The organism is Kocuria sp. CPCC 205260, assembly GCF_040981045.1.
Lineage (GTDB): Bacteria > Actinomycetota > Actinomycetes > Actinomycetales > Micrococcaceae > Kocuria > Kocuria palustris.
This window is the reverse complement of the sequence record NZ_JAVKPT010000002.1, coordinates 172,267-281,785: the sequence shown is the minus strand read 5'-3', so window position 1 is coordinate 281,785 and position 109,519 is coordinate 172,267. Positions and strand designations below refer to the sequence as shown.

General features: G+C 70.6%; 114 protein-coding genes and 1 pseudogene (2 of these 115 running past the window's edge). 58 read left to right on the top strand and 57 right to left on the bottom strand.

All coding sequences use genetic code 11. The features are described from left to right. From RF645_RS05985 to RF645_RS05960, 6 genes are all read left to right on the top strand, one after another. A protein-coding gene (locus RF645_RS05985) for a prenyltransferase (RefSeq protein ID WP_368818757.1) crosses the window boundary here: on the top strand, window positions 1-480 show its 3' portion. The gene continues 405 nt to the left of window position 1, outside the view; the window shows 480 of its 885 coding nt (coding positions 406-885); the start codon falls outside the window, past its left edge; its stop codon occupies window positions 478-480. Between the two features lie 94 nt (window positions 481-574). Further along, a complete protein-coding gene (locus RF645_RS05980) occupies window positions 575-1,510 on the top strand; it encodes a MurR/RpiR family transcriptional regulator (protein ID WP_368818756.1) in 936 nt (311 codons plus the stop codon). Window positions 1,511-1,570: 60 nt separating this feature from the next. Beyond that, the gene (locus tag RF645_RS05975) at window positions 1,571-2,869 is read left to right on the top strand and encodes a glutamine synthetase (protein WP_368818755.1); all 1,299 of its coding nucleotides are present in this window, start codon (window positions 1,571-1,573) and stop codon (window positions 2,867-2,869) included. Then, entirely contained in the window at window positions 2,859-4,043 is a 1,185-nt protein-coding gene (locus RF645_RS05970; RefSeq protein ID WP_368818754.1) for an amidohydrolase family protein, read from the top strand. The genes RF645_RS05975 and RF645_RS05970 overlap by 11 nt, the downstream gene beginning before the upstream one ends. A 20-nt stretch (window positions 4,044-4,063) precedes the next feature. Then, window positions 4,064-5,242: a M20 family metallopeptidase gene (locus RF645_RS05965; protein ID WP_006214339.1), complete on the top strand. Its 1,179-nt coding sequence runs from the start codon at window positions 4,064-4,066 to the stop codon at window positions 5,240-5,242. A gap of 32 nt (window positions 5,243-5,274) precedes the next feature. Then, window positions 5,275-6,582: an aspartate aminotransferase family protein gene (locus RF645_RS05960; RefSeq protein ID WP_368818753.1), complete on the top strand. Its 1,308-nt coding sequence runs from the start codon at window positions 5,275-5,277 to the stop codon at window positions 6,580-6,582. A 79-nt stretch (window positions 6,583-6,661) separates the two neighbouring features. Here RF645_RS05960 and RF645_RS05955 read toward each other — a convergent pair whose 3' ends face one another. The 3 genes from RF645_RS05955 to RF645_RS05945 all read right to left on the bottom strand — a co-directional run bounded on the left by RF645_RS05955 (window position 6,662) and on the right by RF645_RS05945 (window position 10,428). Continuing rightward, entirely contained in the window at window positions 6,662-8,128 is a 1,467-nt protein-coding gene (locus RF645_RS05955) for an APC family permease (RefSeq protein WP_081609477.1), read from the bottom strand. A gap of 172 nt (window positions 8,129-8,300) precedes the next feature. After that, window positions 8,301-8,618: a DUF2316 family protein gene (locus RF645_RS05950; RefSeq protein ID WP_368818752.1), complete on the bottom strand. Its 318-nt coding sequence runs from the start codon at window positions 8,616-8,618 to the stop codon at window positions 8,301-8,303. Between the two features lie 196 nt (window positions 8,619-8,814). After that, window positions 8,815-10,428: an amidohydrolase gene (locus RF645_RS05945; protein ID WP_368818751.1), complete on the bottom strand. Its 1,614-nt coding sequence runs from the start codon at window positions 10,426-10,428 to the stop codon at window positions 8,815-8,817. A gap of 121 nt (window positions 10,429-10,549) precedes the next feature. Between RF645_RS05945 and RF645_RS05940 the strand changes: the two genes are divergently transcribed. Next, window positions 10,550-10,786 (top strand): DUF1059 domain-containing protein, encoded by a 237-nt coding sequence (locus RF645_RS05940; protein WP_368818750.1) that lies wholly within the window; start codon window positions 10,550-10,552, stop codon window positions 10,784-10,786. Between the two features lie 66 nt (window positions 10,787-10,852). Beyond that, window positions 10,853-10,999 (top strand): hypothetical protein, encoded by a 147-nt coding sequence (locus tag RF645_RS05935; RefSeq protein WP_368818749.1) that lies wholly within the window; start codon window positions 10,853-10,855, stop codon window positions 10,997-10,999. Window positions 11,000-11,073: 74 nt separating this feature from the next. Here RF645_RS05935 and RF645_RS05930 read toward each other — a convergent pair whose 3' ends face one another. The 6 genes from RF645_RS05930 to RF645_RS05905 form a co-directional block, all read right to left on the bottom strand. Next, window positions 11,074-11,514 carry a carboxymuconolactone decarboxylase family protein gene (locus tag RF645_RS05930; protein WP_368818748.1) on the bottom strand — a complete coding sequence of 147 codons (441 nt, stop codon included), beginning with the start codon at window positions 11,512-11,514 and terminating at the stop codon, window positions 11,074-11,076. Between the two features lie 29 nt (window positions 11,515-11,543). Next, on the bottom strand, window positions 11,544-12,272 hold the full coding sequence (locus tag RF645_RS05925) for a hypothetical protein (protein WP_368818747.1): 729 nt from the start codon (window positions 12,270-12,272) through the stop codon (window positions 11,544-11,546). A gap of 150 nt (window positions 12,273-12,422) precedes the next feature. Next, window positions 12,423-12,743, bottom strand: coding sequence for a metal-sensitive transcriptional regulator (locus RF645_RS05920; RefSeq protein ID WP_053448350.1), 321 nt, complete (start codon window positions 12,741-12,743; stop codon window positions 12,423-12,425). A 95-nt stretch (window positions 12,744-12,838) separates the two neighbouring features. Then, window positions 12,839-15,166: a heavy metal translocating P-type ATPase gene (locus tag RF645_RS05915; RefSeq protein ID WP_368818746.1), complete on the bottom strand. Its 2,328-nt coding sequence runs from the start codon at window positions 15,164-15,166 to the stop codon at window positions 12,839-12,841. A gap of 56 nt (window positions 15,167-15,222) precedes the next feature. Continuing rightward, window positions 15,223-15,408 carry a hypothetical protein gene (locus tag RF645_RS05910; protein WP_368818745.1) on the bottom strand — a complete coding sequence of 62 codons (186 nt, stop codon included), beginning with the start codon at window positions 15,406-15,408 and terminating at the stop codon, window positions 15,223-15,225. Then, complete coding sequence (locus RF645_RS05905) at window positions 15,405-15,617, bottom strand: heavy-metal-associated domain-containing protein (RefSeq protein WP_006214316.1); 213 nt, start codon at window positions 15,615-15,617, stop codon at window positions 15,405-15,407. Before RF645_RS05905 ends, RF645_RS05910 begins: the two co-directional genes overlap by 4 nt. A 214-nt stretch (window positions 15,618-15,831) precedes the next feature. On the opposite strand from RF645_RS05905, the gene RF645_RS05900 reads away from it, so the two are divergent. Beyond that, a complete protein-coding gene (locus tag RF645_RS05900; RefSeq protein ID WP_368818744.1) occupies window positions 15,832-16,869 on the top strand; it encodes a restriction endonuclease in 1,038 nt (345 codons plus the stop codon). A 9-nt stretch (window positions 16,870-16,878) separates the two neighbouring features. On the opposite strand, the gene RF645_RS05895 is transcribed toward RF645_RS05900, so the two are convergent. Together RF645_RS05895 and RF645_RS05890 are read right to left on the bottom strand one after the other, a co-directional pair. Then, window positions 16,879-17,829 (bottom strand): pyridoxal-phosphate dependent enzyme, encoded by a 951-nt coding sequence (locus tag RF645_RS05895; protein WP_368818743.1) that lies wholly within the window; start codon window positions 17,827-17,829, stop codon window positions 16,879-16,881. 16 nt (window positions 17,830-17,845) lie between these two features. Then, window positions 17,846-19,069 carry an NAD(P)/FAD-dependent oxidoreductase gene (locus RF645_RS05890; protein ID WP_368818742.1) on the bottom strand — a complete coding sequence of 408 codons (1,224 nt, stop codon included), beginning with the start codon at window positions 19,067-19,069 and terminating at the stop codon, window positions 17,846-17,848. A gap of 166 nt (window positions 19,070-19,235) precedes the next feature. On the opposite strand from RF645_RS05890, the gene RF645_RS05885 reads away from it, so the two are divergent. From RF645_RS05885 to RF645_RS05875, 3 genes are all read left to right on the top strand, one after another. After that, window positions 19,236-19,703 (top strand): Lrp/AsnC family transcriptional regulator, encoded by a 468-nt coding sequence (locus tag RF645_RS05885; protein WP_006214312.1) that lies wholly within the window; start codon window positions 19,236-19,238, stop codon window positions 19,701-19,703. Next, entirely contained in the window at window positions 19,700-21,160 is a 1,461-nt protein-coding gene (locus tag RF645_RS05880) for a Rid family hydrolase (RefSeq protein WP_368818741.1), read from the top strand. Before RF645_RS05885 ends, RF645_RS05880 begins: the two co-directional genes overlap by 4 nt. A gap of 64 nt (window positions 21,161-21,224) precedes the next feature. Next, window positions 21,225-22,226, top strand: a complete 1,002-nt coding sequence (locus RF645_RS05875) for a bile acid:sodium symporter family protein (RefSeq protein ID WP_368818740.1) — start codon at window positions 21,225-21,227, stop codon at window positions 22,224-22,226. A 151-nt stretch (window positions 22,227-22,377) separates the two neighbouring features. On the opposite strand, the gene RF645_RS05870 is transcribed toward RF645_RS05875, so the two are convergent. Together RF645_RS05870 and RF645_RS05865 are read right to left on the bottom strand one after the other, a co-directional pair. Next, window positions 22,378-23,160 carry a thioesterase family protein gene (locus tag RF645_RS05870; protein WP_368818739.1) on the bottom strand — a complete coding sequence of 261 codons (783 nt, stop codon included), beginning with the start codon at window positions 23,158-23,160 and terminating at the stop codon, window positions 22,378-22,380. Window positions 23,161-23,212: 52 nt separating this feature from the next. Then, window positions 23,213-23,611, bottom strand: coding sequence for a VOC family protein (locus RF645_RS05865; protein ID WP_024289537.1), 399 nt, complete (start codon window positions 23,609-23,611; stop codon window positions 23,213-23,215). A 116-nt stretch (window positions 23,612-23,727) separates the two neighbouring features. Here RF645_RS05865 and RF645_RS05860 point away from each other — a divergent pair, with 116 nt between their 5' ends. The 4 genes from RF645_RS05860 (at window position 23,728) to RF645_RS05845 (ending at window position 25,962) form a co-directional block, all read left to right on the top strand. After that, window positions 23,728-24,633 (top strand): aldo/keto reductase, encoded by a 906-nt coding sequence (locus RF645_RS05860; protein WP_368818738.1) that lies wholly within the window; start codon window positions 23,728-23,730, stop codon window positions 24,631-24,633. Between the two features lie 18 nt (window positions 24,634-24,651). Next, the gene (locus RF645_RS05855) at window positions 24,652-25,341 is read left to right on the top strand and encodes an MOSC domain-containing protein (protein ID WP_271403882.1); all 690 of its coding nucleotides are present in this window, start codon (window positions 24,652-24,654) and stop codon (window positions 25,339-25,341) included. A gap of 67 nt (window positions 25,342-25,408) precedes the next feature. Beyond that, window positions 25,409-25,555: a hypothetical protein gene (locus tag RF645_RS05850; protein ID WP_368818737.1), complete on the top strand. Its 147-nt coding sequence runs from the start codon at window positions 25,409-25,411 to the stop codon at window positions 25,553-25,555. A gap of 23 nt (window positions 25,556-25,578) precedes the next feature. Further along, on the top strand, window positions 25,579-25,962 hold the full coding sequence (locus RF645_RS05845) for a DapH/DapD/GlmU-related protein (RefSeq protein ID WP_368818736.1): 384 nt from the start codon (window positions 25,579-25,581) through the stop codon (window positions 25,960-25,962). Between the two features lie 6 nt (window positions 25,963-25,968). Here the strand turns inward: RF645_RS05845 and RF645_RS05840 are convergent, their stop codons facing one another. Then, entirely contained in the window at window positions 25,969-27,291 is a 1,323-nt protein-coding gene (locus RF645_RS05840; RefSeq protein ID WP_368818735.1) for a Fic family protein, read from the bottom strand. 99 nt (window positions 27,292-27,390) lie between these two features. Beyond that, the gene (locus RF645_RS05835) at window positions 27,391-28,410 is read right to left on the bottom strand and encodes a zinc-dependent alcohol dehydrogenase family protein (RefSeq protein ID WP_206390528.1); all 1,020 of its coding nucleotides are present in this window, start codon (window positions 28,408-28,410) and stop codon (window positions 27,391-27,393) included. A 150-nt stretch (window positions 28,411-28,560) separates the two neighbouring features. Between RF645_RS05835 and RF645_RS05830 the strand changes: the two genes are divergently transcribed. The 4 genes and pseudogenes from RF645_RS05830 to RF645_RS05815 all read left to right on the top strand — a co-directional run bounded on the left by RF645_RS05830 (window position 28,561) and on the right by RF645_RS05815 (window position 31,769). Continuing rightward, the gene (locus RF645_RS05830) at window positions 28,561-28,965 is read left to right on the top strand and encodes a hypothetical protein (protein WP_204782444.1); all 405 of its coding nucleotides are present in this window, start codon (window positions 28,561-28,563) and stop codon (window positions 28,963-28,965) included. A 6-nt stretch (window positions 28,966-28,971) separates the two neighbouring features. After that, complete coding sequence (locus RF645_RS05825; RefSeq protein WP_368818734.1) at window positions 28,972-29,196, top strand: GNAT family N-acetyltransferase; 225 nt, start codon at window positions 28,972-28,974, stop codon at window positions 29,194-29,196. A 2-nt stretch (window positions 29,197-29,198) separates the two neighbouring features. After that, window positions 29,199-30,596: a class I adenylate-forming enzyme family protein gene (locus RF645_RS05820; protein WP_368818732.1), complete on the top strand. Its 1,398-nt coding sequence runs from the start codon at window positions 29,199-29,201 to the stop codon at window positions 30,594-30,596. Then, window positions 30,577-31,769: pseudogene (locus tag RF645_RS05815) on the top strand (thiolase family protein). Before RF645_RS05820 ends, RF645_RS05815 begins: the two are co-directional and overlap by 20 nt. 9 nt (window positions 31,770-31,778) lie before the next feature. On the opposite strand, the gene RF645_RS05810 reads toward RF645_RS05815, so the two are convergent. Genes RF645_RS05810 through RF645_RS05800 form a run of 3 tightly spaced genes read right to left on the bottom strand, consistent with a single transcriptional unit; the run spans window position 31,779 to window position 33,073 of the window. Continuing rightward, complete coding sequence (locus RF645_RS05810; RefSeq protein ID WP_368818731.1) at window positions 31,779-32,156, bottom strand: MmcQ/YjbR family DNA-binding protein; 378 nt, start codon at window positions 32,154-32,156, stop codon at window positions 31,779-31,781. 7 nt (window positions 32,157-32,163) lie between these two features. Continuing rightward, window positions 32,164-32,655: an N-acetyltransferase family protein gene (locus tag RF645_RS05805; RefSeq protein ID WP_368818730.1), complete on the bottom strand. Its 492-nt coding sequence runs from the start codon at window positions 32,653-32,655 to the stop codon at window positions 32,164-32,166. Between the two features lie 46 nt (window positions 32,656-32,701). After that, window positions 32,702-33,073: a VOC family protein gene (locus tag RF645_RS05800; RefSeq protein ID WP_368818729.1), complete on the bottom strand. Its 372-nt coding sequence runs from the start codon at window positions 33,071-33,073 to the stop codon at window positions 32,702-32,704. 91 nt (window positions 33,074-33,164) lie between these two features. Here RF645_RS05800 and RF645_RS05795 point away from each other — a divergent pair, with 91 nt between their 5' ends. Beyond that, window positions 33,165-34,148, top strand: coding sequence for a YafY family protein (locus tag RF645_RS05795; protein WP_006214292.1), 984 nt, complete (start codon window positions 33,165-33,167; stop codon window positions 34,146-34,148). 12 nt (window positions 34,149-34,160) lie between these two features. Here RF645_RS05795 and RF645_RS05790 read toward each other — a convergent pair whose 3' ends face one another. Both RF645_RS05790 and RF645_RS05785 read right to left on the bottom strand, forming a co-directional pair. Next, a complete protein-coding gene (locus RF645_RS05790) occupies window positions 34,161-34,958 on the bottom strand; it encodes a MerR family transcriptional regulator (protein ID WP_368818728.1) in 798 nt (265 codons plus the stop codon). Window positions 34,959-34,984: 26 nt separating this feature from the next. After that, on the bottom strand, window positions 34,985-35,494 hold the full coding sequence (locus RF645_RS05785) for a VOC family protein (protein WP_137802995.1): 510 nt from the start codon (window positions 35,492-35,494) through the stop codon (window positions 34,985-34,987). Window positions 35,495-35,643: 149 nt separating this feature from the next. Between RF645_RS05785 and RF645_RS05780 the strand changes: the two genes are divergently transcribed. Further along, entirely contained in the window at window positions 35,644-37,527 is a 1,884-nt protein-coding gene (locus RF645_RS05780; RefSeq protein WP_251714312.1) for a BCCT family transporter, read from the top strand. Window positions 37,528-37,642: 115 nt separating this feature from the next. On the opposite strand, the gene RF645_RS05775 is transcribed toward RF645_RS05780, so the two are convergent. The 3 genes from RF645_RS05775 to RF645_RS05765 form a co-directional block, all read right to left on the bottom strand. Beyond that, window positions 37,643-39,010 carry a CHAD domain-containing protein gene (locus RF645_RS05775; protein WP_368818727.1) on the bottom strand — a complete coding sequence of 456 codons (1,368 nt, stop codon included), beginning with the start codon at window positions 39,008-39,010 and terminating at the stop codon, window positions 37,643-37,645. Between the two features lie 158 nt (window positions 39,011-39,168). Continuing rightward, window positions 39,169-39,693 (bottom strand): DUF4282 domain-containing protein, encoded by a 525-nt coding sequence (locus tag RF645_RS05770; RefSeq protein ID WP_368818726.1) that lies wholly within the window; start codon window positions 39,691-39,693, stop codon window positions 39,169-39,171. Between the two features lie 77 nt (window positions 39,694-39,770). Continuing rightward, a complete protein-coding gene (locus tag RF645_RS05765) occupies window positions 39,771-40,403 on the bottom strand; it encodes a hypothetical protein (RefSeq protein WP_259902944.1) in 633 nt (210 codons plus the stop codon). A gap of 45 nt (window positions 40,404-40,448) precedes the next feature. On the opposite strand from RF645_RS05765, the gene RF645_RS05760 reads away from it, so the two are divergent. The 3 genes from RF645_RS05760 (at window position 40,449) to RF645_RS05750 (ending at window position 42,405) form a co-directional block, all read left to right on the top strand. Further along, on the top strand, window positions 40,449-41,435 hold the full coding sequence (locus RF645_RS05760) for a TIGR03571 family LLM class oxidoreductase (RefSeq protein WP_368818725.1): 987 nt from the start codon (window positions 40,449-40,451) through the stop codon (window positions 41,433-41,435). Window positions 41,436-41,517: 82 nt separating this feature from the next. Beyond that, a complete protein-coding gene (locus RF645_RS05755; RefSeq protein ID WP_137802990.1) occupies window positions 41,518-41,724 on the top strand; it encodes a YrhK family protein in 207 nt (68 codons plus the stop codon). A gap of 72 nt (window positions 41,725-41,796) precedes the next feature. Next, window positions 41,797-42,405 (top strand): hypothetical protein, encoded by a 609-nt coding sequence (locus RF645_RS05750; RefSeq protein ID WP_137802989.1) that lies wholly within the window; start codon window positions 41,797-41,799, stop codon window positions 42,403-42,405. A gap of 46 nt (window positions 42,406-42,451) precedes the next feature. Here RF645_RS05750 and RF645_RS05745 read toward each other — a convergent pair whose 3' ends face one another. From RF645_RS05745 to RF645_RS05715, 7 genes are all read right to left on the bottom strand, one after another. Continuing rightward, a complete protein-coding gene (locus RF645_RS05745; RefSeq protein ID WP_349774090.1) occupies window positions 42,452-42,925 on the bottom strand; it encodes a Dyp-type peroxidase in 474 nt (157 codons plus the stop codon). Continuing rightward, complete coding sequence (locus tag RF645_RS05740) at window positions 42,904-43,800, bottom strand: Dyp-type peroxidase (RefSeq protein ID WP_368818724.1); 897 nt, start codon at window positions 43,798-43,800, stop codon at window positions 42,904-42,906. Before RF645_RS05740 ends, RF645_RS05745 begins: the two co-directional genes overlap by 22 nt. Beyond that, complete coding sequence (locus RF645_RS05735; protein WP_368818723.1) at window positions 43,800-44,045, bottom strand: hypothetical protein; 246 nt, start codon at window positions 44,043-44,045, stop codon at window positions 43,800-43,802. The genes RF645_RS05740 and RF645_RS05735 overlap by 1 nt, the downstream gene beginning before the upstream one ends. Further along, complete coding sequence (locus RF645_RS05730; protein WP_249933882.1) at window positions 44,042-44,578, bottom strand: hypothetical protein; 537 nt, start codon at window positions 44,576-44,578, stop codon at window positions 44,042-44,044. Before RF645_RS05730 ends, RF645_RS05735 begins: the two co-directional genes overlap by 4 nt. Then, window positions 44,575-45,354 carry a glycosyltransferase gene (locus tag RF645_RS05725; protein WP_368818722.1) on the bottom strand — a complete coding sequence of 260 codons (780 nt, stop codon included), beginning with the start codon at window positions 45,352-45,354 and terminating at the stop codon, window positions 44,575-44,577. Before RF645_RS05725 ends, RF645_RS05730 begins: the two co-directional genes overlap by 4 nt. 430 nt (window positions 45,355-45,784) lie before the next feature. Beyond that, window positions 45,785-47,092, bottom strand: a complete 1,308-nt coding sequence (locus tag RF645_RS05720) for an aromatic amino acid transport family protein (RefSeq protein ID WP_137802986.1) — start codon at window positions 47,090-47,092, stop codon at window positions 45,785-45,787. Between the two features lie 121 nt (window positions 47,093-47,213). Then, a complete protein-coding gene (locus tag RF645_RS05715) occupies window positions 47,214-48,158 on the bottom strand; it encodes a winged helix DNA-binding domain-containing protein (RefSeq protein WP_137802985.1) in 945 nt (314 codons plus the stop codon). Window positions 48,159-48,428: 270 nt separating this feature from the next. Here RF645_RS05715 and RF645_RS05710 point away from each other — a divergent pair, with 270 nt between their 5' ends. Together RF645_RS05710 and RF645_RS05705 are read left to right on the top strand one after the other, a co-directional pair. Then, window positions 48,429-49,913, top strand: a complete 1,485-nt coding sequence (locus tag RF645_RS05710; RefSeq protein WP_368818721.1) for a YdiU family protein — start codon at window positions 48,429-48,431, stop codon at window positions 49,911-49,913. Between the two features lie 91 nt (window positions 49,914-50,004). Beyond that, complete coding sequence (locus tag RF645_RS05705) at window positions 50,005-50,721, top strand: hypothetical protein (protein WP_368818720.1); 717 nt, start codon at window positions 50,005-50,007, stop codon at window positions 50,719-50,721. A 63-nt stretch (window positions 50,722-50,784) separates the two neighbouring features. Here the strand turns inward: RF645_RS05705 and RF645_RS05700 are convergent, their stop codons facing one another. Both RF645_RS05700 and RF645_RS05695 read right to left on the bottom strand, forming a co-directional pair. After that, window positions 50,785-52,551: a DUF2075 domain-containing protein gene (locus tag RF645_RS05700; RefSeq protein ID WP_058871914.1), complete on the bottom strand. Its 1,767-nt coding sequence runs from the start codon at window positions 52,549-52,551 to the stop codon at window positions 50,785-50,787. Then, on the bottom strand, window positions 52,538-52,858 hold the full coding sequence (locus tag RF645_RS05695; RefSeq protein WP_368818719.1) for a nucleotide pyrophosphohydrolase: 321 nt from the start codon (window positions 52,856-52,858) through the stop codon (window positions 52,538-52,540). Before RF645_RS05695 ends, RF645_RS05700 begins: the two co-directional genes overlap by 14 nt. Window positions 52,859-53,006: 148 nt before the next feature. Between RF645_RS05695 and RF645_RS05690 the strand changes: the two genes are divergently transcribed. Then, the gene (locus RF645_RS05690; RefSeq protein WP_368818718.1) at window positions 53,007-53,582 is read left to right on the top strand and encodes a DUF421 domain-containing protein; all 576 of its coding nucleotides are present in this window, start codon (window positions 53,007-53,009) and stop codon (window positions 53,580-53,582) included. Between the two features lie 99 nt (window positions 53,583-53,681). Here RF645_RS05690 and RF645_RS05685 read toward each other — a convergent pair whose 3' ends face one another. The 6 genes from RF645_RS05685 to RF645_RS05660 all read right to left on the bottom strand — a co-directional run bounded on the left by RF645_RS05685 (window position 53,682) and on the right by RF645_RS05660 (window position 59,998). Beyond that, on the bottom strand, window positions 53,682-55,283 hold the full coding sequence (locus RF645_RS05685; RefSeq protein WP_368818717.1) for an L-lactate permease: 1,602 nt from the start codon (window positions 55,281-55,283) through the stop codon (window positions 53,682-53,684). A 151-nt stretch (window positions 55,284-55,434) separates the two neighbouring features. Beyond that, window positions 55,435-56,385, bottom strand: a complete 951-nt coding sequence (locus tag RF645_RS05680) for an L-lactate dehydrogenase (RefSeq protein ID WP_024289564.1) — start codon at window positions 56,383-56,385, stop codon at window positions 55,435-55,437. Between the two features lie 164 nt (window positions 56,386-56,549). After that, window positions 56,550-57,950 (bottom strand): NAD(P)/FAD-dependent oxidoreductase, encoded by a 1,401-nt coding sequence (locus tag RF645_RS05675; RefSeq protein ID WP_368818854.1) that lies wholly within the window; start codon window positions 57,948-57,950, stop codon window positions 56,550-56,552. Between the two features lie 104 nt (window positions 57,951-58,054). Next, entirely contained in the window at window positions 58,055-58,750 is a 696-nt protein-coding gene (locus RF645_RS05670; RefSeq protein WP_368818716.1) for a hypothetical protein, read from the bottom strand. Continuing rightward, window positions 58,747-59,520 carry a hypothetical protein gene (locus tag RF645_RS05665; RefSeq protein ID WP_368818715.1) on the bottom strand — a complete coding sequence of 258 codons (774 nt, stop codon included), beginning with the start codon at window positions 59,518-59,520 and terminating at the stop codon, window positions 58,747-58,749. Before RF645_RS05665 ends, RF645_RS05670 begins: the two co-directional genes overlap by 4 nt. Beyond that, window positions 59,513-59,998, bottom strand: coding sequence for a hypothetical protein (locus RF645_RS05660; RefSeq protein WP_368818714.1), 486 nt, complete (start codon window positions 59,996-59,998; stop codon window positions 59,513-59,515). Before RF645_RS05660 ends, RF645_RS05665 begins: the two co-directional genes overlap by 8 nt. Window positions 59,999-60,205: 207 nt before the next feature. Here RF645_RS05660 and RF645_RS05655 point away from each other — a divergent pair, with 207 nt between their 5' ends. Beyond that, complete coding sequence (locus RF645_RS05655) at window positions 60,206-60,625, top strand: GNAT family N-acetyltransferase (protein WP_368818713.1); 420 nt, start codon at window positions 60,206-60,208, stop codon at window positions 60,623-60,625. 33 nt (window positions 60,626-60,658) lie between these two features. Here the strand turns inward: RF645_RS05655 and RF645_RS05650 are convergent, their stop codons facing one another. The 4 genes from RF645_RS05650 to RF645_RS05635 form a co-directional block, all read right to left on the bottom strand. After that, a complete protein-coding gene (locus tag RF645_RS05650; RefSeq protein ID WP_368818712.1) occupies window positions 60,659-61,000 on the bottom strand; it encodes an SRPBCC family protein in 342 nt (113 codons plus the stop codon). A 66-nt stretch (window positions 61,001-61,066) separates the two neighbouring features. Beyond that, window positions 61,067-61,420: a YciI family protein gene (locus tag RF645_RS05645; RefSeq protein ID WP_006214006.1), complete on the bottom strand. Its 354-nt coding sequence runs from the start codon at window positions 61,418-61,420 to the stop codon at window positions 61,067-61,069. A gap of 68 nt (window positions 61,421-61,488) precedes the next feature. Then, complete coding sequence (locus RF645_RS05640) at window positions 61,489-62,091, bottom strand: dihydrofolate reductase family protein (protein WP_368818711.1); 603 nt, start codon at window positions 62,089-62,091, stop codon at window positions 61,489-61,491. 43 nt (window positions 62,092-62,134) lie between these two features. Beyond that, window positions 62,135-62,740: a LysE/ArgO family amino acid transporter gene (locus RF645_RS05635; RefSeq protein WP_368818710.1), complete on the bottom strand. Its 606-nt coding sequence runs from the start codon at window positions 62,738-62,740 to the stop codon at window positions 62,135-62,137. Between the two features lie 72 nt (window positions 62,741-62,812). Between RF645_RS05635 and RF645_RS05630 the strand changes: the two genes are divergently transcribed. From RF645_RS05630 to RF645_RS05615, 4 genes are all read left to right on the top strand, one after another. Next, window positions 62,813-63,685, top strand: coding sequence for an ArgP/LysG family DNA-binding transcriptional regulator (locus RF645_RS05630; protein WP_368818709.1), 873 nt, complete (start codon window positions 62,813-62,815; stop codon window positions 63,683-63,685). A 76-nt stretch (window positions 63,686-63,761) separates the two neighbouring features. Further along, a complete protein-coding gene (locus RF645_RS05625) occupies window positions 63,762-64,619 on the top strand; it encodes a sulfurtransferase (RefSeq protein WP_368818708.1) in 858 nt (285 codons plus the stop codon). Then, window positions 64,616-65,701: an alpha/beta hydrolase family protein gene (locus tag RF645_RS05620; RefSeq protein WP_368818707.1), complete on the top strand. Its 1,086-nt coding sequence runs from the start codon at window positions 64,616-64,618 to the stop codon at window positions 65,699-65,701. The genes RF645_RS05625 and RF645_RS05620 overlap by 4 nt, the downstream gene beginning before the upstream one ends. Then, window positions 65,698-66,732, top strand: a complete 1,035-nt coding sequence (locus RF645_RS05615) for an alpha/beta hydrolase family protein (RefSeq protein WP_368818706.1) — start codon at window positions 65,698-65,700, stop codon at window positions 66,730-66,732. Before RF645_RS05620 ends, RF645_RS05615 begins: the two co-directional genes overlap by 4 nt. Before the next feature lie 28 nt (window positions 66,733-66,760). Here RF645_RS05615 and RF645_RS05610 read toward each other — a convergent pair whose 3' ends face one another. Then, a complete protein-coding gene (locus RF645_RS05610; protein ID WP_368818705.1) occupies window positions 66,761-67,180 on the bottom strand; it encodes a hypothetical protein in 420 nt (139 codons plus the stop codon). A gap of 67 nt (window positions 67,181-67,247) precedes the next feature. Between RF645_RS05610 and RF645_RS05605 the strand changes: the two genes are divergently transcribed. Both RF645_RS05605 and RF645_RS05600 read left to right on the top strand, forming a co-directional pair. Next, window positions 67,248-67,448 (top strand): hypothetical protein, encoded by a 201-nt coding sequence (locus RF645_RS05605; protein WP_368818704.1) that lies wholly within the window; start codon window positions 67,248-67,250, stop codon window positions 67,446-67,448. A 71-nt stretch (window positions 67,449-67,519) separates the two neighbouring features. Then, window positions 67,520-68,971 (top strand): MFS transporter, encoded by a 1,452-nt coding sequence (locus RF645_RS05600; protein ID WP_368818703.1) that lies wholly within the window; start codon window positions 67,520-67,522, stop codon window positions 68,969-68,971. A 14-nt stretch (window positions 68,972-68,985) separates the two neighbouring features. On the opposite strand, the gene RF645_RS05595 is transcribed toward RF645_RS05600, so the two are convergent. Next, entirely contained in the window at window positions 68,986-69,354 is a 369-nt protein-coding gene (locus RF645_RS05595) for a helix-turn-helix transcriptional regulator (RefSeq protein WP_006214016.1), read from the bottom strand. A gap of 132 nt (window positions 69,355-69,486) precedes the next feature. Between RF645_RS05595 and arsB the strand changes: the two genes are divergently transcribed. Further along, on the top strand, window positions 69,487-70,536 hold the full coding sequence (gene arsB, locus RF645_RS05590; RefSeq protein WP_368818702.1) for an ACR3 family arsenite efflux transporter: 1,050 nt from the start codon (window positions 69,487-69,489) through the stop codon (window positions 70,534-70,536). 25 nt (window positions 70,537-70,561) lie between these two features. Continuing rightward, window positions 70,562-70,996, top strand: a complete 435-nt coding sequence (locus RF645_RS05585) for a low molecular weight phosphatase family protein (RefSeq protein WP_006214018.1) — start codon at window positions 70,562-70,564, stop codon at window positions 70,994-70,996. Window positions 70,997-71,117: 121 nt separating this feature from the next. Here RF645_RS05585 and RF645_RS05580 read toward each other — a convergent pair whose 3' ends face one another. Continuing rightward, the gene (locus RF645_RS05580) at window positions 71,118-72,557 is read right to left on the bottom strand and encodes a sugar porter family MFS transporter (protein WP_006214020.1); all 1,440 of its coding nucleotides are present in this window, start codon (window positions 72,555-72,557) and stop codon (window positions 71,118-71,120) included. 304 nt (window positions 72,558-72,861) lie between these two features. Further along, window positions 72,862-73,179, bottom strand: coding sequence for a glutaredoxin domain-containing protein (locus RF645_RS05575; protein WP_053448067.1), 318 nt, complete (start codon window positions 73,177-73,179; stop codon window positions 72,862-72,864). A 170-nt stretch (window positions 73,180-73,349) separates the two neighbouring features. Between RF645_RS05575 and RF645_RS05570 the strand changes: the two genes are divergently transcribed. Continuing rightward, on the top strand, window positions 73,350-74,228 hold the full coding sequence (locus tag RF645_RS05570; RefSeq protein ID WP_006214022.1) for a hypothetical protein: 879 nt from the start codon (window positions 73,350-73,352) through the stop codon (window positions 74,226-74,228). Between the two features lie 172 nt (window positions 74,229-74,400). On the opposite strand, the gene RF645_RS05565 is transcribed toward RF645_RS05570, so the two are convergent. The 3 genes from RF645_RS05565 to RF645_RS05555 form a co-directional block, all read right to left on the bottom strand. Further along, the gene (locus RF645_RS05565) at window positions 74,401-76,590 is read right to left on the bottom strand and encodes an efflux RND transporter permease subunit (protein ID WP_368818701.1); all 2,190 of its coding nucleotides are present in this window, start codon (window positions 76,588-76,590) and stop codon (window positions 74,401-74,403) included. Between the two features lie 130 nt (window positions 76,591-76,720). Then, complete coding sequence (locus RF645_RS05560) at window positions 76,721-78,166, bottom strand: APC family permease (RefSeq protein WP_235044724.1); 1,446 nt, start codon at window positions 78,164-78,166, stop codon at window positions 76,721-76,723. A gap of 347 nt (window positions 78,167-78,513) precedes the next feature. Further along, window positions 78,514-79,365, bottom strand: a complete 852-nt coding sequence (locus RF645_RS05555) for an NAD-dependent deacylase (protein ID WP_327033418.1) — start codon at window positions 79,363-79,365, stop codon at window positions 78,514-78,516. An 82-nt stretch (window positions 79,366-79,447) separates the two neighbouring features. Here RF645_RS05555 and RF645_RS05550 point away from each other — a divergent pair, with 82 nt between their 5' ends. After that, the gene (locus tag RF645_RS05550) at window positions 79,448-79,936 is read left to right on the top strand and encodes a hypothetical protein (RefSeq protein WP_006214029.1); all 489 of its coding nucleotides are present in this window, start codon (window positions 79,448-79,450) and stop codon (window positions 79,934-79,936) included. 60 nt (window positions 79,937-79,996) lie between these two features. On the opposite strand, the gene nhaA is transcribed toward RF645_RS05550, so the two are convergent. Beyond that, window positions 79,997-81,391, bottom strand: a complete 1,395-nt coding sequence (nhaA, locus tag RF645_RS05545) for a Na+/H+ antiporter NhaA (RefSeq protein ID WP_368818700.1) — start codon at window positions 81,389-81,391, stop codon at window positions 79,997-79,999. Window positions 81,392-81,555: 164 nt separating this feature from the next. Here nhaA and RF645_RS05540 point away from each other — a divergent pair, with 164 nt between their 5' ends. Beyond that, window positions 81,556-82,269, top strand: a complete 714-nt coding sequence (locus RF645_RS05540) for an MOSC domain-containing protein (protein ID WP_006214031.1) — start codon at window positions 81,556-81,558, stop codon at window positions 82,267-82,269. A gap of 22 nt (window positions 82,270-82,291) precedes the next feature. Here RF645_RS05540 and RF645_RS05535 read toward each other — a convergent pair whose 3' ends face one another. Beyond that, entirely contained in the window at window positions 82,292-83,011 is a 720-nt protein-coding gene (locus RF645_RS05535; protein WP_006214032.1) for a hypothetical protein, read from the bottom strand. 35 nt (window positions 83,012-83,046) lie between these two features. Continuing rightward, window positions 83,047-83,937, bottom strand: a complete 891-nt coding sequence (locus tag RF645_RS05530) for a dioxygenase (protein WP_368818699.1) — start codon at window positions 83,935-83,937, stop codon at window positions 83,047-83,049. A gap of 111 nt (window positions 83,938-84,048) precedes the next feature. On the opposite strand from RF645_RS05530, the gene RF645_RS05525 reads away from it, so the two are divergent. Together RF645_RS05525 and RF645_RS05520 are read left to right on the top strand one after the other, a co-directional pair. After that, window positions 84,049-84,513, top strand: a complete 465-nt coding sequence (locus RF645_RS05525; protein WP_006214035.1) for a MarR family winged helix-turn-helix transcriptional regulator — start codon at window positions 84,049-84,051, stop codon at window positions 84,511-84,513. An 83-nt stretch (window positions 84,514-84,596) separates the two neighbouring features. After that, entirely contained in the window at window positions 84,597-86,465 is a 1,869-nt protein-coding gene (locus RF645_RS05520) for an ABC transporter ATP-binding protein (protein ID WP_024289595.1), read from the top strand. A 109-nt stretch (window positions 86,466-86,574) separates the two neighbouring features. Here RF645_RS05520 and RF645_RS05515 read toward each other — a convergent pair whose 3' ends face one another. Beyond that, complete coding sequence (locus RF645_RS05515) at window positions 86,575-87,528, bottom strand: DUF808 domain-containing protein (RefSeq protein ID WP_006214038.1); 954 nt, start codon at window positions 87,526-87,528, stop codon at window positions 86,575-86,577. Window positions 87,529-87,763: 235 nt separating this feature from the next. Between RF645_RS05515 and RF645_RS05510 the strand changes: the two genes are divergently transcribed. The 11 genes from RF645_RS05510 to RF645_RS05460 all read left to right on the top strand — a co-directional run bounded on the left by RF645_RS05510 (window position 87,764) and on the right by RF645_RS05460 (window position 100,444). Beyond that, window positions 87,764-88,915 (top strand): ABC transporter ATP-binding protein, encoded by a 1,152-nt coding sequence (locus tag RF645_RS05510; RefSeq protein WP_278857498.1) that lies wholly within the window; start codon window positions 87,764-87,766, stop codon window positions 88,913-88,915. Next, entirely contained in the window at window positions 88,912-89,589 is a 678-nt protein-coding gene (locus RF645_RS05505) for an ABC transporter permease (RefSeq protein WP_006214040.1), read from the top strand. Before RF645_RS05510 ends, RF645_RS05505 begins: the two co-directional genes overlap by 4 nt. Continuing rightward, complete coding sequence (locus RF645_RS05500) at window positions 89,586-90,266, top strand: ABC transporter permease (protein ID WP_006214041.1); 681 nt, start codon at window positions 89,586-89,588, stop codon at window positions 90,264-90,266. The genes RF645_RS05505 and RF645_RS05500 overlap by 4 nt, the downstream gene beginning before the upstream one ends. Further along, the gene (locus RF645_RS05495) at window positions 90,263-91,222 is read left to right on the top strand and encodes an ABC transporter substrate-binding protein (RefSeq protein ID WP_368818698.1); all 960 of its coding nucleotides are present in this window, start codon (window positions 90,263-90,265) and stop codon (window positions 91,220-91,222) included. Before RF645_RS05500 ends, RF645_RS05495 begins: the two co-directional genes overlap by 4 nt. A gap of 635 nt (window positions 91,223-91,857) precedes the next feature. Continuing rightward, window positions 91,858-94,029 carry an alpha-amylase family glycosyl hydrolase gene (locus RF645_RS05490; RefSeq protein WP_368818697.1) on the top strand — a complete coding sequence of 724 codons (2,172 nt, stop codon included), beginning with the start codon at window positions 91,858-91,860 and terminating at the stop codon, window positions 94,027-94,029. A gap of 103 nt (window positions 94,030-94,132) precedes the next feature. Further along, on the top strand, window positions 94,133-94,753 hold the full coding sequence (locus RF645_RS05485) for a superoxide dismutase (RefSeq protein WP_006214046.1): 621 nt from the start codon (window positions 94,133-94,135) through the stop codon (window positions 94,751-94,753). A 399-nt stretch (window positions 94,754-95,152) separates the two neighbouring features. Beyond that, the gene (locus tag RF645_RS05480) at window positions 95,153-96,145 is read left to right on the top strand and encodes a D-glycerate dehydrogenase (RefSeq protein ID WP_024289599.1); all 993 of its coding nucleotides are present in this window, start codon (window positions 95,153-95,155) and stop codon (window positions 96,143-96,145) included. 127 nt (window positions 96,146-96,272) lie between these two features. Next, on the top strand, window positions 96,273-96,803 hold the full coding sequence (locus RF645_RS05475; RefSeq protein WP_251714348.1) for a DedA family protein: 531 nt from the start codon (window positions 96,273-96,275) through the stop codon (window positions 96,801-96,803). Between the two features lie 22 nt (window positions 96,804-96,825). Further along, complete coding sequence (locus RF645_RS05470) at window positions 96,826-98,022, top strand: MFS transporter (RefSeq protein ID WP_278858294.1); 1,197 nt, start codon at window positions 96,826-96,828, stop codon at window positions 98,020-98,022. Between the two features lie 718 nt (window positions 98,023-98,740). Beyond that, window positions 98,741-99,319, top strand: coding sequence for a hypothetical protein (locus RF645_RS05465; protein WP_368818696.1), 579 nt, complete (start codon window positions 98,741-98,743; stop codon window positions 99,317-99,319). Between the two features lie 216 nt (window positions 99,320-99,535). Beyond that, a complete protein-coding gene (locus tag RF645_RS05460; RefSeq protein ID WP_058871941.1) occupies window positions 99,536-100,444 on the top strand; it encodes a PaaI family thioesterase in 909 nt (302 codons plus the stop codon). Between the two features lie 12 nt (window positions 100,445-100,456). Here RF645_RS05460 and RF645_RS05455 read toward each other — a convergent pair whose 3' ends face one another. Then, window positions 100,457-100,801, bottom strand: coding sequence for a hypothetical protein (locus RF645_RS05455; RefSeq protein WP_058871942.1), 345 nt, complete (start codon window positions 100,799-100,801; stop codon window positions 100,457-100,459). 169 nt (window positions 100,802-100,970) lie between these two features. Then, window positions 100,971-101,792: a VOC family protein gene (locus tag RF645_RS05450; protein WP_082677015.1), complete on the bottom strand. Its 822-nt coding sequence runs from the start codon at window positions 101,790-101,792 to the stop codon at window positions 100,971-100,973. A gap of 115 nt (window positions 101,793-101,907) precedes the next feature. Here RF645_RS05450 and RF645_RS05445 point away from each other — a divergent pair, with 115 nt between their 5' ends. Beyond that, a complete protein-coding gene (locus RF645_RS05445; RefSeq protein ID WP_368818695.1) occupies window positions 101,908-102,639 on the top strand; it encodes a response regulator transcription factor in 732 nt (243 codons plus the stop codon). Continuing rightward, window positions 102,636-104,348 (top strand): HAMP domain-containing sensor histidine kinase, encoded by a 1,713-nt coding sequence (locus tag RF645_RS05440; RefSeq protein WP_058871944.1) that lies wholly within the window; start codon window positions 102,636-102,638, stop codon window positions 104,346-104,348. The genes RF645_RS05445 and RF645_RS05440 overlap by 4 nt, the downstream gene beginning before the upstream one ends. A gap of 102 nt (window positions 104,349-104,450) precedes the next feature. Here RF645_RS05440 and RF645_RS05435 read toward each other — a convergent pair whose 3' ends face one another. Then, window positions 104,451-105,170 carry a response regulator transcription factor gene (locus RF645_RS05435; RefSeq protein ID WP_153005735.1) on the bottom strand — a complete coding sequence of 240 codons (720 nt, stop codon included), beginning with the start codon at window positions 105,168-105,170 and terminating at the stop codon, window positions 104,451-104,453. A 268-nt stretch (window positions 105,171-105,438) separates the two neighbouring features. Between RF645_RS05435 and RF645_RS05430 the strand changes: the two genes are divergently transcribed. Further along, a complete protein-coding gene (locus tag RF645_RS05430; RefSeq protein WP_024289608.1) occupies window positions 105,439-106,170 on the top strand; it encodes a transglycosylase family protein in 732 nt (243 codons plus the stop codon). 195 nt (window positions 106,171-106,365) lie between these two features. Here RF645_RS05430 and RF645_RS05425 read toward each other — a convergent pair whose 3' ends face one another. Then, complete coding sequence (locus RF645_RS05425) at window positions 106,366-107,280, bottom strand: CoA ester lyase (RefSeq protein WP_201023903.1); 915 nt, start codon at window positions 107,278-107,280, stop codon at window positions 106,366-106,368. Between the two features lie 212 nt (window positions 107,281-107,492). Between RF645_RS05425 and RF645_RS05420 the strand changes: the two genes are divergently transcribed. Both RF645_RS05420 and RF645_RS05415 read left to right on the top strand, forming a co-directional pair. Then, on the top strand, window positions 107,493-108,434 hold the full coding sequence (locus tag RF645_RS05420; protein ID WP_058871947.1) for a hypothetical protein: 942 nt from the start codon (window positions 107,493-107,495) through the stop codon (window positions 108,432-108,434). A 265-nt stretch (window positions 108,435-108,699) separates the two neighbouring features. Further along, window positions 108,700-109,519: the 5' portion of a hypothetical protein gene (locus RF645_RS05415; RefSeq protein WP_368818694.1), read on the top strand. 143 nt of this gene lie beyond the right edge of the window; 820 of the gene's 963 nt are visible here — the first part of the coding sequence; its start codon is at window positions 108,700-108,702; its stop codon lies beyond the right edge, outside the window.

Genomic DNA, 109,519 nt, shown 5'->3' with positions numbered 1-109,519 from the left:
ATGCGGTTCAAGGAGCGTCCCGTGCTGGACTCCATGACGTCGTCCGCCCACTTCGTGGGCCCGGCGGCCTTCGGCCTGGCGCTGACGGGCGCGCCCCTGACGACGACGGCCGCCGTCTCCCTGCTCGCGTTCTTCCTGTGGGGCATGGCCTCCCAGGCCTTCGGGGCGGTGCAGGATGTGATCGCCGACCGGGAAGCGGGGATCGGGTCGATCGCCACGGCTCTCGGCGCTCGCAGGACCGTCCGGCTGGCGATCGGGCTCTACGCCGCAGCCGGGCTCGTGATGGCCGCGGCGGACTGGCCCGCGGCGCTGGCCGGACTGCTGGTCGTGCCGTACCTGGTGAGCATCCTCCCGTTCCATGACGTGCCCGATGAGCGCTGCGAGGTGGCGCGCCGCGGTTGGCGGCGCTTCCTGTGGCTGAACATGGTCACGGGGTTCCTGCTGACGCTCCTGCTGCTGTGGATCGCGTGGGGCCGGTGATCTGCCGGGAGGGGCTGCCCGCGGTTCGGGAACATGGCGGAGAGGGACTGTGCACCGCAGATCGCAGGGGCCCGAGGGCGGATAGTCTCGCCTCATGCCCGTTGCCACGCCATCGATCCGCCTCCGCATCCAGGACTCCATGGACAGCCTCAGCAATGCCGAGCGGAAGGTCGCCCGTGCGCTGCTGGCGCGGTATCCGAGCGCTGGGCTGACCACTGTCGCGCAGCTGGCGGGGGAGGCGCAGGTCAGCGCCCCCACCGTGCTGCGCTTCGCCGGCAGGTTGGGCTACTCGGGCTTCGCAGACTTACAGCGGGCGCTGATCGCCGAGCTCAATGACGATGGCTCCCCCTTGCGCCAGTACGAGCAGAAGCGCGCGGCGGAGGGCGGTGATGGAGTCCTGGCCCGAACAGCGCGGACCGTGCTGGAGGCCGTCCAGAGGACGTATGACGAGCTGCCGGAATCAGAGTTCACGGCGGTGGCCCAGATGCTCGCCGACCCCGGCAAGCGGATCGTGGTGGCGGGTGGGCGCTTCTCGGGGCTGCAGGCCGACTACCTGGTCCGCCACCTCCAGCTGCTGCGCCCGGGGGTCCAGCTGCTGCCGCAGGAGGTCATCGCCTGCCGAGACGCGGTGCTCTCGGCATCGTCGTCGACCCTGCTCGTCATCTACGACTACCGCCGGTACTCGCAGGACAGTCACGAGCTGGCCGCGGAGATGCACCGTCGTGGTGCGACCGTGGCGCTGATGACGGACAGCTGGCTCTCGCCGATCGCGGATGCGGCGCGGCACGTGCTGCCGGCGCGCGTGGAGAGTGCTTCCCCGTTCGACTCTGCGGTGGCGGCCACAGCGCTCACCGAGAGCCTGGTGGCGGCCGTGACGGAGATCCTGGGCGATGCCGGGATGCAGCGGGTCGCGCAGTTCGAGGCCCAGGCCGAGCTGGAGGCGGGTGCGGCCGATGAGGCCTGGGGCTGTACGCGGACCGGCAATGGATGTAACGTGCGAAACAGAATGAACCAGATCACGTCGTTCTGAAACGCAGGATGACCCATGGGTCCGGATGCTGTTCCGGACCCCCGGCCCGTCTGAGGAACCATGGCTGCTCCGACCCTGACCTTCATCGCCACCAACGACCTGGTGGGGCACACCCGAGGTCGTGCGGTGCCCTCCGCCGACACCACTCGGGCCCTTCGTCGCGGAGTCGGGTGGGTCCCCGCGAATCTCGCGATCGATTGCTTCGGCCACATCGCCGACGGCAATGTCTTCGGCTCGACCGGCGACCTGCGCCTCGTACCAGATGCGACAACGGGGATCGACATCCCCGCAGGCCAGGACAAGCCCGAGGTCCGTCTCCTGCTCGCCGAGCAGCGCCACCCCGACGGCAGGGAATGGCACTGCTGTCCCCGGACTTTCGCCCGCAGGGCGCTCGAGGATTTCACCGAGCGGACGGGGCTGGAGATCATCGCCTCCTTCGAGCACGAGTTCACGATCCGCGATGCCGCGGACAGCGCCCCGTTCTCCCTGCGCCGCTTCCGCGATGCGGAGCCGTTCGGCACCGAGCTCGTGGAGCTGCTCGACGCCGTGGGGCTCGATCCCGAGAACTGGCTGCCCGAGTACGGGACCCAGCAGTACGAGATCACCCTCAAGCCGGCCCCGGGGCTCGTCGCCGCGGATCGGGCGATCCTGCTCAGGGACCTGATCCACGACCTCGCGCAGCGCCACGGCCGCAGCGTGACCTTCGCGCCGCTGTCTGCGCCGGATTCCGGCGGCAACGGCGTTCACGTCCACCTCTCCCTGCATGACGCCAAGACGGGTGCGCCGGTCCTGTACGACGACGACGGTCCGGCGAACCTCTCGCAGATCGGCCAGAAGTTCGCAGCCGGCATCCTGCGCCACGCCAAGGCGCTCACGGCGCTGAGCGCCTGCGGGCCGAACTCCTACCTGCGCCTGGCTCCGGATACCTGGAGCGTGGGCGGGATCTTTCTGGGCGAGCGCAACCGCGAGTCGCTTCTGCGCATCTGCCCCACCTCGACCATCGGGGGCGGCGATCCGACCCAGCAGCTCAACCTGGAGTTCCGTGCCGCCGACGCCACATCGAACCCGTGGCTCGTGCTGGGCTCCCTGGTGCGCGCGGGTCTCGAGGGCATCACCCGCGACTACGAGCCGGAACGGGTGTGGCCGGAGGAGACCGCCAGCGAGGAGCTGGCCGACGTCCCGCGGCTGCCTGCCTCGGTCTCGGAGGCGCTCGAGTGCCTCGCGAGCGACGAGATCGCGTCCGGGTGGTTCCACCCCGATCTGCTGCAGACCTACCTGCACATCAAGCATGCCGAGCTGCGGGCGGTCGAGGGTCTGACCGACGAGCAGCTGTGCGCCAAGGTCGCCGATGCGTACTGAGACTTCGGCCGCGAGCCCGCGGGGCACCTGGGAGTCCGCACAGCGCATCCGGCTCGTGGATCACCACATGCATGGCCCCCTGTCCGGCGACGTCACGCGCGAGCAGCTCGAGATGCTGCTCACCGAGTCGGATCGCCCGATCCCGGAGGGGACCACGGTCTTCGACTCCCAGGTGGGCTTCGCGATCCGCCAGCACTGTGCGCCGCTGCTGGGCCTTGAGCCAGGGGCCTCGCCCGAAGCCTACGTGGCTCGTCGCAGCCAGAGCACGGCCGATGAGCTGGCCGAGCTCTTCCTGGAGGGCGCCGGCGTCTCCGACTGGGTGGTCGACACGGGCTTCGGCACCGATTCCATCTGGAGCGCGGAACAGATGCGCGGGCACCTTAGCGGCTCCGTCCACGAGATCGTGCGTCTGGAGGCGCTGCTGGAGCAGGTTGCTGTGGACTGCGCGCCGGAGCAGCTGCAGGAGAGCTTCGAGGCGGCTGTGGCCCGAGCTGCCGAGAAGGCCGCAGGCTGGAAGTCGATCATCGCCTACCGCTTCGGCTTCGACTTCGAGCCCCGTCGTCCCAGCCCCGACGAGGTCCTGGCTGCCGCGCGCCGGTGGCTGGGCGAGCTCGTCGAGGGCGAGGGGCTGCGCGTGGAGGATCCGGTGCTGCTGCGATGGCTGCTCTATGTCGCCTGCGACACCGGGCTGCCGATCCAGCTGCACTGCGGCTACGGCGATCCCGATCTTGACCTGCACCGCTGCGATCCTCTGTTGCTGACCAGCTGGCTGCGCGACATCGAGGGCTCAGGCAGCCGCATCATGCTGCTGCACTGCTACCCCTTCCATCGCAATGCCGGCTACCTGGCCCAGGTCTTCCCGCACGTCTACTGCGACGTGGGGCTGAGCATCAACTACTCGGGGGCGGCCAGCCGCCAGATCGTCGCCGAGTCCATGGAGCTGACCCCGTTCTCCAAGCTGCTGTACTCCTCCGATGCCTGGGGCCCCCCGGAGCTGCACTACCTGGGCTCCCTGCTGTGGCGTCGGGCCACCGCCGCCGTCATGGATCGCTGGGTGGATCAGGGAGACTGGCCCGAGGAGGAGCCCGAGCGCATCCTGCAGATGATCGGCCGGGACAACGCATGCCGTGTCTACGGACTGGACGAGACGCGCGAGGCCCAGTCCCGCGCATGAGAGAGGAGCGCACTGCTTCGATGGACGCCGCACCCCTGTGGGACGCGCTGGAGCGGCACCTGCCCGCCGCCGTGGAACTGCGGCATGAGCTGCATCGGCGTCCCAGCCTCTCCGGGGAGGAGGCCCCGACGCGCGATGCCGTCGTCGCCGCCCTGCCCGAGGGGATGACCAGAACGGATGTTGCAAGGACCGGGTCGGTGCTGCGGCTCGGAAGGCCGGGCCCGGCGATCGGCGTGCGCGGTGAGATGGACGCGCTGCCGATCCATGAGACCACCGGCGTGGAATGGGAGTCGCGGAACGGCGGTGTCATGCATGCGTGCGCGCACGACGTCCACATGGCCGCTCTGGTCGCCCTCGCCGGGGCCGTCGACGAGATCGGAGTGCCGCACTCGCTGCTGGCGGTGCTCCAGCCTCGGGAGGAGACCTATCCCTCCGGCGCGGAGGACATCATGGCCGCCGGCGTGCTGCGCGATCAGGAGTGCGCAGCCATGATCGGCGCGCACATCCAGCCGACGCTGGGGCACCAGCAGGTGGCGTGCGTGCCCGGGGGCGTCAATGCGGCCTCGGACGAGTTCGTCGTGGAGATCACCGGCTCCCCCGGTCACGCCGCCTATCCGCACCTGGCCGTGGATCCGGTGCTGACAACGGCCCAGGTGGTCGTGGCGCTGCAGGCGGTCGTCAGCCGGATGGTCGATCCCATGCGCTCGGCGGTGCTGGGGGTCTCCTCGATCATCGCGGGGGAGGCCGCCAACGTCATCCCCGGCACCGCCCGCGCCCGAGGGACCCTGCGGGCTCTGGATCCGCAGACCCGCGGACTGTTGCGCGAGCAGCTGCAGTCCGTGGCCACCGGGGTCGCCGCAGCCCATGGCTGCCGGGCCGAGGTGACGATCACCCCGGGGGAGCCGGTGCTGGACAACCACCCGGGGCTCACCGAGCTCTCGCGCGTGCACCTGGAGAGTCGGGACTATTCGATCTCGGACTCCCTGCGCTCGCTGGGCTCGGACGACTTCTCGTTCTACGGGGAGCAGCTCCCGGCGCTGATGATGTTCGTGGGGACGGGGGCCGGTGGCGGTCTGCACACGAGCGACTTCCTTCCCGGCGACGACGACGTCCGCCACGTCGCCCAGGCCATGTGCGCCGGCTACCTCGCCGCCGCGCAGATGATCGAGATGGATCTGGGAGCTGAATCGCACAGCTGATCGCGGGCCCCCCGGCCCTGGAAGGAGCGACGATGGCGCGCAGCAGCATGGATTCGACGGAGGTCGGCCTGACCGACGGATCCCTCTACGCGCGCGACGCTGCGGTCATCGCTGTCTCCGAGCACCTGCGGTTCTTCCCGCTCGAGGTCCAAGACGCTCGCGGAAGCGTGCTGTGCTCCCCGACAGGTCGGGAGCTGATCGACCTGTCGGCGGGCTGGGGCGCAGCCGCGGTGGGCTACGCGCACCCCCGGGTCGTCGAGGCGATCGCGACCGAAGCGGCGCGGATGCCCAGTGTGGGCGTGCTCTCGGCCGCCAACCCCGCGAGCACGCGGCTGGCCGAGAACCTGCTCGAGGTCGTGCCCCTGTCCGCAGGGCGCGGTCAGGCTGCCGTGCACTTGGGGCTGAGCGGATCCGACGCCAACTCCGCTGCCCTGCGGGCGATCCGGGCCTGGTCGGACCGGCCCGGGATCCTGGTCTTCGAGAACTCGTACCACGGCGGACTGGGACCGGCGCAGCATGCTTCCGGCTTCTATGCCGCTGACAGCATAGCCATGGATCCCGGGGTCGAGCAGGTGCCCTACGGCGATGTCGAGGCCGCCGTGGCTGCGCTGGAGACCGAGCGCTTCGCGGCCGCTGCGGTCGAGCCGATCATGGCCGACGGCGGGCTGATCGTCCCCTCACCTGCGTTCCTGCCTGCGCTGCGAGAGGCGTGCGATCGCACGGGGACGCTGCTCATGGTCGATGAGGTCAAGGTCGGCATGGGCCGCACCGGGTCCCTGCTGGCCAGCGGCTGCGACGGGGTCGTCGCCGACGTCGTGACCCTGGGGAAGGGCCTCGGTGGCGGCATGCCGCTCTCCGCGGCGATCGCCCCGCGGCAGGTGTGGGAGGCCGCGCCGGGCGCCTCGCTGCTGACGCTGGCCGGCAACCCGGTGTGTGCGGCAGCGGGGCTGGCAGTGCTCGAGACGCTTGAGGCCGAGGGCCTGATCGGGCGTGCGGGCGAGCTGGGGCGGGAGCTGTCTGCGGCGCTCGCAGGGCTGGCCGGGCGTCACGAGCTGATCCACGATGTGCGCAGCCGCGGCATCGTGGCCGGGATCGAGCTGCGCCGGGCGGACGGGTCGGCCGCCGATGCCGAGACCGCGGCCGTCGTCCATCGGGCCTTCGAGCTGGGCGCGGTGGCCTATCCGGTGGGTCCGGAGTCGAACATCATCGAGCTCACCCCGGCGCTGACGATCACCTCCGAGCAGCTGCTGCACGGGATCGAGCTGCTGGGGCAGGCCGTCGCGGATGTCGAAGGCGGACGCATTGACCTTCAGGCCGCGGCCGGCTTCGGCGGCTGGTGAGCCGACGTCACCGGGCTGCTGCTGAAGAGATCTCAGCCGAGGCGGTCCGCTCTACGGCTGAGATCCTCAGCCGGAGACCTCAGCCCAGGTCCTCGGCCGTCATGCGCTTGCCGATGCGCTCGGCCAGCGCCGGGCGGGCGATCACGATGATCAGACCGATCAGGCACCATGCCCCGGCCATCCAGGGGAACCAGGTGTACGGCGCCTCCTGGCCGATGATCTGCACCGCGTAGACGAAGACCAGGTAGGCCAGTCCGAGCACCGGGAGGATCAGTTCCCAGCGCGGGACTGCGCTGCCCGGACGCAGGATGAAGCGGATGATGCCCACGCTGGTCATGCCGTAGGCCACCACCATGCACAGCGTGGCGATGGTGGCGAACCAGTAGTAGACATCCACGGAGCCGGCACCCAGGACGCCCGAGAGGCAGGCGACGATGACCGTGAACGCCGTGACCAGCACGACGGCCGGGCCGGGGACGCCGGTGCTCGGGCTGGTCCGGGCGAGGACGGCCGGGCCGAAGCCGTCGCGGGCCAGGGCGAAGAGCAGGCGCGCCGCGGCGGCCGTCGAGGACAGCAGAGAGGCGAAGGCCACCAGGAACGCGATCACGGAGATCAGGACTGCGAACCACGCTCCGATGTAGGTCGACGACAGCGTGGTCAGGGTCGAAGAGGCACCCGCGAAGGCGGCGACTCCGGCCTCGTCGGTGCCGAAGCCGATGGTCTGGGCGAACATCATGAACGTGTAGATCAGGCCGGCCAGCACCACGGCTGCGCCCAGTGCGCGGGGGATCGTCTTCCTGGGGTCCTCGGCCTCCTCGGACAGCGACGTCCCCGACTCGAAGCCGGCCCATGACAGGAAGCCGAACACGGAGGCCGTCATGATGGCCGACAGCGGAGCTCCGCCAGGAGCGAGCGTGGACAGGTCCAGCCCCGTGGACACCGGGGCGCTCCCCGAGGCCACGCGCACGACGATGACGACGCCCAGGATCAGCATCACCAGGATGCCGATCATGCCGATGGCCAGCAGAGTGCGGGCCGTGACGGCCGATTCGCGCAGGTTGAGCACCAGCACGAGCGCGCCGACCACCACCGGGATCAGGATCCACAACCCGTCTGCGAAGGCCAGGCCGAGCTCCGCCATCATGGCCTGGAAGAACACGGCGCAGGCCCCGGCGATGCACACCGCGAAGAACAGGTAGGTGCCCAGCAGCGCGAAGCCGCCGAAGAAGCCGGCTCGGGCGCCCAGGGTCACCCCGGACAGCGCGTAGACCGACCCAGCGTGGGTCACGTAGCCCGTGAGCCGGATGAAGGCGTAGGCCACCAGCATGGTGCCCAGGAACGAGACGGCGAACGTGAAGGGGACGCTTGCGCCCACGAGGCCTGCGACGCCGATCCCATTGAGGCTCATGGCCATGACGGGGCCCATGAAGCCCACGGATATCGCAGCGACCTCGGGGGTGCGCAGGCGGCCTGCGAGCTCCCGGGTTGCAGAGGGTGCCTGGCCGACCGCGGCAACGCTGCTAGGTGGTTGGTGGTCCTGTGCCATGGGGATCAGGCTTTCCGCCGCCGTCGGGCACCGCGCCCGGAGGATCAGGCCGTGAGCCGAGGGTCAGCTGGGTGGAGAAGAGTCTTCTTGTGCTGCACGTTACAGACGGACCCCAGCTGCCGCAATCCTTTTCTTGCTGATACATGTCCTTGGGGCTTTCGGCACCCTCCGCTCATGGCTGGCCGGTCATGGGCCGTGGCGGCACGTCCTGCAGGCGGAACCAGAGGCGGGCCTCACGGCGCCGGGCTGCTGTGAGCACCGACCAGCCGCCGGCGTCGGCACCCGACTCGGCGACCGCCTGGTCGAGCGCATCGCGGACCAGCCAGGTCGTCACGGGGTGGGCGTGGCCGTCCATCTGCAGGACGTGCTCGAGCTCGGACGGTGACAGGTCGAGCCACTCGCACAGCTGCTGACGCGTCAGGTCCGAGACCTCGAGATGGCGGCGCAGCTCCTGACCTGTGCGTGCGGTCTGGGCGTCGGTGAGGGACATGAGGGCTCCTGGGCTCGGGGGCGGGTGCGGCTCCCGGTGGGGGCCAGGGGCGGGCGGCGTCTGTGTGATCTGGATCATAGTCGCGACCGGCCTGATGCGGGATGCAGACCATCCCGGGCGGCCACTACTACCCCGAGGACTCGCAGTCCGAGGTGTGGATGCCGTCCGAGCCCGAGCAGCAGGGCTGACAGCCGGATCAGCCGGTGACCGTGCGCAGCACCTGCATCTCCAGCAGCTCGTCGGAGTCATCGGTCAGCGGGTTGCGGTCCAGCGCGCAGAAGTCAGCGGACAGCCCCGCAGCGATCCGGCCGGTGCCGTCGCGCCCGGAGGCCCGGGCGCCGGCTGAGGTCAGCGCCTCCAGGGCGTCGGCAGGGGCGAAGACCCTCTCCGGCTGATACGGATCCCGGCCGGCGTCGAACGCGGACCGGGCTGTCAGGGCGATGAACAGATTGCGCGCGGCCTGATGCGGAGCGGTGGGGGCGTCGCTGCCCAGCGCGATCGGCACGCCGGCCTCGCGGAAGCGGTGCCAAGGGAAGCCTTGGACGGCGCGGTCGTCGCCGAGCATGGCCCTCCAGTTGTCCAGCACGGCGGGGTCGCAGTGCACCGGCTGCATCGAGGCAGTCACGCCCAGCAGCGCCATCCGCTCGATGGTGTCCTGGGCGACGGATTCCAGGTGCTCCACACGGGGGCGCCGTCCCTCCCGTGGCCCGTTGACGTGCACGCACTCCTCGACCAGATCCAGCGCCAGGGTGCTGGCCTGGTCGCCGATCGCGTGCAGCGCCAGCTGCAGGCCGTGGGCGTCGGCGGCGGTGGTCACCCGAAGGGCCGCTTCGCGCTCCCAGAGGGGATCGGGGAGCTCGCCGCCCACGTACGGGGCGCGCATGGCGGCGGTGCAGGCGTCGATTACTCCGTCCAGGATCAGCTTGACGCCCACGATCCGCAGCCACTGGGTGCCGAACTCGGCGGCCATCTCGTCGCGGATCGCGGCCACCCGCTCGACCTCCGCGAGATCCGCCTCCGGGTCGCCGGTTGGGCGCAGCATCCAGTGGGCGTCGACGGGGAAGGGCAGGCGGCCGTCGCGCTCCAGCCGACGACGGAAGACCGCCAGGTCCGAGTCGCTGAAGCCCATGTCCGTGGCGCCCGTGGTTCCGCTGGCCAGGTAGGAGCGGAAGGCGTTGTCCAGGAAGCGGTCCTGATCAGCCTCGGTGGAGTGCGCGGCCTGATACCCCCAGGCGTACTCGATCGCGGCGTTCTCGAGCAGCAGCCCGGTGGGCTCGCCGTCGGCGTCGCGCACGATCTGACCGCCCAGTGGATCCGGGGTGTCTCGGGTGATCCCCAGGGCCGCCAGTCCGGCGGTGTTCACCCACGCGGCGTGGAGGCTGTTGGCGTCCAGGATCACGGGGATGTCGGCGACGACCGCGTCCAGCATGGCGGCCGTGGGCTGCTGACCCGGCGCGAAGGCATGCGGGTACCAGCTGGCTCCGAGGATCTGGGTGGCCTGCGGATCGGCGGTTCGCGCCTCGGCGATGCGCTGCTGGATCTCGTCCAGGGTGGCGCACTCGCGCAGGGAGACCTTGTCCAGGGTCTCGCCCAGCATGGTCATGTGCACGTGGGACTCCCAGAACCCCGGCAGCACGAAGGTCCCGAGCAGGTCCTCCTCCACGGCGTCGGGCCCGACGACTGCGCGCACCTCGTCCTGCGTCCCTGCCGCCAGGAAGCGTCCGTCCTGCACGGCGAAGGCCTCGGCGGTGGGGGAGGCGGCCTCTCCGGTGAAGACCGTGGCGCCGTGGAAGAGGGTGGTGCGGGACAAGGCGGGGTCGCTTTCGTCGTGCGGTTGGTCCGGCGCAGGCACAGGGGGCCGAATGGGCTGAGGCTATCCCAGAGACGCCCCGTAGGATCCGATCCATCCAGCGACTCAGAAGGAGCCCCCCATGAAGACCATGACCTGCCGCGACCTCGGCGGCCCCTGCGACCTCGCGTTCACCGGCGAGAGCGCGGACGAGATCATCCAGCAGCAGGACAAGCACCTGAAGGAGGCCGAGAAGGCCGGCCAGACCGATCACCAGCAGGCGCGCGATGAGATGAAGGGCCGCTGGCGCAATCCGATCAAGGGCATGGGCTGGTACAAGGCCACCAAGAAGGCCTTCGCGGAGCTGCCCGAGGACTGAGGGATGACCTCGGCGGTGCGGAAGACCGACAATGGTGGAGTGAACGCCGAGTGGAAGGATGAGTTCATGTCCGAGAACAGTGCGTCGGAGAACCCGCAGGATCCGACGGAGAAGCAGAACCCCGGCCCGTCGGAGGTCGAGCGCGAGGAGCAGTTGGTCGAGGAAGAGGAGCGGGAGTCCTTCCCGGCTTCCGACCCGCCCGCGAACTACTGAGCGCGTGCACACCGACGACGACGGCCCCGGCATCTGCCGGGGCCGTCGTCGTGCCTGTGCGGGTCAGGCGGATCTCATTCGGAGTCCGGGCCCACGGGGTAGTGGCTGCGGATCGCGATCCGGTTCCAGGAGTTCATCACGATGGACAGCCAGCTGATCGCAGTGACCTGCTCGTCGTTCAGCGAGCCGTTGTCCCAGTCGGTGCGCTCGGGGACGGACAGACGAGTGACCTCCTCAGCCAGGCCCAGGGCGGCCTGCTCCTGCTCGGTGAAGTACTGCGACTCCCACCAGGCGGCCACGACGGCCAGGCGATCGGTCGTCTCACCCTTCTCGAGGGCGTCGCGCGTGTGCATCCGCAGGCAGAAGGCGCAGCCGTTGAGCTGGGAGATGCGGATCTTGACCAGCTCAGCCAGCAGCGGATCGAGGCCGGCTGCGGCGACGGCCTTGGCGGCCTCGCCGTCCATGCGCAGCATGGCCTTGTAGGCGGGGTGCTCGGAGAGATCGATGTGCGACATGGGGCGGAGCCTACTCGGGTGTTCCCCGGTCACTGATCCGAGGGAAGGGGCATGCCCTGCTCCTGCATGAGCTCCTCGACCTCCATACCTTCCATGTGCTCGGTCTGGATCTCACCGCTTGTCTTGCAGCGGCCCAGATCGGCATCGAAGCACTCGGAGCCCACCTGGTACTCGAAACCGGGTTCGACGTACCCGTCGTAGGCGTAGTACTCGTCGGAGGGGCCCACGTAGCCGTCCGCGTCGGCTTCGGGGCGCTGGTAGCCGCTTCCGTCCTCGGTCGCGTAGTCGGTCTGATCCGTGGTGTCGGGGTACATCGGGTAGTTGTCGATGGACCCCGGTCCGGCGTATCCCGGCTGATCCCCGGCCTGGGCCGCACAGATGGCCTGGAGCTCGGCCATGAGCTCGGGACTCGGAGCGCCCGTGGGGAAGGTGTCCGAGTTGCAAGTGCCCCCGGCGGCGAAGAACGCCTGGGCATCAGCCGACATGCCGGAACTCGCGGCTGCGTCGGTCTCTGCCGGGGCCTCCACGGGTGCCTCTTCGGCGGTCGGGGCGGCAGTGGGCTCCGCAGCGGCGGAGGCTTCGTCGGAGGGCTCTGCAGAGGGAGTTGTCGAGCTGGTGGCCGAGGAGCTCGGCGTGGTCTCGGGAGCCGAGGATGCTGAGGGCTCCGTGGTGGATTCGGCGTCGTTGCCGCCAGAGCACCCGGCCAGGGCCAGGCTCAGGAGGGCTGCGGTGCAGAGCAGGACAGGGCGCTTGCGCATGGTGGGGGCCTCTTCTCGATGGTGAATCACCGAGAATCTAGCGGGTCACCCGCTCCTGCGGCCTTGGTACGCGCCGAGGGGACGCCAGCGCCGCCTTTCAGCCCCTGAAAGACGGCATCAGCGACCCCTCGCGGGTGCCTGAGCCCGGTCTCAGCCCTTCATCAGCCGGGCGATGGCCTGGGAGGCCTCCTGCATCTTGGCGTCGGCCTCCTCGCCGCCTGCCTGAGCGGCGTCGAGGACGCAGTGGCGCATGTGATCGTCGAGCAGGCCCAGGCCCACATTGCGCAGGGCCGAATTCAGCGCGGAGATCTGAGTGAGGATGTCGATGCAGTACTTCTCCTCGTCGATCATGCGGTGGATGCCGCGGGCCTGACCCTCGATCCGCTTGAGGCGGGCCAGGTAGCGCTGCTTGTCCGACATGTAGCCGTGGTGGGCATGGCCGTCCTGATCGAGCTCGCTGTCCGGGGCCATGTCCGCGGTGGCTTCTGCCGTCTGCTCCACGAGGGCCTCGTCGGCGGCGTCCTGATCGGTGCTCATGGTGCTGGTCTCCTGGTCGTTCGGGATGCTCATGCGGCGGCGGGCTCGCGCTCGTCGGCCGTCGCGGCGGCAGGTGCGGCCCCGGAGCGGCTGCGGAACCCGCGCAGCCGCAGGCTGTTGGCCACCACGGACACGGAAGAGAATGCCATGGCCGCGCCGGCGAGCATGGGGTTCAGCAGTCCGAAGGCGGCCAGCGGGATCGCGGCCATGTTGTAGGCGAAGGCCCAGAACAGGTTGGACTTGATCACGCCCAGGGTCTTGCGCGACAGGCGCACCGCATCCGAGGCCGCGCGCAGATCCCCGCGCACCAGTGTGATGTCGGCGGCCTGGATGGCGGCATCCGTGCCGGTGCCCATGGCCATGCCCAGATCGGCCTGGGCGAGGGCGGCGGAGTCGTTGACGCCGTCGCCGACCATGGCGACCACGCGGCCCTCGTCCTGCAGCTGCTGGATGGTCGTGACCTTGTCCTGCGGCAGGACGCCGGCGATGACCTTCTCGATCCCGACCTCCGCGGCCACCGTCTCGGCCACGGCCTGGTTGTCGCCGGTCAGCAGCACGGGCGTCAGACCCAGGTCGCGGAACTGGCGGATGGCCTCGGCGCTGGTCTCCTTGACCGCATCGGCGACCGTCAGGACGCCGCCCACGGCACCGTCCCAGGCCACGACGACGGCGGTCTCACCATCGGCCTCCGCCTGCTCCTTGGCGCGGGCGAGGTCCTCGGGCATCTGCAGGGACCACTCCTCGAGCATGGTCTCGCGGCCGATGACCGCCAGGCGTCCGTCGACGACGCCCTGCACACCGCGGCCCTCGAGGTTCTGGAAGCTCTCCACGGCTGGCAGCTCGCCGACGCGCTCGCGGGCGCCGCGGGTGATGGCACGCGCGATGGGGTGCTCCGAGGAGTCCTCCAGGGCGCCGGCGATGCGCAGCACCTCGGCCTCGGAAATGCCGTCGGCGACATATGCGCTCTTCAGCGTCATGCGGCCGGTGGTCACGGTGCCCGTCTTGTCCAGCACCACGGTGTCGACCTTGCGGGTGGACTCCAGGACCTCGGGGCCCTTGATGAGGATGCCCAGCTGCGCGCCGCGGCCGGTGCCGACCAGCAGCGCGGTGGGAGTCGCCAGTCCCAGGGCGCAGGGGCAGGCGATGATCAGCACGGCCACCGAGGCGGTGAAGGCGGCGGTGATCGGGAAGCCCGCGCCCAGCCACACGCCCAGGGTCGCCACGGCGATCGCGATGACGATCGGGACGAAGACGCCGGAGATCCGATCGGCCAGGCGCTGCACCTCGGCCTTGCCGGACTGCGCGTCCTCGACCAGCTGGGCCATCTGCGCCAGCTGCGTGTCGGAGCCGACGCGAGTGGCGCGCACGACCAGGCGCCCGCCTGTGTTGACGGTCGCGCCGGTGACGTCGTCGCCCTCGGAGACCTCGACCGGGACGGACTCGCCGGTCAGCATGGAGGCGTCCACGGCGGAGGAGCCGGAGACCACGGTGCCGTCGGTGGCGATCTTCTCGCCGGGGCGCACGACGAACTCGTCGCCCTCGGCGAGATCATCGATCGAGATGAGGGTCTCGGCGCCGTCGCGCAGGACGGCGACCTCCTTGGAGCCCAGCTCCATGAGCGAGCGCAGCGCAGCACCGGCCTGGCGCTTGGAGCGCTTCTCGAAGTAGCGCCCGCCCAGGATGAAGAAGATGACGCCTGCGGCGACCTCCAGGTAGATCGAGCTGGCGCCGTCCGTGGGCTCGACCGACAGCTCGAAGGCGTGCGTCATTCCCGGCATCCCGGCGGTGCCGAAGAACAGGGCGTAGAGCGACCACAGGAACGCGGCGATCGTGCCCATGGAGATCAGCGTGTCCATGGTGGCCGAGCCGTGGCGCAGGTTGGTCCAGGCGGCCTTGTGGAAGGGCCAGCCGGCCCACACGATCACGGGGGCGGCCAGGGTGAGCGAGAGCCACTGCCAGTAGGTGAACTGCAGTGCAGGGATCATCGCCAGAATGATGACCGGAACGCCCAGCACACCCGCCCCGATGAGGCGATGGCGCAGCGACGTCAGCTCGGGGTCCTCGCTCTCGTCGTCGTCCTTCTGGGTGTCCGCACCCTTGGGCTTGGGCAGCTCGGCCGTGTAGCCCGCCTGCTCGACCGTGCTGATCAGCTGCTGGCTGTCATAGCCCTCCGGCACGGAGACGCGCGCCTTCTCGGTCGCGTAGTTGACCGAGGCGCTCACGCCGTCGAGCTTGTTCAGCTTGCGCTCGATGCGGTTGGCGCACGACGCGCAGGTCATCCCGCCGAGCAGCAGCTCGACGTCGGGACCCGGAGACTGCGGCTGGGCGCTGGAGTCCGTGGGCGCGGAGGTGGTCATGGGTGCTTCTTCCTGGAAGTCGGTGCTCTCCCCGGCCCGGTGCGGTGGACCGGGGGTCAGTGATCGGAATCGGCGGGGTTCTCGAACTCGTCCGGGGTCTGCGAGTGCGAGGACTCCTCGGCCTGCTGGGTCCAGGAATCCACGGTGCTCTGAGGCACGACGGCGCCGCCGATGAAGAAGGCGGCGACGAAGACCGCCGCCAGCGCCGCGAGGGAGGACCCGAGGCGGGCGGCGGCGCTCACGCTGCGCGCTCGGCCGAGTAGCCGGCCTCCTCGACGGCGGCCTTCACGGCGGCGTCGTCGACGGGCTGGTCGCTCTCGACGACGAGGCGGCCGGTCTCGTGGCTGACCTGGCTCACGGAGGCTCCGGGGATCTCCTCGACCTCTTCGCGCACGGACATCTCGCAGTGGCCGCAGGTCATGCCGGTGACGTTGAACTCGGTGGTCGCCATGGTGCGCTCCTTCGCTCGTGGTGATACCCCTATGGGGTAGATGCTGACTCCAGATATACCCCCTTGGGGTATGAGGGTCAAGGGGGTGGTCCTCAGGCGAACGCGCTCGGATCTGCGTCCTCGGCGCGCTGAAGGCGTCGGAGCGGTTCGGTGGTTTCCCGAAGATCGACGAGAGTGGACACCAGCATGTCGGGCCGACAGGAAGAGGGCAGTGATGGCGAGGATGTGGGGGATCCACAACGACGCTCTGGGGGCCGAGCTGATCGCGGGAGGATTCGTCTCGATCGGCTGGGAGGCGATCGGCGATTTGCGAGTCGTCGGCATGGATCGGGAGAGCATCCGAGAGGCGGTGCTGCGCGCGAATCCGGATGCCAAGGCCGGGGCGATCCCGGTCTGGGTGGGGGTGCTCTATCGCTTCGCGGCAGAGATCCAGCGCGGTGACATCGTGGTGGCGCCATACAAGCCCGATTCCACACTGAACTTCGGTGTGGTGGAGGGTGACTACGAGTTCCATCCGGAGGCCGAGCGCCATCCGCACCGACGGAAGGTGCGCTGGCTCAAGACCGGGGTCGCGCGCGGGCTCTTCCCGCAGAGCGCTCTCTACGAGATCGGGTCCGCGATCACGCTGTTCCGGGTCAGCAGGCATGCCGGGGTCTTCCAGGAGTTCCTCGACTCGGCGTCGGATGAGACCTTCGAGGCCCGGGTCAGCAAGACGACTGGCAGCAATTCCGCCGCGGAAGCTGTTCGCATCGCCGAAGATGAGCCGAATGCCGACCGCATCGACCAGCACACGCGCGACTTCATCATCCGGACACTGCGGGATGAGCTCAGCCATGAGGAGTTCGAGCACTTCGTGGCCGATCTGCTGCGCACTATGGGATACCAGGCGCGAGTCACTGCCTTCAGCACGGACGGCGGCGTCGACGTCCTGGCGCACAAGGATCCGCTGGGGCTGGAGCCCCCGCTCATCAAGGTGCAGTGCAAGCACTCGACGGCCACGAGGGGAAGGCCGGACGTCCAGCAGCTGATCGGCACGCTGTCCGCGAGCGAGGTGGGCCTGTTCGTGACCCTGGGCTCCTACAGCCGCGATGCGATCGATCTGGAGAGGGAGCGGCAGAACCTGAGGCTGTTCGGAGGTGCCGACATCACGCGTCTGACGCTGGAGCACTACATGGAGCTGCCGCCCCGCTGGCGGTCGCGGATGCCGCTGCGCTCCCTGCTTGTGGTGGATGCGGCGCCCGAGTCGCAGTGAGCGACACGCTCACCCCACCAGCGCCGCGAACCTCCGCAGATCCACGTTCCCGCCGCTGAGGATCACGCCCGCCCGCAACCCGCCGACGTCGTGCTCCTGAACCCAGGCGCGCAGTCCCGCCAGCCCCAGGCAGCCGGTCGGCTCCGCCACGGTCTTCATCCGCTCCGCGAGGAAGCGCATCTCGGCCACCAGGGCGTCGTCGGGCACGGTGATGATCGAGTCCACGCGCTCGCGGATGATCTCGAAGGTCGTCTCGCCCACCCGAGTGGTCTGGGCGCCGTCGGCCAGGGTCTCGGGGACATCGATCGTCACGGGGCGCCCCAGCGCCAGCGACCGCTGGACGTCGTCGCCGGCGGCAGGCTCCACGCCGATCACGCGGCACTCCGGTGCCAGCAGGCCGGCCGCCAGCAGCGAGCCTGACAGCAGACCGCCGCCGCCCAGCGGCACGAAGAGCAGATCGAGCGGCCCGGTCTCCTGGAGCAGCTCGAGGGCGGCCGTGCCCTGCCCGGCGATGATGTCCGGGTGGTCGAACGGCGGGATGACGTGCGCCCCGCGCTCCTCGGCCAGACTGGCCGCCAGCGCCGCGCGATCCTCGGTGCGGCGGTCGTAGGCCACCACCTCGGCGCCGTAGCCGCGCGTGGCCGCCGCCTTCATCGCCGGGGCATCGGACGGCATCACGATCGTGGCCGCACGCCCCTGCAGCGCAGCGGCCAGGGCCACCGCCTGGGCATGGTTGCCCGAGGAGAAGGCGACGACGGCGTCGTCGTGCGGCAGCCGAGACAGCGCGGTGAACGCCCCGCGGAACTTGAAGGCCCCCGCTCGCTGCAGGTTCTCGGCCTTGAGGTGCGCGGAGCACCCGAGCTGCTCGTCGAGCGTGTTCGAACTCAGCACCGGGGTGCGGTGCGCGACGCCCTCGAGGATGCGGGCGGCGGCCAGGACGTCGTCGGAGGTGGGGCTCATGGCCCCAGTATCCGTCTCAGCGCAGCGGATCGAACGGCGTGATCGCCGGATGGATCGCGCCGGTGGTGATCTGATCGGCCAGCAGACGCCCGGTGATCGGCCCCAGGACCATGCCCCACATGCCGTGCCCGCCGGCCACGTAGACATTGGGGACCTGCGAGGCGCCGATCAGCGGGAGGCCGTCCGGGGTGACGGGGCGCGAGCCGACCCACTCGTCCTGGCGCGCGTCGAGGTCCACCCCGGTCATCAGCTTCCGCGCCTCGTTGACGATCGCGGTGATGCGCCCCGGGTCGAAGGGCTCGTCGGCGTGCTTGAACTCCATGGTGCCGGCGATGCGGAACCGCCTCTGATAGGGGGTGCAGGCCATGCGCGCGTGCGGCAGGTACACGGGGTGCTCGGCGGGCTGGTCGGTGGCCACGGAGAACGAGTACCCGCGCCCGGCCTGGACCTTGACCTTCACGCCCAGCGGCGCTGCCAGCCGGGGCAGCCAGGCGCCGGTGGCGATCACGACGGTGTCTGCGGTGAGGTGCTCGCCCGTGGACAGCGTCACCGACGGTGCCCGCGTGGAGTTCACGTCGGTGACCTCGACACCCGTGCGCAGGGTGCCGCCGCGCTGGACGAAGGCCTGCCCCAGCGCCTCCATGAACGGGCCGGGTTCGAAGTAGCGCTGGCCCTCCAGCCGGTAGGCCACCTTCACGTTCTCGGAGAGCATCGGCGCGAGCTCGCGGGGGTTCTCGAGCGGCTCGAACGGCACGTCCTGGCCGTGGCGGACCGCTCCGGCCACCTCGCCCAGGAACCCCTGGGACTGCCTCTCGTTCTCGAACCCGACGACGAACGGGCTCTTGCGCGTCCAGGACTCGATGCCGCCGTCGGTCAGCTCGTCGAAGCCCTCCAGCGCGAGCTTGTCGATCGGCGTCAGCGCGGCCATGGTGCGATCCCACGACTTGGTGGTCGCGTGCGCCATGAACCGGGCGAAGAAGCTCCACAGCGTGGGGTCCACGCGGGCGGGGACATGCAGGGCGGCGTCGGGGTCCAGCAGCGCCTTGGGCCCGTAGCCCCACAGGCTCGGGTGCGACAGCGGGATGGTCTTGCCCGGGGAGAGCCAGCCGGCATTGCCCCACGACGACCCCGCGGCCACGCCCTCCTTGTCGATCACGGTGACCTCGAGACCGCGCTCCTGGAGGTGCCAGGCGGTGGCCAGACCGACCATTCCTGCTCCGATGACGATGGCGTGGCTCATGCCTCTCCTCCTGGGGGACCGTGCGGTGCGGATGGCCGCGGGCGCTGCTGATGATGTGATCCGGAACACTAGAAGGACTCTGCCGATTCCTCCATGGTCCATGGAGGAATCCGTGCGCATTCAGCGATAATCGACGGAATCCGCTGACCGACCCTCAGGAGAGCCCATGGTCACCGCAGAATCCGCCTCGCCTCGTGCCCTGGATGAGCTGGATCAGGCCCTGCTGCGCGAGCTGCGCGGCAACGGGCGAATGGCGATCAGCGAGCTGGCCCGTCGAGTGGGGGCGGCGGAGTCGACCTGTCACAAGCGGGTGGGTGCGCTGGTCGAGTCCGGGGTGATCACCGGCTTCCGCGCCGAGGTGGATCCTGCTGCGCTCGGGCTGTCGATCGAGGTGCTCATCAGCATCCGCGTCCACCCGCACGCCCGTCGCTCCCTGACGCGATTCCAGGCCTACCTGACGGATCTGCCCGAGTCGCGGCAGGTCTACTTCCTCGCCGGGGACCGCGACTTCCTGGTCCACGCGGCGGTGCGCGACACCGAGGCCCTGCGCGCCCTGGTCTCCGACCGGATCAGCATGCGCGAGGAGGTCGCGTCCACCAACACGAGCCTGATCTTCGACCACTCGCCGCGATGAGATCTGCGCACTGGCTGCTGCCCATCGACCCCGCCGCCCACGCCGAGCATCTGCCCGGCGACTGGCGCACCCGCGCAGATGCCACGGCCGTCTGGGACGCGATCGGGCGCTCGCAGCCGATCCGCCGCTGGTGCCTGCGCACGGGCTTCCGGATCATGCGGCCCGGGGATCTGGTCTGGGCCTACCTCTCCCGGCGGCAGGAGCTGTGCGCCGTGGGGACGGTGGCCGAGATCGTCCAGGAGGACGGTGCGTGGTTCGTGCACATCGACTGGGATGGGCCGCGCACCGCGCAGCTGTGCCGGGATCCTCTGCCGCGCGGCGCCTTCGGCCAGGTCCCCATGTCCACCTGCCGGGCGGGGGGGGGCCGGCGACGGAAGTGCTCGCGGCGTGCCACGGGGCGCTGGCGGCCCGGGGGATGTGATGCGCAGCACGAGGCCGTAGGCTCGCCGCAGGCCTGCGGAGGAGGCCTCATGAGCAAGCGGATCGCCATCATCGGAGCAGGGATCGGCGGCCTGACCCTGGGCATCGAGCTGCAGCACCGGGGGTTGGACGTCCAGCTCTACGAGCAGACCTCGGTGCTGCGGGAGGTCGGGGCGGCGGTGTCGCTGTCGGCCAACGCCACGCGCTTCTACGACCAGCGCTTCGGCCTGGCCGAGCCCCTGGGGGCCGTCTCCGCGGAGGTGGATGGGCTGATCTTCCGGGACGGCCGCACCGGCGAGCGGATCGCACGGCTGTCGTCGCACGATGAGTACCGCAGCCGCTTCGGCGCCTCGTTCCTGGGCATCCACCGCGCGGACCTGCAGGCCATCCTGTTCGGCGCCCTGGACCCGGAGTCCCTGCACCTGTCCAAGCACGTGACGCAGATCGACGACTCGGGCAACGCAGCCGTCCTGCACTGCGCCGACGGGGACGCACCCGTCGTCGAGATGGTCACCGCGGTGCCCGTGACCGAGCGGTGGGCGCTGTTCTTCCGACCGCCGCTCACGCACTGGTCCGACGGCCGGATCACTCTGCTCGGCGACGCCGCCCACGCGACCGTCCCGCACCACGGGCAGGGCGCGAACCAGTCCATAGAGGACGCGATCGTGCTCTCGGACCTGCTGGCCGGCTCCGACGACTGGGATGCCGCTCGCCTCGAATACGAACGACGACGGCGCTTCCGGACCCGTCGCGTCGTGGACGCCTCTGTCGCGGTGGGCGAGGGCGACATCGACGTCCAGGTGGAGCAGGTCTTCACGAAAATGCGCGCGGTGGTGGAGGAAGCAGGCGGGTCCATGGACGACATCGTGTCCACGACCACCTACCTCACGGACGTCACCCAGGCCCCGTCGATCAGCGCGGCCCGCGCCCGGCATTTCACCGGCGACGTCCTGCCCACGCATACCGTGATCGGGGTGGCCGCCCTGGCCCGCCCGCAGTTCCTGGTGGAGATCTCGGCGACCGCGCACCTGGGCTGAGCCCACGCCCGTGAGCGGGGCGCCGATAGGCTCGACGGATCGCACACGGAAGGGGAGGGCGAGCATGGCCCAGCACTCGCAGACCGCACCCGGCGGAGGATCGACCGGCGGATCGAGCAAGGAGCAGCGCAGCAGCCGACGCGCCGTGACGGTGTTCCCGCTGCTGATCCTGGCCGGAGCCGCCGTCGCCCTGCTGTTCCCGCAGGCCTTCGCCGGCTGGGGCGCGGGGGTGACGCCGGCGCTGATGATCATCATGTTCGGCATGGGGCTGACGCTGTCCCTGCCGGACTTCGCGCTCGTGCTGAAGCGGCCGCTGCCCGTGATCGCCGGAGTCATCCTGCAGTTCACGATCATGCCGCTGCTTGCTCTGGGCATCGCGACCGCCCTCGATCTGCCGCCGCAGCTGGCTGCGGGCATGATCCTGGTGGGCTCGGTGCCGGGCGGGACGTCGTCGAACGTCGTGACCTACCTGGCCAAGGGCGACGTGGCGCTGTCGGTGACCATGACGTCGCTGTCCACGCTGCTCTCGCCGCTGCTGACACCGCTGATCACCCTGGCGCTGGCCGGTCAGTTCCTGGAGGTGCCCACCGGGAGCCTGGCCCTGTCGCTCGTGCAGATCGTGCTGGTCCCGATCATCCTGGGGCTGATCATCCACTCTCTGCTGCCCGGATTCGTGCGGCGGATCGAGCCGATCCTGCCGTGGGTCTCGGTACTGGGCATCACCTACGTGGTGATCGCCGTGGTCTCCGGCTCCGGCGAGGTGCTGGCCGCTGCCGGCCTGGGGCTGCTCGTCGGCGTCATCCTGCACAACCTGCTGGGCTACGGCCTGGGGTATGCGGTCGCAGCGCTCGTGCGCTTCCCGGTGGCCTCCCGCCGCGCCGTCTCCGTGGAGGTCGGCATGCAGAACTCGGGGCTGGCCTCAGGCCTGGCCGCGCAGTACTTCACGCCCGAGGCGGCCCTGCCCGGGGCCATCTTCTCGGTGTGGCACAACATCTCCGGCGGGATCCTGGCCTCGATCTGGGGCCGTCGTCGTCCGGACGATCACGCTGAGCCCACGCACCGCTGAGGCAGTCGCGTCACCCGTCGTCGTCACGACTGGCCAAATCGCCACCGCCCCTCCCTCGAGTGGCTGATTGCTCACCGTTTCAGCGACGAAACGGTGAGCAATCAGCCACTCGATGAGGTTGAGGTGTCGTTTCGGCCAGTCGCAGAGACCCTCAGATCCGACGCAGCGTCAGGACCTGCTCGGCGGTGCCGACGGGTCCGCGGGCGTCGTGCAGCGTGGAGCTGGTGAGGCCCACGCCGTCCGGGCCCCAGATGACCTCGGTGTCCAGGCCGGTCCAGGTGCCCTCCGGGACCCGGTGCAGGTGGACGGTCAGGTCCACGTTGGGGAAGGTCCACCGGTCCGTCTGCTGGCGGACGGCGATCCCGTTGGCGGCGTCGATGCTGGAGAAGAACCGGGCGACGTCGCCGGCGGTCTCCCCGGCCACGATCTCCGACGGGCTGTGGAGCCAGACGGTCGCGCGCCCCGGGCGCTGCTGCACGACTCTGGCCTGGATCTGGGCGATGTAGCCGCCCGGCCACCCGTTGCTCATCTCCCAGGGCTCGACCTCCTCCGGAGAGGGCATCGGCTCGGCCTGGCCGCCGACGACATCGGCGGTGTCCGCGTGCGAGAGGTACCAGGCCCGGGCGATGACGACGGCGCGTCCGGCGATGGTCACGGTGGCCTGCAGCAGCTCGATGGTCCGCCCGGGTCGCAGGACTTCGACGTCGACGGTCAGCTCGGACATGGGCAGACGCCCCAGGATGTCGTAGCTGATCCGGCCGAGCTGCAGCTGCGAGTCGCCCTGGTCGGAGCGGACGCGCTCGAGCTCGTGCACCACGAGGCCGGCGATGGAGGCGAAATGGTGATCCTCCTCCGACCAGGCGCCCGAGGCGTGCTCGGTGGGCTCGAACGTGGTGGGGCCGGTGCGATGGAAGAAGGCCTGCTCGGCGGTCATGGGTCTCCTGGGTCGGCGAGGGAGCGGGGGAGTCGTCAGGGGGAGTGAGGGATCAGGGTACGAAGACGCACAGAGGGTGACCGGCCGGGTCTGCCACGATCAGCAGCCGCTCCTCCGAATCATCCAGGGAGTCCTGCAGCATGACGGCACCGAGCTCGAGCAGGCGAGGCTTCAGGGCCCGCAGCTCGTCGACGGTCTCGAGAGTCAGATCGAGGTGGATCTGCTGCGGCACGTCGGGACTCGGCCAGGTCGAAGGCGGGAGCGCCTCCACCCGCTGGAAGGAGAGCCTGACGCCGCCGGGTCCGAGCAGCGTGCGCCACTCGCCGGAGTCCTTCTCGGTCCCGGGCGCGTAGTCCCAGCCCAGCAGCGAACGGTAGAAGTCAGCCAGCGAGGCCACGTTCTGGGTGTCCAGGACCGTGGTGTGCAGGGCGGGGCGGGGTGCGGTGTCCATGAGGCCAGTCTGCGTCGATGTCGCGCACGTCACAACATGGACGCGTGTGGCGAGCGGGTGTTCGCGTCGAGGAGAAGGCCTCCCGCAGATGCCCTGCCGCAGAGCATCATGGACAGATGACCGATCTGCAGAATCCCACCAGCACGTTAATCCTGAACAACGGCGTCGAGATGCCCGTGATCGGGCTCGGCGTCTACCAGTCCGAGCCGGAGGAGACGGCCCAGGCCGTCGAGGCCGCGCTGCGCGCTGGATACCGCCTGATCGACACCGCCGCGGCCTACGGCAACGAGCGCGAGGTCGGGCAGGGCCTGCGCGATTCCGGCGTCCCGCGTGACGAGGTCTTCCTGGAGACCAAGGTCTGGATCAACGACTACGGCTATGAGGAGACGCTGCACGCCTTCGACAAGGCCGCCGGCAAGCTCGGTGTGGAGCAGCTCGACCTGCTGATCCTGCACCAGGCCCTCGAAGGCGAGTTCGAGCGCACGATCCAGACGTACATGGCCCTCGAGCAGCTGCTCGCAGACGGCAAGGTCCGTGCGATCGGTGTCAGCAACTTCGAGGTCCGCCACCTGGAGGAGCTCATGCAGCGCACCACCGCGGTGCCTGCTGTGAACCAGATCGAGTACCACCCGTACTTCGCCCAGACCGAGGTGGAGGAGTTCTGCCGCGAGCACGGAATCCTGGTCCAGTCCTGGTCCCCGATCGGCGGCATCACCAGCTACCGCGGCTCCGAGGGCCAGGAGACCACCACGTTCGACGACCCGACGATCGCCCAGATCGCCCAGGCGCACCAGGCCACCCCGGCGCAGGTCATGCTGCGCTGGCAGCTGCAGCGAGGCCGTCAGGTGATCCCCAAGTCGGTGAATCCCGAGCGCATCCGCGAGAACCTGGACGTCTTCGGCTTCGAGCTGACCGAGGACGAGCTGGGGCAGCTCGATGCCCTGAACACCGGCAAGCGCGGCGGACCGGAGCCGCACCAGGTCACGCTCGAGGACTTCGGAAAGGAGATCCCGGAGGCCTGAGCCGCCGGTCGGGCCACCATGGCGCACCTCGAGCGGATCGGCTCCACCCTGGTCAAGGGACTGGGGTGGAGTCAGCATGAGCGGATCGGGGTGGCGGTCGGCGGGCTGGACCGGGACCGTCGCTGGACGCCGGTCTGGGCCGATGACCTGACCTGCCTGCGGGCCCCGCAGTTCCCGGCAATGGTCCGACTGGTGGTCAAGCCGGGGGATCTTCCCGGGGATGACCAGCACGTGGTCCATCAGGAGGCACGGATCCGCTACTACGACCGCCGGATCCCTGCGCGCGTGCACGACGGACCTCTCGCGCGGCGCCTCTCGGCCGAGGCCGGGCGGCAGGTCCTGCTGGCCCGCACCCTTTTCTCGGACGCGATCGTCTGGGGTGCGCCTGTGAGCGTGCTGCTGCGCTCCGAGCTGGCGGGGCTGCCGTCGGACACGGACCGCTACCGCCCCAATCTGGTGATCGACGACCGCGACGCCCCGCTGGCGCTCGCGGCCGGATCGCGCCTTGAGGTCGGTGCGGTGACTCTGGAGGTCGTGGGGGAGCTGGAGCGCTGCGTGATCATCGACCATGACCCCGTCACCGGGCAGAAGGACCATTCCCTGCTGCGGCGCATCCGTCCCGGGGCGCTGCTGGCCTACGGCTGCATGGTCGTGACGGAGGGCGAGCTGGCAGTGGGGGACCCCGTCAGGGCCATGCTCGCGGCCTGAACCGGGCAGGACGCGGCGAAAGACGACGAAGGAGCACACCGTAGAGCGCAAGGAGCTGCTGGAGCGGATGAGCCGCGGGGAGACCATCCGCGGCGGATCGGACCTGCATGCGGCCATGCACGAGATCAGCCAAGAGGCGCTGCGCATCACCGCCGCGCTCAACTCCGGCTATCAGGACCCTGGTGAGGTCCGACGGCTGCTGGGGGCGCTCTGACCGGGCAGGAGATCGACGCCTCCGTGACCGTCTTTCCGCCGCTGCGCTCGGACTTCGGCAAGGCCCTGCGCATCGGGCGCGACGTCTTCATCAACTCCGGCTGCGCGTTCCAGGATCAGGGCGGGATCACCCTCGGCGATCGCTGCCTGATCGGGCACAACGCGGTGATCACCACGCTGAATCACGACACGGATCCGACCAAGCGCGGCGACATTCACCCCGCTCCGGTGGTCCTGGGCGGCGACGTCTGGCTCGGCGCCAACGTCACGATCCTGCCCGGCGTCACCATCGGCGTTGGGGCGGTGGTGGGCGCCTCCTCGACCGTGACCAAGGACGTGCCCGCGGGCGCCGTGGTGGTCGGCACGCCCGCGAAGCAGATCAGCTCGGTGCCCGGGTACGACAATTGAGCGAGGTCAGCCGCGCAACCGGCCCGCAAGACCCTCGGCAGGACCCCAGCGGAAGGCCTTGCCGACCTTTCGCTTGACCAGGAGATCCTGGTCGGTGAGCTGATTCAGGTCCGTGCGCGCGGTCTCGTCCGAGACGCGGAAGCGCTCGGCGTACTGCTTGACCGTCACCAGGTGGGCAGGATCATCGGCAGCCGCCTCGAGGAACTGTGCCTGTCTGGAACTGAGCTCTGCGGACGGGCTGACTGTCTGCCGCATCGTTTCGAGCTCGTCGGTCTTGCGCTGCAGATAGGCCGTCATCTCATCTAGGGCACGTTGGATGACCCCCAGCTGGTAGTGCAGGAAGTGGGTCAGGTCGCCGTCGTCGTCTTCGGTCAGCAAGTAGGAGAACGCGTACTGGCTGGGCGCTCCCTTCAGGATCTTGGAAATGGTCAGGTGCTCCACGAGCCAGTACCCGCTGCGCAGCATGGACCAGTAGAAGAGAGCTCGGGCGGTGCGCCCGTTGCCATCGGCGAAGTAGTGGTCGTAGCCAACCATGAAGTGGATCGTGACCGCTCTGACCACCGGTGACAGGTAGGCGGCATGCTGGCCGTTGGCGAAATCGCATAGCGCCTGCAGCCGCTCGGGGAGCTCTTCCGCCGCAGGTGGGCGGTGGAGGACCTGGTCGTCGTGGCCGAACACCTGGACGCGGTCCCCTCCTGGCTGTTCGAGACGGCCGGCATCTGCGGGATCGTCCAGGACACCTTCGGTCACCACGCGATGGATCTCGAGCACCAGCTCAGGTGTGAGCTCCTCGCCGCGCAGGGAGCGCACGAACTCCATGGCCTCGAAGTTGTTGAGGATCATCCGCTCGCTGTGGTCGCGCGGTTCGCGCTGGGTCTCGAGCATCTCCTTGGCCACGCGCCGCGATGTGGAGGCACCCTCCAGCTGACTCGAGGTGATCGACTCCTCCACGAGCGAGTGGAAGATGTAGCTGTCCCTGCTGCCGAGGTCCAGGGCCGCCTGCGACAGCTGAATCTGGCCCCCAGCGCGACGTGCAATGTCCTCGCAGGCCTCGAGGATCCGATCGGTCAGCACGTAGGTGAATGCTGAGCCGTCCTTCTGCCGCAGGGGCAGTTCGCGGGCCCGCTGTCGGCGCGCGATCCGGAGTGCGAGCCACCAGGTCCTGTGGTCCAGCCCTTCCGGCGGAGTCGAGCGCATGAGCTTGTCCCAGGCCATATAGGCACTGTCATCCATCGGCCGGGCCAGCAGTGCTGCGAGACGGTCCGGCTGCTCGGTGATCACGGCATCCCAGAGCTCGAACGTGTCGGGGGCCGGGACGGGCGTCTTCATGGGACTCCTTCAGGTGTGATGCGCTCAGCACACCACGTCTCCCAGTTTTCTCCAAGTCCAAATTGGGACTTGGAGAAAACTGGGAGTTGGAGGACCCGCTCAGACCTCCAGCAGCACCTTGATGGCCTCGCGCTGGTCCATGAGGCGGTAGGCCTCCGCGGCCTCCTCGAGCGGCAGGCGCTGGTCGAAGACCTTGCCGGGCTCGATCTTCCGATCCAGGATCAGCTGGATCAGCTCCGGGAGGTAGCGGCGCACCGGGGCGGGGCCGCCGTGCAGGTGGACCGTGCTGCCGAAGAGGAGGTCGCCGGGCAGCTCCACGCCGTGGGAGACGCCGACGAAGCCCACGTGACCGCCGGGGCGGGTGGACTTGATGGCCTGGAGCATGGCCTCCTGGGTGCCCACGGCCTCGATGACGCTGTGCGCGCCGAGGCCGCCGGTGAGCTCCTTGATCTTGGCCACGCCGTCGTCTCCGCGCTCGGTGACGATATCCGTGGCGCCGAACTCGCGGGCAAGCTTCTGCCGGGACTCGTGGCGGGACATGGCGATGATGCGCTCTGCGCCCATCTGCTGGGCGGCCAGGATGCCCATGAGGCCCACGGCGCCGTCGCCGACCACGGCCACGGTCTTGCCCGGGCCGGCGGCTGCGGCGTCGGCGGCGAACCAGCCGGTGCCCAGCACGTCCGAGGCTGCGAGCAGCGACGGGATGAGGTCCTCGTCCGGGTGCTCCGGGGTGGCCACGAGCGTGCCGTCTGCCTGGGGGATGCGAGCGAGCTGCGCCTGCGTGCCGATCCCGCCCATGGGCGTGGTGTCCACGCAGCGCGACTGGTAGCCGGCCTGGCAGATCTCGCAGGTTCCGTCCGAGGTCATGAACGACCCCACCACGAAGTCCCCGGGCTTCACCGTGGTGACGCTGTCGCCGACCTGCTCCACGACGCCCACGTACTCGTGGCCCATGGGCTGATCTTCCACGTCCTGGGCCCCGCGGTAGGGCCACAGGTCCGAGCCGCAGACGCAGGCGGCCGTGACCTTGATGATCGCGTCCGTGGGCTCGACGATCTGGGGGTCGTCGCGATCCTGGACCCGGACCTCGCCGGGGCTGTGCATGATGACGCCGCGCATGGGTGCCTCCTGATGAGTCGTGTCGTGCCTTCTGCTGGAAAGCGTAGAACGGGGCTCCGACGACGCAGAGGCCCTGTCGGGACACCTCTGGCAGACTGCTCACGAACCGATCCGCGGCCTGTCGGCCGCCATGAGACCGAGGAGACAGCCATGAAGGCGCGCCGACGCCTCCTTCCGTGGCGAAGCCGCTCGCGGCGCTGGATGGCCGGCGTCCTGGAGATCATGCCGGGCTCGGCCGTGGACGATCCGATCTCCGTCGTCGTGGGCGCGATCGCCATGATCCTGCTGCTCCCGCTGCTGGTGCTGTGGCTGCTCGAGTCCCTGGCGCAGTGGATCGCGATGCCGTTCGTCCTGCTCGCCCGTGCGTCAGGGATGGCCGCCGTGCCGCTGGTCGTGACGGAGCGCGGGCACGTGGCCCACCGTGAGAGCGTTCTCGGATGGGCCGAGGCGGATCACCGCCTGGTCGAGATGCGCCGCGAGATCGACCACGGCAGCCCGCATCCGTGGCGCGATCGCAGCGACCCGTGGACCAGCAGCAACCAGCCGGGATGGTGAGGACGAATGGACGGGATCGAGCATCCGGGAACTGACGTCGTGCTGGAGGAGGCGACGGCCGAGCACCTGCCGGCGCTGATCGAGCTGATGTCCGAGGACATGCTGGGCGCCTCCCGCGATGGGATCCGCTCGGAGGAGGACAGGCAGCGCAAGGACGCCCACCGCTTCTACGAGCGGCTGGGCTTCGAGCGCAGCCACGAGGGCTTCAAGCTCATACTGAGAACGGCCTAGCCGTGCCCTTCCTGGACCGTCTCTCCCGCTGGGCCGAGCAGCGTCCACAGGACACGGCCGTCGTCTGCGCCGAGGACCGGCTGAGCTGGAGCGGGCTGCGCTCGCGGGCTGCCGAGCTGGCGGCTTCGGGGGAGGCCGTCGGGATCCTGCAGCAGGGCACCGGCACGGAGTTCGTCGTGCGATGGGCGGCGGGAGTGGCCGAGCGGCGCGTGTGCGCGGTCCTGGATCCGGGCCTGCCCGAGAGCATCGGCGGCGCGGTGGGCGAGCGCTTCCGCGACGTGCTCCCGGAAAGCGCAGCACCGGCACACCTGCGCGACGGGCCCGACGACTCCGCCTTCCTGGTGGGCCTGACCTCCGGCACCACCTCGGTGCCCAAGGGGTTCCTGCGCAGCCGCGGCTCCTGGCGACGCTCCTTCGAGGCCTCGACTCGGCATTTCGACCTGCGCAGCGAGGACCGGGTGCTGGTGCCCGGCCCGCTGTCGTCGAGCATGAATCTCTACGCGCTGTCCGAGTGCCTGCATGCCGGCGCGGCCGCCGTCGTCCTGCCGCGCTTCGACAGCGCGGCGGCCCGTGCGGCGATCACCGCCGAGGGCGTCACCCGGGTGGTGGCCGTGCCGACGATGCTGCGCCTGATCGCCGAGCGCGCACTGGCTGTCGGAGAGTCTGCGCATGGACTGCGTGCAATCGTCTGCGCGGGGCAGAAGCTGGATCCGCAGACGCTGGCCGCGGCCCGCCGATGGGCGCCGAATGCCGTGATCTGGGAGTACTTCGGCGCCGCGGAGCTCGGCTTCGTGGCCGCTCAGGAGCATCCGCCGGGGGAGATCCGGACGCTCGACCCGACGGCGGTGGGGCTGCCGTTCCCCGGCGTGGAGGCGGTCGTCGTGGACCACGACGGCCGTGTCCTCCCGGAGGGCAGCACCGGGAGCATCGCCGTGCGCTCCGATCTGGTGTGCGACGGCTACCTGTGGGGCGATGACGGCCGGGCATTCGCGCGGATCGCAGACCTGGCGACGGTGCGGGATCAGGGCTTCCTGCGCGATGGGCAGCTGCACGTGCTGGGCAGGGCCTCCGAGATGATCAACTCGGGCGGGCTGAACATCTACCCGCAGGAGGTGGAGGCCGCGATCGGCTCTGTGCCGGGGGTGGCCGAGGCTGTCGTGGTGGGCCTGCCGGATCCTTCTCGCGGACAGCGCCTGGTTGCCGGCGTCCTTCTCGAGGACGAAGGGGCGGATCGGCAGAGTCTGCGGGCCGCGCTGGAGACCATGCTGGCCTCGACCAAGCGGCCCCAGCAGTACTGGCGTCTGGGTGAGCTGCCCGTCACCGGCGGAGGGAAGATCAGTCGAGCCGTGCTGCGGTCCTGGATCGAGGAGGGAGATCCCCGTGCCCGACCGCTCGGCTGATCCCTCAGCGCCTCTGCTCCTGCTCGGGCGTCGGACCCCGCTGGCACGAGCAGGGACCGCGCTGGCCGACGTGCCCGTGCACCGTCTGCTGGCGCCGATCCTGCAGCGGCTCGTGACGGAGACGGGCCTGGCGCCGGAGTCCGTCGCGGACGTCGTGATGGGCAACGCGGTGGGAGCCGGAGGCAACCTGGCACGGCTGTCGGCCCTGGAGGCCGGCCTGCCGCTGTCGGTCCCGGGGGTCACGGTCGATCGGCAGTGCGGCTCGGGGCTCGACGCCGTCGTGCTGGCCTGCCGACTGGCGCAGGCCGGAGCGGGAAGCGCCTTCCTGGCCGGCGGCGCCGAGAGCATCAGCACGGCTCCGCTGCGAGGCCGTCGCGGCGCGGACGGGGAGGTCGAGTTCTACCGGCGCGCCCGCTTCAGCCCCGAGCACCTCGGGGATCCGGGCATGGGTGAAGCCGCGGAGACCGTGGCCCGGCCCGGGAGCACGGGATCGATCGCCGGCGCCAGGATGCCTTCGCCCTGCGCAGCCACCGCAGGGCGCTCGAGGCGGCGGCCGTCGGACGGTTCGATGAGGAGCTCGTGCCGGTGACCGGAGCCCGAGGCGAAGTCACCGCCGACAACGGCCCGCGTCCGCGCTTGAACGCCGACCTGCTGGCCCGCTTGCCGGCGGCATTCGTCGACGGAGGCACCGTGACCGCAGGGAACTCCTGCGCCGATGCGGATGGGGCGGCGGCGGTCCTGATCGCGACGGCGCAGGTCGCACGGGACCTGGGCACGACGACGGCCCTGGCCTTCCGCGGCGCGTCGACCCAGGGGGTGGACCCCACGCGACTGGGCCTGGGAGCGGCTGCCGCGGCGGCTCGGCTGCTGGCGGAGCAGGGGGCGGCCGCGCGGCAGCTCGCGGCGGTCGAGTTCAACGAGGCCTTCGCCGGGCAGGTGCTCGCCTGCACCGACCTGCTGGGCATCGACGAGCGCGTGCTCAACGCCGACGGCGGCGCCCTGGCCCTCGGCCACGCCTACGGCGCCTCCGGGGCGGTCTCGGTGGTCCGGCTGCTGGCCCGAGCGCGCGATCTGCCGGAGGGCAGCCTGCTGCTGGCCATGATCAGCTCGGCCGGCGGCATCGGCACGGCGGCGCTCTTCGAGAAGACCGCCGTCCCCGGGCCCACGCGCTGAGCCGGGAGCTCAGCCGCCGTACGTCTCCGGATCCACGGGGCGGACGCTGCGCGGCAGCTTCTCGAGCACCAGGCGGTAGGAGTCCACGACGAGCTCGTGGACGAACCTCCTGCTCAGGGCCTCGCCGGCGCGCACCGAGACCCAGTGCCTCTTGTTCATGTGGTAGCCGGGGGTGATCTCGGCGTACTCATCGCGCAGGGCCTGTCCGTCCTGCGGCTCGACCTTGAGGTTCACCATCCACTGGCCGCGCAGCTCCAGGCGCATGAGGAACATCCGCCCGCAGACCTTGAACACGTCCGTCTCCGGGCCGAAGGGGTGCTCCAGCTCAGCGCCGGGGCACTGCAGGGCGACCTCCTCCGCCCAGGTCATCAGCTCCTGCTCGTCCACGGGGAAATCAGCCGCCGAAGGACGCGAGGGCGTCGCCGCTCAGCCGGTAGACGTCCCAGCCGTCCATGGGGACCGCGCCGAGGGAGCGGTAGAACTCGATCGACGGCTGATTCCACTGCAGCACGGACCACTCCACGCGCTGATAGCCGCGCTCGCGGGCGGTGCGGGCCAGGGTGCGCAGCAGCGCCTTGCCGTGCCCCGCACCGCGGGCCTCCGGACGCACGTAGAGATCCTCCAGGTAGATGCCGTGCGTGCCCTCCCAGGTGGAGTAGCTCAGGTACCACAGCGCGAAGCCCTCGATCCGCCGCCCGGAGCCCTCCGGAGCGGGCGCGACGTGGGCGAAGATCGCCGGCTGGTCGCCGAAGAGCTGCTCCCGCAACACGTCGGGGGTCAGCTTCACGGCGTCGGGCTCCTTCTCGTACACGGCCAGGTCGTGCACGAGCTCGACGATCTCGTGGACGTCATCGGGAACTGCGGCGCGGATGGTGGTCTCGGTCATGGCCCGAAGCTAGCACCGCCGCCCGGGGGGGGGGTGGGCACCTGGATCATTCGGAATCGACGGGGGCGACACGCAGCAGGTTCCCGTCAGGGTCTTGCGCGACGAAGGTGCGGCCGAAGACGTCGTTGTGGGGCCCCTGGACGATGGGGACGCCCAGATCGCACCATCGCCGGTGCTGCTGCTCGATGACCTCGGGCCCGCCCCGGAGATTGAGGCAGACCTCGCTCGTCCGCCCGGTGGCCGAGGAGATGGACTCGGCCTTCCCGGACCACAGCGCGAGCCCCACTCCTGCTGCGACCCGGAACTCCACGAACCGTGGGCTGGTGAAGTGCGGGTCCATCTCGAAGAGCTCGGAGTAGAACTCGGTCGAGGCCGCGATATCCGTGACGTAGATGATGAACAGGTTGGGTGCCGGCATGAGGTCTCCTCGTTGCTCTGGTGGATCGGTCGACCTCATGTGAGCATGTGAAGAAGACATCCAGTGTCATGTTTCTGCAAGGATCTGGACCATGAAGTCAGCCCGGCTGATGTCGATGCTCCTGCTGCTGCAGACCCACGAACGGATGACCAGCAAGGAGCTGGCCGACCGCTTCGAGGTCTCCCAGCGCACGGTCTTCAGAGACGTGGAGGCACTGTCCGCTACTGGCGTGCCCATCCACACCGAACGCGGCCGTGGCGGTGCCATCGTCCTGGATCGTCGTGCTCGCATGGATCCTGCGCGCCTGGACCCGGCCGAGCTCCAGCTGCTGCGGCTCGCGGGCCTGGACTCTCAGCAGCTGGAGAGCATCGGGCTGCAAGGTGTCGGCGTCCGTGCTCAGGAGAAGCTCGCCGCCGTGGCCGCCCGACGTTCCGAGGCCACCTCGTCGCCTCTGTCCGACGTCCTGCTCGTCGACCCCACCGGCTGGCTCGCGGAAAGTCAGGAGCTGGATCTGGCAGCCCTGCTGAACGCAGCGCGTGACCAGCGGCGCGTGCGGCTCCGCTACCGCCGCAGCGGGCAGATCACCGGGCAGTGGCTCGTCGCGGATCCCTACGGCCTGGTCAGCAAGGCCGCGTCGTGGTACCTGGTCGCCGACGTCGACGGGCAGCCCCGACTGTTCAATACCCGCCGTATCGAGGTCCACCAACCGCAGGCGGACGCGGCAGAACTGCGGCCAGGCCAGGACCTCCGCACTGTCTGGGCGGCCCTGCTGGACGACTTCCAGCCGACCCAGGTCGTGGAGGTCCACGCCCTGATCCGCTCCACTCGGCTGGATCTGGCCCGCCGCATCCTCGGCACCCGCCTGGTCAAGGCCACAGCTGCCGACAGCGAGTGGAGCTCCATCGTCGTCCACTACCCAGATGTTGAGTCCGTCCGGCAGCTTCTCCAGTTCGGGGACCACATCCGCGTCCTGAGCCCCGTGGAAGCCGTCGAGCGCATCCATGCCTTGGCCGGCCAGCTCGCGCACCACCATGAGGCGGGGGATTCGAGCAGCGTCCCGAGGCGGCGCAGCTAGCGCGGGTCGCGGTCACTCCCAGGCCGCGGTCTCCGGGTCGATGCCCAGTGATCGGGCTCTGGCGTCGATCACCAGCGGCAGCCAGTCGACCAGACCCTCGGCCAGGCGGTCGCAGTGGATCCGGAAGGATGGATCCGTCGGGTACATCCGGCCCAGCAGGACATGGCGCTGCGGCGAGACGCTGTAGAAGCGGCTGAGCGCCTCCCGGTGCCGATCCGCCAGCTCGTCGGCTTCGGGCGAGCCCGGCGCCATGCCTGCGGCGAAGGCCGATGCCAGGTCCTCCTCCACAGCGGCGAGGCCCTGGGCGAGACGAGCCCACTGCTCAGGGCCGCGCCGTGCGCCGCGCTCCGCCTGTTCCGTCCAGGCGTCGGTGCCGCCCCAGCGGTCACGGGCCTCTCGGGTCCACTGCGGATCCCAGTCGGGACCGAAAGCCTCCGCCTGCTCGGTCTCGGAGAGCAGGATGCCCCGCTCGAGGGCATCGGCCAGGCGGTCGAGGTCGTCCTGCGCGGCCTGCAGCCGTCGGGCCTCCGCCTCCGCGGCGCTGCGGCGCTCGCGCAGTCGTCGAACCGTCTGCTGTGCGGGCTCGTGGAGCAGGGCCGTCACCTCGTCCAGGGAGAAGCCCAGCTCCCGATATGCCAGGATCCGTCGGCCGCGAACCACATCATCTGCCGAGTAGAGCCGGTATCCGCTCGCTGCCCGCCCGGCGGGACGCAGGATGCCGAGGTCATCCCAGTGGCGCAGCGTGCGCACGGAGACGCCCAATGCCGCTGCGGCGGGGCCTATGGTCAGGTCCTGCTCGGTGGTGCTCATGCCGTCCTCGGAACAGATCGACGTGCTCATGCGGACTCGCAGATGCCCATGGCCCGCAGCGCGTGGTCCTCCGGCGAATCGTGCACGAAGGGCTTCGCTGCTGTCATGACCACGCGAGTCCCCTCGGGTGTGATGACGGCGAGCTCGCGTGCGTTCCACGGGCGATCATGCGGGCCGTCGACCGCCCCGCCGGCTGAGCGGCAGGCCTCGGCGATCACGTCGAGCTGGTCCAGGACGCACGCGAAGCTCACCGTCGGAGGCTGGGAGGAAGCCTCGAGCGGCTGCGCCTCGGCGGGGATCAGCAGGACATCCTGGAACGCCCAGCGCCGCAGGTGGATCAGCTGGCCCGGGATCGCGAACAGCTCGAAGAACCCGAGCCCCTCGGTCCAGAGCGCGGACGAGGCGGTCAGGTCCCGGCAGGGGATCGAGACGAACATCGGCATCCCGTAGATCTCGCGGCACAGCGCCGGTGGCTGGGCACTGCTGTCGGGGGTGGGAACGGGGCTCGCCGGTGCGGAAGTGCGGTTGTCATCCATGGAGATCAGCGTGGGACCTCACGCGATGAGAGGGTCAAGCGCCGACGGCGAATGCCGGAGGAACATCGCCTCGCGCAGACAGGCTCTTCTGGGGTTCTGCCCAGCATCCCGCTAGCCTCGGACGCCGCCGATAGATCAGGGAGCTTCAGATGAGACACCGAGCCTCGGACAGCGAGTCCGATTCGGAGATCCAGATCGAGAACAGGATCCATGACCAGAAGGCGCCCGAGAGCGTCCAGACCACCATGCGCCTGGCAGCCAGCGGGCACCGCACGATCCACCCGGCGCTGATCCCCGGGCTGGACGTCGAGGACGCCAGGGACCACTTCCCCACCGACAAGGTCGTCTTCGCCGCCGCCGCCGTGCTGGTCATCGGCGTGCTGGGCTGGGCGATCATCGCCCCGGAGAATCTGGGCGCGATCGGTCCGCAGATGCAGACCTGGGTGGTCACGCACTTCGGCTGGCTGCTGGGCTCTCTCGTCGCACTCGTCGTGCTGTTCATGCTGGTGATCGGATTCGGCCCCACCGGCAAGATCAAGCTCGGTGCGGATGACAGCGAGCCGGAGTTCTCCACGGGCTCCTGGATCTCCATGCTCTTCGCGGCGGGCTTGGGCATCGGCCTGGTCTTCTACGGACCGCTCGAGCCGCTGAGCCACTTCATGACCCCGCCGCCGGCATTCGACGTCGAGGCCGGCTCCATGGACGCCATCCCCGCCGCCATGGCCCAGACGAGCCTGCACTACACGATCATCCCGTGGGGCGTTTACTCGTTCATCGGCGGCGCCCTGGCATATGCGGCCTACCGCCGCGGCCGGCTGCCGCTGATCTCCGCGCTCTTCGAGCCGATCTTCCCGAATGCCACGAACCGGATCCCGGGCAAGATCATCGACGTCTTCGCGCTCATGGTCACGCTGTTCGGCACCGCGACCTCGTTGGGCATCGGCGCGCTGCAGATCCGCACCGGCACCTCGATCATCACGGGGCAGCCGCTGGAGGGCGACGGCATCCTGGTCGTCATCATCAGCGTGCTCACCGTCGTCTTCATCATCTCCGCGGTCTCCGGCGTGAAGCGCGGCATCCGCCTCCTGTCCAACACGAACATGGTCCTGGTGATCGGCCTGACGATCTTCGTGGCGGTGACCGGGCCCCTGCTGTTCCTGCTCGATCTGATCCCCACGACGTTCTACGCGACCATCCAGAACGCCTTCGCGATGCTGTCCGTGGCGCCGAGCCAGGGCGAGGTCGAGTCCGAGTTCTCCGCGAGCTGGACGATGATGTACTGGGCCTGGTGGACCTCGTGGTCGCCGTTCGTGGGCATGTTCATCGCCAAGATCTCCAAGGGCCGCACGCTGCGGGAATTCGTCACGGTCGTGATGTTCGCCCCGTCGGCGATCTCCGTGCTGTGGTTCGTGGTCTTCGGCGGCACGACCATGTGGATGGAGCTCAATGGCCATCCGATCGGCGTGGAGGGCAGCGGCGAGAACGTCATGTTCGACATGCTGGGCAACCTGCCGCTGACCGGGATCACGTCGTTCCTGGTCCTGGTCGCGATCCTGATCTTCTTCACCACGGCCGCCGACTCGGCGACCAACGTGATGGGCTCCATGTCGCAGTCCGGCCGGTCGAACCCGTCGACCCCGGTCACGATCATGTGGGGCCTGGCCCTGGGCTTGGTCTCGATGTTCCTGCTGCTGGCCGGCGGTCAGTTCGCCCTGTCGGGCCTGCAGTCGGTCATGGTCACCTGCGCCCTGCCGTTCGGGCTGATCATCCTGGGGATCATGGTGTCCTGGGCCAAGGACCTCCGGAACGACCCCTACATGATCCGGCGCCGCTACGCGCGCGAGGCGATCTACAAGGGCGTCCACCGAGGCATCGACGAGCACGGCGACGACTTCGTCTTCGGCGCCACGCACGTGGACGACGACGGCGCCGGGGCCCGCTTCGAGAGCACCGACCCGGAGCTCACCAAGTGGTACACCCCGACGGCCGAGAAGCCGGCGACGGACATCGACGGCGAGCCGAAGAAGGACTGACGTCCTTCGATGCGATCCGTGAGGGGGCGCTGGTGCCGTTCATCCCGCTGGGAAGGACGGCATCAGCGCCCCTTCGCAGAGCACCACCGACGACGAACGCCGGAGCTCCGTCGGCTCAGCTGCTGTGGTCCTCGAACCGCCGGGCCAGTCGCGCCATGACCTCGTAGCCGTCGTCGACTCCGTGCGCCAGTCGCTGCAGCTCGGCGCCGGTCAGCAGGCCGAGTTCGTACGGGTCGGCACCGGCGCGACGCAGCCCCGCGGCCGAGTCCTGCAGCCAGGCGGCGGCCACGGAGGCGTCCAAGGTCTCGCCGAGCGCGTCCTGGGCCTTCTTGGCGGCCTTGCCGAGCTTGCGCATGGGTTTGGCCGGGCGGAAGCCTGCGGCTGTGAGGACCTTGGTGACGTAGCGGACCCGCTTGGTGGCCTTGCGGACGGTGTGCAGGTGCTCGAGGCGCTGCTCGGCATCCAGCTGCTCGTCGCGGTCGGCTGCCAGGGCGCGGTCGGTCTCCTTGGCTGCCTTGCGCAGTGCGCGGCGCACCAGCCGATCGCTCATCTGCCGCGGGCTCAGCCGCTCGGCCTTCTTCCGGCCCTTGTCCGTGAAGGGCGGGTTCTGTGCCGCGCAGCGGGCGAGCTCCAGAGTGGCAGCCCGCTCCGGCTGCGCGCCGCCGCGCACCTTGGCGGCCGAGGCCTCGGCGTCCTTGAGAGCCGTCTGCGCCAGCGCCTGCACCGTCTTCTCGCCCACGCGCCCCTGGAGAGCCTCGGCACGTGCCGGAAGCTGTTCGGCCAGGACCTCGGCATCGCGGGCCGCGGACAGGGACCGGCCCAGCTGCTGGAGACGATTGCCGAGCTCGTCGGCGACTCCGCGGTCCAGGAACGGTCGCGCGGACTTGAGCAGCCCGCGCAGGGACCGCGCGGCGACCCTCAGCTGATGCAGGGCGTCCGGCAGGTCCAGCCGCGCCTTCAGGTCCCACAGCTCCAGGGCCGCGGCCTGCTGAGCCAGCACCGCCTGCAGGACGTCGACGCCCGAGGGCTCACCGCCCGTCGCCACGGCCTTGCGGTTCTTCGCCTTGCCCTTCTTGCTCGGGGCCTTCTTGGCAGGCTTCGCCGATTCCTTGGCGCCGGTCTCGGACTCCGCGGTCTGGCCGTCGTCGTCGATCTCGATCAGCTCGTCCTGCCCGACGATCCCGCTGAGCAGCTGCGCCACTGCGGCAGGCAGGCGCTCCGGTGCGCTGCGCAGCCGCGGGACCTCCACGGCCCAGTGGTCGTAGCCCTCGGGGACGCTCAGCAGCCAGCCGCGCTCGGGGTCCGCGCTGCGGCTCAGGGTGATGCCGCGGCGGCGCAGTGCGCGGTCGTCGGTGTCGTGGAAGACGGCGCCGGCCATCTCCTCTCCGGATGCCGGCGACGGCAGCGGAAGGCGCTGGATCTGCGCGCTCGCCCGCCCCGGCAGGCGGACCGTCCGCGGTTCGGAGGTCTCTGCGGCGGGCATGTCGGTCCTCTCGGTCGGGCGCCGGTGACGGATCGCTCCCTCATCGGTGAGTGGTTCCGATCCTATCGGCGCGGAGGCCCGGATTCCTGGGGAAGACGACGCCCGCCCGGTCGCAGGGGGCGACCGGGCGGGCGGTGGAGGCGTCGGGCGGACCCGCGTCAGAGGCGGTTGCCGCGATCCACCAGGATCGACGTGTTCTGGGCCGTGCGGACCATGGCCACGTAGAACTCGAGCATCAGGCGGAACAGCACGATGTAGATGAACAGGACGATCAGACCGAAGATCAGCGTGGCCATGCCGGCCAGCATGCTGTCCGTGGCGAAAGCGGCGACCGTCATGATGAACCAGCCCAGCGTCAGCAGCACGATGCCCGCGATGTAGAGGATCGAGGCGAACTTGATGGTGATGTAGTTCTTGAAGGAGAAGTCGAACAGGGCGGCGAAGAACCCCTTCTCCTGCCCCGGCTGACGGCCGGGATGACCCTGGGGCTGGCCGCCGGGCTGGGTGTAGCCGCCCTGGGGTGCGGAGTACGAGGGCTGCTGGTGCTGACCCGGCTGCTGCATCGGCTGGTTCGCCCCGCCGTACGTCGGCCCGCCGTAGCTGGGCTGCTGGCCCTGCGGGTTCGGCTGGCCGCCCTGCGGGTTGTGCTGCGGATCGTGGGGGTTCTGCGAGGAGAAGGACATGGGGGTCTCCTGAGGGTGGTGGTGGATGGTCAGCGGGGCATGCGTGCGACCCTGCGGCCATCGGAGGCGGGCAGGCCTCACGCCGCGGAGTCGATCCGGACCGTGCTGGTCACCGCGGTGAGCGACGGATGCCGAGGGGTGGAGCTGAATCCGAAGCGCGGCGGGGGCAGCATCTCGCGCATGCCGCCCAGGTTCTGCCCCTCCCAGATCGCGGTGCTGCCCCTCAGCCGGTGGAGATCGTCGGCGGCGTACCACTCGGTGCGGCCCGGGGCGGCCTGACCCAGAGTGCGGACCCCCGGCATCGTGGCCCGGGCGATCGGATCGCTGAGCTGCGCGAAGGCGAGGCTGCGGCTGATCGGTCGGGGGATCAGGCGCAGCAGATGTCCCAGCGGCGCCCGCGCCCCGATCCGGAAGCGCCACTCCAGAGGTCCTGCCTGGACCGCCCACTGCCCCGTCCGGCCCAGGCCCGTGCGGGACACCGAGACGGGGACGAGGCGCACCTCGTCGAAGGTGTAGGTCGCGGAGACGAAATCGGCCACCCAGCGATCGGGTGCCAGCAGGATCCGATGGCCGTCACGGTCCTCGACCATGACGTCGGCGAACGGCCCGTGCGGCGTGCGGGTCCAGCACCCCAGGACCAGGCGAGTCCCCTCGGCGGTGCCAGCTCCTGCGATGTGCCCGGTGAAGCGGTGCAGCTGTGGGGAGGACATGGGAGGCACCGTACTCGCGATACAGGAGCGGGACGTCTGGATAGTGTGGAGTCTCGCGATGCCGCTCAGGGACAGGAGGCCTCACCTGTGCACCAGGACCTCTCGCCGGCCATGGCGGCCGTCCGCTCTCCCGACGGCCGCCTGACGCTCGGGCTGATGACCCCGCCGCCGCAGCCCCAGGGCTCCATGGCCGATCCCGCCGAGGCTCGGAAGCTGGCGCAGCTCGCCGAGGCGCAGGGGATCGCCGCGCTGTGGACGCGCGACGTCCCCTTGGCGATCCCGCAGGGACAGGACCGGCTGGCGTCGTCGCTGGACGACCCGTTCCAATGGCTGTCGATGCTCGCAGGGGCCACGTCGACGATCGCGCTGGGCACGGCGGCGGCCGTGCTGCCGCTGCGCCACCCGCTGCACCTGGCCAAGACCGCCCTGTCCCTGGACCGGATCAGCGGCGGCAGGCTCCTGCTGGGCGTGGCCACGGGAGATCGCCCGGAGGAGTTCGGGATCTTCGGCGCCTCCCTGGACGATCGCCGCGACGCGTTCCGCGATCGCTGGGCCCTTCTGCGCTCCGCGCTGAGCCCTGACGAGCAGGAGCGCGAGCACCTTCTGCAGGCCACCGACGGGTACGAGCTCATGGTCCCGCCCGCTCACCGCATCCCGCAGGTCATCGTGGGCTCGGCCAAGCAGACCCTGCAGTGGAACGCCGCCCACGCCGATGCCTGGGCCACCTACTACCGGCCGTTCGAGGAGCAGAGGGGCCGTTTCGGGCTGTGGAGCCAGGCCGTGCAGCGGCGCGGGCAGGGCAACGACCCGGTGCTGATCCAGTCCATGAGCCTGGACCTGCTCGAGGATCCCGACGCCCCCGCGCAGGAGATCAGCCTGGGCCTGCGCACCGGGTCGAAGGCCCTCGTGGAGACCCTGCACCGCTACCGGGAGATCGGCCTGGAGCACTGCATCTTCGCCAAGGCGAGCGATGACCGCCCCACCGCCGAGGTCATCGAGCAGCTCGGCCAGGAGGTCGTCCCTCACCTGTGAGCGGCTCTCGTCTGGTCCACTGGTCCGCGACGACGAGTGGACCTGCCGCCGCAGGTCCCGTGGAGCACAGGAGGGTCAGCGCATGACGAAGCAGGATCGGGATCTGGACATCCGCATGGGGCACCACGAGCTGGTGATCCGGCAGCGCTACGAGGTGCTGTCGATCGCCAACGACTTCGTGCTCGGCTCGATCCAGATGATGCTGCGCCCCACGATCCGCTTCGTGCGCCGGACGCACCTGCAGCGCCTCCGCCCCGCTCAGCCGCACGAGACGTCCACGGACTTCTGATCCCTGGCGGTGTCTGACCGGCGGGGCCCGGTCCTCTGGCCGCGCTCGCGGTTCGCACCTACCGTGGAGGGCATGGCACTTCCTCCGCTGAGCAGGCTGTACGCACCCCGGACCCTGGCCTTCGCGGCCGGCTCAGGGCTGGGCGAGATGATCCCGTTCCACCGGGCGCGCGGGGCGGGGCGCGCTGCGATCATCGCCGCTCCGGGCATCGGTTATGCAGGCGCCCTCGTGTGGATCATGACGCGGCGCGACGCGGGGGAGCAGGCCCTGGAGCCGTCGCGAACGGCTGCTGCGGACCAGATGGAGGAGCAGGGTGCCGACCAGCGGTGGACGCCTCAGCTGCTCGGTGTGACGGCAGCGGTCGGCGTGCTGATGAGCGGCCTCTCGGCGGCAGGACTGGCCCTCGACGGCGCGTTCGAGCGCTTCCTGGTGCGCCGCGGCGTGCGTCGGCCCCTGCTGGTCATGGGCGCGACGGGCCTGGTCGTCGGCTGGGCGATGGAGTACTTCGACGTCGACAGCGACGACGCTGATCCTGATTCCGCCGCCGCCGCCGAGACGGACGAGCGGCCCGAGAAGGCAGAGGCTGATCAGCAGTCGGCGGAAGGGGACGCGCAGCCGTCGCAGAGCGGCGTCGGCAAGCACCGCGATGACCGCCCGGTCGACGCCCCGCCGCGCGCCTGAGCGCGCTGGCCGACGACCGCAGAGTCGGCGACTGCGGATCAGCGCCTCACTCGAAGAGCCGCTGGCCCACCATGGTGTCGCCTTCGCGCATGCCCGGCGGCACGGCGAACAGCGCCGACCCCACGTGCTGCAGGTACTCCGTGAGCGCATCCTTCTGGGTCATCCGCTCCAGGATCGGATAGAAGCCGGTGCGCGGATCGCGGGTGAGTGCGATGAAGAACAGCCCCGCGTCCAGGCGGTCCAGGGAGTCATTGCCGTCGGTGTAGTTGTAGCCGCGGCGCAGCATCCGATGCCCGCCGTTGCTCTCCGGTGCCACGATGGCCACGTGCGAGTCCTCGGGGAACGCCGGGCCGTCCTCGCCCTGGGCGCTGAGGTCCAGCGGCTCGAACTCGTCCTCGGCCTCAGGCTCCGCGACGGACAGCGGCGCCCCGAAGCGCTTGTCCTGGCCCATGATCTGCTCCTGCTCCGAGAGCCGGACCCGGTCCCAGATCTCCAGGGTCATGCGGATCTTGCGCGCCATGAGGTAGCTGCCGCCGGACACCACGCGGCTGCATCGTCGTCGCCGTCCTGGACCCACACGTGCTCGACCAGGGTGCTCTCGCCGTCCTCGGCCTTGAGGTTCGCGGTGCCGTCCTTGAACCCGAACAGGTTGCGCGGGGTCTCCTGCTCGGTCGAGGTGGACAACGTGCGCCCGTAGCCGATCTGGCCCCACTTCAGCACGGCAGTGCCGAAGCCGATGCGCGTGAGATTGCGGATCGCGTGGACGCAGACCTGCGGGTCGTTGGAGCAGGCCTGGATCATCAGGTCCCCGCCGGTGCCTCCGGGGACCAGCTTTTCGTTGGCGCACTTTGGCACGCCGTCGGAGAGGACCTCTGGCATGCGCTCGCGCAGCCCGAAGCGGTCCCTGCCGTCCTCGTCCTCGAAGAACGAGGCCCCGAAGCCGAACGTGATGGTGAGCCCGGCCGGGGGATAGCCCCAAGCCTCGCCGGTGTCGTTGGGCGGGCGGTTCGGATTGGCATCCGGCTCCCCGCCCACGAGCTCGCCGGCGCACATCTGCTCGGCAGCCACGGTCCACTCACCGAGCACCTCCTTCACGTTCTCGACGTCGTCGGTGTCCAGGTCGAAGGCGGCGAAGTACATGTTGTCCTGCGCCGGCGTGAGGATCCCGGCCTGGCGATCGCCGCGGAACGGATAGGTCAGCTCGGAGTGCCCGCTGCCGCGATCCGCCGTGGCCCGGCCGATCGCCGCACCGCCGAAGCCCGCGATGCCCAGCATCCCGGCCAGCCCGGTGCCCGCCACCAGGCGGCGCCGCGAGAAGCCCCGCGTGCGTCCGCCGGTGGCCTCTTGCTCGTCGGCTCGCTGCGGGTCCGGGCCGGTCGGCTGCTGGTCGCTCATCAGTGCAGGACCGTCCCGGCGACCTCGGACGGCGGCTCGGACAGCCCGTTGACGTCGTCGAAGCCGCCCTCGATCTCATCGGCCAGGTCCGGGTCCTGAGCGCGGACCAGGTCCTGGGCGTTGCCGTCGGCGACCAGGATGCCGATGATGAGCGAGGTTTCGAAGCCCTCGCGCAGCGCGATCGGCAGGTTGGCGATGAGGATGGGGATCGATGCGTCATCGGGAACTCGGGCGATGCTCTTCATAGCGGGCGGCGGCGCAGCCCCACCATGGCCGCGCCGATCATCCCCGCGCCGATGTCCAGCACGGTGTCCAGGGGCGGGTTGTGGATCTCGGGGGTGACCAGCACGGATCCCGCGGCCTCCATGAGCTCCCAGATCACCGCCAGGACGAGGCCCACCGCGGCGCAGACCCGGATCCTGCTCGCCGTCGCCCCTCCCTCCCTGCCTCGCGGCCGCTCGGTCGGGTCGCCATGACCGCGCAAGCTGCGCCACAGCGCCGTCAGCACACCCGTGGCCAGCAGATGGATCACGAGGTCCCACAGGAGGATGCGCTCGTAGAGCAGCTCGGCGGCGCTCACCCCGGCGACGAGCAGGATCAGGCTGCCCGTGGCCCTGGCTCCTGCGGTGCGGAAGGCCAGTAAGCACAGGACCTGCCCCAGCCCCACGAGCAGCAGCACCGCGACGTCCACCCAGCGTGCCTGGAGCGCGTAGACCGCGGCGACGGCGATGCCCGTGAAGCACAGCGCGGAGGCCGTGAGGCGGGCGAGGGCGCTCACAGGGGCGACCTGCGTCCCGCCCATCGGCGTCGATGCCGCTCCCAAGGCGGCTCCTGCTCCCAGCGCCGCAGCAGCAGCCGACAGGCCATGCGCTGCTGGGCCAGCAGCCGACGGGGGGAGACGGCCGCCCGCCACGACACCGGCATGATGCTCCCGCGGTCCAGCGCGATGGCCTCGTGGGGCTGCAGCTCGAAGCTCAGCTCGAAGTCGTCATGGATGCCCGGGCGCGGAGCGAGTCGTGGGCTGACCCGGTTCCACCATGAGGTGCGCATGGCCATGTTGGAGCCCCATAGCGGCGGGTGGGCCAGGGCCAGCCCGGAGGCGAGGCCGTAGAGCCCCAGGTAGAGGCCGCACAGCGAGCGGCCCAGCGCGCGCGGCCCGGGGGCGAAGCGCCCGCCCCCGGTGATGGCGACCAGCTTGTCGTCCTCCGCCGTCAGCTGCCGCTCGATGCGTGCCAGCCACGACGACGGCGGGATGCTGTCGGCATCGCAGCGGGCGATGATCTCGTGGGAGGCCGCGTCGTAACCGGCGTGGGCGGCGAATGAGACCCCTGGACGCGGCTCCTGCAGGAGGCGCAGCGGCAGGCCCTGGTCCCGTTCGGCGGCGGCGATGACGGCGAGGAGGTCGTCGCTCGACCCGTTGTCGACGACCACGATCTCGTCGGCGGGGCGGTCCTGGCGGGCAAGGGCCGCCAGGCAGCGGCGCAGGGCGGGGGCGTCGTCGCGCACAGGCAGGACCACGCTGATGCCGGGTCTCGGAGCGGCGTGGCCGGTCACGGTGGGGGTTCCTCCTGGTGGCATCGCGAAGGACGGGCTGCGATGCGGGCATCCAGCGTATCCGCGGGGCAGGTGCCCGCAGCGGGGCAGGGGGCGGGTCTCGATGTGAGACCCGCCTCCTGCGGAGGGGCGTTCAGCGCTGCCGTCGGCTCAGAAGATGCCCTTGTTGGCCCTGCCGCCGTCGGTGACGGTGTGCTGGCGCGAGTCCACGTTCTGGTCATTGTCCGTGGAGGTGTCGCCCGGCAGACGACCTGATTCTCGATATCTTCGCAGGTGAGAGGTGGAATTCTCGCTGGGGCGCGCAGGGGTTGGTGACAGTTCGGCACCCCATCAGCGCTGATGGGGTGCCGAACTGTCACTAACCGGAGGGCGGAGGCGCAGGGGGTGCGTCGTCGTGACGCTCAGCGGGCCGAGCTGGCTGCGATCAGGGTCAGGACACCAGCCCGTAGATGATGCCGCTGACGGCCACCAGGCCGGCGATCGTGACGAACACGTTGGACAGGCGCCCGCGGTACGGAGCCAGGGCGGGCATCTTCCGGATCGCGTACATGGGCATGAGGTAGAGGATCATCGCGATCACGGGGCCCGCGATCGACTCGATCATGGACAGGATCGAGGGGTTGATGATCGCAGCGGCCCAGGTGCTCAGGAAGATGAACGCCGCGATGCCGATGTGCAGGGCTCGATCGCTGACCTTGGAGCCGTCGGCGTCGACCATCGACCGGACGATGCCCGCAGCACCCTCCGCCGCGCCCAGGTAGTGCCCGAAGAACGAGGAGGCGATCGCCGCCAGCGCCACGACCGGGCCCAGGTAGGCGATGAACGGGCTGCCGTGCACGTTGGCCAGATGCGACAGGACCGGCAGGTTGGCGTCCTTGGCCTCCTGGAGGCCGTCGACGCCCAGAGACAGGACGCAGGACCACACGAAGCCCATGGTGAAGATGACCAGCAGGGCGGCGGTGCGGCGCAGCACGACGGAGGCGCGCTCGCTGGCGCGGGGGCCGTACTGGCGCTGCATGGCCAGGGAGAACTGCGAGATCGCCGGGGAGTGGTTGAACGCGAAGACCAGCACGGGGATCACGAGCCAGATCGACATCAGCAGATCGCCGGCGCTCGGGGCGGCGGTGAGGCCGTCGAGCTTCCAGCTGGGGATGAGGTAGAGCGTGACGAAGAGCAGGATCGCGATCAGCGGGTAGACCAGCCACTGGGTCACGATCAGCATGATCCGCTGGCTCGAGACCATCACGAGCATCATCAGCGCGATCAGCACGCCGGAGAGCAGCCAGCGCGGCAGCGAGCCCATGCCCAGCTGGTTGACCATCAGCGAGTCCACCGTATTGGTGATGCCGATGCCGTAGATCAGCACGATCGGGAAGATCGCCAGGAAGTACAGGACGGTGATGACGCGCCCGACGCCCTCGCCGAAGGCCTTGCGCGCCACGACCGTGATGTCGGCACCCGGATCCGGGGAGGCGCACACGAAGCGCGAGAGCGCCCGGTGCGACAGGTAGGTCATCGGCCCGATCAGGATCGTGACGATCAGCAGCGGCCAGATGCCGCCGAGGCCTGCGTTGATGGGCAGGAACAGGACGCCGGCGCCGACGGCGGTGCCGAACAGCGATATGGTCCAGCTCAGCTCGAAGCGGGGGCTCGATCCCTGCGTCTGAAGGCCCTGGGGGTCCTCGGGGTTCGCGGGGCGGATGTCCGCGCTGCCGGCCGCGGTGGATCCGTGGGGCACCGTGGTCTCCGTCCTGTGGGGGTGCGGGCGCTGTGGCACGCGACTTCAGTGATACGGCTCACGGTATACCAGGCACGACCGTGATTGTTCAACAATCCAAGCGTCATGCGGTGCGGGCAGGTCACGCGGCGGTGGCGATGATCCCCTGCCGCACGCGGAACGGCCGGCACATGCCGTTCTTGGTGGGCCCGACGATCGGGACCAGCTCGGCGGGCAGGAACTCGGAGCGGTCCTTGTAGCCGATGAGGTACTCGTCGAAGGCGGGCAGCTCGAGCTGGGTCTGCAGCGCGGCGTCGAGCTGCTCGTCGCTGATCTGCTCGGCCTCCGGGGGCGCATACAGGGTCTCGGTCCGGCCCTCGATCGTCACCTTCTCGGCGTGGTCCCCCGCCAGCTCGACGGCTCGTTTGGCGTCGCGCACCGTCAGCCCCGACCACCAGGAGAGGTCCTGGACCGTCGCGGGCCCGTGCGAGACGAGATAGCGAACGGCCAGCTCGCGCAGGGCGTCGTCGCCGTCGAGCTCCCGCTGAGGCGTGGGCAGGTGCTCGACGAGCAGGAAGGTGTCGTCGCTGCCCTCCCGCGGACCCTGGACGATGTCTCCCTGGCCGCCGAAGCTGCGCAGCAGGTGCTGGCCGGGGCCCTTCTCGGGGGTGATCCCGATCGTGCGGAAGAGGTCGTAGGCCTGCGGACGGGTCAGGGGCCCGTCGGCCAGGCGCTCGCGGAAGGCGGCGTGGGCGCGGTCGCAGTCCTGCGGGGTGAGGCCCAGGCCAGGGCGGCGCTTGGCGGCGGCGGCCTCCACGCGCGGTGAGCACAGCCGCGTCAGCCAGCCGACATCCTGCGCGGCGACCAGGTGCACTGTGCCTCGCTGCGTCCAGGCGCGCACGATGCGGTGCTCGCTGATCTCTCGCAGGACGTCCGAGCCGGAGCGGATCTGCAGAGCGGTGACGCCCGCGGCGTAGATCTGATCCTGCGTGGCGAGCATGTGCGCGGCGGCATCCGCGCGCGGGGTCACGAGGGCCTGGGCGATCAGGCGGTGGGCCAGGACATCGCGGAAGCTGCGCAGGTGCATGGGATCAAGATACTGGCGCGTGCATCGGCTGCGTCTTGCCCGCTGCCCCCAGCTGCCCGCCACCTCCCGCCTGCTCCCAGCCCCAGTCACCGGCCCTTCGCCGCGAGGCCGCACTAGCGCAGCTGATCGGGGCTGATGGCCCGCATAGGTGCGGCCTCACGGCAGGGGCGGTGATGACGCCGCACCAGCGCAGCCCAAGGGTGCCGATGGGCTGCAGATGTGCGGCCTCGGCGGCAGGGGGCGGTTGTCGTCGTCGATAGCCTGGGTGACATGGTCGCTTCTCCATCCTTCGAGCACACCTACGCCGCAGCCCTGCCGGATCTCTCCCGCGAATGGGCGGCGGCGACGGTGCGAGAGCCGCGCGCTGTCGTCGTGAACGACGAGCTGGCCCGCGAGCTCGGACTGGGCCCGGACTGGCTGCGCTCGCCGGAGGGTCTCGCGCTGCTCAGTGGCGACACCGCCGAGACCATGTACGCGCAGGCCTACTCGGGGCATCAGTTCGGGCAGTTCAATCCGGTGCTCGGCGATGGCCGCGCGCTGCTGCTCGGCGAGCTGGTGGACTCCGACGGCCGCCGTCGCGACCTGCACCTGAAGGGCTCCGGGCGCACCCCGTTCTCCCGCGGCGGCGACGGCAAGGCGCCGCTGGGGCCCATGCTGCGCGAGCACCTGATGGGCGAGGCCATGCACGCCCTCGGCATCCCCACCACGCGCGGGCTGGCCGTCGTGAGCACCGGCGAGGAGGTGCTGCGGCAACAGGGGCCGGAACCCGGGGCCATCCTGACCCGCGTGGCCGCCAGCCACCTGCGCGTGGGGACCTTCGAGTTCGCGGCCACGCAGCGCTCGCTCGAGACCCGACGGGAGCTGGCCGACTACGCGATCCAGCGGCACTGGCCCGAGGCGGCGTCGTCGGAGAATCCGCCGCTGGAACTGCTGCGCAGCGTGGTGCACGCGCAGGCGCAGCTGATCGCGCAGTGGATGCTCGTGGGGTTCGTGCACGGGGTCATGAACACGGACAACATGACGATCTCCGGGGAGACCATCGACTACGGGCCGTGCGCGTTCGTGGACGAGTTCTCCCTGGGGGCGGTGTTCAGCTCGATCGACCGCGGGGCGCGCTACGCCTACGGGCGCCAAGCGGAGATCGGGCTGTGGAACCTGTCGCGGTTCGCGGAGTCGCTCGTGGATCTTGTGGCGCCGGATGATTCCGACGCCGGTGTGGAGGCCGTGACCGAGGTGCTCCACGAGTACGCGCCGGCCTTCCGGGAGGCGCTCTCGCGGGGGATGGGGCGCAAGATCGGGCTCGACGTCGACGGGCTGCCGGATGAGGAGCGCGATGCCGCGCTCTCGGCGCTGGACGCGTTCGTGGAGCGGACCTTCGGGCTGCTGCAGGAGAACCGGCAGGACTTCACGGCGTTCTTCCGCGCGCTGAGCTTCGGGGCTGCCGAGTCGCTGTTCGACGACGCCGCGGCCTTCCGGGCCTGGGACTCCGAGCGCCGCGACCTGCTGACCCGGTTCGGCGATCCGTCGGCGGAGCAGCAGCGCGATCTCATGGCCTCGGTGAACCCGGTTTACATCCCGCGCAACCACCACCTGCAGCACGCTCTGGATCGCGCGGAGGCGGGGGATCTCGCTGCGTACGAGCGGCTGCTGGCGGCCGTGCGCTCGCCGTTCCAGGAGCACGTGGACTTCGCGGGCCTGGAGTCCTCGGGCACGGCCCCTGGTGCGCGCCCGTTCACGACCTACTGCGGAACCTGACCCTCCCCCTCTCCCGCCGAGTGGATACCCAGTTGCGCAATTCGCCCCGATAGCGCAACTGAGCATCCACTCGGCGGGGACACTGGGGCGCATGGGGTGGACTGAGATCGCAGCCGTCGTCGCGGCGACGCCGATGCTGCTGGGGCTGGGCCTCGTCGTGGGGTTCAGCCCCACGCTCTACGGCGTCAGCCTGCGGGTGCTGACGCGCGCCTCGCGCCCCGAACCGCCGATCGCCGCCCTGGCCGCGGGTCTGGCCGTCGGCTCCACGGTCATGCTGCTGGTCTTCCGCACTGTCGACCCGAACACCTGGATCGACGCCGCCCGCAGCGACGTCGAGGCGGTGCTCATCCGCCGCGCCGTGGATCTCGTGGCCGCCGTCGTGGTCCTGATCGCCGGCGCGGTGGTGCTGCGGCGGGCCCGCCGCCCCCGCCCTGCCCCGACCGTGCCGGAGAACGTGCCGCACGGGGATCGGCTGCGCATGGCCGGCGTCGGGTTCGTGAACACGTTCCTGGGATTCAGCGGCTTCGCGACGATGTATGTCGTCGGGCGCATCCTTACCGGTCTCAGCCACGACATCCTGTGGCAGACGGTCGCCTTCCTGCCGTTCCTGCTGACTCTGGTGGGCCCGTACCTGCTGGCGGCCTGGGCCTGGCCGCGAGTGCCGACGGCCGCCCGGAGGGTTACTGCGGTCTATGACTGGGTGACCTCCCGCGACCTCCGCCCGGTGATGGGGTGGGGGCTGGTGCTCGCGGGCGTGGCCTTCTCCCTGGTGGCCCTGTTCCCCCTCCTTCTGCCGAGTGGACACTGAGTTGCGCTGTTCGCTGCCTTAGCGCAACTGGGTATCCACTCGGCGGGGTGGGGTGGGAGGGTCTCAGGGAAGCGGGGCGGCCTTGGGGATGAAGCGCTCCAGGTGGCGGCGCAGCTGCGGATCGCAGACGTAGACGAACGTTCCTCGCATGCCGCGGGTCAGCAGCACGGCATAGGCGTTGGTCACGTAGTGCAGGAGATCGTCGTCGGTCGTCGTCTGGCCGCGCAGCCTGTTGTCGATCTTGCCGTTGCGGTCCGCGTAGTGCGCCCGATCGACCCACAGCCGCTGCTCGTCGGGATCGAAGCGCAGCTCCGGGCCGATGATCACCCCGGCGTAGTTGAGGTCGTAGCCCTGCAGGGTGTGGATCGAGCCGACCTCCGACGGGGCCTTGGGGGAGTTGACCCAGTCCGTGGTCACGGAGTTCCAGCGGAACGCTGTGCCGTCCAGTTCGAAGTCGTGATCTGCCCGGATCTTGCCGCGAGGATTCGAGCGCCACGGCCAGGCGAATCCCGCAGTCATCCGGCACAGCCCGTATTCGGGCTCCAGCGCTTCGATGCGATTCTTGAGGGCCCCGGCGTCGTCGAACATGGTGAACTCGTACTCGCCGAAGCTGAGCCGACGCTCAGGGGACCGCCCGGCCATCAGATCCCGCACGTAGGCGATGTAGTCGTTGCCGCCTGCGGCCCGCATCTGGGTGTGCAGGGGGTGGACCCGGCCGCGCTCGCGCGCCTGCCCGACGACGGCCTCCAGCTCGGCGCGGGGGATGTCCGCAGGCCGGACGCTCTGGTGCAGGTCCAGCATCAGCACCACGTGCCTGGACTTGGCGCGGATCCAGTCGAGCTGGTTCTTGTCCTCATCGAGATGCCCGAAGAGCTTCGTGGTGATATCCCGGAATCGCTTCAGCTGCGTGCCGTGGGCCTGCATGGCGTACTGGTTCAGCCGGTGCGCCTCGTCCACGATCACGAGATCGAAGTCCTCCTCGCTCTCGCCGACCTCGAAGGCCGTCAGGACCTTCACCTCGGACATCGACGGAAGCCGGGAGAACACGCCCTGAATGGCGTGACGCAGCGATTCCTGCGGGACGACGAACGCCATCCTCCGATCAGCCATGAGATCCCGGGTGCTCTCGTCGAAATGCTCGGAGAACATCTCCTCAGGGTCGGCCTCATCGCCGTCCTGATATGCGGCGATATCCGACAGGAGCTTGAGCAGATAGACCGCGACGATGGTCTTCCCGGTCCCGGGATCGCCCTGGATGATGCTGATGCCGCCGTCGTCGGACTCGAAGTCCTGCAGCAGGGATTCCACGATCTCCCCGACGGCGACCGCCTGATCCGCGGTGAGCGTCTTGAACGGCGAGAACTTGTAGAGCTCGCTGTTCTCGATCTGCGGGATCGTCCGCTGGAACATGCCGCCGGCGCGCAGCTCCTCGAAGATCTCGCGGAAGGCCTCTCGGTAGCGCTCGCGCTGGTAATAACCGGCGTCGACGATCCCGATATTGCGATTGACGACGTGGAAGCTGCCGTCGCCCTGGAAGAGGCGGATCAGCGTGGACTCGAGATCCAGGCACACGGACTTGTTGAACATCTCGCTGAGCACCAGTCGCAGGGTGCGCATGCCCTGCTTGGCCTCGGAGGCCTGGTGCTGGCGCATCCTGGAGACGCCGTGCAGGGATTCGCCGACGTAGACCCGGCGGGCGTCGTCCAGCAGATAGACGATCGGCCAGTCCCGGAACATCTCCATCTCCAGGCCGCCGCGATCGATGGCCTGGGCGGTGAACGGCATCCGCTCGATCGTGAACGGAACGACGGAGCCCTCAGAGCCGGTCATGCTTGGTGCTCCTGCCGCGGGCCTTCTCGACCGGGTACTTCTGCTCGGTCACGGCCAGCTTCTGCCGCATGATCCCGTGCGGATCGACCCCCAGGCGATCGGCCAGCAGATACGCGTACGTCAGGACGTCGGCGAGCTCGGACTCCACCTCGGCCTGGTCCGCCTGGCCGGACCACTGGAAGCACTCGAGCAGCTCGGCGGCCTCGATGCTGATGGACTTGGCCAGGTTCTCGGGGGAGTGGAACTGCGCCCAGTCGCGCTCGCGGACGAATTCCCGCAGCTGCGGCATCACGTCATCGGCAGGCATGCGGTCAACGTAGCAAACCCCCGCCGAGTGGATCCCCAGTTGCGCTGTCCGCCCGAACAGCGCAACTGGGGATCCACTCGGCGGGGTGAGGAGGGGATGGCGACGGAGGAGCGACGACGGTCGCACGCCATCGGCCAAGATGGAGGGCATGACACCACCGGGCGGCTGGACGCAGGCATTCATCGACCACCTGGGGATCGAGCTGTGGCGCATCCCCGTGGTGGTGGTCTCGGCGATCGGGATCTACCTGGCCTTCCTGCTGCTGGTCCGCGTGTTCGGCGTGCGGGTGCTCTCGGGCTGGACGGGCTTCGACGCCGTCGTGCTGATCATGCTCGGATCGGTGGCCGGCCGCGTGATCATCGGGCACCCGCCCACGCTGGCGGCAGGGGCGATCGGGCTGCTCACTCTCCTGCTGCTGGAGGCGGCCTTCGGCGCGTTGCAGCAGGCCGCCGGCGTCCCCGGGCTGCGCACGCGGCCCCGGGTGATCATGGCCCACGGCCGGTTCGTGGACTCCGCCCTGCGGCGCACCCACCTCACCCCGCGCGAGGTCTATGGCGTGCTGCGCCATCGCGGGATCTCGCATCAGGACCAGGTCCAGTGCGTGATCCTGGAATCCACCGGCGGCCTCAGCGTGATCCGCACCGGAGAGCTGATCGGTCCGGAGATGCTCGACGGCGTGATCGGGTCGGAGCTGGTGCTCTCCGAGACGCCTCCCGGACCATGAGCCCCCTGATCCGCGCTCCCACCTCGCCGAGTGGATGCTCAGTTGCGCAGTTCGGGCGAACAGCGCAACTGGGGATCCACTCGGCGGGAGGGGAAGGGGTCAGAGCAGGGCTGCCAGCGCGAAGCTCCACAGGCACATGAACCCCAGCATGCCCAAGCTGTAGCCGATGGAGCCGCGCAGGATCTCGGCCTCGCGCCCGGAGAGCCCCACGGCGCCGGCGGCGATGGCGATCGACTGCGGCGAGACGACCTTGGCCGTGGTGCCGCTGGCGGTGTTGGCGCCGACCAGGGTTGCTGGAGCCGCTCCGATGCCCTCCGCCGTGGCGAACTGCAGCGGCCCGAACAGGGTGTTGTTGTTGGTCACCGAGCCGGTGAGGAACACGCCGATCCAGCCGATGATCGGGGCGATCAGCGGGAAGATCGGGCCGACGGCGGCCAGCGCCTGCCCCATGGCCGTGGAGCCGCCGGAGTAGTTGGCCAGGTTGGCCAGCACCAGGATGACGGCGATCAGCGCGATCGCCGGGCCGAGCGAGGTCAGCGTGGTGCGCAGCTCCTCGAAAAGCGCCTTGGCGTCGACCTGCGGGGTGCTCAGGAAGCTCAGGATCACGGCGATCAGGATCGCGGTGCCGGTGGCGCCCAGGATCGAGAACGACCAGGTGGCCTCCACGACCGCACCGGAGGCGGCGATGACCTGGCCGGTGAGCCCCGGCATGGGCACCTGGAAGGTGGTGGCGCTGAGCGCGCCGGTCGAGAACAGCGCCTTCACCGCCGGGACGGACCAGATCAGCATGAGGATCGAGAGGATGTAGAAGGGGCTCCAGGCGACCAGGACGTCGCGGGCCGTCGTCCGGGTGCCGTCGGGCTCCGGGGCGCCCTCCGGACGGGAGATCCGCGACGGCTTCCAGATCCGCGACAGCCCCATGAGGGCCACCATGCCGACCAGTCCGGCCGCCAGGTCGGCGAGCTCGGGACCCACGAACCACAGCAGCCCGCCCTGAACCAGATTGAAGGCCAGCGACACCACGAGCGCTGCGGGCCAGGTCTCGCGCAGGCTGCGCAGCCCGCCGAGCATGAGGACCATGAGGAAGGGGACCAGGAAGGTCAGGGGCTGCAGCAGCAGCACCAGGGCTCGGGACAGCTCGTGGACCTCCAGCCCGGTGACCTGCGCACCCACGAGCACGGGGAGGCCGATGGCCCCGTAGGCGCCGGCGGCCACGTTGCCCACCAGGGACAGGACGGCGGCGCGCACCGGCTTGAAGCCCAGCTGCACGAGCAGCGCTGCGCAGATCGCGATCGGCACGCCGAAGCCGGCCACGCCCTCGAGAAAGCAGCCGAAGGCGAAGGAGATCAGCAGGACCTGGACGCGCTGGTCATCGGAGACGCCGGCGATCGAGGAGCGGATGACGTCGAACCGTCCTGAGCGCACGGTGATCCGGTAGAGCCACACGGCCATGACCACGATGTACGCGATCGGCCACAGGGCCGTGAGCAGCCCCAGCAGTCCCGCGCCGCCAGCGGCGGAGACGGGCATTCCGAACACGGCCACGGAGACGATGACCTGCAGGACGAGCGCGATGATCGCGGATGTCAGCCCGGAGAGCTTCAGCGCCATCATGCACAGCAGGAAGACGAGGATGGGCAGGGCGGCCACGATCGCAGACAGGGCGAGGCTGCCCAGTGGGTCGATGTTCTGGGTCCACATGGGAGAGGTCTTCCGGGTTGGAGGGAGGGCGCGATCGAGTGCGGGGGCGGTGGGCGTCGAACCCCCACCCCCACCCCGCCGAGTGGATACTCAGTTGCGCTGTTCGCTCGGATAGCGCAACTGGGTATCCACTCGGCGACGGGGGTGCGGCTCAGCCGGCGCTGAGGCCGTCGACGACCTCGCGCAGCGTCTCGGCGGAGTCGCGCAGCTTGGTCAGCTCGTCGTCGGAGAACGGGGTCTCGCGGATGGGGAAGGCGCCGTCCTCGCCGACGATGCACGGCACCGACAAGGCGACGCCGTCGATCCCTTGGAAGTCGGAGAGCACCGGGGCCACGTTGAGCACGGCGTTCTGCGCCCCGAGCACGGCCTCGACGATGCGCGCGCTCGACAGCCCGATCGCGTAGTTGGTGGCGCCCTTGCCCTGGATGACCTTGTAGGCCGCGCCCCGGACCTCGTCGGTCAGGGCGTCGAGGGATTCGCGGGTGAAGACTTTCTGCCCGTCGCGGGTCCACTCCAGGATCGGCACGGTGCCGATCGAGGCAGTGGACCACAGGGCGAACTCGGAGTCGCCGTGCTCGCCGACGATGTGCGCGTGCACGCTCGTGCGCGACACATCGGCCCGGTCCGCCAGCAGCCACCGCAGTCGGGAGGTGTCCAGCGTGGTGCCGGAGGAGAAGACCTGGTTGGCCGGCAGACCGGAGAACTCCTGGGCGACCATGGCCATGGGATCGCACGGGTTGGTGACGATGACGTAGACGGCCTCCGGGGCCACCGACAGCAGCTGCTCCATCAGGGTGCGGGTGATCCGGGCGTTGGTGTCGGCGAGCTCGCGGCGGGACTGCCCCGGCTTCTGCTTGGCGCCGGCGGTGATGACGACGATGTCCGAGTCGCGAGCGACCTCGATATCGCTGCTGCCGACGATGTCGGTTCCGCCGGTGAACTGGCTGCCGTGGGCGAGGTCGAGCACCTCGGCCTCGGTCTTCTCGGCGGCGATGTCGTAGAGGGCGATGTGGCGGGCGGATCCGCGGATCATGGCGGCGTAGGCCACGCTCGATCCGACGGCTCCGGCTCCGACGACGGTGAGTTTCGAGTTCCTGTTCATGCCTTCACGCTACGAGGAGGGCATGTCGTTTCGTGTGGGGTTGTCGTGGTTTTCTGTCAGCTGTGCGGAGGGATTATGTCCCGTTCACGTCTCATTCAGGCATGAACCCACACTGCGCCCCGCTCCCACTCGGCGAGGAGGGGGCGGGGTGGGCGGGGCTGGGGTCAGCGGAGGTCGCGGGGGAGCTCCTCCAGCAGGCGCAGCCACAGCTCCGAGACCGTGGGATAGGCCGGGACGGCATGGCGCAGCAGGGACACCGGAACCCGGCCCACGATCGCGATCGTGGCAGCGTGCAGCAGCTCGGCGGCCTCCGGGCCCACGAAAGTCGCACCCACCACGACTCCCGCGCCGCGGTCGACCACGAGCTGGGCGGTGCCGTCGACGTCGTCGCGCAGCAGCGCCGATCCGGCCGCGGATCCGTATGGCACCTGCGCGACCACGACATCGAGACCGCTCTCGCGGGCCTGCGCCTCGGTGCATCCCACGGCGGCGACCTGCGGGTCGGTGAAGACCACCTGCGGCACGGGGACGTCCTGGGGCTCGGGCGTCTCGGCGGGCGCCATCCCGGCCTCAGCGGCCAGGCGGGAGCCGAGCACGCGGGCTTCGTGCTTGCCGGTGTGGGTGAGCATGGCGGCGCCGGAGGCATCGCCCACGCTGTGGAGCCACGACGGCAGGCGGTCGGCCAGAACGTCGTCGGGTTCCAGACCCACCGACTCCAGCCCCACGGCATCCAGAGCCGGTCGGCGCCCGGTGGCCACGAGCAGCTCGTCGACCTCGAGCTCGTCGTCGCCCAGCGACAGCGAGACCGGGCCGCCGTGGATCCTGCCCAGGCCGGTGTCGCGGACGTCGGGACGGGAAGCCGCAGACACCGAGGCCCCGAAGCGGATCTCGACCCCCGCCCGGCGCAGCCCGTCCGCCACGTGCTCGCCGGCGAACGGCTCCATGCCGCCCAGCAGTGTCTCTCCGCGGACCAGCATGGTGACTTGCGAGCCGAGCCCCGCCATCCAGGCGGCGGCCTCGCAGGCGACCACGCCGCCGCCCACGATCGCCAGGCGCTGCGGGATCTCGCGGACGCCGGTCGCATCGCGCGAGGTCCAAGCACCGAGTCCGTCGTAGATCGACGGGATCGACGCGGTGCTGCCGGTGGCGATCACCACGGCGCGCTCGGCGTGCAGGGTCTGCTCGCTGCCGTCGTCGGCCCGCACGCGCACCGTACGCTCGCCGCTCAGCTCGCCGTGACCGCGCACGACGGCCGCCCCGGCGCCTTCGGCCCAGGAGACCTGGCCGGCGTCGTCGTAGTGGGAGACGAAGCTGTCGCGGCGAGCCAGCATCGCGTCCGCGTCCGTGTGCGCGCCGGTCACCCCGGGCAGGTGCTGCGCGGCGGCCACGACTTCCAGCGGGCGCAGCAGCGCCTTCGAGGGCATGCAGGCGTAGTAGGAGCACTCGCCGCCCATCAGCTCGTGCTCCACGATCGCCGCGGACAGCCCGCCCTCGATCGCGTACTGGGCCACGTTCTCGCCCACGGATCCGCCGCCGACCACGACGACGTCGACACTTCGCTGCATCTCAGACATGCCTCCCACGCTACGCCCGCCACACCCCGCCGAGTGGATGCTCAGTTGCGCTATCGGGCCGAACAGCGCAACTGGGCGTCCACTCGGCGGAGGTGTCAGGCGGTGGTGAGCTGCTGCTCCCCGTGGAAGCTCAGGTGCACCCAATGGTGGTCGTCCACGGGGCCGTCGTCCTTCATCCTGCGGCCGACGACGCCAGCGTCCATCAGTGACTCCAGGCGCGGGCCGAGCTCTTCGGGTGGGATCGAGAGGTCCACCGAGAGGGCGTCGACGCGCATCATCTGGGTACGGGACAGCAGATCGCACAGAACGTCGTCGGGGGTCCCTCGGGGATCCGCACGGAGTGAGAATGCAGGCCCAGGGGACTGGGCGATGTGCTGAGATCTCGCGGCAAGCCATCGGCGGCCGGTGATCAGAAGTCCGAAGGCAACCGCAAAGGCCAGAGCGCCCCGGCTCCACGCCGGCCACTCCTGCGGGTCGAAGACCACCCCCAAGACGAAAACGGCGACAGCGGCTGTCAGCCAGATCGCGGCGATCCCCCAGCCCAGCCGGCCATTCATGCCGAAGCGCTGGTGCGCCACCGCGTCGTCGCGGCGATGACGGAGGAACTGGCCAAGGCATCCCGCGATCAGGGCGACGGTGGATGCTGCCACCATGAGCCATGGGGAACCCGCCCAGTTCGCCAGGAGATACCAGAACCCCGCCAGGGTGAAGACCAGGAAGTCGAACCGCCCCGGCATGAGCCGCTGTCCGAGCCGTTGCGCGGGAGACGGGTTGGGCTGAGCGGTGGTCATTCTGCTCCTCTCTGGATGGCTGCCAGGTGCGCCTCCAGCACTGTCTGGCCGCGGCCCATGGAACTCGCCCAGAGACGGTCGGGGCCGTCGACGATCTTCCTCCGGAGCGTGACCAGCCCCTGACCAGCCAGGTCCTCGACAACGGCCTCTGCGCGGTCACGGTCCAGCTCCAGGTCGGCGGCCAGCTGCGTCACTCGCATCTTCCGTGTGGGGTGAAGGATCACCATGGCCCGCAGGACAACCGGGTCACGAAGTGCCGAATGCAGTTCGGGTCGTCTGGCCAGGGAGGCCCACCGCAGACCGGCACTGGGCATCGAGGTGGCCAGCATCCGCTGGGTGAGCAGCTCGAGAATTCCGACGAAAGTCACGGTGAGGAGTGCCAGCGCGAAGGATGTGCCCAGCGGGCGGCCTTCCGGCACGCTCCAGATGGCCCAGATGATCCAGATCAGCGCGAGGGACTTCGACACAAGGAGCGAGACGGAGGCCGGGCCATACGCGGGGTAGCGGTGTTCGGCCCCCACCAGAGCAGGGCGCATGCGTCCGAAGATGATCAGGATGCTGATGCAGACCAAGATCAGCCATCCCCAGGCAACGGAGCTGAGTATGGCGGTGAGTGCGACCAGGAGCAGAGCGGCCTCGGGCAAGCTGGCCCACCAGCGAGGATGCAACCGCCGTTGCGCCTGCTCCAGGGCGACGTCGACGTCAGCCCACGAGCTCTCCCGCGGAGCTGTCAACGCATCTCCTGCGGCGTATGGCGTGTGCTCACGCATGGGAGTCCTGCCTCATGGCCGCCAGCTGGCCGGCCAGCGCGGATTCGCCCACAGGGGTGCTCCGATACCAGCGGCTCTCCTCCCAGCGGCTCTCGAGGAACCGCCGGTAGCCCTTGATCAGACCGAAGTCCTCGAGCTCCCGGAGCCGTTCGAGGGCCTCGTCCGCGCTGATCCCGAGGTCATCACACAAGGCCGAGCCCCGGGCCTCCTGGGAGGCGCCCTGGGCCGCCCTGAGCTGCAGGGTGCGCGGATCGTCCAGCGGAGGTGCGGCCTCGGCGTGGCCGGGAGCGGCGCCCAGGTCGGCCCACATGCGCGACATGTTGCGGTGATAGCTGCGGTCGGCGACCTTCAGCGTGAGGACGAGCATGACGGCCAGCCCGCGATCACGAGCATGGTGGTCAGTGTCGAGTCCTTCGGGCAGACGGTGCCACCAGACCGGACGGAATCGCCGCTGCACGGCGCGCAGCGCATGCGTCACCCGGTCCGCCGTCGGAGTCGCAGGAAGTGTCTCCATAGCCCCACCGTGCCCAGATGAGCAGTGCACTTTCGAGTCCCGCGATGTGATCGTGATCAAACCGAAACACTCCTGCATCCACCCCCGCCACCGAGTGGATACCCAGTTGCGCTATCCGCCCGAACAGCGCAACTGAGTATCCACTCGGCGTGGGAGGGGGAGGATGGGGGGATGGAGATTCCGGACGGATATGAGCTGCACATGGCCGCGCCGTCGGCGGGGGACTTCGCGATGCTGCGTCGGGAGGCGGGGCTCTCGCCGGTCACTCCCGAGCAGGCGTCGATCGCGGTCGCAGGCGGCTGGGCCGCCGCTCATGTCACGCAGGAGGGAGCGGCCGTGGGCATGGGCCGCCTGATCGGCGACGGCGGCTGGATGTTCCAGGTGACGGACATGGCGGTGCACCCGCGGCATCAGCGGCAGGGCCTGGGCGATGCGATCCTGACCCGGCTGCTCCAGGAGATCGCCGATCGCGCACCAGCCGGCGCATACGTCTCCCTCATGGCCGATCCTCCGGGCCGGAGGCTGTACGCGCGTCACGGGTTCCAGGACCGGCACGACGTCTCCGCCGGAATGTTCTGCCGGATGCCCTGAGGGCCACGCGGGGTCGAGCCCTCAGGCAGGATCTCAGCCCTCCAGCAGCTCCCGCAGCCGCTCGAGATCCGCGCGCACCATGGCGACGTCCCGCGCGTGGTCGTCCGCCGAGGCGCCGGCAGAGGGCTCCACCAGGAACACGAGCTCGGTTCCGCCGGCGCAGGACGAAGCCCGGAACCGGTTCAGCGTGGTCGATCCGTCCGGCAGAGTGACCTCGTGATCGAGCACGCCGGGGTCGTCTCCGCCGGTGAAGCGCACCAGGGCGCGGCCCATGGGGGACTCGGTGACCCACACCCCGGGCTGCTCGCTCGGTGTGACCTCTGCTCCGGCCAGGCCGGCGGCCCATTCGGGCAGCCGGCGCGGGTCTGCGGCCACGGCGGCGACCGCCGCGAGCGGTCGATCGACGACGACGCAGACCCGCGCCGGCTCAGCGGACAGGGCTCAGCCCTCGCCCTGCATCTTGCGCACCTCGACGGCGCCCTGACAGGCGGCGGAGGCCTGCGCCCCCAGATTCAGCGCCTCGTCCAGGTCGGCCGCCTCGAGGATCCAGAAGCCGCCCAGCTGGATCTCCGCACCGGAGGCCGTCTCCTGCGCCACGAGGGCTTCGCCGCTGGTGGCATCCACCAGGCGGGCGTCGGAGGCGGGCTGCTCGAGGGCGCCCACGAAGACGATGCGCTGCTCTGCGGCCATCTTCTCGTTGAAGGCCATGACGTCCGTGTGCAGCTGCTCGATGGAGACGCCCTCGGGCATCTGGAAGTCATCGGAGTGGTTCACGGAGATGAAGAACTGGGGCACGGCGGGTCCTCTCGACAGGGATGCGGAGCACCGCTGCGGTGATCCGGGGCCACGATACGGCGAGCAGCTCAGCCCGACGAGACCTCCCGCACGACGTCGTACCGTGTGCTCACCATCCCGCCGTCCAGCACCCTGCTGCCGCGCAGCCGCAGCGGGAGATCGTGCTCGAGCGCCCCGAACAGGGCGATGCCGCCGCCGATCAGCCGGGGCACCGTGGTCACCACGAGCTCATCCACCAGGTCGGCGCGCAGAGCCGCCTGGATCGTGGCGCCGCCGTCCCAGTAGACGCCGCGGGCGCCGCGGGACTCCAGCAGTGCGACGGCGGCGGACAGGTCCGGTGCGACGAGCGCGCCGGGGGGCTGCGGGCCGGTCAGTGTGGAGCTGAGCACGATGACCTGGAGGGGGTCGTAGGGCCAGAAGCCGATCTCCAGGACCTTCTGGAACGTGGCACGGCCCATCACCAGGTGGTCCACGCGCGCCACCAGGGCCTCGAAGTCCGGGACGGCCTCGGTGCCCGAGCCGGAGGGCGCTGCCTGCCCGGCAGGAACCGGCGCCTCCAGCCAGCCGATGTCCCCGTCGGTCCGCGCGATGAAGCCGTCCAGGCTCACCCTGCAGAAGACGGTGCCGCTCCAGCCGCGGCCGGGTCCGGGAGCCGGTGCGTGCGTGTCCATGTCAGCAGGATGCGCCGAGGATCCGACAGCACAAGCCCGCTTCTCACCCCGCCACGGCCAGCCGCAGCGCGACCAGCAGCATGACCACGCCCACCCCGATATCCACCGCGCGCCACGTGCCGGGGCGGTTCAGGGGCTTGGCCAGCGCACGCGCCCCCAGGCCGAGGGTGGGGAACCACAGCACCGACCCGGTGATCGCGCCCAGCGTGTAGGTCCAGCGCTGGTCCCCGTGCTGATTGGCCAGGTTGCCGAGCATCACCATGGTGTCCAGGTAGACGTGCGGGTTGAGGAAGGTCAGCGCCAGGGTGGTCAGGGCGACCTTGCGCAGCGACCCGCCGGGACCGATCGCGTCGTCGGCTGTGAGGGAATGGGAAGACAGGGCCGAGCGGAACGACCCGATCGCGAACCAGACCAGGTAGGCCACCCCTCCCCAGCGCAGCGCGGTGAGCAGCCACGGAGCCCGCTCCACGACCGAGCCGATGCCCAGCGTGCCCACCGTGATCAGCAAGGCGTCGGCCGCCGTGCAGATCGCCACGACCACCAGCACGTGCTCCCGGCGGATGCCCTGCCGCAGCACGAACGCGTTCTGGGCGCCGATGGCCACGATCAGGGCCAGGCCGGTGAGCATGCCGGTGAAGTAGATGTCCATGGCCAGGAAACCTACGGCGCAGCTACCCTTCAGACCAGCAAAAGATCCTGAACACAGATAAGAGATTCAAAAGTGGACATCGAGCAGCTGCGCACCCTGGTGGCGGCCGTGGACGAGGGCGCCTTCGACCGCGCTGCCGCCCGGCTGCAGATCTCCCCGCCGGCGGTCAGCCAGCGGATCAAGGCCCTGGAGTCTCAGACGGGCCGCGTGCTGCTGCGCCGCAGCGCGCCCGTGCGCCCCACCGAGCCCGGGGAGGCCGTGCTGCGGATGGCCCGGCAGGTGCTGTCCCTGCACGACGCCGCCCGGGTCGAGCTCGGCCTGGACCAGGCGGAGCTCACGCCCCTGGACGTAGCGGTCAACGCGGACTCGCTGGCCACCTGGTTCCGCCCTGTCCTGGCGGAGTTGGCCGCACCCGGCACCGGGATCAGCGTGCGACTGCGCGCCGAGGACCAGGACCACTCCCGCCGGCTCCTGCTGGCCGGTGAGGTGGCGGCGGCGATCACCACGTCCTCGGCTCCGGTCACCGGCTGCCGCACGATCCCCCTGGGCGCCATGGTCTACGAACCCCGCGCGGCGGCCTCGCTGCTGGAGCACTCGGGACCGCAGCCTGACCTCGCCCGTCTCCCCGTGGTGGTCTACGACGACAAGGACGACCTCCAGTCCGCGGCGCTGCACCGGGCCGGCATCACGGGCCGCCCGCCCGAGCACCGGGTGCCCTCGGCGGAGGCCTTCGTGCGAGCGATCGCCGACGGCATCGGATGGGGCATGGTGCCGCGGCTCCAGCTGCCGGGGGCGCCCTTCGCCGCCGCCGACACCCCGCTGCTGCCCGTTCCCGGCCTCCCGCCGGAGGCGGTGAGCCTGCACCTGCAGCGCTGGTCCACGGCGCTTCCGGCCCTGGCTCGGCTGGAGGACGCCGTGCGCCGCGGCGCGCGGGCGCTGCTGTAGTCCCTTTCGGGTCGATCCGCCTCCAGTGCGGCCTGCGCCGCTGTGCTGGACGGGCGGGAGTGCGAAGATGCCGGACATGGACACCGCGCGCTCCGAGCATCTCCCGAAGGGCCCCGTCGTCGACGCCGACTGGCTGGCCGATCACCTGGACGACGTCGTGGTCGTCGACGCCTCGATCATGGGCGAGCGCGGTGCCGCCACCGGTATCCCGGGTGCGCGTCGCTTCGATCTGGACGGCCCGCTGTCCGATCAGGAGGCCGACATCCCGCACACCATGCTCGGTGCCGACGACTTCGCGCAGCGCCTGGGCGAGCTGGGGATCGGCGACGACGCCGTGGTGGTCGCCTACGACCGTCAGGGCCTGTTCTCCTCGGCGCGCGCGTGGTGGATGCTGCGCGCCGCCGGGGTCGGCACGCCCTACGTGCTCGACGGCGGCCTGCCCGCCTGGATCGCCTCGGGCCGCCCGGAGGGTCCTCTCGACGACAGCCCCGAACCCGTCGCCGCTCCGCGCGTGCAGCTGGATCCGCGCGCCTTCACGGATGCCGACGACGTCGCCCGTCGCCTGGCCGAGCACGACGGCGCCGTGGCCGACGCCCGCTCGGCCGAGCGCTTCGCCGGCACCGCACCTGAGCCACGTCCGAGGCTGCGCGCCGGTCACATGCCCGGAGCCGTGAGCCTGCCCTTCAGCGAGCTGGCCCCCGGCGGTCACCTGCTGCCGGCCGCCGAGCTGGATGATCTGCTTCAGCAGCGCCTGGGCCGGAGAGGCCCCGTGGCCTTCAGCTGCGGCTCGGGCGTCTCCGCCTGCGTCGGGGCGCTCGCGGCCGTGGCGGCCGGGTGGGAGGACCGCGACCTCACGATCTACGACGGCTCCTGGTCCGAGTGGGGGCGCGAGACCGAGGACCCCGCCCTGCGTCCCGTGGTCCGCGGGTCGTGAACGGCGCGCAGCAGCCGCGCCCCGAACCGGGATCCAGGCGAGAGGCGCGCGAGCTGGCAGCAGAGCAGGAGCGCCGTCGGCTCCAGGAGCGCGCCGAGAGGGCCGCAGCGCCGGGGGCGATCCGACGTCGCCGCCTGCTGCAGGCGCTCGGCGGTCTGGCCGTCGCCGTCGGGGTGGGAGCAACCGTCACCACGCCGGTGGGTCAGCAGCGCGCGCAGACGTGGCGCGACCCCGCGGATCGCGAGCCCGCCGGCACCCCGGTGGACCGCGGCCGCCACACCTGGGGCGCGGATGAGAAGCGCCAGACCGGCTGGCTGCTCGTGCCCGATCCGGAGGCCTGGGGTGACGGCTCCTCGCGCCCCACGCATCCCGTGGTCGTGATGCTGCACGGCGGCTCCTGGCACGACGCTTCGGATCCCTCGTATATGGCGGATCTGGCATGGGACCTGGCCGCCTGGGGCGTCGCCGTGTGGGTGCCCACCTACCGCGGGCTCGACGGCAGCGACGGCCCTGGCGGCTGGCCGGAGACTTTCCTGGACGTCTCGGATTCCATCGACTACGTGGCCGAGCTCGGGAAGCCCGGGGAGTTCACCCCGGATCTGGAGCAGGTCCACCTGCTGGGCCACAGCGCCGGCGGGCACCTGGCTGCGTGGGCGCTGGGGCGCGATCTGCTCCCCGAGGGCGCTCCGGGGAACGACTGCCGCGTCATCGCCCGTTCGGCCACCGCCATGGCCGGGGTCTACGACCTCGAGCTCGCGGAGCGCTCGCAGCGAGGCTGGCTGGTGCGCTCCCTGCTCAGCGGCGCCGACCCGGACAAGGATCCCGAGCGCTACGAGATGGCCTCCCCGATCGATCAGCTGCCCCTGGATCGAGCCGTCAACGTCCTGCACGGGCGCAACGACGCCACCGTCCCGGAGTCCACGACCCGCAGCTACGTGCAGCGCCACGAGGAGACGGGCAACACCGGGCGGATCGTGATCCTGGACGACGCCGATCACGACGCGTGGGCCGACGTCCACGGCGAGCCCTGGTTCCGGGCGCGCCAGGCCCTGCTCGAGCAGATCCCGCTCGGCGCCGCGTGAGCGCCCGGATCCCGCGGCGGCTGCTGCTGCGCGGTGCCGGCCTCTCGGTCCTGGCCGGTGCCGCTGCGGCCGCGACCACGCCGGTGCGCCCGGGGCGGGCGCAGTCGGCGGTGGTCGCTGGTCGCGCTCGGGCCGGCGGATGGGACGACGTCGGCGTGATCGTCTGGGGCTCCCAGGATCGGGGCCAGTACGGGCATCTCGTGCTGCCGCAGCGCGGATCGTGGGGTCGGGAGCGGCTGCCCGTGATCGTCTTCTTCCACGGCGGCGGCTGGCGGGAGACGTCGAGCTGGGACTACGTCCTGGGCGCGGCCCGCGATCTGGCGCGCTACGGCGCGGCTGTCTGGCTGCCCGCCTATCGCGGGACCCCGTCCCCGGGCGGGTGGCCGGGGACGTTCGCGGATGCGCTGACCGGTGTGCAGGCGGTGGCCCGCCTCAGCGAGCACGCTCCCTTCACCCCGGATCCGCAGCGGATCCACCTGGTCGGGCACAGCGCCGGCGGGCACCTGGCGGTCTGGGCGGCAGGGGCAGTGTCCGGGGCCCTGGGGGCGGCTGCGGCGACCGGCGACGACGGCCCCGCAGAGCTGCTCGCCTCCCTGGCCGCGCAGAGCGAGGTCTCCGTGGCTAGCGCGATCTCTCTGGCCGGCGTGCTGGATCCGGTGCGCGCCGTGGAGGAGGACCAGGATCAGTTCGTGGTGGACCTGCTGGGCGGGACGCCCCAGGAGCAGCCCGAGCGCTACGCGCTGGCCTCGCCGCTGGAGCAGCTGCCCACGGGCTTCCCCGTGCATGTGGTGCACGGGATCGATGATCGGACGGTTCCTGTGCAGACCGTCGAGCCGTACCTGGAGCGGCTGCGCTCGCAGGGGCAGGCCGGGCGGATCGAGCTGGTGCCGGGCGCGCAGCACAACGACCTGATCCAGGTCAACGATCCCGCCTGGCTGGTGACGCGGGAGGTCTGCCTGGCGGCGGTGGGGCGTCCGACGGCCGCTGAGACTCAGCCGCGCTGCGTCATCTCCTCAAGATGCGCCAGCTGATGCAGGATCGCCTGCTCGCCCTGGAAGCTCAAATGCAGCCGCTGTCCGGAACCAGGTCGCTCGGAACCGGGCCGCTTGTCCTCCCGGACGACGACCAGCCGACTGTCCAGCAGGGCCAGCGCGGACTCGAAGCGCACCGGGTCCAGGCGCGCATTCCGAGCCACAGGGCCAGGCCGAACACCACCGCCAGCCCGATCTGGGGCAGCAAGCCTGCACCGGAGTTGGCCAGGATGTCGGAGAGAATCTGAGCGATGAACAGCCCGCCGAAGAGACCCAGTAACCCCAGGCAACCGGTCTGGCCGGACCACTGCTGGCGATTGAGCTCGAAACAGGCGGATCTGCCGCGATACCGCCAGGCGGCCAGAAGAGCGACAGCCGCACCGAGGGCGAGGAGACCGGCGCCGAGCGCCCAACGGGCTGCGATCCCGAGTCTGCTGCCCAGCCACATCAGCGTCAGGGTGAGGCCTTCGGCCGCGCCGCGGTGGTAGTTCGTGTGCGAAAGTATGGAAGGTTAGGTGAGTTCCGGCATGGATGCCTTGGGTATTGCTCTGTTCGGCATCGGCTGTCTTTCGATAGTCGTCGCATATCTGTTCCAGAAGCACGTCATCAACAAGGGGATCGCGCGCGGCGGTCCGCGGATCATGCTCCCCATGGGCGTGATGGGCGCCCTGCTCGCTGTGGTGGGGCTCCTCCTCGTGATCCGCGGGCTGCTGTAGCGCCAAGCCGGCCCAGGCTGCCCAAGCGCAGCCCGGTCGGCCCCTGATCGCCAGCATCTAGACTTCCCGCGATGACCCCGAACGAACAGTCGCCGCATCCCACGCCTGAGCCCGAACCGAGCCAGGGCGGGCGTCGTCGGCTGGCGGGAGCCTCCCGGGCCGCGCGGCGGGCCGTGGCCCCCTTCAGCCATGCGGGCTACCCGCGGCTGGCTGCGGCCATGCTCGCCGTGGTGCTCGCGCAGGGCACCTGGGCGCTGACCATCGTCTTCCAGGTCATGGCCCAGGGCGGCTCCCCGGTCGAGCTCTCCGTGGTCTCGGCCACCGGCGCGGTGGGCGTGGTGATGTTCGCGCTGATCGGCGGGGTCGTGGCCGACCGCTTCCCGCCGCACCTGGTCCTGCGCGGCGTGCTGATCTCCTCCACGCTCGTCACCGCCGTCACCGCGATCCTCAGCGCCACGGGAATGCTGAGCGTGGGGCTGCTGGCGGCGGCGTCGTTCCTGGTCTTCGCGGGGGTGGGGATCTTCTACCCGTCGTACTCGGCCTCGCTGCCGCGGCTGCTGCCGGCGGAGGCGCTGCTGGCGGCCAACGGGCTGGAGGGCTCCGCGCGGCCCCTGCTGCAGACGGCCGCAGGGCCCGCGCTGGCCGGGCTGCTGGCCGCGGCGCTCTCGCCGACCGCAGGCTTCGCCATGGTCGCCCTCTGCTACGCGGTCGCCGTGGCGATCATCCTGGGCCTGCGCGTGCCCGAGCTGGTCCCGGACCCGGTCACAGGCCAGCTCCCGCAGCTGCCGTCAGCGGCCCCGCTGGTCACCGGGGCCCAGGCTCACCGGCAGGACGGCGACGACGAGCCCGTCACCCTCTTCCCGCCCGACCCCGCCTCGGCCCCGTCGGGCGGGCTGCGCTCCATGCTCGCCGACATGATGGACGGCGTCTCCTACGTCCGGCGCACCGCGTGGCTGATGGGCACCCTGATCTTCGCGGTGATCACCGTGTTCTGCTTCATCGGCCCGCTCGAAGTGCTGCTGCCGTTCGTGGTGCGCGACTCCTTCGGCGGCGGGGCTGCGGAAGTCGGTCTGCTGCTGGGCGTCACGGGAGCGGCCTCGGCAGTGGGTGCGCTGGTGATCTCCGGGATGCCCCTGCCGCGGCGGTACTTGACCTGGATCATGGTGGCCTGGGGCTTCGGCACGCTGCCGCTGATCTTCGTGGGCTTCACCGAGTCCTGGGCAGTGCTGGTCGCGATCATGATCATGGTGGGCGCCACCGACGGCATCGGCCAGGTGCTGTGGGGGACCCTGCTGCAGCGCCGCGTGCCGGCACGGATGCTCGGACGCGTCTCCAGCCTGGACTTCTTCGTCTCGCTGCTGCTCATGCCGGTGTCCATGGCCGTCGTGGGGCCGCTGTCCACGGTGGTTCCCGTGGAGGCCATCTTCGCCGCCGCAGCGATCGTGCCGGCGGTGATGGCCGTCGTCGTGTGGCTCGCCTTCCGCATGGCGCGCGACGAGGCCGCGCACCCGCTGAAGGATTGAGCCGCGCGGGTCGCTCAGCGCAGGTCGAGCACCTGGCGCAGCCGCGCGAAGGCCTCCGGCACCACGCTGTAGTGCGCCCAGCGGCCCCGCTGTTCCCGGACGATCAGGCCGGCCTCCACGAGGCGCTTCATGTGATGGCTCACCGTAGGCTGGCTGATCCCCAGTGGCTCCGTGAGATCGCAGGCGCATACGGACTCGCAGCCCTGCGCGGCCACGTGGGAGAGCAGTCGAAGGCGCATGGGATCGCCCAGTGCCTTGAACATGGAAGCGGAGCGCTCGGCGTCCGCGGAGCTCAGCGGCCCGGCGGACAGCGAGCAGCACTCCTGGCCGGATGCCATGGCCTGTGTGCCCTCTGTGCTCTGCTCGCGTGCGATGGCGCTCATGCCCTCACAATACATTGACGAACGTCGATATGAGGACGTAACCTCCCATCGACATCCATCGATCTGAGAGGCCCGCGCTCCTTGGCTGCTGACGCTGCGACGACCGCCCCCGACCAGCCCGTCATGCAGGCGATGTCCTTCACCGATCGCTGGCTGCCGGTGTGGATCCTGCTGGCCATGGCGCTGGGCCTGGCCCTGGGGCGGCTGATCCCGGGTCTGGACACCGCGCTCGAGTCCGTCTCGATTGCGGGCGTCTCCCTGCCGATCGCGGTGGGGCTGCTCGTGATGATGTACCCGGTGCTTGCCAAGGTCCGCTACGACGAGACCCACCGCATCGCCGCCGACCCCCGGCTGATGGGGACGTCGCTGGTGCTGAACTGGGTCGTGGGCCCGGCGCTGATGTTCGCCCTGGCCTGGCTGCTGCTGCCCGACCTTCCCGAGTACCGCACGGGGCTGATCATTGTGGGGCTGGCGCGCTGCATCGCCATGGTGCTGATCTGGAACGACCTGGCCTGCGGCGACCGCGAGGCCGCTGCGGTTCTGGTGGCGATCAACTCCGTCTTCCAGGTCATCGCCTTCGGCGCGCTGGGCTGGTTCTACCTGCAGGTCCTGCCCTCCTGGCTAGGCCTGGCGACGACCTCCGTGGAGTTCTCGGTCGGGGCGATCGTGCTCAGCGTGCTCGTCTTCCTGGGCATCCCGCTGCTCGCCGGCTTCCTCACGCGCGTGCTGGGGGAGCGGGCCAAGGGGCGGCAGTGGTACGAGGAGTCGTTCCTGCCGCGCCTGGGCCCCTGGGCGCTGCGCGGGCTGCTGTTCACCATCGTGCTGCTGTTCGCGCTGCAGGGTCAGGCGATCACTTCCAGCCCGTGGGACGTCGCGCGGATCGCGCTGCCGCTGCTGGCCTACTTCGTGGTCATGTTCGCCCTGGCGCTGCTGGCCTCCCGGGCCGCGGGCTTGGACTACGCCCACTCGACGACGGTGGCCTTCACCGCCGCCGGCAACAACTTCGAGCTGGCCATTGCCGTGTCGATCGGCACGTTCGGCGTGACCTCGGGCCAGGCGCTGGCGGGAGTGGTCGGCCCGCTGATCGAGGTGCCCGTGCTGGTGGGCCTCGTCTACGTCAGCCTCTGGGCAGGGCGCAGGCTCTTCCCCGGGGACCCCACCGTGCCGGCCTTCCGGGCCTGAACCGACCCACCCCCAGGAGATTCCGATGAACGACGACACCCGTCCCGAGATCCTCTTCGTCTGCGTCCGCAACGGCGGCAAGTCCCAGATGGCCGCAGCGCTGATGGACCACCGAGCCCAGGGCGCCGTCCGCGTCAGCTCGGCAGGCACCGAGCCCGGCAGCAAGCTCAACGCGCAGTCCGTGGAGGCCGTCGCCGAGCTCGGCGCGGACATGTCCCAGGGGCAGCCCAGCTCCATCGATCCGGACCTGCTGCGCCGCGCCGATCGTGTGGTGGTGCTGGGTACCGAGGCCCGGCTCGACACCGAGATCCCGCTCGATGGCCGCCTGGAGACCTGGGAGACCGACGAGCCGTCCGCGCGCGGGATCGAGGGCATGGAGCGCATGCGCCTGATCCGCGACGACATCGACGCCCGCGTCCAGCGCCTGCTCCAGGAGCTCACCGCAGCCTCCGAGAGCTGAGTTGCTGAGACGGGGCGTGCGGCCGCCGTCGTCCTTCGCGTTCCCGCATGACGAGGGCCCAACGCCCGCGCATCCTGTCAGGTGCGCGGGCGTCGGGCCCTTGCGGAAGGTCAGCCGCAGATCAGTTCTGCATGTCCTCGAGCTCCACGCCCTTGGTCTCCCGGACGATCTTGGCGGTGAAGATCAGCGACACCACCGCGAAGAACGCGTACAGGCCGTAGGCCAGCACCAGGGAGGCCTCGGAGAGCACCGGGAAGGACGCGGTGACGGCCCAGTTGGCCAGCCACTGCACCAGACCGGCGACGGCCAGCGCAGCGCCGCGGATCTTGTTGGGGAACATCTCGCCCAGCAGGACCCACATGACCGGGCCCCACGAGACGCCGAAGAACACGACGTACAGGTTGGCGGCGACCAGCGCGATCGGGCCGGCGGTGTCGCCCAGGACGGGGCCGGCGTCGGTGATCGTGGCGGTCGAGAACACGACGGCCATGGTGCCCAGGGTCAGCACCATGCCGGCCGAGCCGATCAGCAGCAGCTTCTTGCGCCCGATCTTGTCCACCAGGGCGATGGCCACGAGAGTCACCACCACGTTGGTCACCGAGGTGATCGTGGAGATCGTGAAGGCGTCCGACTCCTGGAAGCCCACGGACTGCCAGAGCTGGTTGGAGTAGTAGAAGATCACGTTGATGCCGACCAGCTGCTGCAGCACGGCCAGGCCCAGGCCCACCCACACGACGGGCTTCAGGCCGGCCACGGCGCCGCGCAGATCGGAGAAGCGCGGCTTGCGCTCCGAGTCGAGGGTCTTGTCGATGATTCCCAGGCGGTGCACCGCGGGGCCCTCGCCCTGCAGGTGGGTCATGATGCGCAGGGCTTCGTCGCGGCGGCCCTGGCCCACGAGCCAGCGCGGGGACTCGGGGATCATGAACGCCCCGATCAGGTACAGCGCGGCAGGCAGGGCGCAGACCAGGAACATGAGGCGCCAGGCATCCATGCCGCCCAGGACATGACCGTCGGCGGAGCCGGCGATCCCCACGATGATGCGGTTGACGATCTGGGAGGCGAAGATGCCGGTCACGATGCCCAGCTGCTGCAGCGAGCCCAGGCGGCCGCGGACATCCGCCGGTGCCACCTCGGCGATGTAGGCCGGGGCGATGATCGAGGCCACGCCCACGCCCACGCCGCCGACCACGCGCCAGAAGATCAGCCACGCGAACCCGGCGGTGTCATCCGTGAAGAACGGGTCCCAGGCGCAGAAGATCGCTGAGACCAGGAACAGGATCGCCGCGATCCGCATGACCTTCACACGGCCGATGCTGTCCGCCAGCCGCCCGCCGAAGAACGCGCCGGCGGCCGCACCCAGCAGAGCGGAGGCCACGGCCGAGCCCAGGGCGCCGGGGGAGACGTCGAAGTACTCCTGCATGGCGCCGGTGGCGCCGTTGATCACCGCGGAGTCGTAGCCGAACAGGAAGCCGCCCATGGCGGCCACCAGGCTGATCCGCAGGACAGCACCCATGTTGGCCGTATGCCCTCCCAGGGACATCGGCGAGGTGTAGGTGGACATCGCAGCTCCTTTGCTGTGCCGAGCCCCTGGTGCAGCGGGCTCGCCCTGGCGCTCTGGCCGGGGCCTGTTGTGCGGTCCGCCGAGGCTGGGTGAGGAGGGTCGCCCATGATGAACCGCCGGTGAACAGTGGCCATAGAGTAGGCCCGGCCACAGGTGATGTCCATCAGATGAGTCATCGAGATGGCAACGCCCGAGCGCGCCGCCGATGGGCGACGCGCTCGGGCGGTCCAGGGGACCGGGCGCCATGATCGCGGGGTCATCGACGGAGGTGCCTCCGGGGCTGCGCCCTCGCCTCGGCGGCTGCTCAGGCCGCGGGCGTCGCCTGCTCCAGCGCCGTCGCGGCCAGGGCGCGCTCCTCCGGCGTGGCCACCACGAACCCCGCCTGCGTGGTCACGAAGGTGGGCACGGTCGCGTTCCCGTCGTTGATGTCCTCGACGTAGCCCTTGGCGGCGTCGTCCTCCCAGATGTTCACCCACAGGGCGCGGTCGCCGGTCTCGCCGAGCGAGCGGTCCAGCGCGGCGCAGAAGCCGCAGCCCGGGCGCCAGTAGACGACGGCGCCGCCGTCGGCGATGTGCTGCAGGGCGGTGGCCTGGTCGGCGCTGGGACGGGATTCGAGGGCCATGAGGGTCTCCTTCAAGGGTGATGCGGGTCCGGGTACCCCAGCCGCCGAGGCCGAGCCGTTGTTCCCCCACCATGACAGCGGCTGTGGGATCGGCGAAAAATTCCTGCGGATTCTTGTCATTCCACGCTGTGTCTCCAGGTCCAGGGGCCGATGGATGCCAGAATCGAAGAATGTCTACCCCGGCGCAGTCTTCTTCCCCCTCGCCGGACCGGGCTACCTGGCACCTGCCCCAGCTTGAGCACTGGATCATCGTCCCGCTCATCGTCGTCCTGGCGATCGGCGCGATCGGACGGATCGTGAGTCTCACACCTGAGGTCGGCGCCGCGGAGTCCCAGGTCCTCGCGGCCCTCGACCCTGTTCGCTCCGGCCTTCTCCTGGCCGTCGCGGGCTTCGTCCACGGCATCTTCTCCGCACCCTGGGTCTACGGCATCATCGCCGCACTCACCGCGTGGCTGGCGCTCGTCAAGCGCAGCGGCCGCGATGCCGCGGGCTTCGCCGTGACCGCAGTGACCATGGTCGTGGTCGCGAGCACCGCCCAGCAGATCATCGGCCGCCCGGCTCCCGGCCTGGGCGACGGCGTCCTGACCGCCGAGGTCGGCTCCTCGCTGCCCTCCGCTGCCGTGTGCGCCGCCATCGGCATCTCCCTGTCCTTCCTGGTGGCCTCGCGGCGCCACATCTCCGGCATGGCGGTCCTGCTCGCCGGTGCCGGTGTGAGCCTGGCCGTGGCGCTGTCGGCGCTGCTGACGTCATCCGCCTACGTGCTGGACGTCGTGCTGTCCCTGCCGGTCGCCTGGGCGGGCGTGGTGCTGGGCTGCGGCCTGGCCAACAGGGTCGTCCCGGCCATGGCAGAGCGCTTCGGCTGGGGTCTCCCGCGCGCGGACCGCAAGCTGGCTCACCGCCAGGCTCCGCGCTACAGCGACGCCGAGACCGCCTACGCCCGCTCCGAGTCCCGCAGCACTGCGGCGGCCTCCGCGCACCGCGACCTCGACGACGGCCCCATCACCGAGGAGCTGCCCGTCATCCGCGAGGACGACGCCGCCGCCGCCTGACCCGGCCCCTGCTGCTCCGCGAAGGGCGCCTCTCCCGCCAGGGGGAAGCGCCCTTCGTCGTCGCCGCCTCTCCCGCCCCGCGCCTAGGTGCCTCCCTGCGCTTTCCCGCACCCAGAGCGCACATGCGCACGCAGAGACGCGATGCAGCACGTAGGCGGGGGAAGAGTGCGGCTCAGGGGGCCAGGCGGCGGTGGCGGGGCCACCAGATGATGCGGCCCAGGTCATAGGTCAGCGCCGGGACCAGCAGGGAGCGCACCAGCAGGGCGTCGAGCAGGACGCCGAAGGCCACCATGAAGGCCAGCTGCACCATGAACACGATGGGGATCACGGCCAGCGCGGCGAAGGTCGCAGCCAGCACGATGCCGGCGGACGTGATGACACCGCCGGTCAGCACCGTTCCCCGCAGCACGCCGGCGCGCGTCCCGTGCTCCAGGGACTCCTCCCGCACCCGCGACATCAGGAAGATGTTGTAGTCGATGCCCAGCGCCACCAGGAACACGAACGCGTACAGCGGCACCGAGGGATCCGAGCCCGGGAACTCGAGCACGTGGTTGAACACCAGCGCGCTGACGCCCAGCGCCGAGGCGTACGAGATCACCGTGAGCACCACCAGCAGGACCGGCGCGAGCACCGAGCGCAGCAGCAGCATGAGGATCACCAGCACGACCGCCAGGATCATGGGGATGATCACCGCACGGTCGCGCTCGGCGGCGTGATTGGTGTCCAGCGTGCTGGCGGTCTCGCCGCCGACCAGGATGGTGTCGTCGATCCCGTGCAGCTCGGAGCGCAGGGTCTCGACGGCCTGGAAGGTCTCATCGGCATCCGGGTCGGTGGTGGTGGTGATCTGGATCTGGACGTCGTCGTCGACGACGGTCGGGGAGACCCCCTCGAACGGATTCGCGCCCGGGGGAGCGGACTCGAGCTGAGCGGCCGCCGAGCCCAGCGGGATGGAGCCCTGTGGGGCGTCGAGCGCCGTGACCGTCACGGAGTCCACGGGATCCAGGGCCTCCGCCTCCTCCGCGACCTGATCCATGCGCGACTCCGGGGCGATGACCGTGATCGGGGATCCGGAGCCGCCGGGGAAGTGCTCGGAGAGGATGTGCTGGCCGTCGGCGGCCGGGGACTCGCCGATCAGCGTCTCGGACTGCTTGAGGCCCGAGGCCTGCAGCTGCGGGGCGAAGGCCGCGGCGATCAGCAGGACCAGGGTGGAGAGGATCCACACCGGGCGGTGGCGTCTGGCGATGAATCGCCCGATCCGCGCCCAGAGGCCGCTGCCCTCCACGGCATGTCCGCGGTCGTCGGGAACGACCTCCAGGGCCTGCGGACCCTGGTCCTGGAAGCGGGGGCCGGCCGGCCAGAAGGCCGCGCGCCCGATGAGCATCAGCGCCGCCGGCAGCAGGGTCAGCGCGGCCAGCATGGAGAAGACGATGCCGGTGGCGGCGGCCGGGCCCAGCGCTGCGGTGGAGCCCAGGTCCGAGACCAGCAGGCACAGCAGCCCGGCGATCACCGTGCCGCCCGAGGCCAGCACTGGCTCGATGGTGCCGCGCAGCGCCTCCCGGGTGGCCTGGCGCGTGCTGCGATGAGCATGGAGGGCGTCCCGGTAGCGGGCGGTGTAGAGCAGGCAGTAGTCGGTGGCGGCACCCACGACCAGGATGAACAGGATGCCCTGCACCTGGCCGTTGATCTGGATCAGCCCCGACGACGCCAGCAGGTAGACCACCACGATCGCCGCGCACAGCGCCGCCATGGCGGTGATCAGCACCAGCACCGGCAGCAGCGGGGAGCGGTAGACGACCACCAGGATCACGAACACGACCGCCAGGGCCACCAGCAGCAGGATGCCGTCGATCCCGGAGAATCCCTCGGCCAGCTCGCTGGCGAAGCCCGCAGGGCCTGTGACCGCCGTTGTCAGCCCCTGGGGCGCCTGGTCCTCCATGGCGCTGCGCAGCTCGGAGACCTGGTCCCCGAACTCGTCCTCGTCCATGGGCACGAAGAGCTGCAGCGCCTCGCCGTTCTCCGAGACCACGGGAGGGGAGGGCTGCTGCTCGGCGATGCCGCGGTCCACGAGCGAGTCGGAGAGCTCCTGCGCCCACTGCCTGTCCTGGTCGGTGAGGCCGTCGTCGCGCTGGGCCACGGCCACGGCGGGCAGGAAGGGGTCCTCCGTGAAGTCGTCTGCCCGGTCAGCGACCTGGGTGGATTCGGCGGACTGGGGGAGGAACGAGCTCTGCTGATTGGTGGAGACGTCCGAGATCCGCCCGAAGAACGGCCCGCCGAGCATCAGCACGGCCAGCCAGATGAGGATCAGGGCAGGGGCGATCAGGGTGCGCGCCCACGGGCGGCGGTGCTCTGCTGGAGTGTTCACTGGTCCTGCTCGATTCGCTGGGGAGACCTCACTGTCTCATGGCCCTGTGGCGCGACAGCGGCCAGGGGCCCGTCGGATCGATCCGACGGGCCCCTGGCCGGCAGCTGCACCCCGCGCGGCGGGGCGCAGATCACTTCCTGTGGTGCTCGTGCGTGGAGTAGTCGCCGAGCGGATCGTGCCCGCCCGGCTCCTCGCCCAGGGTCGCGATCGCCTGCGTGTCCTCGAAGCTCATGGGCTCGTGCTTCACGAAGCGCTTGTACGCCCAGTTGACCGCCGAGAGCAGCAGGCCGATGCCCAGCAGGACGGCGGCGATCTGGTACTCGATGACGTCCTGCGCCCACGGGCCGATCAGGAACAGCGTGGTGGCCGCGCCGATGAAGGGGATGAACGCGGGAGCCCGGAAGTAGCCGGTGCCCTCGCGCGACTTGTCCTTGCGCAGCACGATCACGGCCACGTTGACCACCGCGAACACGCCGAGCAGCAGCAGCGCGGTCGTGCCGCCGAGCGCGGCAGCGGTCTCCTTGGCCATGATCTGCCCGACCACCAGGATCAGGGCGGCGGCCAGGACGGTCGTGAAGACCACAGAGGCCCACGGGACGGAGTGCTTGGAGCTGACCTTGGCCAGGAAGCCCGGGAGCACGCCCTGGGAGGCCATGCCGTAGAGCAGGCGCGAGGCCATCAGCATGTTGATCAGCGCCGTGTTGGCCACCGCGAAGATGGTCAGGAACGGGTAGATCGCGCCGACCGGGATGCCGGGGGCGCCGGCGTTGACGACTTCGAGCAGCGGGGTCGTGGACTCGCCCAGCACGCCGATCGGGACGATCGCGACGGCCAGGATGGAGACCAGGACGTAGACGGCGCCGGTGATGCACAGGCCGATGAGCATGATCCGCGGGAAGTTCTTCTGCGGGTCCTTGGTCTCCTCGACCATGTTGACGGAGTCCTCGAATCCCACGAAGGAGAAGAAGGCCAGGGAGGTCACGGCGGTCAGCGCCAGGAAGATCGACTTGTCGCCCTGGGTCTCGAAGATCATGGTCCGGGAGAAGTCGGCGTTGCCCTGGGTCGCGGCCCAGAGGCCGATGAGGATCACGATGGCCAGGCCGGAGAGCTCGATGCAGGTCAGCACCACGTTGAGCATCAGGGATTCCTTGACGCTGCGCAGGTTGATGATCATGAGCAGGACCATGAAGCCGACGGCCATGAGGGTCACCGCCGTCATAGGCGGATCCTCCCAGCCGAAGCCCGCCACGAGGTTGGAGGCCACGGTGCGAGCGGCGGTGGAGGCGGAGGTCAGGCCGGAGGCAAGCACGGCGAAGGTGACCATGAAGGTCAGCAGGCCGATCCCGAAGGCCTTGTGGGTGTAGAGCGCGGCACCCGAGGCGCCGGGGTACTTGGTGACCATCTCCAGGTAGGAGAAGGCGGTCACGGCGGCCACGAAGAAGGCCAGCAGGATCGGGGCCCAGGCGGCGCCGCCGATCTCGCCGGCGATCGTGCCGGTCAGGGCGTAGACGCCCGTTCCCAGGATGTCGCCGACGATGAACAGCAGCAGCAGGCCGGGGCCCATGACCTTGGCCAGGTCGCTGCTCTCGACAGGTGCGGTGCCGTCGGTGGAGGTGCCGCGGGGATCTGAGGGCGCGCTCTCGCGCGAGTTGGTGCTCACTGGGTGCTCCCGAGGACGGATGCGGACGGGACCCGGGGTGACAGGTGGTGCGCTGTCGCCGCTATCACAGGTGGCTGTGACTGGACCCACAGGGTGCGCCCACTGTACGGCCCTTCCGGCCCGGATGCGCCACATCCGCCGTGTCCTGCGGGGATGAATTCCTCCGCATGGGGCTGCGGGGACAGCCCGGCCCCACGGGACCGTGCTCAAGCGCTCGGCCCCCGACGACGGCTGCGCTGCGCTCCGGCGCCGGAGAGGGCCGGTCAGGCCCTGCCGGGGCTGCGACGGGCCGCCGAGAGCATCAGCGGAAGCGCGGTGCCGGAGGCCAGCTGGACCGAGTGATCGGCGTGGGCGGAGAAGCCGGTCGGCTCGGGGTTGATCTCCACGACCGGGACCCCCAGGCCCAGGGCGGTCAGCGGCAGCGAGGCCGCCGGCTGCACGAGCCCGGAGGTCCCGATCACGAGCACGAGCTCGGCCGAGGCCATGGCGGACTCGGCGTCGTCGAAGGCCCCCTCGGGCAGCGCCTCCCCGAACCACACGACGTCCGGGCGGATGGGGCCGTCGCACTCCAGGCACTCCGGCGGGGTCTCGGGGCGCGGCTCGTCCAGGGGCGGCTCGTCCAGGCGCAGGTCGGCGACCTGCCACTGATCCGCCGGGCGGCCGCAGTGCGAGCAGCGGAACGAGTACAGGGAGCCGTGCAGGTGCGAGACATCGGAGGAGCCGGCGCGCTCGTGGAGGTCGTCGATGTTCTGCGTCGCGATCGTGACGTCCGCGTACTCGCTCCACGACACCAGCGCCCGGTGCCCGGCGTTGGGCGCGCACTGCCGGACATATCGCGCTCGCTGCATATACCAGGCCCAGACCAGCTCCGGATCGGCCTCCCAGGCCTCCGGGGTGGCCAGCTCCTGCGGCGAGTAGCGGGCCCACAGCCCGGTCTCCGGGGCGCGGAAGGTGGGAACGCCGGACTCGGCCGAGATGCCGGCGCCAGAGAGCACCGCGACCCTCGAGGCCGAGCGGCACAGATCCAGCACCTCGGGACCGATCGCCTGCAGCTGGGCGTTGAGCCGGCCGGCGCGCTGGGACAGGGACTCGTCGGGATCCTGATCGGTGCTCATGGCCCCCACGGTAGGCGACTCGCCCCGGCCGTGAGCCCATGCGGGCCCGGCGCCGCCGCGGTGCCTGTGATGGAATGGACGCATGAAGTACGACTTCCGACGCCTCACCCCCGCCGTCCTGACCTCGCTCGGGCTGATCTTCCTTGCGCTGCTCTTCGTGAGCTTCGGCTGGGCCGTCCTGGGCTGGATCCTGGGGCTGGCCGGCCTGGCCCTGAACGTGGTGGCCGTGGCGGTCATCGCGGTCCCGGGTTCCGCAGGCGACGGCGCCCGCCGCGTTCCGGCGCGTCCGGGGGCGGCTCAGCGCTCCGAGCGCGAGCGCCTGGCGCTGCGCGATTCGGCGGCGCCTTCCCGCGGCGTCGAGCACGACGACGAGCGCGAGGCCGAGGCCGAGGTCATCCGCGACGCGGACGGCCAGCCGGTCCAGGCGCAGCTCTCCCGCACGGTCTCCGCCCAGCGCGACGGCAAGGCGGGCAAGGGCGACAAGCGCGCCTACTCCCGCGCCGGCTCGACCGCCGTGCCGGGCTCTGCGCGGGCGTCGTCCTCCGGTGGGAGCTCGAACAAGCGCCGCTGAGGCGGAGTCGACATGACTGAGGGGCCGGGACAGATGTCCCGGCCCCTCAGTCATGTCCGCTCAGCTGCCCTGCGAGGCTTCGTCCTGCGTGGCCTCGTCCGAGGAGCCCGTGCCGAGCTTCTTGTAGTGGCGGTTGCGGAAGCCCAGCAGGGCGCCGCCCACGACGGCGGCGAGCAAGGAGCCCGTCAGGATGCCGACCTTGGAGGTGGCGCCCAGATCCGACGAGGGCCCGAAGGACAGCTCGCTGATCAGCAGCGAGACCGTGAAGCCGATGCCGGCCAGCGCGGCCAGGCCGACGACGTCGATCCACTGGATGTCCGGATCGAGGTTGAACCTGCGCAGACGGGTGAGCAGCCAGGTGGTGGCGGTGATGCCGACCGTCTTGCCGACGAGCAGGCCCACGATCACGCCCAGCGCCGCGACCGAGGTCCAGGACTCGACCAGGCCGCTCCAGCCCTCCACGAACACCCCGGCCGAGAAGAAGGCGAAGATCGGGACGCACAGCGCGGCGGAGAACGGGCGCACCAGGTGCTCGAGGTGGGAGGCGAGGCCCACGGCCTCGGGGTTGCGCTCGACGGTGCGGCGGTTCGGGTGGACGGGGACCATGAAGGCCAGGACGACGCCCGCGATGGTGGCGTGGATGCCCGAGTTGTAGAACAGCGCCCAGGTGATCACGCCCAGCGGGAACAGGCTCAGCCAGGTCAGCCAGGTCTTCTCGGCGAACTTGGCCTGCCCCTTGTAGGCGATCAGCGCGAAGACGGCGATCGGGATGATCGCAGCCCCCAGGTGGGCGAGGCTCAGATCCGACGTGTAGAACAGCGCGATGATCGTGATGGCGATCAGATCGTCGACGACGGCCAGCGTCAGCAGGAACGTGCGCATGGCCACCGGAAGGTGCGAGCCGACGATCGCCAGCACTGCGGTCGCGAAGGCGATGTCCGTGGCGGTGGGGATCGCCCAGCCGCCCATGAGCTCGCCGCCACCGCTGCTGGCGGCGAAGGCCACGAAGATCAGGGCGGGGACCGCGACGCCGCCGAAGGCGGCTGCGATCGGCACGGCGGCCTTGCCTGGATTGCGCAGCTCGCCGTCCACGAACTCCTGCTTCAGCTCCAGGCCGACCAGGAAGAAGAACACCGCCAGCAGGGCGTCGGCCGCCCAGTGGCTCACGCTCAGGTCCAGGGTGAGCAGAGGGCTGTCGGGGTCGCCCAGGACGGGGCCGAAGTGGAAGTCGCTGACCGATTCGTAGAGCTCGCGCAGCCCGGGTGCATTGGCCGCGCTCAGGGCGAGGACCGTGGCGACCAGCAGCAGGACGCCGGCGACCGTCTCCGAGCGAAGGAGCCGACCGATCCCGCTCGAGGAGGGAGTGTCGGAAGCGCCGTAGACGGGGTCGTGGTGCGGCTCGACGTGATGATCGGGCTCGGCGGCGCTCTCCGCAGAGCTGTGGGGCGTGGTCATTGGTCTCCTGTGGGATTCGGCCTGCATGAGGGCAGGTGCATGCGCATTCCGCTCTCGCGGGCCGACCAGACTTCCCGGCTCACCGCTTGCCACGTTAGCAAAGCGATGCGCCTGGCCCCAGCGCTCGGTCTGTGCGGCACAGGGTGCGGATCTAGGATTCCGGCATGAGCGCGCACGAGCACAGAGGGAACGCGACGGGCCGGGTCCGCAGCCTCAACGTGGGCACCGAGCGGGAGAATCCGGCGCCCCGCCGGGTCTCGACCGGCATCTTCAAGCAGCCCATCGACGGACCCGTGGCGATCGCCGACCCCGGCCCCAGGGCCCCCGACGCCCCGCTCGCTTCGGGGGTCTCAGGCGACTTCGTGGGCGATCGGGCCCACCACGGCGGCAGGTTCCAGGCCGTCTACGCGTTCGACCGCGCCGAGCTGGACTGGTGGGAGGAGCAGCTGGGCCGTCCGCTGCACGACGGCATGTTCGGCGAGAACCTCACGCTCGAGTCCGTGGCGGTGGACGACGCCGTGATCGGCGAGCTCTGGCAGATCGGGACCGCGCGGCTGCGCGTCACCGAGCCCCGCATCCCGTGCGGCACGTTCGCCGGCGTGATGGAGGAGCAGGGCTGGATCAAGCGCTTCACGCAGCGAGCCCGCTCCGGGGCTTACCTGGCCGTCGACGCCCCAGGGGAGGTCCGGCGCGGCGACGAGGTCCGGGTGATCTCCCGTCCCGAGCACGGGATCACGGTGGCCGAGGCCTTCCGGGCGCGGACCCTGGAGCGCGACCTGGCGCCCCGAGTGCTCCAGGCGGGCGAGGACCTGAGCCCCAAGCTGCTGGATCGGCTGCAGGCGCTCATCGGTGGCGCCGACCCGAACCTGCCCAGCTGATCTGCCCGCCCGGGCCTGCGGATCAGCCGTTCAGGGCGGCGGCGCGGTAGAGGCGCTGGACGGCGTCGGGGCTGAGGCTGGCGTCGACGGCCGCCGTGGTCTCGGGGGAGCGCAGCAGGTAGCGCACCGGACCGTGCTGGCCGCGCTCCAGGCGCAGGGCATCGACGGTGGCGTAGCGCTGGGAGAGCTGGGCCGTGAAGGGCTTGCCCCGCCCCGGAGTCACGGACAGGGTCAGCTGGACCTCGACCGAGGAGAGGTCGTCGTCCTCGTCCTCCGACACCTCGAACTCGTCGGCCCCGGAGGCGTTCGGGGCCTCTTCAGCGGCGTGGTCCGCGGGGTCGTCGTCGACGCCGGCCGCGTCCCCGCCGATGCGCAGCTCGCGGATGATGCCGATCCCGTAGCCCACCGAGCCGGTGGCTGCCTGGCCCAGCACCTGGCGGGCCTGGCCCATGACCGCGCGCAGGCGCCCGATCCACACGACGCCTGCCACGATCAGCACGACCGCCAGGATCGCGGGCCAGACCCAGGAGCCGTCGCGCATCCACTGCAGCAGCAGCACCACAGCGACGATCGCAGCCAGCAGCGGCACCAGGACGATCAGCACATTGCCCTTCACGCCGCCGATCTCCTGCAGCGCCTGCGGGTCGGAGCGGATCTCGTCCATCATCTGGCGGTCGAAGGCGCGTGCGTCGGTGCCGTCCTGAGCGGACAGGGGCACGGGCCAGGTTCCCTGATCATCCATGCCCACCATCCTCGCAGAGCAGCGGGGGGCCGGTGTCAGCTCATCTCGATCGAGCGCTTCGACAGCCCGATCTTGAACCCCTCGATCCTGGTGCGGACCTCGACATCGGGGGACGAGGCCGCCCCCAGGGTGATGAACAGCGGCGTGAAGTGCTCCACGGTGGGGTGGGCGTGCGGCATGCCCGGGGCCTGGCGGCGGAAGTCGGCCAGGGCGTCCACGCGGCCGGCGTCGAGCATCTCGGCGGCCCACAGGTCGAAGTCGGAGGACCAGTTCTCGGCGGTGCCGTCGTCGGCGCGCAGCAGCTGGACCGAGGGGCGCCCGTGGGTCATGAATCCCGACCCGACGACCAGGTGCCCCTCCGCGCGCAGCTCGCGCAGGCGCCGTCCCAGGTCCATCAGTCGCTCGGGATCGTGCGTGGGCATGGAGACCTGCAGGGCGGGGACGTCGGCCAGCGGGTACATGGCGCGCAGCGGCACCCAGGCGCCGTGGTCGAGTCCGCGCATGCGGTGCTGGTAGAGGGGCTCGTCGTCCGGCATGGTCGCGGCGATCCGGCGGCCCAGCTCGGTGGCATCCGGGGTCGCGTACTGCAGCTGGTAGAAGCGCTCCTCGAAGCCGCCGAAGTCGTAGACCAGAGGGGTCCCCGCCGCCGGGGCGGTGATCATGGTGGGTGCCTGCTCCCAGTGGGCGGAGACGATCACGATGCCCTTGGGCTTGGGCAGCGAGACCGCCCACTCGAACAGCTCCGACATCCACAGGCCGTCGTCGAGCAGTCCGGGGAAGCCATGGCCGATGTAGAAGGTCGGCAGCGGGGCGTCGCCGTCCTGCCAGCGCGGCTGCATGGCGCTGCGCGGCACGGCCGTGAGGTCGTGGCGGTCCAGCGCGATCATGTCGGGTGCGGTTCCTGCCGAGGTGGGCTGGGTGGTCATCGGGGGCTCCTGTTCGAAGAGGCAAGCCTTCTGCCGGTTGCGTCGGAAAGTATTTCTACGCCTCAGTACGTGATGCGTCAAGTACCCAGAATGGGCAGTAAGGTTACAACCATGGTGGAACCGCAATGGCTCAACGACGACGAGCGGGAGGCATGGCTTGCCCTCGTCGCGCTGATGTTCAAGATGCCCGGCACGATCGAGCGCCAGCTGGTCGACGACGAGGACCTCAGCCTCGCCGAGTATCTGGTCCTGGCGATGCTCTCCGAGGCCCCGGATCGCAGCCATCGCATGTCGGATCTGGCCGCAGCCACCTTCACGGGGCAGTCCCGGCTCTCGCGCATCGTCGCGCGGCTGGAGCGCCATGACTACGTCCGACGCAGCGCCAACGCCCAGGACCGCCGAGTGGTCGTCGCCCAGCTGACTCAGGACGGCTTCGAGAAGGTCCGCAGCGCGGCGCCGGGGCACGTCGCCCACGTCCGCGAGGAGATCTTCGATCGCCTCAGCGCCCAGCAGGTCGAGCAGATCGCCCGGATCGCCCGCGACCTCACCGACGGCGTCGAGCCCCCGCGCGTCTGAGCGTCCTGGTCCGGCTGTTCGCTGTCTGATGACCTCGCTCTGATCCGGCCCGCGAGCAGCGGAGCGGGTCTAGCGTGGGCGGGATGAGCATGAACGCCTCCCCCTGGGCCCTGATGCGCTCGGCCACGCAGAGCGAGAGCCTCAAGGGATCGCGCATCTCCCGCGAGACCGTCGGCCGCGTGGTGCGCTTCGCCCGACCGCACTCCCGGATGCTGCTGGGCTTCCTGCTGACGTCGGTGGTCGTGGCGGTGCTCGGCGTGATCACCCCGGTGCTCGCGGGCCGCGTGGTCAATGCGATCACCGGCAGCGGCTCGGTGGATCTCGTCGTGCGCCTGGCGCTGCTGATCGCGCTGATCGCCGTTCTGGATGCCGGTTTCGGCATACTCAACCGCTGGCTGTCGTCGACGATCGGGGAGGGGCTCATCCTCGACCTGCGCACCGCCGTCTACGACCACGTGCAGACCCTGCCGGTCGCCTTCTTCACCCGCACCCGCACGGGAGCGCTGATCTCGCGGCTGAACAACGACGTCCTGGGCGCCCAGCGCGCGTTCTCCAACACGCTCTCCGGGGTGGTCTCGAACCTGGTCTCGCTGATCCTCACCGTCGGGGTGATGGTCTCGATCTCATGGCAGGTCACCCTCCTGTCGGTCCTGCTGCTGCCCATCTTCCTGATCCCCGCGCGGCTGATGGGCGGGCGGCTGGCCAGGCTGCAGCGCGAGGCGGCCCAGCACAACGCCTCGATGTCCACGCAGATGACCGAGCGGTTCTCCGCCGGCGGGGCCACGCTCATCAAGCTGTTCGGCAAGCCGCAGTCCGAGTCCGACGAGTTCGCCCGCCGCGCAGGTCGCGTGCGCACCATCGGGGTGCGGGTGGCCATGCTCCAGGCCACGTTCCTCACCGCCCTGACCCTGGTCTCGGCGCTGGCGCTCGCGCTGGTCTACGGCGTGGGCGGCGTGCAGGCGATCGTCGGGAATCTCGACGCCGGCCAGGTGGTCACCCTCGCCCTGCTCCTGACCAGGCTGTACACCCCGCTGACCATGCTCGCCAATGCCCGCCTGGACATCATGAGCGCGCTGGTGAGCTTCGAGCGGGTCTTCGAGATCCTCGACCTCGAGCCCCTGATCCGCGAGCCCGAGAACCCCCGGGCGATCCCCGACGGTCCCGTGTCCGTCGAGTTCGACCAGGTGCGCTTCACGTATCCCTCCGCCGAGCAGACCTCGCTGGCCTCGCTCGAGGACGTCAGCGCCCTCGACTCCCGGGTGGGCGAGGAGGTGCTGCACGGTGTGGACTTCACGGTGGAGCACGGTCAGACCGTGGCGCTCGTGGGGTCCTCGGGCGCCGGCAAGTCCACGATCGCCTCACTGGTCCCGCGCCTCTACGACGCCACCTCAGGGGCCGTGCGCATCGGCGGGGTGGACGTGCGCGAGACCTCGTTCACGGATCTGCAGGGCGCCGTCGGGATGGTCACGCAGGACGGGCACCTGTTCCACGAGACGATCCGGCAGAACCTCGCGCTGGCCGCGCCCGACGCCGACGACGAGCAGATGTGGTCCGCGCTGTCCCGCGCGCGCATGGACCATGTGGTGCGCGAGCTCGGCGACGGGCTCGACACCATGATCGGGGAGCGCGGCTACCGGCTCTCGGGCGGCGAGCGGCAGCGGCTGACCATCGCGCGGCTGCTGCTGGCCTCCCCGCGCGTGGTGATCCTGGACGAGGCCACCTCCGCGCTCGACTCCACGAGCGAGGCCTTCGTGCAGGCCGCGCTCGACGAGGCCATGGCCGAGCGCACCGCCCTGGTGATCGCCCACCGGCTCTCGACCATCCGCCGCGCCGACCGGATCCTGGTGATCGAGGGCGGCCGCGTGGTCGAGCAGGGCCCCCACGACGAGCTGCTGGCCGCCGGAGGCCGGTACGCCGAGCTCTACGAGACGCAGTTCGCCGACCAGGAGTGATCGGTCGCGTCGTCGGGCCCGCGGGGCCACTCAACGGGGCACAGCACACTGCGGTGCCACTCGATGCGGGTGGGTTGAGGAAACGGCCGTCGGCTGACGGCAGCGGGCGTCAGTGGGCCGACTTGCCGCGGGCCTTCTGGATCAGCGTCACGACGACCACGATGATCGCGCCCCAGATCAGTCCGAGCACCGCCGAGAAGAAGGTGTTCACGATCCAGGACACGGCGGCCTGGAGGACGGGCACCACGTGAGCGGCGGCTTCGCCCATGTGGTGCACGAAGCCGTAGAGGGCGTGCCAGCCGAACTCGTCCAGGCCCACGAGGATGATGTGCCCGCCCACCCAGAGCATGGCGACGGTGCCGACGACCGAGATGACCTGCAGGATCTTCGGCATGGCCTTGACCATGCCGCGCCCGATCGTCTGCAGCGCCCCGGAGCCGGTGGAGGCGAGCTTGAGCCCGGCGTCGTCCATGCGGATCAGCAGCGCCACGACCCCGTACACCACGCCCGTGATGACCACGGCCACGATCGCCAGGATGATCAGGCGGGAGAGGAAGCCCTCGGAGGCGACCTCGTTGAGGGAGATGACCATGATCTCCGCCGAGAGGATCAGGTCGGTGCGCACGGCGCCTGCGACCATCTTGTCCTCGGCGGACTTGCCGTCGGAGGCCGCGTCCTGGTCGACGGCCGGCTCCTCGTGGGAGTGCCCGGACAGCGCTCCCCAGATCTTCTCGGCGCCCTCGAAGCACAGGTAGGACCCGCCCAGCATGAGGATCGGCGTCAGCGCCCAGGGCGCGAACTGGCTCAGCAGCAGCGCGATCGGCAGGATGATCAGCAGCTTGTTGCGCAGCGATCCCTTGGTGATCCGCCAGATGATCGGCAGCTCGCGCGAGGCCTCCACGTCCTTGACGTACTGGGGAGTCACGGCGGTGTCGTCGACCACCACACCGGCGGCCTTGATCGAGGCGCGTCCGGTGGCGGCGCCGATGTCGTCGACGGAGGCCGCGGTCACCTTGGCGATCGCCGCGACGTCGTCCAGCAGCGCGATCAGCCCGCCGCTCATCGCGCGCCTCGGCTCGGCAGGACGGCGACGGCCGCGAGGGGGCACAGGGGGCGCGGGAGCGCGGGGGTCCGGGTCATGCCAGCAGGGTAAGCGCCGCGGCCGCGAATCGTCCGATCCCACGAGGGCATCGCTCGGAACATCCGATGAACTGCCAGCTTGCTGAGGGAACTCGGGCCGGACTGGCTTACAGTGGAGCTCCCCGACGTCAGGACCTCCTGTGAACGCAAGCGATGAGATCGCGATCGCCTTCCGCGGTGTGCGCAAGACCTACCCGGACGGCACCACTGCGGTGGACGACCTTGATCTCGAGGTCCCCCGCGGCTCCCTGACGGTCTTCGTGGGCCCGTCCGGCTGCGGCAAGACCACGTCGCTGCGGATGATCAACCGCATGGTCGAGCCGAGCTCCGGGGTCGTGGAGGTCGACGGCCGCGACGTCTCCACCGTCCCCGCCCACCGGCTGCGCCGCTCGATGGGCTATGTCATGCAGGCCTCGGGCCTGATGCCGCACCGCACCGTCAGCGAGAACATCATGACCGTGCCTCGGCTGCAGGGCGGCTCGCGGGCCTCCGGGCGCAAGCGCGCCGAGGAGCTCATGGAGATCATCGGGCTGGATCCCGCGCTGGGCTCGCGCTATCCCTCGCAGCTGTCGGGAGGACAGCAGCAGCGCGTGGGCGTGGCCCGCGCACTGGCCGCTGACCCGCCGATCCTGCTCATGGACGAGCCCTTCTCCGCGGTGGATCCGCTCGTGCGCGCCGATCTGCAGCGCGAGGTGATCGAGCTGAAGCACCGCCTCGACAAGACGATCGTGTTCGTCACCCACGACATGGACGAGGCGGTCATGCTGGGCGACCGCGTGGCCGTGATGGCCCAGGGCGGCCGCCTGGCGCAGTACGACACCCCCGAGCAGGTCCTGCGGGCGCCGGTCGACGGCTTCGTCGCCGAGTTCGTGGGCCGCGACCGCGGCTTCCGGGCGCTCGAGTTCGATCAGGCGGACGTCGTGCTCAGCGGCGTGCGGGTCCGCGATCCGCAGGGCAGCACGACCACGCTCGGCGGCCACGCCGCGGCCGGGGAGTGGACGCTCGAGGTCGACGACGACGGCCGCCCCATCGGCTGGCTCGCCCCGCTTCCGGGCGCAGGCAGGACCGCTCCGTGGGGCGGCGGCGAGTCCGAGCCGGCGCTCGCCGACCGCTCCGACGCGCAGCGCGTGGGCGGTTCCCTCCATCGCCGGGGCGCCCCGCTGCGCTCGGCGCTGGACGCGGCGCTGTCGTCGCCGTCGGGTCTGGCCGTGGCGGTGGACGACGACGGACGGGTGCGCGGCGTCCTGCGGCCCGAGGACGTGCTCGCGGCCATCGAGGACGTGCGCCGCGAGCGGGAGGCCGGCCGGTGAGCTGGCTGCAGGACAACCTCGAGTGGGTGGGCCAGCTGCTGCTCACCCACCTGGTGCAGTCGATCGTGCCGGTGGTCGTGGGGCTGCTGGTGTCGATCCCGGTGGCACGCGCGGCCGTGGGCTCGCGGTGGCTGCGCCCGCTGCTGATCAACGGGTCGGCGCTGCTCTACACGATCCCGTCGCTGACCCTGTTCGTGCTCCTGCCGCTGATCCTGGGCACGCTGATCACCTCCGTGTGGAACGTGATCGTGGCCCTGAGCCTCTACGTGATCGCGCTGCTGGTCCGCTCGTGCGCCGACGCCTTCGATTCGGTGGATCCCCACGTGCGCCAGGCCGCCTCGGCGCTGGGGTACACCCGGTGGCAGCGCTTCTGGGCTGTTGAGCTGCCTCTGGCCGTGCCCGTGATGCTCGCGGGCGTCCGCACCGCGCTGGTGGCCAACATCTCCATGGTCTCGGTCGGCGCGGTCATCGGCATCCAGTCGCTGGGCACGCTGTTCACGGACGGGCTGCGCCGCGGGATCGTCGAGGAGATCGCGGTCGGCGTGGTGCTCACGGTCGTGCTCGCCCTGGTGCTGGATCAGCTGCTGCGCCTGCTCGGACTGGGCCTGACGCGCTGGCAGCGACCCGGTCGCCGGGTCCACGCGCGCGTGGCCGCGACGGGAGGTGCGGCATGAACCTGATCGAGCTGACCTGGTCCTGGCTGTCGGATCCCGAGCAGTGGAGCGGCAGCGCCGGGATCCCCATGCGGATCCTGGAGCACCTCGAGTACTCCGGGCTGACCATGCTGATCGCCGTCGTTCTGGCGGTGCCGCTGGGAGCGGCGATCGGGCACACAGGGCGCGGGGCCGCAGCGGTCATCGGCGCGGCCGGCGCCCTACGCGCCCTGCCGACCCTGGGCCTGCTGACCCTGTTCTCGCTGCTCATGGGCCTGGGGCTCGTCCCTCCGCTGCTGGCGCTCGTGATCCTGGCCGTCCCGCCGATCCTCAGCGCGGCCTGCGTGGGCGTGGCCGAGGTCTCCCCGCGGGTCCGCGACGCCGTGATCGCCCAGGGCATGACGCCGTGGCAGGTCCTCACCCGCGTGGAGCTGCCCCTGGCGGTGCCGGTGATCATGGGCGGGGTGCGCAACGCCGCCCTGCAGGTCATCTCCACGACCACCGTGGCCGCCTACATCAACCTGGGCGGACTGGGCCGCTACCTGATCGACGGGCTCGCCGTGCGCGACTACGGCCGGATGCTCGGCTCGGTGCTGCTCGTGGCCGTGCTCGCGCTGCTGGTCGATGCCCTGCTCTCGCTGCTGCAGCGCGGGCTCACCTCGCCCGGCATCCGTCGTCCCGAAGGAGGCACACCGTGACCGGACCCGCATTCCGACCCTCCCCGGCCGAGCGCAGCCGTCGTCCGGTCCTGGCCCTCGGCGCGGCGCTCATGCTCGGGCTGACCGGCTGCGGGCTGAACTCGGACCCGCTGGCCACCGGTGGGGGAGCCAGCACGCCGGACGGCTCCGTCACCGTGGGCTCGGCCGACTTCCCGGAGTCGCAGATCATCGCCGAGATCTATGCCGGGGCCCTGCGCTCCGAGGGCATCGAGGCGGACACGGAGCCGGGGATCGGCGCCCGCGAGGCGTACATCGGGGCCCTGCAGGACGGCTCGATCGACGCCGTCCCGGACTACACGGGCAACCTGCTGACCTACTTCGATCCGGAGGCCACGGCCACCGGGGAGGAGGAGATCCTGCAGGAGCTTCCCGAGACCATGCCTCCGGGGCTGTCGGTGCTCGAGCCGTCGCCGGCCCAGAACAAGGACTCGATCGTGGTCACGCGCCAGACCGCTGACGAGCACGGGCTGCGCAGCCTCGAGGATCTCGCCCCGCTGTGCGCGGACATGACCTTCGCGGGCGCCCCGGAGTTCCAGGAGCGTTCCTACGGCCTCGACGGCTTGGCCTCCGTCTACGGCTGCGAGCCCGCGTCCTTCCAGCCGATCAACGACGCCGGCGGCCCGCTCACCGTCGACGCCCTGACCAGTGGCGACGCCGATGCCGCCGACATCTTCACGACCACGCCGGCCATCGTGGAGGAGGACCTGGTGGTGCTCGAGGACCCGCGCAGCAACTTCGCCGCGCAGCAGGTCATCCCGCTCGTGTCCCCGCAGCGCCTTCCCGACGGGGCCGAGGAGGTGCTCGACGGCGTCTCGGAGAAGTTGAGCACCGAGGACCTGCTCGAGCTCAATCAGGAGATCAGCGGCGATCAGGCGATCTCCGCACAGCAGGCGGCTGAGGGCTGGTTGGCGGACAACGGCTATCGAGTCGGCTGACGGGCCGCTCCACAGGCTGGGGACGCCGGGATCAGCATGCTGGCGGCCTTCACAGCCGCTCTGGCTGCGTGCTGTCCCCAGGGCAAGCCCTGTTCTCCACACTCTCAGACGGGCTTTCCACAGAGTGAACGGTGGATTCCACAGCTTCGCGAGTGCGGCCCGACTGTGCTATGTGACCTTTCATGGGAGGGGATCGTTGCAGAGAAACGGCCCCTGACCTGGGGATTCAGTGCGCATTGGGCCGAATGCGGCTGCTGCTGACCCCTGAACGCCCTTCCCGAACGCGCTTCGCCTGTGGATAACCCGGTGGACAACCTGTGCGCGACACGGAGGACTATCCACCAGCTGTGGAGACCTCTGTGGATCACCGTGTGGACCGGCTGTGGGCGGTGGTGGATGGGTGCGCAGGGGCGGGTGATCTCCGCGTCATCTGCCGAAATGCCCCCCCAGACCGCCCACAGTGTCACAGCGCTTCCTGGAAGTGGCTTCCTGCTATGTGCTGACTATGCTGGCGGCGTCCCGACTCGAAGCGACCTGCGGACCTCGTGCCCGCGCCGCTCGTCGGGGCAGACGCACCTACTCGGAGTCGATGGAGATCCTGAGCCGTTCCCGCTGCTGCCCACGCGGGTTGACCTTTGGGAGAAGACATCACTCAGCTCGCGATCTCCGCACCCGACCACCCCGACGACGACCGTCCCGGCGCCTCCGTCCATGGGGCAGGATCCGGGACCGTCGGCCGACGTCGGCGCTCGGTCGCACGGCCGCATGCGGACCTGAGCGGCGGCGATGCCGCCGCGGCCCTCGCAGCCGCCGAGAGCTCCGAGGGCCTCACCGCGCATCGACCGGCCGAGCGGTCCGTCGAGGCCTTCGCACCGAGCCCCCGCGAGCGGGAGCTCCCCGAGCGGGCCGAGGCTCCGCATGCCGACCTGCTGCGCGTGGCGCGGACGCGCCTCGATGACGATGCCCTGCGGCACCTTCCCGACGCCTCGGCCTTCCGCCGCCGCGCCGAGGAGCATCTGGGGCGGCTCGTCGAGCTGATCGTGGAGATCTACGGAGACCGGGCCGAGCACCAGGAGCTGGCGGTCGTCGTCGGGGATCTCGCCGTCATGCTGGCAGGGTCCTGGGCCGCCCGCTCCAGTGCGCTGCGCCAGGCCGATGCGGCGGCCGAGGGGGCTCAGCCCTGGTGGCTCTCGCGCGGCTCGTTCGCAGCGGCCGCCTATGCCGATCGGTGGGCCGGCGGGTTCTCCGGCGTGCAGGAGCGCATCCCCTATCTGCAGCAGCTGGGGGTCACGCATCTGCGGCTGATGCCTCCCTTCCGCGCGCATCCCGAGCGTCCGGACGGTGGATTCGCGGTCTCCAGCCACCGCGAGACCGATCCCCGCCTGGGCGGTGCCGACGACCTGCGGCGGCTCGCCGATGCCCTGCGCCGGGCCGGGATCTCGCTGATGCTCGACGTCGTGACGTCGAGGACGTCGTCGGACCACGACTGGGCGCGGGCCGCCGCCGATGGCAGCGAGTACTTCGAGCGCCTCTACCAGGTGCGGCGGGGGACGCGTCGGGGGTCGTCGCGGCCGCTGACGCTCGACGAAGCCCAGGCCCGCTCGGCCGCAGGCCAGGAGTGGGTGCCGCTGAATCCGGGCAGCCGGTTCGATCCCCGGCTCGTGCGCTCCACCGCCGCACCGGAGCAGTGGGATCTCGACTGGACCTCGCCGCACGTCCTGCTGTGCGTGGCGGGCGAGCTGCTGCACGTGGCCGGGCTGGGGGCGCAGGTCCTGCGCGTCGATCCCGCCAGCCGCCTGTGGAGCGGCGACGACGCCCGCGAATCCCACCGCCGCGGCCTGCTGGTCCTGGAGGCGCTGGCCGAGGTGCTGCGCATCGCCGCGCCCTCGAGCGTGCTCGAGACCCAGGATGCCGAGGATGTCCGGTCCGAGGGCGCCCCGGTGGGGCAGGGGCTCGGGCGGACGTCGCTGATCTGGAGCGCACTGGCCACCCGCAGCGTCGAGATGCTCGAGCGCGCGGTTCCGCAGCCCGGGGCGAGCGCGGGCACCGGGCGGCTGCTGCCGGTGCGCCAGCACGACGCCCTGAGCTGGGGCTTCGGCCCCCAGGACGTCCCCGAGGGCATCGATCCGCAGGCGCATCGCGAGTTCCTGGACCGGTTCTACACCGGCGGCTTCCCCGGTGCCTTCGCGGCCGAGTCCGGATGCGTGCGCACCGAGCACGGGGTCTGCGGCACCTCGGCCTCGCTCAGCGGCGTCCGCGAGGAGCCCGGAGCCGGCGCCGCGCGCCTGCTACTGGCCCACGCGGTGGCCTTCAGCATGAGCGGGGTGCCCGAGCTGTGGCTCGGCGATGAGCTCGCCGTGCTCAACGACGTCGACTGGCAGCGGGAGCCCGGCCATGCCGACGATCCGCGCTGGCTGCACCGACCGCGGCTCGAGGCCTCGGCGCTCGAGAGCCGCCATGACTTCTTCGCGACAGCCGGGCAGGTCTACGGCACCATCCGCCGTCTGGCCCAGATGCGCGCGGCTGCCTTCGAGTTCGAGGGACAGGAGGTCGTGGACTTCGACACTCGGAACCCCGCCGTGCTCGGGCTCCAGCGGGTGGGGCTGCGCCCCGACGGCGAGCTGCCGCAGACCGTCGTCCTGTGCCTGGCCAACTTCTCGGACTGGGCCCAGTTCGTGACCGGCGAGACGCTGTCTGGCTTCCTCCCGCGAGGCACGCGACTGCGCGACGACGTCGAGATCGACCTGCGCGAAGGCATCCTGCTCGAGGCCCACGGCTGGTCCTGGGTCCGCGTCATCCCCCGGTGATCAGCACACTGAGATTTTCCTCAGCCCTTGGCTGAACCATCTTGACCTGAGTGACTCAGAACTATTGGATGGAAGAGTCACTTCGACGAAGGAAGGAAGTCTCATGGCTGAGAAGTTCGTTCTGCCCGACCTGCCCTATGATTTCGCCGCACTGGAGCCGCATATCTCCGGTCGCATCATGGAGCTGCACCACGACAAGCACCACAACACCTACGTGACCGCGGCCAACAAGGCCCTCGAGTCCATGGAGGAGGCCCGCGCCAACGGCGACGCCGCCGGTGCTGCCAAGCTCTCCAAGGACCTCCAGTTCAACCTGGGCGGTCACATCAACCACTCGATCTTCTGGAAGAACATGTCCCCGGACGGCGGCGATAAGCCCACCGGCGAGCTGGCGTCCGCGATCGATGACGCCTTCGGCTCCTTCGACAACTTCCAGGCGCAGTTCACCGCTGTGGCCACCACGATCCAGGGCTCAGGCTGGGCGATCCTCGCCTACGAGCCGATCGCCGGCAACCTGGTGATCGAGCAGATGTACGACCAGCAGAACGGCGTCCCCGTCGCCACGTTCCCGCTGCTGCAGCTGGACATGTGGGAGCACGCCTTCTACCTGGACTACCAGAACGTGAAGCCGGACTACGTCAAGGCCTGGTGGAACGTCGTGAACTGGGAGGACGTCGCCCAGCGCCTGGAGAAGGCCCGCGCCGGCGCCTCCTCGCTCGTCTGAGACCGACCGTCTCCGAACAGCAGCTGACTCCGACCGCCTGAGCGGGGCCGAGTCCGCCCGCACCGCCCCCGTCGCCCCTTCGGGCACGGGGGCGGTGCCATGCCCGGGCCCGCTCCCTCCCGCCTTGTAGGCGCAGCGAGGTGGTGCGCCGAGATCATGCTCAAATGCGCCAGATCGCCGATTCGGTGCACGGAAGCATGATCTCGGCACTCTGGGCGCACGGAAGCGGGATCTCGGCGCGGGGCGCAGGTGGCTGGCGCCGACGACGGGTGCGCGGTGGACTCGAGCGCGGTTCCGGGCGACGATGGGAAGGATGCGTGTGACACGGGCCGCACGCGACCGCTGGCCCCAGCGGACAGCCCTGGCCCGTGCGTCGAGAGCCCGTCGAGAGGAAGCCCCATGCCGAAGTTCCTGTGCACGTTCACCGTCCCCGGCCCCGCCGAGGACATGCTGCGCGAGGTCGGTGAGCTCGAGGTCATCGAGGGGATCTCCCCCGAGGACTTCGACGCAGCGGTCAGCGGCGGCGAGTACGACGCCGTGATCCAGCAGCTGTCCCAGAAGGTCGACGCCGACCTCATGTCACGAGCCAAGGTCAAGGGCTTCGCGAACTTCGGCGTGGGCTTCAACAACTTCGACGTCGACGCCGCCACCGAGCACGGCCTGCTGATCGGCAACACCCCGGATGCAGTCACGGATCCCACGGCGAACATCGCCATGCTCCTGCTGCTGGGCGCCGCCCGTCGTGCCTATGAGATGCAGCAGATCGTGCGCGAGAGCGGCGGGCAGTTCCAGCCGTTGGCACCCAACGAGATGCTCTCCGAGGACGTCTCGGGCACGCGTCTGGGCATCGTGGGCCTGGGGCGGATCGGCAAGGCGATGGCCCGCCGCGCCCTGGGCTTCGGCATGGAGGTCGTGTTCGTCCAGCGCGCCCCGGAAGACCGCGAGGTCTCCGACGACGAGCTCGGCGATCTGGCCGGCAAGGTGAAGCAGGTCCCGTTCCAGGAGCTGCTCGAGACCTCCGATCACATCTCCCTGCACGTCCCGCTCAGCGACGGCACCCGGCATCTGATCGGCCAGAAGGAGCTCGCGGCCATGAAGCCCACCGCGGTGCTGGTCAACACCGCCCGCGGACCGGTGGTGGACGAGAAGGCGCTCGTGGCCGCGCTGCAGGACGGTGAGATCTCCGCTGCCGGGCTGGACGTCTTCGAGAACGAGCCGGTGCTCGAGCCCGGGCTGATCGATCTGCCCAACGCGTACCTGCTGCCGCACATCGGCTCGGCGGAGAAGTCCGCCCGCGCCCGCATGGGCGAGATGTGCGCCCAGAACGCGATCGCGATCGCCGCCGGCGAGGTCCCGCCCTACGCCGTGAACCCGGAGGCCAAGAAGAGCTGAGGCCCGATAGGACCGATCGACGACGGCGCCGCTCTCCTCGCGCGAGGGGGCGGCGCCGTCGTCGTGCGTGCTGGCGGGCGACACCTCGTCGCCAACCAGCGGCTCGGCGCGCTTGTAGCCTGGCGGGATGGACGACCAGGCCCCCTCCTCCCTCGAGGCGATGGGGCAGTGGATCGAATCGCTGCCCGTCGTGGGCACCATCCTCTTCTTCTGGGCCGTGGGCATCCTGCGGACGTCGATCATGTACGGGATCGCGCGCGCGGCCGGCAGCGGGGGCCGTCGTTCGCGGCTCGTGCAGCGCGTCGTCGCCTCCCCGGCGTACCTGCGCGCCGAGGCCTTCGTGAACCGGTGGGGCGTGCTGGCCGTCCCGGCATGCTTCCTCACCGTGGGATTCCAGACGGCGGTCATCGTCACGACCGGGCTGACCCGCATGCCCCTGGTGCGCTGGATCCCGGCCATGCTCGCGGGCACCTTCTTCTGGGGCTGCATCTACGGAACGGTCGGGATGGCCGTGCTGCGGGCCTGGCTGCGCCAGCCGGTGGTGACGGCCGCGGTGGTCGTCGTCGTGATCGCGCTGGTGCTGGGGCTGCGCGCCTACTGGAGGCGCCGCGACGCCCGCCGGCGGCTCGACCCGGAGGTCGCCGCGCCCCTGGACTGACACGGGCGTATCCTCGTCGACGATGACCCGTTCCCCGCGCTCCCTCATGTGGCTGTGGCTGCTGTGCCTGGCTGGGGCGCTGACCCAGACCGGGCTGAACCTGCTGCGCCCCATCACGAGCTACAAGCTGATCGCCCTGGACGCCGGCCCGCTCACGATCGGCATCACGACGGCCGCCTACGCGATCCTGCCGCTGTTCACCGCCCTGTGGCTCGGACGGGTCTCCGACCGCATGTCCTCGCTGCGCCTGATGCTCTGCGCCGGCGTGGCCATGCTGGGCATCGGCGGCGCCGGGCTGGCCCTGCTGCCGTCGGTGCTGGGCATCGCCGCCGCCAGCGCGGTGCTCGGGCTGGGGCACCTGGCCTTCACGATCGCGGGGCAGACCTCGATCGCGCGCATCGCTCCCGACGACCGCCTGGATGCCGGCTTCGGCTGGTTCACGGCCTCGTACTCGGTGGGGCAGATGCTCGGGCCGCTGCTGGGCGGGGTGCTCGTGGGCTCGCAGTCGGTCACCGGCTCCGCCGACGGCCTGGCGCGGATCGAGCTCGCCCTGTGGGTCGGGGCGGGACTGGCGCTGGCCGCGCTGCTTCCGGTCGTCCTGCGCACGAGCTCCGGGACGCTTCGGCCCGCTGCCTCCTCCGACGACGACGCGCCGCGCGCCTCCATCGCCCGCGTCATGCGCACCCCCGGTGTCACGCCGCAGATGACCGCCTCGCTCGGGCTGCTGGCCATGCTCGACATCCTCACCGCGTTCCTGCCGCTGGTCGGCGAGCAGGCGGGGGTGGCCCCGGTGGTCGTGGGTGCACTGCTGGCCATCCGCGGCGGGGCCTCGATCCTCTCGCGCGTGGTGCTGCCCAAGCTGGTGGTCCGCTTCTCCCGGCCGGGACTGCTCAAGGCCAGCCTGCTGGGCTCGGCGATTGCGCTCGCGGTGCCGCCGTTCGTGATGGGCCACGTGTGGCTGGCCGGACTGCTGCTGGCGATCGGCGGCTTCTTCCTGGGGCTCGGCCAGCCGCTGACCATGTCCATGATCACCACGGCCGTTCCCTCCAGCTGGCGCGGCTCGGCGCTGGCCGTCCGTCTGATGGCCAACCGGCTGGGACAGGTGGGGATGCCGCTGATCGCCGGCGCGGTCGCCGCCCCGCTGGGGCCTGCGAGTGCGATCTGGCTGTCCTGCGCCGTGCTGGCCGCCTCCGGCGCGGAGCGCGCGCTGCGCAGCTGATCCGCCGCTGTCGTCGTCCTGCACCTGCCGCCCCCGCACCTGCCGCCCCGCCCCCTCGGTTGAGGCCGCACGTATTCCTCTGATCCCGCCCCATGGCCTGCGATGCTGCGGCATGAGCGAAGACGCCGCGCCGAGGCCGCACCTTTGCTGCTGATCGGACGTGATGACATGCGGTGGTGCGGCCTCGATGAGGGCGCATGGCTGCAGGCCGCCCATCCTTCGCGGCTCCACAGCGACACATTTCCAGGGTGCGCCCGTCGCAGCATCCTCTTCGGAGGGGCAGAGAGCTGGAGCCGGTCGTCGGTCGGAGTGCGATGGGGCCCATGCCCACACCACCGCATCATCCGCCGGCGTCTCTGCAGGCGCGCACATTCACCCTCGACGACGCACGCGCCGCTGGCCTGACGCGAGGACAGCTCTCCGGCAGGGCGTATGGCAGCGAAGGGCGCAGCCTCTGGTCCTGTACGGAGCATCGGGCACCGGAGACTCCGCCGGGCACGCCCCGTCGCTGGCGCTGCCGGCTCAGGTGGTGACTCCAGGAGCTGTGATCAGTCATGTCACCGCGGCGCAGGTGCTCGGTCTGCGACTCTCGAAGCGCCTTCGCGGCTCCACAGCGGTCCACCTCACCCAGACGGCTGGCCGGAAAGCCCCGAGACGGATCGGCGTCGTCGGGCACCGAGCACTCCTGGTCCCTGAGGATGTCGTGATGCGCGCGGAAATGCTGGTCACCGGGCCCACGCGGACCGCCGTCGATCTGGCCGGGATGACCCGCGGCCGGGGCCGACCGCTGCTCACCGACGACGACCTGCTCGTTCTGCTGGAGGGCATCATCGATGAGCACTCGACGGGCCCTCGAGCCGGCCTGGGGTGCCTTCGTCCGCTGGAGACGATGGCGACCGATCTGCGGCGGATGTCGCGTGTGCGCGGCGTCGCGCGGGTGCGGCGGGGACTCGAGCGTGCGCTCCCCGCCGTGGACTCGGCGCTGGAGACGCGAATGCGCCTGCTGCTGGAGGCCTTCGGTCTCCGGGGGTGGGTCACCGACATCGAGCTGACGGCGCCCGGGCATCGACCAGTCTGGCCCGATCTGGCGGACGTGGGGAATCGTCTTGCCTTGCAGATCGAGGGCCCCCACCACGACGGCATCGATCAGCGAGTCCGAGATATCGAACGCGAGCGGGCGACCGTCGCCGCCGGCTGGCGCGAGATCCGCCTGAGCTGGAAGGACATGCGCCAGGAAGTGCCTGGGACAGCTCCGGAAGCGGTCCGACTGGTACGGGCTGCGAGAGCGGGTCGCTGAGCTTCGAAGCCGCATTTGCGCACCTGATCAGAGTCGATTGGAGTCATTGGTGCGGCTTGAACTGACGCGCGGGACGAGGCCGCACCACCGCAGGCCATCAGCGCTGAGCGGTGGTGCCTGTGCGGCTTCAACGGGAGTCGTCTGAGCAGAGCCTCTCTGACCTCGGCGACGGCGAACGACCTAAGGTGAGAGCGGCCCCGACCTCAGGAGTTCTCCATGCCCTTCCGGCAGATGCTTCCCTCGCCCGCGCTCCAGGCGATCGGTCGCGACTTCCTCGCCGATGACGCCACCGTCGTCCGCGGCCCCCGTCAGCCCGGCGATCTCACGGGCGGGACGCGCGTGACGACGATCCACGGCGAGCACCTCGCCGTGCTGGCGCGCATGCCCCAGGATCCCGTGGCGAGCCATCTGGGAGTCGCCGCGGACATCTCCGTGGCCCAGGGCATCCGGGAGGGGCTGGGGAAGGGCGAGTCCATGCTCACGCTGTCGCTGCGGGTCGAGCAGCTCAGCGCGCCGCGCTCGGGGGAGACGCTGCGCGGTGCGGGCCAGCTGCTCAGTGCGGGGCCGACCGGCATCGTGGCTCGCGGCGTGCTGGTGGGCGAGGACGGGCGCGCGGTCGCCGAGGCGCTGGGACGCTTCATGGCGGTCGACGGCCAGGGCGGCTACGCGGGCTCCAGCCCGGAGTCCACACAGCAGTGGGGAGAGGTCGCCGAGCCCCAGGACTGGGCGCGGCTGCTGCCGCTGGAGCCTGTCGGGGACGACGACGGCCGCTTCAGCGTGATCCCCTCCGCCGACACGGCCAACAGCGCCGGGATCATGCACGGCGGGATCCAGATGCGCCTGCACGAGCTGGCGGCAGGACCGATGCTCGCGGCCAGGGCCGCGCACGAGGGCCGTGGCGAGGCGGCCCAGGCGCTGAGCCGGCCCGGATCAGCGGACGGCGCACGCAGGGCCGTCTCGATCGGGACGACCTATCACCGCCCGGTGCCGGTTGACGGCCCACCCCTGAGCGTGGGGGTCGAGGTGCTCAAGGACGGCCGCCGGATCGCGATCACGCAGTCGCAGGTCCGCGATCCGCAGGGTCGGCTGCTGGGCTCGAGCGAGATCGTCTGGGCCTGCGGCTGAGCAAGAACGACCTCATTGGTCGCAGTGGCTGTCCAGTCCGGCAACGCCGGTGACCGTGGTGAGCAGGAATACCGAGTCCTCCTGGGCGAGGACCCCGTGGCGGTGGTGCGTCAGGGCTGCGATCTCGCCCTCGGAGAGCTCGTCGTGCTCCTGGGCCGTGACGTGGACCCGGCCGCGCAGCACCTGCATGGAGGCCGCGGGCGGCGAGTTGTGCTCGGCGAGCTCCGCGCCGGCTCGCAGGGCCACGAGGGTCTGCCGCAGCGGGCCGTCGTGGACCAGCAGGCGAGCGGCTCGTCCGTTCTCCTCGCCCCGCGCGGTCTCCAGCAGGTCGTCGGCGATGCGGTGCAGCGGCTCCATGGCGGTCCTCCGTCTCGACAGGATGCGGCTCCGGTGAGCCGATGCCTTCAGGGTGCCCGCTGGACGCGCCAGGCGCCTTGATCCCGGTCAACGAGCGGAAGTGCAGCGCGCCCCGGAACCACGGCGTCCTCGTCGCGCTCCAGCGGCCGCGACGAGGACCGCGGGGACCTCAGACCGCCTGGATGATCTGGAAGCTCGCGCCCTGCGGGTCGGCCACGGTGGCCAGGCGGCCGAAGGGCGAGTCCATGGGTCCGTCCAGGACGGTGCCGCCCAGGCGGGTCGCGGTCAACAGCGCGGCGTCCACGTCCTCCGCGCCGAAGTACACGCGCCAGAACGACGGGGTGCCCTCCGGCAGGAAGCTCGCGGCCTCGCACAGACCGGCGGCAGCGGCCTCGCCTGCGCCGTGGGTCGCGTAGCGCACGCCGGAGGGTGCGTCCTCGGACTGCTCCGCCTCGTCTTCGCCCATGCGCGCGATATCCCAGTCCAGGACGTCGCGGTAGAAGGCCTCGGAGGCGTCGTAGTCGGTGGACATGCACTCGAACCAGCAGGGCAGCCCTGGCGCGGCGGCGGCCTGGATGCCGTCGAACGTTCCCGGCTGCCACAGGCCCACGGCGGCCCCGGCCGGATCGGAGAGCACGGTCATGGAGCCCAGATCGGACACGTCCATGGGCGGGAAGAGCACCTGCGCCCCGGCGGACTCCGCGCGGGAGACCGTGGCGGCGATGTCCGACGTGCGCAGGTAGACGGTCCACGTGGTGGGGCCGTTCGGCTCCTCGGTGGGTCCGTCGGGGCCCATCAGCGAGGACATGGCGCCGCCGATCGCCCGTCCCTCGTGAGTGATCGTGTGGTAGTGCCCGAACTCCTCGCCGCCGTCCTGGAAGGACCAGCCGAGCAGCTCGGAGTAGAACCTCTGGGCGCCGTCGAGATCGTGGGTGGACAGGTCGATCCAGATCGGTCCGCCCTGGACGGGATTCAGCTTCTGCTCAGGCACGTGCGCTCCTCTGGCAGGGCCCGGGCCGTTCCCGGGCGTCCGCACGGAGTGTAGGTCCGGGCCTGTGACGGCGGAAGGGTCTGCCAGGATGGACGCGGACGTCGGAAGGAGAACCGTGAGCCTGTCGTCCCTGAACCTCCCGCCGCTGAGCCATCCGAACGGCTCGCCGGTGCGCGTGCTGGTCGTCGACGACGAGCCGGCGCTGGCCGATCTGGTCGCCATGGGCTGCCGCATGCTCGGCTGGGACGCCCGCCTGGCCCATCGCGGCCGCGAGGCGGTCGAGATCGCCCGCGAATGGACCCCGGACGTCCTGGTCCTTGACTGGATGCTCCCGGAGTACGACGGCCCCGAGGTCCTCGAGCGCATCCGTCGCACGCAGCCGGCCGTCCCGGCGCTGTTCCTCACGGCCAAGGACGCGGTCGAGGACCGCATCGCGGGGCTGGCCGCCGGCGGCGACGACTATGTGACCAAGCCCTTCTCCATCGAGGAGGTGCTGCTGCGCCTGCACCGGCTGCTGGAGCGCACGGGCATCGCCTCGAGCTCCTCCGACGAGCTCGTGCTGGGCGATCTGTCCCTCAACGTCGTGACGCGGGAGTGCTCGCGCGGCGGGGACCCGATCGAGCTGACCGACACCCAGTTCCAGCTGCTGCGCTACCTCATGGAGAACCCGCGCGCGGTGCTGTCCAAGGCCCAGATCCTGGACGCGGTGTGGGACTACGACTTCCAGGGCCGGGCGAACATCGTGGAGCTGTACATCTCCTACCTGCGCAAGAAGATCGACGCCGGCCGCGAGCCCATGATCCACACCGTGCGCGGAGCCGGGTACGTCATCCGCCCGGCCGCATGAGCCCGCGCCTGCGCTGGCGGCGCAGTCTGGCGCTGCGCACCGTCATCGGGGTGGTCGTGCTCGTCGCCCTGGTGCTGGCGGCCATGGGGACGACGACCGCGCTGATCGCCCAGCGCACGCTCAGCGCACAGCTCGACGACTCCGTGCGCCAGGCCATGAGCCGGTCGTGGAACTTCCTGGGCGATCAGGGCGGCGGTCCGGGCGCCGCGCAGCCGTCGAGCCCGGCTGAGCCGTCCGAGGCGCCCGAGCCCTCCGGAGCCGCCGAGCCCTCCGATGTCGCTGACCCGACGAGCGCCGCCGATCCCGCCGACGACGGCCGGCGCGACCCCCTGGCTGCCCCCGGACAGCCCGTCGGGGTGCTCGCGCTCGTGCAGGAGGACGGGCGGACGACGAGCGCGCGCTACCTGGGCGAGGACGGCGAGATCCGGGAGCTGCCGGCCGAGGACGTCGCGGCGATCGAGGACTCCGGCGTCCTGAACGAGGCCGCCGAGCCCCAGCAGGACTCCGACGCCCCGGTCCGAGCCCTCGAGCTGTCCATCGGCGCCTATCGCATGGGCGCCTCGCAGGCCCCATCCTCCCCGCAGGACGGGGCGGAGAAGGCCCCGGACGGCCAGGCGCAGGCATCGCAGGCCCCGGCCCCGTCGGCATCGCCGCAGGACGCACAGGTGAAGACGCAGGACCGCGTCGTGGTCACGGGTCTTCCCGCGGCGCAGATCGAGCGCACCACCGCCACGATCGTGACCACGGTGGTGCTGGTCTCGCTGGCGGCGCTGGCCGTCATCGCCGCGGCCGGGCTGTGGTGGGTGCGCCGGTCGCTGGAGCCGCTGCGGCGCATCTCGCGCAGCGCCTCCGACGTCGCCCAGCTGCCGCTGGCCCAAGCCCGGGTACCGGTCGCGGATCACCTCGTGCGCGGCGATCTGGCGCAGGAGGGATCCGAGGTCGGGGAGGTCGGCCGGGCGCTGAACACCCTGCTGCTCAGCGTGGACCATGCCATGACCCGCCGCGACGCCTCCGAGGCCCAGCTGCGCCGCTTCGTGGCCGATGCCTCCCACGAGCTGCGCACCCCGCTGGCCTCGGTGCGCGGGTACGCGGACATGCTGCGGCTGCGCGAGGGACTCACCCCGGACGGTCAGCGGATCCTGGACCGGCTGCTCGCGCAGGCGCAGCGCATGAACGGGCTCGTGGAGGACCTCCTGCTGCTGGCCCGCCTGGATGCCGACTCCGGAGCCCAGCAGCAGCCGTCCGGAGACCCCGTGGATCTGGGCGAGATCACCGCCGAGGCCGTCATGGACGCCCAGGCCGCCGGCCCCGAGCACGCCTGGGAGCTCGACGTCCCGGACGAGCCCGTCCCCGTGCGAGTCCCGGCCGCTCAGCTGCAGCAGACCGTCGCCAACCTGCTCTCCAACGCCCGCAAGCACACGCCCGCCGGGACCCGCGTCACCACGAGCCTGGGGATCCGCGACGGCCGTGCAGTGCTTGCCGTGGCCGACGACGGCCCCGGCATCCCGGAGCACCTGCAGCCCACGGCCTTCGACCGCTTCGCCCGCGGCGACGATGCCCGCACCGCCGGCGCCGAGGGGTCCTCGGGGCTCGGGCTGGCGATCGTGCGGACCATCGCGGAGTCCGCCGGCGGCAGCGCCCGGCTGAAGTCCCCGGCGCCCGGGCATGCGCACGGCACCGTCGTGGAGATCGAGCTGCCGCTGGCCTGAGCGGACCCGCTGCCTGCCGCGCTGCGAGTGCTGCCGGGCCCCAGTGCCGACAGCTTGGCCCGGTCTGCCTGGGCAGCAGCTGTCGGAGCATCGGCAGCGCTGTCAGGCAGCGTGGGTGCCTGCTGCGGCGCCGTCCCGTCGGTCGCCGTGGTCCAGGCGATCCAGCCGGTAGCCGATGCCGCGCACCGTGCGCAGCGCCGACCCGGAGCGCGGCAGGCGCGCGCGCAGCCCGGAGATCGACTGCTCGACCACATTGGAGCTGACCTCCTGGGCCGGGTCCCAGGCGGCGGCCAGCAGCTGATCGCGCGACATCACCCGGCCCGGATTGCGCATCAGGACGGTGAGCAGGCGGAACTGCTGGGCGGTGAGCTCGAGCTCCTGGCCGTCATCCGCAGCGCGGTGGCCCAGCACGTCGACCTGGAGCGGGCCGTTGGTGAGCAGGTCCGGCATCCAGGTGCGGGGGCGTCGGGCCAGGGCGCGCAGCCGGGCGCGGATCTCGATCGGGGTCGAGGGGGAGGGCACCACATCGTCGGCTCCTGCCTCCAGGGAGGCGGCCAGCGATTCGCCGTCGGCCTCGGCGGCGATCACCAGCACGGGCACGCCCACCTCCTCCTCCCGCAGAGAGCGCACCAGGAAGGCGTCGGCGCGGCCCGCGGAGTCGGTCGTGACCACCACGGCCTCGGGCTGGAGGTCCGCGCAGGCCCACGCGAGCTCGGAGGGGCGCACGGCCTCGATCAGGAGGTCATCGGCGGCCCATCCGGGCGGCACGGGCTCGTCGGTGCGGCGGGATCGGGCGGTCAGGTCCACTGTCAGGATTCTCATAGCCGCGAATATCCGGGCCGACCCTGTGCTGGGACTGTGCCGGATGCCTGCTCGCGCTGAGACCTGCCTCGGCCCCTGTCCCCGGCGCACGCGGCGGATCCAGGGACGGGCCCGGGGCCCCCACCGTGCGTTCCGAGCCCCACATGCCGCTGTGAGCGCGACAGCCTCCGCACAGACTCGGATCACGGAGGAGGCGCAGGGTTCTGGTCATCGGCAGCCGAGACCGGCCGCCGGAAAGTTCCTGTCAGCGACGAAAGCAGAGAAGACCTTGACCACCACGACGACCTCCACCCGACGCCGCGGCCTGTCCCGCTTCGCCCTGGGCGCCGGCGGTGCGGCCCTGGCACTGACCGCTGGGCTCTCCGCTGTGCCGGCCAACGCCGCCGACACCGGCAACGCCACCCTCGAGGCCATCAAGCAGTGCGAGTCCGGCGGCGACTACACCGCCGTCAACGCCTCCTCCGGAGCCTCGGGCGCCTACCAGTTCCTGGACTCCACGTGGCAGTCCCTGTCGGCCTCGGCCGGCTACTCCACGGCATCCTCGGCCCCCGAGTCCGTCCAGGATGCTGCGGCGCTCGAGCTCTACGCGGCACAGGGCAGCAGCCCGTGGGCCGCCTCCGAGTCCTGCTGGTCCGGGGCCGTGGGCACGACGGACGCCTCGGACTCCTCGGACGAGGACACCACCGCCGAGGACACCACGACCGGCACCGAGACCACGACGGAGACGGCTGCGACCGAGACCGCCACGGTCTCGACCGGCACGGAGACGACCGGCACGGTCGGGGCTCAGTCCGGCACCGCGCTCGCAGTCCAGGCGGCTCCGGCCGATGCTCCGGAGGCTCCCTCGGACATCCCTGCAGATCTCCTCGGCGGCGCACCCGCGGCTCCGAACGGCGCCGAGCAGGTTTCCGCCCTCAGCGGTCAGGCTCCCGCCGGCCAGGTCCAGGGCAGCCAGGGCCTTGCCGCTCCCGCGATGGCGGGCGCTCCGGCAGGCTGCTGAGCTCGCCCGAGCACTTCCTGAAGGACAGGGCTGCGGCCCCGCACCGTGCGGTGCGGGGCCGCAGCCCTGATCCGCGCCCAGAGCGCGGATCCTCTCGGCCTCGGTCCTCCTGCCGGGGGGGTGCCGGCTCGGCCTCTGCCCACCTGACGGGCAGCGCCGGCTCAGACCTGGACGTTCCGCAGGGAGAGCGTGGGATCAGCCCTCGCCCAGGAGGCGTCGCGCCCGGGCGATCACGGGGGCGTCGACCATGGCTCCGTCCACGGCGCTGGCTCCGTCGACGGCCTCGACCACCGAGCGGGCCCAGGCGATCTCCTCCTCGGTGGGCGCGAAGGCCTCAGCCGCCGCCTCGACCTGCGCGGGGTGGATGCACAGCTTCCCGGTGAAGCCGTCCTCCCCGGCGCGCAGAGCCGCCCGACGCACCGGCTCCAGATCGCGGAACTCGGGGGTGGGGGAGTCCAGCGGTCCGGCCAGGCCGCGGGCTCGCGAGACGGTGACCACGCGCGCCATCGCCGCAGCCATGGTGCGCGAGTCCGCGCCGCAGCCCAGGTCGAAGGCCAGATCCAGCGCTCCGACCGCCAGGCGCACCACGCCGGGCTCGGCCACGATCTCCTCGAGGGCCAGCAGTCCGGCGGCCGACTCCACGGTGCCCACGATCCCGACCTCGAGACCCAGGCCGTCGCGCACGTCGCGGACCTGATCGGGCGACTCCAGCTTGGGGATCAGCACGGCGTCGAGCAGCTCGGGGGCCTCGGTGCAGCCCGGAGCGGAACCGCCCACGGCGGACGCGGCGGCACGGGCCGACGCACTGTGCTCGTGGGCCCGAGCGGCACGGCGCAGAGCCTCCAGATCGGCGCGCCCCGCCTCGGTCTGCGGCCCGTTGAGCCGCACGGCCACGGGCCCTGCGAGGGCGCCCGCCTCATGGGTCCCGGCGAGCAGAGCGATCAGGTGCTCGCGGGCGGCGTCCTTGTCCGCGGCGGCCACGGCGTCCTCGAGGTCCACCACCACGCAGTCGGCTCCCGAGCCCTGGGCCTTCAGCACGCGATCAGGGCGCAGCGCGGGGGTGAACAGGGCAGTGCGGGCGGTCGCCAGCTGGGCGGAGGACGTCATCATGGCTCCAGGGTAGAGCGGCGGCGCGTCTGAGCCCGTCCCAGGTCGGACGGGCCGAGGCCCTCTCCGGATTTTCATCCAGCGTCATGTACCGACATGTTGACTTCTCATTCCATCCGGTGTGTGCATTCGTGATTCCCTGGAGAAGTCTTGAGTCCGCGAGGTCACCTCATGGCCCGCGCACCATCTGGTCGCCGTTTCCGAAGGAGCACAGCATGAGCCTGGATCGTCATCTCCGCACCCCCCTGACCGTCGGGCTCCTGGCCCTGACGGGCGTCATCGGCCTGTCGGGCTGCGTGCCCACCGTCGAGGACGACTCCAGCGACTCGGGCCAGAGCGAGGAGACCGAGGCCGCGTCCTCGGAGGAGACCCAGGCCGAGGAGACGCCGTCGGAGGAGGCCTCGGACGACGCTTCGGAGGAGGCCTCCGAAGAGGCCTCTGAGAAGCCTTCCGAGGACGCGTCCGAGGACACCTCGGAGAAGCCCTCCGGCGACGCTTCCTCGAAGTCCAAGGATGCTGCTCCGGCCGGCGATCTGGTCGATGCCTCCAAGCTCTCCGGCGAGCCCATCGAGGTCGTCGAGGGCGAGGGCGACGGCACCGTCGAGATCCCCGAGCACGACGAGCCCCTGGTGGTCGTCTTCGAGAACACCTCCAAGGACGAGTTCAGCTACCTCTACGGCACGGCCGATCCCGGGCAGAGCCTCGAAGGCGCCGAGACCGGCGAGACCGTGATCTTCCTGCTGGATCCGTACGGCTACAACGGCGGCCTCGACTCCAACACCAAGAAGTGGAAGATGGAGGGCGACGCGAGCGACACCTTCAAGATGAGCTTCTACCCGCTGGATTCCATCCCGGAGGTCAAGGACGGCCAGGGCTCCGAGGCCGAGGGCACCGGCATCTTCCGCTGGAACCTCGAGGATGACGGCTACTACGCGGTCAAGCACGACGGCGAGTCGAACTTCATCGTCCACGGCGAGTCCCCGGAGGACAACGGAGAGACCTCGCAGCTGGCCTTCAACGAGATCGGTGCGATCGACGGCGGCCTCGAGGTCGAGGACGGCGAGTACATCATCACCGTCGACGCCGACGGCAAGTGGAGCTTCTCGCCCATCACCGAGGAGGACTACGAGAAGAACTACGAGCCGGTCGAGGAGTGATTGCTCACCAGCGGGCCGCCTGAGCCGGCTGGCCCCGCTGACCGCTGCGAGAGCCCCCTTCGCGTGCATGCGAAGGGGGCTCTCGCGCGTCGTGGACCACTGGGTCACGTGTTTGCGGATGTAAAGATTCGTCACAATGAGCTGTTCGGACGGCAGGGGTTTGCACCTGCACATTTGCAGTGGTTAACTCTGAGGTGTCGGAACGAAGAGGACCGGCAGGCACCCCAGCCGAGCACCACCAATGACACGATCTCAGGAGGTCGTCATGAGCACGAATCGCACTCTCCGCACCCCGCTGACCGTCGGCATGCTGGCGGTGACCGCAGCCTTCGGGCTCTCTGCCTGCGTCCCCACCGAGGAGCCGGCAGTCGAGGAGACCGGGGCCACGCAGCCCGCCGAGACCGAGACCGAGCAGTCCGCCGAGACGGAGCGCCCGAGCGGGGAGTCGAGCGACTCCGGCCAGGACTCGAGCGAGGCTCCCTCGGAAGATGCCGATGACAGCGCCGCGAGCACCGACGCCAAGGGCGCCCCCACGGACGGCGACGACGCCGAGGCCAGCGGCAAGGCCACCGAGGGCTCGGACTCCTCGGACAGCAAGGCCTCGGGCGACACGGTCGATGCCGGCGCCATGAACGGCGAGCCGATCGAGGTCATCGAGGGCGAGGGCGGGGGCACCGTCGAGATCCCCGAGCACGACGAGCCCCTGGTGGTCGTCTTCGAGAACACCTCCGAGGACGAGTACAGCTACGTCTACGGCTCGGCCGACAAGGGCCAGACCCTCTCCGGCGTGGAGACCGACGAGTCCGCGACCTTCCTGCTGGACCCGTACGGCAGCAGCGGCGGCCTGGCCTCGAACACCTCCTCGTGGGACATGGAGGCCGAGGAGGGCGACACCTACACCCTGAGCTTCTACGAGATGGACGCGCTGCCCGAGGCGGGCGACGGCGACACCATCGAGGCCGACGGCTCCGGCGTCTTCCGCTGGAACTCCGAGGAGGACGCCTACATGGGGGTGGAGCACGACGGCGAGTCGAACTTCATCGTCCACGGCGAGTCCCCCACGGACGACGGCACCGGCACCCAGT

What these genes read in the sequence shown, in the direction of transcription:
- RF645_RS05980 (WP_368818756.1), top strand. Translation starts at nt 575, where the DNA reads ATGCCCGTTGCCACGCCATCGATCCGCCTCCGCATCCAGGACTCCATG.
- RF645_RS05975 (WP_368818755.1), top strand. Translation starts at nt 1,571, where the DNA reads ATGGCTGCTCCGACCCTGACCTTCATCGCCACCAACGACCTGGTGGGG.
- RF645_RS05970 (WP_368818754.1), top strand. Translation starts at nt 2,859, where the DNA reads ATGCGTACTGAGACTTCGGCCGCGAGCCCGCGGGGCACCTGGGAGTCC.
- RF645_RS05965 (WP_006214339.1), top strand. Translation starts at nt 4,064, where the DNA reads ATGGACGCCGCACCCCTGTGGGACGCGCTGGAGCGGCACCTGCCCGCC.
- RF645_RS05960 (WP_368818753.1), top strand. Translation starts at nt 5,275, where the DNA reads ATGGCGCGCAGCAGCATGGATTCGACGGAGGTCGGCCTGACCGACGGA.
- RF645_RS05955 (WP_081609477.1), bottom strand. Translation starts at nt 8,128, where the DNA reads ATGGCACAGGACCACCAACCACCTAGCAGCGTTGCCGCGGTCGGCCAG.
- RF645_RS05950 (WP_368818752.1), bottom strand. Translation starts at nt 8,618, where the DNA reads ATGTCCCTCACCGACGCCCAGACCGCACGCACAGGTCAGGAGCTGCGC.
- RF645_RS05940 (WP_368818750.1), top strand. Translation starts at nt 10,550, where the DNA reads ATGAAGACCATGACCTGCCGCGACCTCGGCGGCCCCTGCGACCTCGCG.
- RF645_RS05935 (WP_368818749.1), top strand. Translation starts at nt 10,853, where the DNA reads ATGTCCGAGAACAGTGCGTCGGAGAACCCGCAGGATCCGACGGAGAAG.
- RF645_RS05930 (WP_368818748.1), bottom strand. Translation starts at nt 11,514, where the DNA reads ATGTCGCACATCGATCTCTCCGAGCACCCCGCCTACAAGGCCATGCTG.
- RF645_RS05925 (WP_368818747.1), bottom strand. Translation starts at nt 12,272, where the DNA reads ATGCGCAAGCGCCCTGTCCTGCTCTGCACCGCAGCCCTCCTGAGCCTG.
- RF645_RS05920 (WP_053448350.1), bottom strand. Translation starts at nt 12,743, where the DNA reads ATGGCCCCGGACAGCGAGCTCGATCAGGACGGCCATGCCCACCACGGC.
- RF645_RS05915 (WP_368818746.1), bottom strand. Translation starts at nt 15,166, where the DNA reads ATGACCACCTCCGCGCCCACGGACTCCAGCGCCCAGCCGCAGTCTCCG.
- RF645_RS05905 (WP_006214316.1), bottom strand. Translation starts at nt 15,617, where the DNA reads ATGGCGACCACCGAGTTCAACGTCACCGGCATGACCTGCGGCCACTGC.
- RF645_RS05900 (WP_368818744.1), top strand. Translation starts at nt 15,832, where the DNA reads ATGGCGAGGATGTGGGGGATCCACAACGACGCTCTGGGGGCCGAGCTG.
- RF645_RS05895 (WP_368818743.1), bottom strand. Translation starts at nt 17,829, where the DNA reads ATGAGCCCCACCTCCGACGACGTCCTGGCCGCCGCCCGCATCCTCGAG.
- RF645_RS05890 (WP_368818742.1), bottom strand. Translation starts at nt 19,069, where the DNA reads ATGAGCCACGCCATCGTCATCGGAGCAGGAATGGTCGGTCTGGCCACC.
- RF645_RS05885 (WP_006214312.1), top strand. Translation starts at nt 19,236, where the DNA reads ATGGTCACCGCAGAATCCGCCTCGCCTCGTGCCCTGGATGAGCTGGAT.
- RF645_RS05880 (WP_368818741.1), top strand. Translation starts at nt 19,700, where the DNA reads ATGAGATCTGCGCACTGGCTGCTGCCCATCGACCCCGCCGCCCACGCC.
- RF645_RS05875 (WP_368818740.1), top strand. Translation starts at nt 21,225, where the DNA reads ATGGCCCAGCACTCGCAGACCGCACCCGGCGGAGGATCGACCGGCGGA.
- RF645_RS05870 (WP_368818739.1), bottom strand. Translation starts at nt 23,160, where the DNA reads ATGACCGCCGAGCAGGCCTTCTTCCATCGCACCGGCCCCACCACGTTC.
- RF645_RS05865 (WP_024289537.1), bottom strand. Translation starts at nt 23,611, where the DNA reads ATGGACACCGCACCCCGCCCCGCCCTGCACACCACGGTCCTGGACACC.
- RF645_RS05860 (WP_368818738.1), top strand. Translation starts at nt 23,728, where the DNA reads ATGACCGATCTGCAGAATCCCACCAGCACGTTAATCCTGAACAACGGC.
- RF645_RS05855 (WP_271403882.1), top strand. Translation starts at nt 24,652, where the DNA reads ATGGCGCACCTCGAGCGGATCGGCTCCACCCTGGTCAAGGGACTGGGG.
- RF645_RS05850 (WP_368818737.1), top strand. Translation starts at nt 25,409, where the DNA reads ATGAGCCGCGGGGAGACCATCCGCGGCGGATCGGACCTGCATGCGGCC.
- RF645_RS05840 (WP_368818735.1), bottom strand. Translation starts at nt 27,291, where the DNA reads ATGAAGACGCCCGTCCCGGCCCCCGACACGTTCGAGCTCTGGGATGCC.
- RF645_RS05835 (WP_206390528.1), bottom strand. Translation starts at nt 28,410, where the DNA reads ATGCGCGGCGTCATCATGCACAGCCCCGGCGAGGTCCGGGTCCAGGAT.
- RF645_RS05830 (WP_204782444.1), top strand. Translation starts at nt 28,561, where the DNA reads ATGAAGGCGCGCCGACGCCTCCTTCCGTGGCGAAGCCGCTCGCGGCGC.
- RF645_RS05825 (WP_368818734.1), top strand. Translation starts at nt 28,972, where the DNA reads ATGGACGGGATCGAGCATCCGGGAACTGACGTCGTGCTGGAGGAGGCG.
- RF645_RS05805 (WP_368818730.1), bottom strand. Translation starts at nt 32,655, where the DNA reads ATGACCGAGACCACCATCCGCGCCGCAGTTCCCGATGACGTCCACGAG.
- RF645_RS05800 (WP_368818729.1), bottom strand. Translation starts at nt 33,073, where the DNA reads ATGCCGGCACCCAACCTGTTCATCATCTACGTCACGGATATCGCGGCC.
- RF645_RS05795 (WP_006214292.1), top strand. Translation starts at nt 33,165, where the DNA reads ATGAAGTCAGCCCGGCTGATGTCGATGCTCCTGCTGCTGCAGACCCAC.
- RF645_RS05790 (WP_368818728.1), bottom strand. Translation starts at nt 34,958, where the DNA reads ATGAGCACCACCGAGCAGGACCTGACCATAGGCCCCGCCGCAGCGGCA.
- RF645_RS05785 (WP_137802995.1), bottom strand. Translation starts at nt 35,494, where the DNA reads ATGGATGACAACCGCACTTCCGCACCGGCGAGCCCCGTTCCCACCCCC.
- RF645_RS05780 (WP_251714312.1), top strand. Translation starts at nt 35,644, where the DNA reads ATGAGACACCGAGCCTCGGACAGCGAGTCCGATTCGGAGATCCAGATC.
- RF645_RS05775 (WP_368818727.1), bottom strand. Translation starts at nt 39,010, where the DNA reads ATGCCCGCCGCAGAGACCTCCGAACCGCGGACGGTCCGCCTGCCGGGG.
- RF645_RS05770 (WP_368818726.1), bottom strand. Translation starts at nt 39,693, where the DNA reads ATGTCCTTCTCCTCGCAGAACCCCCACGATCCGCAGCACAACCCGCAG.
- RF645_RS05765 (WP_259902944.1), bottom strand. Translation starts at nt 40,403, where the DNA reads ATGTCCTCCCCACAGCTGCACCGCTTCACCGGGCACATCGCAGGAGCT.
- RF645_RS05755 (WP_137802990.1), top strand. Translation starts at nt 41,518, where the DNA reads ATGACGAAGCAGGATCGGGATCTGGACATCCGCATGGGGCACCACGAG.
- RF645_RS05750 (WP_137802989.1), top strand. Translation starts at nt 41,797, where the DNA reads ATGGCACTTCCTCCGCTGAGCAGGCTGTACGCACCCCGGACCCTGGCC.
- RF645_RS05745 (WP_349774090.1), bottom strand. Translation starts at nt 42,925, where the DNA reads ATGGCGCGCAAGATCCGCATGACCCTGGAGATCTGGGACCGGGTCCGG.
- RF645_RS05740 (WP_368818724.1), bottom strand. Translation starts at nt 43,800, where the DNA reads ATGAGCGACCAGCAGCCGACCGGCCCGGACCCGCAGCGAGCCGACGAG.
- RF645_RS05735 (WP_368818723.1), bottom strand. Translation starts at nt 44,045, where the DNA reads ATGAAGAGCATCGCCCGAGTTCCCGATGACGCATCGATCCCCATCCTC.
- RF645_RS05715 (WP_137802985.1), bottom strand. Translation starts at nt 48,158, where the DNA reads ATGCACCTGCGCAGCTTCCGCGATGTCCTGGCCCACCGCCTGATCGCC.
- RF645_RS05710 (WP_368818721.1), top strand. Translation starts at nt 48,429, where the DNA reads ATGGTCGCTTCTCCATCCTTCGAGCACACCTACGCCGCAGCCCTGCCG.
- RF645_RS05705 (WP_368818720.1), top strand. Translation starts at nt 50,005, where the DNA reads ATGGGGTGGACTGAGATCGCAGCCGTCGTCGCGGCGACGCCGATGCTG.
- RF645_RS05700 (WP_058871914.1), bottom strand. Translation starts at nt 52,551, where the DNA reads ATGACCGGCTCTGAGGGCTCCGTCGTTCCGTTCACGATCGAGCGGATG.
- RF645_RS05695 (WP_368818719.1), bottom strand. Translation starts at nt 52,858, where the DNA reads ATGCCTGCCGATGACGTGATGCCGCAGCTGCGGGAATTCGTCCGCGAG.
- RF645_RS05690 (WP_368818718.1), top strand. Translation starts at nt 53,007, where the DNA reads ATGACACCACCGGGCGGCTGGACGCAGGCATTCATCGACCACCTGGGG.
- RF645_RS05685 (WP_368818717.1), bottom strand. Translation starts at nt 55,283, where the DNA reads ATGTGGACCCAGAACATCGACCCACTGGGCAGCCTCGCCCTGTCTGCG.
- RF645_RS05680 (WP_024289564.1), bottom strand. Translation starts at nt 56,385, where the DNA reads ATGAACAGGAACTCGAAACTCACCGTCGTCGGAGCCGGAGCCGTCGGA.
- RF645_RS05675 (WP_368818854.1), bottom strand. Translation starts at nt 57,950, where the DNA reads ATGCAGCGAAGTGTCGACGTCGTCGTGGTCGGCGGCGGATCCGTGGGC.
- RF645_RS05670 (WP_368818716.1), bottom strand. Translation starts at nt 58,750, where the DNA reads ATGACCACCGCTCAGCCCAACCCGTCTCCCGCGCAACGGCTCGGACAG.
- RF645_RS05665 (WP_368818715.1), bottom strand. Translation starts at nt 59,520, where the DNA reads ATGCGTGAGCACACGCCATACGCCGCAGGAGATGCGTTGACAGCTCCG.
- RF645_RS05655 (WP_368818713.1), top strand. Translation starts at nt 60,206, where the DNA reads ATGGAGATTCCGGACGGATATGAGCTGCACATGGCCGCGCCGTCGGCG.
- RF645_RS05640 (WP_368818711.1), bottom strand. Translation starts at nt 62,091, where the DNA reads ATGGACACGCACGCACCGGCTCCCGGACCCGGCCGCGGCTGGAGCGGC.
- RF645_RS05635 (WP_368818710.1), bottom strand. Translation starts at nt 62,740, where the DNA reads ATGGACATCTACTTCACCGGCATGCTCACCGGCCTGGCCCTGATCGTG.
- RF645_RS05625 (WP_368818708.1), top strand. Translation starts at nt 63,762, where the DNA reads ATGGACACCGCGCGCTCCGAGCATCTCCCGAAGGGCCCCGTCGTCGAC.
- RF645_RS05610 (WP_368818705.1), bottom strand. Translation starts at nt 67,180, where the DNA reads ATGTGGCTGGGCAGCAGACTCGGGATCGCAGCCCGTTGGGCGCTCGGC.
- RF645_RS05600 (WP_368818703.1), top strand. Translation starts at nt 67,520, where the DNA reads ATGACCCCGAACGAACAGTCGCCGCATCCCACGCCTGAGCCCGAACCG.
- RF645_RS05595 (WP_006214016.1), bottom strand. Translation starts at nt 69,354, where the DNA reads ATGAGCGCCATCGCACGCGAGCAGAGCACAGAGGGCACACAGGCCATG.
- arsB (WP_368818702.1), top strand. Translation starts at nt 69,487, where the DNA reads ATGTCCTTCACCGATCGCTGGCTGCCGGTGTGGATCCTGCTGGCCATG.
- RF645_RS05585 (WP_006214018.1), top strand. Translation starts at nt 70,562, where the DNA reads ATGAACGACGACACCCGTCCCGAGATCCTCTTCGTCTGCGTCCGCAAC.
- RF645_RS05580 (WP_006214020.1), bottom strand. Translation starts at nt 72,557, where the DNA reads ATGTCCACCTACACCTCGCCGATGTCCCTGGGAGGGCATACGGCCAAC.
- RF645_RS05575 (WP_053448067.1), bottom strand. Translation starts at nt 73,179, where the DNA reads ATGGCCCTCGAATCCCGTCCCAGCGCCGACCAGGCCACCGCCCTGCAG.
- RF645_RS05570 (WP_006214022.1), top strand. Translation starts at nt 73,350, where the DNA reads ATGTCTACCCCGGCGCAGTCTTCTTCCCCCTCGCCGGACCGGGCTACC.
- RF645_RS05555 (WP_327033418.1), bottom strand. Translation starts at nt 79,365, where the DNA reads ATGAGCACCGATCAGGATCCCGACGAGTCCCTGTCCCAGCGCGCCGGC.
- RF645_RS05550 (WP_006214029.1), top strand. Translation starts at nt 79,448, where the DNA reads ATGAAGTACGACTTCCGACGCCTCACCCCCGCCGTCCTGACCTCGCTC.
- nhaA (WP_368818700.1), bottom strand. Translation starts at nt 81,391, where the DNA reads ATGACCACGCCCCACAGCTCTGCGGAGAGCGCCGCCGAGCCCGATCAT.
- RF645_RS05540 (WP_006214031.1), top strand. Translation starts at nt 81,556, where the DNA reads ATGAGCGCGCACGAGCACAGAGGGAACGCGACGGGCCGGGTCCGCAGC.
- RF645_RS05535 (WP_006214032.1), bottom strand. Translation starts at nt 83,011, where the DNA reads ATGGATGATCAGGGAACCTGGCCCGTGCCCCTGTCCGCTCAGGACGGC.
- RF645_RS05530 (WP_368818699.1), bottom strand. Translation starts at nt 83,937, where the DNA reads ATGACCACCCAGCCCACCTCGGCAGGAACCGCACCCGACATGATCGCG.
- RF645_RS05525 (WP_006214035.1), top strand. Translation starts at nt 84,049, where the DNA reads ATGGTGGAACCGCAATGGCTCAACGACGACGAGCGGGAGGCATGGCTT.
- RF645_RS05520 (WP_024289595.1), top strand. Translation starts at nt 84,597, where the DNA reads ATGAGCATGAACGCCTCCCCCTGGGCCCTGATGCGCTCGGCCACGCAG.
- RF645_RS05515 (WP_006214038.1), bottom strand. Translation starts at nt 87,528, where the DNA reads ATGAGCGGCGGGCTGATCGCGCTGCTGGACGACGTCGCGGCGATCGCC.
- RF645_RS05500 (WP_006214041.1), top strand. Translation starts at nt 89,586, where the DNA reads ATGAACCTGATCGAGCTGACCTGGTCCTGGCTGTCGGATCCCGAGCAG.
- RF645_RS05485 (WP_006214046.1), top strand. Translation starts at nt 94,133, where the DNA reads ATGGCTGAGAAGTTCGTTCTGCCCGACCTGCCCTATGATTTCGCCGCA.
- RF645_RS05480 (WP_024289599.1), top strand. Translation starts at nt 95,153, where the DNA reads ATGCCGAAGTTCCTGTGCACGTTCACCGTCCCCGGCCCCGCCGAGGAC.
- RF645_RS05475 (WP_251714348.1), top strand. Translation starts at nt 96,273, where the DNA reads ATGGACGACCAGGCCCCCTCCTCCCTCGAGGCGATGGGGCAGTGGATC.
- RF645_RS05470 (WP_278858294.1), top strand. Translation starts at nt 96,826, where the DNA reads ATGACCCGTTCCCCGCGCTCCCTCATGTGGCTGTGGCTGCTGTGCCTG.
- RF645_RS05465 (WP_368818696.1), top strand. Translation starts at nt 98,741, where the DNA reads ATGCTGGTCACCGGGCCCACGCGGACCGCCGTCGATCTGGCCGGGATG.
- RF645_RS05460 (WP_058871941.1), top strand. Translation starts at nt 99,536, where the DNA reads ATGCCCTTCCGGCAGATGCTTCCCTCGCCCGCGCTCCAGGCGATCGGT.
- RF645_RS05455 (WP_058871942.1), bottom strand. Translation starts at nt 100,801, where the DNA reads ATGGAGCCGCTGCACCGCATCGCCGACGACCTGCTGGAGACCGCGCGG.
- RF645_RS05440 (WP_058871944.1), top strand. Translation starts at nt 102,636, where the DNA reads ATGAGCCCGCGCCTGCGCTGGCGGCGCAGTCTGGCGCTGCGCACCGTC.
- RF645_RS05435 (WP_153005735.1), bottom strand. Translation starts at nt 105,170, where the DNA reads ATGAGAATCCTGACAGTGGACCTGACCGCCCGATCCCGCCGCACCGAC.
- RF645_RS05425 (WP_201023903.1), bottom strand. Translation starts at nt 107,280, where the DNA reads ATGATGACGTCCTCCGCCCAGCTGGCGACCGCCCGCACTGCCCTGTTC.
- RF645_RS05420 (WP_058871947.1), top strand. Translation starts at nt 107,493, where the DNA reads ATGAGCCTGGATCGTCATCTCCGCACCCCCCTGACCGTCGGGCTCCTG.